Source organism: Chitinophaga sp. YR573 (assembly GCF_900110995.1).
GTDB lineage: Bacteria > Bacteroidota > Bacteroidia > Chitinophagales > Chitinophagaceae > Chitinophaga.
The window spans coordinates 3,376,146-3,491,488 of sequence record NZ_FOJF01000001.1 but is presented as its reverse complement, the minus strand read 5'-3'; the positions used below and the strand labels follow the sequence as shown (position 1 = coordinate 3,491,488).

121 protein-coding genes and 1 tRNA gene (2 of these 122 cut by a window edge) are annotated in these 115,343 nt (G+C 43.0%); 38 read left to right on the top strand and 84 right to left on the bottom strand.

Annotated elements, in window-relative coordinates; all coding sequences use genetic code 11:
* On the bottom strand, positions 1–1,441 hold the 5' portion of the coding sequence (purL, locus tag BMW86_RS14805; RefSeq protein WP_089782510.1) for a phosphoribosylformylglycinamidine synthase subunit PurL. 815 nt of this gene lie to the left of the window's left edge; the window shows 1,441 of its 2,256 coding nt (coding positions 1–1,441); the start codon lies at positions 1,439–1,441; the stop codon falls past the left edge of the window.
* Positions 1,442–1,783: 342 nt separating this feature from the next.
* On the opposite strand from purL, the gene BMW86_RS14800 reads away from it, so the two are divergent.
* Together BMW86_RS14800 and BMW86_RS14795 are read left to right on the top strand one after the other, a co-directional pair.
* Entirely contained in the window at positions 1,784–3,982 is a 2,199-nt protein-coding gene (locus BMW86_RS14800; protein WP_089782509.1) for a glutamine synthetase III family protein, read from the top strand.
* Positions 3,983–4,199: 217 nt separating this feature from the next.
* Positions 4,200–4,991, top strand: a complete 792-nt coding sequence (locus BMW86_RS14795; protein WP_143056570.1) for a hypothetical protein — start codon at positions 4,200–4,202, stop codon at positions 4,989–4,991.
* 83 nt (positions 4,992–5,074) lie between these two features.
* On the opposite strand, the gene accC (BMW86_RS14790) is transcribed toward BMW86_RS14795, so the two are convergent.
* The 3 genes from accC (BMW86_RS14790) to efp form a co-directional block, all read right to left on the bottom strand.
* Positions 5,075–6,412 (bottom strand): acetyl-CoA carboxylase biotin carboxylase subunit, encoded by a 1,338-nt coding sequence (gene accC / locus BMW86_RS14790; protein WP_089782507.1) that lies wholly within the window; start codon positions 6,410–6,412, stop codon positions 5,075–5,077.
* Between the two features lie 110 nt (positions 6,413–6,522).
* Positions 6,523–6,987 carry an acetyl-CoA carboxylase biotin carboxyl carrier protein gene (accB, locus tag BMW86_RS14785; RefSeq protein WP_089782506.1) on the bottom strand — a complete coding sequence of 155 codons (465 nt, stop codon included), beginning with the start codon at positions 6,985–6,987 and terminating at the stop codon, positions 6,523–6,525.
* Positions 6,988–7,041: 54 nt separating this feature from the next.
* The gene (gene efp, locus BMW86_RS14780; protein WP_089782505.1) at positions 7,042–7,608 is read right to left on the bottom strand and encodes an elongation factor P; all 567 of its coding nucleotides are present in this window, start codon (positions 7,606–7,608) and stop codon (positions 7,042–7,044) included.
* 298 nt (positions 7,609–7,906) lie between these two features.
* Between efp and BMW86_RS14775 the strand changes: the two genes are divergently transcribed.
* The 3 genes from BMW86_RS14775 (at position 7,907) to BMW86_RS14765 (ending at position 10,071) form a co-directional block, all read left to right on the top strand.
* Entirely contained in the window at positions 7,907–8,422 is a 516-nt protein-coding gene (locus tag BMW86_RS14775; RefSeq protein ID WP_177189270.1) for a peroxiredoxin family protein, read from the top strand.
* A gap of 46 nt (positions 8,423–8,468) precedes the next feature.
* Complete coding sequence (gene mdh / locus BMW86_RS14770; protein WP_089782503.1) at positions 8,469–9,407, top strand: malate dehydrogenase; 939 nt, start codon at positions 8,469–8,471, stop codon at positions 9,405–9,407.
* Between the two features lie 337 nt (positions 9,408–9,744).
* The gene (locus tag BMW86_RS14765) at positions 9,745–10,071 is read left to right on the top strand and encodes a MarR family winged helix-turn-helix transcriptional regulator (protein WP_255372927.1); all 327 of its coding nucleotides are present in this window, start codon (positions 9,745–9,747) and stop codon (positions 10,069–10,071) included.
* Positions 10,072–10,116: 45 nt separating this feature from the next.
* Here BMW86_RS14765 and BMW86_RS14760 read toward each other — a convergent pair whose 3' ends face one another.
* From BMW86_RS14760 to BMW86_RS14750, 3 genes are all read right to left on the bottom strand, one after another.
* Positions 10,117–11,358 (bottom strand): MFS transporter, encoded by a 1,242-nt coding sequence (locus BMW86_RS14760; RefSeq protein WP_089782501.1) that lies wholly within the window; start codon positions 11,356–11,358, stop codon positions 10,117–10,119.
* Positions 11,359–11,373: 15 nt separating this feature from the next.
* Positions 11,374–12,036 carry a DedA family protein gene (locus tag BMW86_RS14755; RefSeq protein WP_089782500.1) on the bottom strand — a complete coding sequence of 221 codons (663 nt, stop codon included), beginning with the start codon at positions 12,034–12,036 and terminating at the stop codon, positions 11,374–11,376.
* Positions 12,037–12,174: 138 nt separating this feature from the next.
* The gene (locus BMW86_RS14750; protein ID WP_089782499.1) at positions 12,175–13,431 is read right to left on the bottom strand and encodes a dicarboxylate/amino acid:cation symporter; all 1,257 of its coding nucleotides are present in this window, start codon (positions 13,429–13,431) and stop codon (positions 12,175–12,177) included.
* Between the two features lie 190 nt (positions 13,432–13,621).
* Here BMW86_RS14750 and BMW86_RS14745 point away from each other — a divergent pair, with 190 nt between their 5' ends.
* Together BMW86_RS14745 and BMW86_RS14740 are read left to right on the top strand one after the other, a co-directional pair.
* Complete coding sequence (locus BMW86_RS14745; protein ID WP_089782498.1) at positions 13,622–15,112, top strand: amino acid permease; 1,491 nt, start codon at positions 13,622–13,624, stop codon at positions 15,110–15,112.
* A gap of 144 nt (positions 15,113–15,256) precedes the next feature.
* Positions 15,257–15,967 (top strand): YebC/PmpR family DNA-binding transcriptional regulator, encoded by a 711-nt coding sequence (locus BMW86_RS14740; protein ID WP_089782497.1) that lies wholly within the window; start codon positions 15,257–15,259, stop codon positions 15,965–15,967.
* A gap of 70 nt (positions 15,968–16,037) precedes the next feature.
* Here BMW86_RS14740 and BMW86_RS14735 read toward each other — a convergent pair whose 3' ends face one another.
* Together BMW86_RS14735 and BMW86_RS14730 are read right to left on the bottom strand one after the other, a co-directional pair.
* Entirely contained in the window at positions 16,038–16,748 is a 711-nt protein-coding gene (locus tag BMW86_RS14735) for a response regulator transcription factor (RefSeq protein WP_089782496.1), read from the bottom strand.
* Between the two features lie 442 nt (positions 16,749–17,190).
* Positions 17,191–19,590, bottom strand: coding sequence for an alpha-ketoacid dehydrogenase subunit alpha/beta (locus BMW86_RS14730; RefSeq protein ID WP_089782495.1), 2,400 nt, complete (start codon positions 19,588–19,590; stop codon positions 17,191–17,193).
* Positions 19,591–19,779: 189 nt separating this feature from the next.
* Between BMW86_RS14730 and BMW86_RS14725 the strand changes: the two genes are divergently transcribed.
* Both BMW86_RS14725 and BMW86_RS14720 read left to right on the top strand, forming a co-directional pair.
* Positions 19,780–20,190 carry a DUF1573 domain-containing protein gene (locus BMW86_RS14725; protein ID WP_255372926.1) on the top strand — a complete coding sequence of 137 codons (411 nt, stop codon included), beginning with the start codon at positions 19,780–19,782 and terminating at the stop codon, positions 20,188–20,190.
* Between the two features lie 134 nt (positions 20,191–20,324).
* Complete coding sequence (locus BMW86_RS14720) at positions 20,325–21,557, top strand: pyridoxal phosphate-dependent aminotransferase (RefSeq protein WP_089782494.1); 1,233 nt, start codon at positions 20,325–20,327, stop codon at positions 21,555–21,557.
* A 643-nt stretch (positions 21,558–22,200) separates the two neighbouring features.
* On the opposite strand, the gene carA is transcribed toward BMW86_RS14720, so the two are convergent.
* From carA to BMW86_RS14510, 42 genes are all read right to left on the bottom strand, one after another.
* The gene (gene carA / locus BMW86_RS14715; RefSeq protein ID WP_089782493.1) at positions 22,201–23,310 is read right to left on the bottom strand and encodes a glutamine-hydrolyzing carbamoyl-phosphate synthase small subunit; all 1,110 of its coding nucleotides are present in this window, start codon (positions 23,308–23,310) and stop codon (positions 22,201–22,203) included.
* Positions 23,311–23,405: 95 nt separating this feature from the next.
* Complete coding sequence (locus BMW86_RS14710; protein ID WP_089782492.1) at positions 23,406–24,233, bottom strand: hypothetical protein; 828 nt, start codon at positions 24,231–24,233, stop codon at positions 23,406–23,408.
* A gap of 179 nt (positions 24,234–24,412) precedes the next feature.
* Positions 24,413–24,895, bottom strand: a complete 483-nt coding sequence (gene rplQ / locus BMW86_RS14705) for a 50S ribosomal protein L17 (RefSeq protein WP_089782491.1) — start codon at positions 24,893–24,895, stop codon at positions 24,413–24,415.
* A gap of 120 nt (positions 24,896–25,015) precedes the next feature.
* Entirely contained in the window at positions 25,016–26,011 is a 996-nt protein-coding gene (locus BMW86_RS14700; protein WP_089782490.1) for a DNA-directed RNA polymerase subunit alpha, read from the bottom strand.
* Positions 26,012–26,136: 125 nt separating this feature from the next.
* The gene (gene rpsD / locus BMW86_RS14695; RefSeq protein ID WP_089782489.1) at positions 26,137–26,742 is read right to left on the bottom strand and encodes a 30S ribosomal protein S4; all 606 of its coding nucleotides are present in this window, start codon (positions 26,740–26,742) and stop codon (positions 26,137–26,139) included.
* Between the two features lie 164 nt (positions 26,743–26,906).
* Positions 26,907–27,308, bottom strand: a complete 402-nt coding sequence (gene rpsK, locus BMW86_RS14690) for a 30S ribosomal protein S11 (RefSeq protein WP_089782488.1) — start codon at positions 27,306–27,308, stop codon at positions 26,907–26,909.
* Positions 27,309–27,400: 92 nt separating this feature from the next.
* Entirely contained in the window at positions 27,401–27,781 is a 381-nt protein-coding gene (gene rpsM / locus BMW86_RS14685) for a 30S ribosomal protein S13 (RefSeq protein WP_089782487.1), read from the bottom strand.
* Positions 27,782–27,817: 36 nt separating this feature from the next.
* Positions 27,818–27,934 carry a 50S ribosomal protein L36 gene (rpmJ, locus tag BMW86_RS14680; RefSeq protein WP_089782486.1) on the bottom strand — a complete coding sequence of 39 codons (117 nt, stop codon included), beginning with the start codon at positions 27,932–27,934 and terminating at the stop codon, positions 27,818–27,820.
* Between the two features lie 28 nt (positions 27,935–27,962).
* Positions 27,963–28,181, bottom strand: coding sequence for a translation initiation factor IF-1 (gene infA, locus BMW86_RS14675; protein ID WP_012789309.1), 219 nt, complete (start codon positions 28,179–28,181; stop codon positions 27,963–27,965).
* Positions 28,182–28,295: 114 nt separating this feature from the next.
* Positions 28,296–29,096 (bottom strand): type I methionyl aminopeptidase, encoded by an 801-nt coding sequence (gene map, locus BMW86_RS14670; RefSeq protein ID WP_089782485.1) that lies wholly within the window; start codon positions 29,094–29,096, stop codon positions 28,296–28,298.
* Positions 29,097–29,250: 154 nt separating this feature from the next.
* On the bottom strand, positions 29,251–30,591 hold the full coding sequence (gene secY, locus BMW86_RS14665) for a preprotein translocase subunit SecY (protein ID WP_089782484.1): 1,341 nt from the start codon (positions 30,589–30,591) through the stop codon (positions 29,251–29,253).
* Positions 30,592–30,664: 73 nt separating this feature from the next.
* Positions 30,665–31,111, bottom strand: a complete 447-nt coding sequence (gene rplO / locus BMW86_RS14660; RefSeq protein WP_089782483.1) for a 50S ribosomal protein L15 — start codon at positions 31,109–31,111, stop codon at positions 30,665–30,667.
* A 107-nt stretch (positions 31,112–31,218) separates the two neighbouring features.
* Positions 31,219–31,404 (bottom strand): 50S ribosomal protein L30, encoded by a 186-nt coding sequence (rpmD, locus tag BMW86_RS14655; protein ID WP_089782482.1) that lies wholly within the window; start codon positions 31,402–31,404, stop codon positions 31,219–31,221.
* 30 nt (positions 31,405–31,434) lie between these two features.
* Complete coding sequence (rpsE, locus tag BMW86_RS14650; protein ID WP_089782481.1) at positions 31,435–31,953, bottom strand: 30S ribosomal protein S5; 519 nt, start codon at positions 31,951–31,953, stop codon at positions 31,435–31,437.
* A 37-nt stretch (positions 31,954–31,990) separates the two neighbouring features.
* Positions 31,991–32,344 (bottom strand): 50S ribosomal protein L18, encoded by a 354-nt coding sequence (rplR, locus tag BMW86_RS14645; RefSeq protein WP_089783687.1) that lies wholly within the window; start codon positions 32,342–32,344, stop codon positions 31,991–31,993.
* An 85-nt stretch (positions 32,345–32,429) separates the two neighbouring features.
* Positions 32,430–32,987: a 50S ribosomal protein L6 gene (gene rplF / locus BMW86_RS14640; protein ID WP_089782480.1), complete on the bottom strand. Its 558-nt coding sequence runs from the start codon at positions 32,985–32,987 to the stop codon at positions 32,430–32,432.
* Positions 32,988–33,104: 117 nt separating this feature from the next.
* On the bottom strand, positions 33,105–33,503 hold the full coding sequence (gene rpsH, locus BMW86_RS14635) for a 30S ribosomal protein S8 (RefSeq protein WP_089782479.1): 399 nt from the start codon (positions 33,501–33,503) through the stop codon (positions 33,105–33,107).
* Between the two features lie 109 nt (positions 33,504–33,612).
* A complete protein-coding gene (gene rpsN, locus BMW86_RS14630; RefSeq protein ID WP_089783686.1) occupies positions 33,613–33,882 on the bottom strand; it encodes a 30S ribosomal protein S14 in 270 nt (89 codons plus the stop codon).
* A 77-nt stretch (positions 33,883–33,959) separates the two neighbouring features.
* Entirely contained in the window at positions 33,960–34,541 is a 582-nt protein-coding gene (gene rplE, locus BMW86_RS14625; RefSeq protein WP_089782478.1) for a 50S ribosomal protein L5, read from the bottom strand.
* Positions 34,541–34,879 (bottom strand): 50S ribosomal protein L24, encoded by a 339-nt coding sequence (gene rplX, locus BMW86_RS14620; protein ID WP_089782477.1) that lies wholly within the window; start codon positions 34,877–34,879, stop codon positions 34,541–34,543. Before rplX ends, rplE begins: the two co-directional genes overlap by 1 nt.
* Positions 34,880–35,050: 171 nt before the next feature.
* Entirely contained in the window at positions 35,051–35,419 is a 369-nt protein-coding gene (rplN, locus tag BMW86_RS14615; protein WP_089782476.1) for a 50S ribosomal protein L14, read from the bottom strand.
* A 73-nt stretch (positions 35,420–35,492) separates the two neighbouring features.
* Positions 35,493–35,750 (bottom strand): 30S ribosomal protein S17, encoded by a 258-nt coding sequence (rpsQ, locus tag BMW86_RS14610; protein ID WP_177189269.1) that lies wholly within the window; start codon positions 35,748–35,750, stop codon positions 35,493–35,495.
* A gap of 81 nt (positions 35,751–35,831) precedes the next feature.
* Positions 35,832–36,032 (bottom strand): 50S ribosomal protein L29, encoded by a 201-nt coding sequence (gene rpmC, locus BMW86_RS14605; protein ID WP_089782475.1) that lies wholly within the window; start codon positions 36,030–36,032, stop codon positions 35,832–35,834.
* A 69-nt stretch (positions 36,033–36,101) separates the two neighbouring features.
* Positions 36,102–36,521 (bottom strand): 50S ribosomal protein L16, encoded by a 420-nt coding sequence (gene rplP, locus BMW86_RS14600; RefSeq protein WP_089782474.1) that lies wholly within the window; start codon positions 36,519–36,521, stop codon positions 36,102–36,104.
* A 41-nt stretch (positions 36,522–36,562) separates the two neighbouring features.
* Positions 36,563–37,381: a 30S ribosomal protein S3 gene (rpsC, locus tag BMW86_RS14595; RefSeq protein ID WP_089782473.1), complete on the bottom strand. Its 819-nt coding sequence runs from the start codon at positions 37,379–37,381 to the stop codon at positions 36,563–36,565.
* A 45-nt stretch (positions 37,382–37,426) separates the two neighbouring features.
* The gene (rplV, locus tag BMW86_RS14590; RefSeq protein ID WP_089782472.1) at positions 37,427–37,783 is read right to left on the bottom strand and encodes a 50S ribosomal protein L22; all 357 of its coding nucleotides are present in this window, start codon (positions 37,781–37,783) and stop codon (positions 37,427–37,429) included.
* 92 nt (positions 37,784–37,875) lie between these two features.
* On the bottom strand, positions 37,876–38,142 hold the full coding sequence (gene rpsS / locus BMW86_RS14585; protein ID WP_089782471.1) for a 30S ribosomal protein S19: 267 nt from the start codon (positions 38,140–38,142) through the stop codon (positions 37,876–37,878).
* An 86-nt stretch (positions 38,143–38,228) separates the two neighbouring features.
* Positions 38,229–39,062, bottom strand: coding sequence for a 50S ribosomal protein L2 (gene rplB / locus BMW86_RS14580; RefSeq protein WP_089782470.1), 834 nt, complete (start codon positions 39,060–39,062; stop codon positions 38,229–38,231).
* 86 nt (positions 39,063–39,148) lie between these two features.
* Positions 39,149–39,448: a 50S ribosomal protein L23 gene (gene rplW, locus BMW86_RS14575; RefSeq protein ID WP_089782469.1), complete on the bottom strand. Its 300-nt coding sequence runs from the start codon at positions 39,446–39,448 to the stop codon at positions 39,149–39,151.
* 51 nt (positions 39,449–39,499) lie between these two features.
* Positions 39,500–40,138 (bottom strand): 50S ribosomal protein L4, encoded by a 639-nt coding sequence (gene rplD, locus BMW86_RS14570; protein WP_089782468.1) that lies wholly within the window; start codon positions 40,136–40,138, stop codon positions 39,500–39,502.
* A gap of 1 nt (position 40,139) precedes the next feature.
* Positions 40,140–40,757, bottom strand: coding sequence for a 50S ribosomal protein L3 (rplC, locus tag BMW86_RS14565; RefSeq protein WP_089782467.1), 618 nt, complete (start codon positions 40,755–40,757; stop codon positions 40,140–40,142).
* A gap of 218 nt (positions 40,758–40,975) precedes the next feature.
* Positions 40,976–41,281, bottom strand: coding sequence for a 30S ribosomal protein S10 (rpsJ, locus tag BMW86_RS14560; protein WP_012789286.1), 306 nt, complete (start codon positions 41,279–41,281; stop codon positions 40,976–40,978).
* 403 nt (positions 41,282–41,684) lie between these two features.
* Positions 41,685–41,816: a hypothetical protein gene (locus BMW86_RS33185; protein WP_255372925.1), complete on the bottom strand. Its 132-nt coding sequence runs from the start codon at positions 41,814–41,816 to the stop codon at positions 41,685–41,687.
* A 720-nt stretch (positions 41,817–42,536) separates the two neighbouring features.
* Positions 42,537–43,139 (bottom strand): porin family protein, encoded by a 603-nt coding sequence (locus BMW86_RS14555; RefSeq protein WP_255372924.1) that lies wholly within the window; start codon positions 43,137–43,139, stop codon positions 42,537–42,539.
* A gap of 143 nt (positions 43,140–43,282) precedes the next feature.
* Entirely contained in the window at positions 43,283–44,071 is a 789-nt protein-coding gene (locus tag BMW86_RS14550) for a polysaccharide deacetylase family protein (protein ID WP_089782466.1), read from the bottom strand.
* A gap of 1 nt (position 44,072) precedes the next feature.
* Positions 44,073–44,843 (bottom strand): glycosyltransferase, encoded by a 771-nt coding sequence (locus BMW86_RS14545; RefSeq protein ID WP_089782465.1) that lies wholly within the window; start codon positions 44,841–44,843, stop codon positions 44,073–44,075.
* A gap of 105 nt (positions 44,844–44,948) precedes the next feature.
* A complete protein-coding gene (locus tag BMW86_RS14540; RefSeq protein WP_089782464.1) occupies positions 44,949–46,121 on the bottom strand; it encodes a glycosyltransferase family 87 protein in 1,173 nt (390 codons plus the stop codon).
* 223 nt (positions 46,122–46,344) lie between these two features.
* On the bottom strand, positions 46,345–48,492 hold the full coding sequence (gene fusA / locus BMW86_RS14535) for an elongation factor G (RefSeq protein ID WP_089782463.1): 2,148 nt from the start codon (positions 48,490–48,492) through the stop codon (positions 46,345–46,347).
* A gap of 354 nt (positions 48,493–48,846) precedes the next feature.
* Complete coding sequence (gene rpsG, locus BMW86_RS14525) at positions 48,847–49,314, bottom strand: 30S ribosomal protein S7 (protein ID WP_089782461.1); 468 nt, start codon at positions 49,312–49,314, stop codon at positions 48,847–48,849.
* A gap of 33 nt (positions 49,315–49,347) precedes the next feature.
* On the bottom strand, positions 49,348–49,728 hold the full coding sequence (gene rpsL, locus BMW86_RS14520) for a 30S ribosomal protein S12 (protein WP_012789278.1): 381 nt from the start codon (positions 49,726–49,728) through the stop codon (positions 49,348–49,350).
* Between the two features lie 105 nt (positions 49,729–49,833).
* Positions 49,834–50,142 carry a hypothetical protein gene (locus tag BMW86_RS14515; RefSeq protein WP_089782460.1) on the bottom strand — a complete coding sequence of 103 codons (309 nt, stop codon included), beginning with the start codon at positions 50,140–50,142 and terminating at the stop codon, positions 49,834–49,836.
* A 15-nt stretch (positions 50,143–50,157) separates the two neighbouring features.
* Positions 50,158–51,276, bottom strand: coding sequence for a branched-chain amino acid aminotransferase (locus tag BMW86_RS14510; protein ID WP_255372923.1), 1,119 nt, complete (start codon positions 51,274–51,276; stop codon positions 50,158–50,160).
* Positions 51,277–51,447: 171 nt separating this feature from the next.
* Between BMW86_RS14510 and BMW86_RS14505 the strand changes: the two genes are divergently transcribed.
* Genes BMW86_RS14505 through BMW86_RS14460 form a run of 10 tightly spaced genes read left to right on the top strand, consistent with a single transcriptional unit; the run spans position 51,448 to position 59,202 of the window.
* A complete protein-coding gene (locus BMW86_RS14505; RefSeq protein WP_089782458.1) occupies positions 51,448–51,945 on the top strand; it encodes a hypothetical protein in 498 nt (165 codons plus the stop codon).
* 9 nt (positions 51,946–51,954) lie between these two features.
* Positions 51,955–52,530 (top strand): RdgB/HAM1 family non-canonical purine NTP pyrophosphatase, encoded by a 576-nt coding sequence (rdgB, locus tag BMW86_RS14500; protein ID WP_089782457.1) that lies wholly within the window; start codon positions 51,955–51,957, stop codon positions 52,528–52,530.
* A gap of 4 nt (positions 52,531–52,534) precedes the next feature.
* The gene (locus BMW86_RS14495; RefSeq protein ID WP_089782456.1) at positions 52,535–52,969 is read left to right on the top strand and encodes a thioesterase family protein; all 435 of its coding nucleotides are present in this window, start codon (positions 52,535–52,537) and stop codon (positions 52,967–52,969) included.
* Positions 52,970–52,979: 10 nt separating this feature from the next.
* Positions 52,980–53,561 carry a nitroreductase family protein gene (locus tag BMW86_RS14490; RefSeq protein ID WP_089782455.1) on the top strand — a complete coding sequence of 194 codons (582 nt, stop codon included), beginning with the start codon at positions 52,980–52,982 and terminating at the stop codon, positions 53,559–53,561.
* 60 nt (positions 53,562–53,621) lie between these two features.
* Complete coding sequence (locus tag BMW86_RS14485) at positions 53,622–56,195, top strand: mechanosensitive ion channel family protein (protein WP_089782454.1); 2,574 nt, start codon at positions 53,622–53,624, stop codon at positions 56,193–56,195.
* 50 nt (positions 56,196–56,245) lie between these two features.
* Complete coding sequence (locus BMW86_RS14480) at positions 56,246–56,677, top strand: thioredoxin family protein (protein WP_089782453.1); 432 nt, start codon at positions 56,246–56,248, stop codon at positions 56,675–56,677.
* A complete protein-coding gene (locus BMW86_RS14475) occupies positions 56,677–57,570 on the top strand; it encodes an FAD:protein FMN transferase (protein WP_089782452.1) in 894 nt (297 codons plus the stop codon). Before BMW86_RS14480 ends, BMW86_RS14475 begins: the two co-directional genes overlap by 1 nt.
* On the top strand, positions 57,557–57,778 hold the full coding sequence (locus tag BMW86_RS14470; protein ID WP_089782451.1) for a DUF4266 domain-containing protein: 222 nt from the start codon (positions 57,557–57,559) through the stop codon (positions 57,776–57,778). Before BMW86_RS14475 ends, BMW86_RS14470 begins: the two co-directional genes overlap by 14 nt.
* 6 nt (positions 57,779–57,784) lie before the next feature.
* Entirely contained in the window at positions 57,785–58,993 is a 1,209-nt protein-coding gene (locus tag BMW86_RS14465; RefSeq protein WP_089782450.1) for a DUF3570 domain-containing protein, read from the top strand.
* Between the two features lie 44 nt (positions 58,994–59,037).
* Entirely contained in the window at positions 59,038–59,202 is a 165-nt protein-coding gene (locus BMW86_RS14460; protein WP_089782449.1) for a phosphatidate cytidylyltransferase, read from the top strand.
* 137 nt (positions 59,203–59,339) lie between these two features.
* On the opposite strand, the gene BMW86_RS14455 is transcribed toward BMW86_RS14460, so the two are convergent.
* The 7 genes from BMW86_RS14455 to BMW86_RS14425 all read right to left on the bottom strand — a co-directional run bounded on the left by BMW86_RS14455 (position 59,340) and on the right by BMW86_RS14425 (position 68,874).
* A complete protein-coding gene (locus BMW86_RS14455) occupies positions 59,340–59,627 on the bottom strand; it encodes a GIY-YIG nuclease family protein (RefSeq protein WP_089782448.1) in 288 nt (95 codons plus the stop codon).
* A 94-nt stretch (positions 59,628–59,721) separates the two neighbouring features.
* Positions 59,722–60,852 carry a glycoside hydrolase family 76 protein gene (locus tag BMW86_RS14450; RefSeq protein WP_089782447.1) on the bottom strand — a complete coding sequence of 377 codons (1,131 nt, stop codon included), beginning with the start codon at positions 60,850–60,852 and terminating at the stop codon, positions 59,722–59,724.
* A gap of 21 nt (positions 60,853–60,873) precedes the next feature.
* Positions 60,874–62,007 carry a SusE domain-containing protein gene (locus tag BMW86_RS14445; RefSeq protein ID WP_089782446.1) on the bottom strand — a complete coding sequence of 378 codons (1,134 nt, stop codon included), beginning with the start codon at positions 62,005–62,007 and terminating at the stop codon, positions 60,874–60,876.
* 31 nt (positions 62,008–62,038) lie between these two features.
* Complete coding sequence (locus BMW86_RS14440) at positions 62,039–63,661, bottom strand: RagB/SusD family nutrient uptake outer membrane protein (protein WP_089782445.1); 1,623 nt, start codon at positions 63,659–63,661, stop codon at positions 62,039–62,041.
* 12 nt (positions 63,662–63,673) lie between these two features.
* Positions 63,674–67,159: a TonB-dependent receptor gene (locus BMW86_RS14435; RefSeq protein WP_089782444.1), complete on the bottom strand. Its 3,486-nt coding sequence runs from the start codon at positions 67,157–67,159 to the stop codon at positions 63,674–63,676.
* A gap of 60 nt (positions 67,160–67,219) precedes the next feature.
* Positions 67,220–68,233, bottom strand: coding sequence for a FecR family protein (locus tag BMW86_RS14430; protein ID WP_089782443.1), 1,014 nt, complete (start codon positions 68,231–68,233; stop codon positions 67,220–67,222).
* A 62-nt stretch (positions 68,234–68,295) separates the two neighbouring features.
* Positions 68,296–68,874 (bottom strand): RNA polymerase sigma-70 factor, encoded by a 579-nt coding sequence (locus BMW86_RS14425; RefSeq protein ID WP_089782442.1) that lies wholly within the window; start codon positions 68,872–68,874, stop codon positions 68,296–68,298.
* 351 nt (positions 68,875–69,225) lie between these two features.
* Between BMW86_RS14425 and BMW86_RS14420 the strand changes: the two genes are divergently transcribed.
* Together BMW86_RS14420 and BMW86_RS14415 are read left to right on the top strand one after the other, a co-directional pair.
* Positions 69,226–69,465 (top strand): hypothetical protein, encoded by a 240-nt coding sequence (locus BMW86_RS14420; RefSeq protein ID WP_089782441.1) that lies wholly within the window; start codon positions 69,226–69,228, stop codon positions 69,463–69,465.
* 32 nt (positions 69,466–69,497) lie between these two features.
* A complete protein-coding gene (locus BMW86_RS14415) occupies positions 69,498–69,920 on the top strand; it encodes a hypothetical protein (RefSeq protein ID WP_089782440.1) in 423 nt (140 codons plus the stop codon).
* A 12-nt stretch (positions 69,921–69,932) separates the two neighbouring features.
* Here BMW86_RS14415 and BMW86_RS14410 read toward each other — a convergent pair whose 3' ends face one another.
* A complete protein-coding gene (locus BMW86_RS14410) occupies positions 69,933–70,802 on the bottom strand; it encodes a DMT family transporter (protein ID WP_089782439.1) in 870 nt (289 codons plus the stop codon).
* 107 nt (positions 70,803–70,909) lie between these two features.
* Positions 70,910–72,316 carry a sialate O-acetylesterase gene (locus tag BMW86_RS14405; protein ID WP_255372922.1) on the bottom strand — a complete coding sequence of 469 codons (1,407 nt, stop codon included), beginning with the start codon at positions 72,314–72,316 and terminating at the stop codon, positions 70,910–70,912.
* Positions 72,317–72,476: 160 nt separating this feature from the next.
* Here BMW86_RS14405 and BMW86_RS14400 point away from each other — a divergent pair, with 160 nt between their 5' ends.
* A complete protein-coding gene (locus BMW86_RS14400; protein ID WP_089782437.1) occupies positions 72,477–72,713 on the top strand; it encodes a hypothetical protein in 237 nt (78 codons plus the stop codon).
* A 435-nt stretch (positions 72,714–73,148) separates the two neighbouring features.
* On the opposite strand, the gene BMW86_RS14395 is transcribed toward BMW86_RS14400, so the two are convergent.
* The 3 genes from BMW86_RS14395 to BMW86_RS14385 form a co-directional block, all read right to left on the bottom strand.
* The gene (locus BMW86_RS14395) at positions 73,149–75,602 is read right to left on the bottom strand and encodes a glutaminase family protein (protein ID WP_089782436.1); all 2,454 of its coding nucleotides are present in this window, start codon (positions 75,600–75,602) and stop codon (positions 73,149–73,151) included.
* 250 nt (positions 75,603–75,852) lie between these two features.
* Positions 75,853–76,965 (bottom strand): glycoside hydrolase family 88/105 protein, encoded by a 1,113-nt coding sequence (locus BMW86_RS14390; protein ID WP_089783683.1) that lies wholly within the window; start codon positions 76,963–76,965, stop codon positions 75,853–75,855.
* A gap of 23 nt (positions 76,966–76,988) precedes the next feature.
* Complete coding sequence (locus BMW86_RS14385) at positions 76,989–79,058, bottom strand: hypothetical protein (protein ID WP_089782435.1); 2,070 nt, start codon at positions 79,056–79,058, stop codon at positions 76,989–76,991.
* A gap of 112 nt (positions 79,059–79,170) precedes the next feature.
* Here BMW86_RS14385 and BMW86_RS14380 point away from each other — a divergent pair, with 112 nt between their 5' ends.
* The 5 genes from BMW86_RS14380 (at position 79,171) to BMW86_RS14360 (ending at position 87,516) form a co-directional block, all read left to right on the top strand.
* Positions 79,171–79,722, top strand: a complete 552-nt coding sequence (locus BMW86_RS14380; protein ID WP_089782434.1) for an RNA polymerase sigma factor — start codon at positions 79,171–79,173, stop codon at positions 79,720–79,722.
* A gap of 71 nt (positions 79,723–79,793) precedes the next feature.
* The gene (locus BMW86_RS14375) at positions 79,794–80,747 is read left to right on the top strand and encodes a FecR family protein (RefSeq protein WP_089782433.1); all 954 of its coding nucleotides are present in this window, start codon (positions 79,794–79,796) and stop codon (positions 80,745–80,747) included.
* 141 nt (positions 80,748–80,888) lie between these two features.
* Entirely contained in the window at positions 80,889–84,152 is a 3,264-nt protein-coding gene (locus BMW86_RS14370) for a SusC/RagA family TonB-linked outer membrane protein (protein WP_089782432.1), read from the top strand.
* Between the two features lie 12 nt (positions 84,153–84,164).
* Positions 84,165–85,553 carry a RagB/SusD family nutrient uptake outer membrane protein gene (locus BMW86_RS14365; protein ID WP_218149146.1) on the top strand — a complete coding sequence of 463 codons (1,389 nt, stop codon included), beginning with the start codon at positions 84,165–84,167 and terminating at the stop codon, positions 85,551–85,553.
* Positions 85,554–85,557: 4 nt separating this feature from the next.
* A complete protein-coding gene (locus BMW86_RS14360; RefSeq protein WP_089782430.1) occupies positions 85,558–87,516 on the top strand; it encodes an isoaspartyl peptidase/L-asparaginase in 1,959 nt (652 codons plus the stop codon).
* Positions 87,517–87,613: 97 nt separating this feature from the next.
* On the opposite strand, the gene BMW86_RS14355 is transcribed toward BMW86_RS14360, so the two are convergent.
* The 3 genes from BMW86_RS14355 to BMW86_RS14345 all read right to left on the bottom strand — a co-directional run bounded on the left by BMW86_RS14355 (position 87,614) and on the right by BMW86_RS14345 (position 89,442).
* Positions 87,614–87,946, bottom strand: a complete 333-nt coding sequence (locus tag BMW86_RS14355) for a magnetosome magnetite crystal formation protein family (RefSeq protein ID WP_089782429.1) — start codon at positions 87,944–87,946, stop codon at positions 87,614–87,616.
* A gap of 142 nt (positions 87,947–88,088) precedes the next feature.
* The gene (gene yiaA, locus BMW86_RS14350) at positions 88,089–88,499 is read right to left on the bottom strand and encodes an inner membrane protein YiaA (protein WP_089782428.1); all 411 of its coding nucleotides are present in this window, start codon (positions 88,497–88,499) and stop codon (positions 88,089–88,091) included.
* A gap of 103 nt (positions 88,500–88,602) precedes the next feature.
* The gene (locus BMW86_RS14345; RefSeq protein ID WP_255372921.1) at positions 88,603–89,442 is read right to left on the bottom strand and encodes a transglutaminase-like domain-containing protein; all 840 of its coding nucleotides are present in this window, start codon (positions 89,440–89,442) and stop codon (positions 88,603–88,605) included.
* Between the two features lie 228 nt (positions 89,443–89,670).
* On the opposite strand from BMW86_RS14345, the gene BMW86_RS14340 reads away from it, so the two are divergent.
* Positions 89,671–90,165: a hypothetical protein gene (locus BMW86_RS14340; RefSeq protein ID WP_089782427.1), complete on the top strand. Its 495-nt coding sequence runs from the start codon at positions 89,671–89,673 to the stop codon at positions 90,163–90,165.
* A gap of 59 nt (positions 90,166–90,224) precedes the next feature.
* On the opposite strand, the gene BMW86_RS14335 is transcribed toward BMW86_RS14340, so the two are convergent.
* The gene (locus BMW86_RS14335) at positions 90,225–90,641 is read right to left on the bottom strand and encodes an acyl-CoA thioesterase (protein ID WP_089782426.1); all 417 of its coding nucleotides are present in this window, start codon (positions 90,639–90,641) and stop codon (positions 90,225–90,227) included.
* A gap of 380 nt (positions 90,642–91,021) precedes the next feature.
* Between BMW86_RS14335 and BMW86_RS14330 the strand changes: the two genes are divergently transcribed.
* Entirely contained in the window at positions 91,022–91,462 is a 441-nt protein-coding gene (locus BMW86_RS14330) for a YqgE/AlgH family protein (RefSeq protein WP_089782425.1), read from the top strand.
* An 82-nt stretch (positions 91,463–91,544) separates the two neighbouring features.
* Here BMW86_RS14330 and BMW86_RS14325 read toward each other — a convergent pair whose 3' ends face one another.
* The 3 genes from BMW86_RS14325 to BMW86_RS14315 all read right to left on the bottom strand — a co-directional run bounded on the left by BMW86_RS14325 (position 91,545) and on the right by BMW86_RS14315 (position 94,709).
* Positions 91,545–92,261, bottom strand: a complete 717-nt coding sequence (locus tag BMW86_RS14325; protein WP_089782424.1) for a hypothetical protein — start codon at positions 92,259–92,261, stop codon at positions 91,545–91,547.
* Positions 92,262–92,431: 170 nt separating this feature from the next.
* Positions 92,432–92,505 (bottom strand) — tRNA-Met (locus BMW86_RS14320).
* Positions 92,506–92,594: 89 nt separating this feature from the next.
* Positions 92,595–94,709 carry an alpha-ketoacid dehydrogenase subunit alpha/beta gene (locus tag BMW86_RS14315; protein WP_255372920.1) on the bottom strand — a complete coding sequence of 705 codons (2,115 nt, stop codon included), beginning with the start codon at positions 94,707–94,709 and terminating at the stop codon, positions 92,595–92,597.
* Positions 94,710–94,785: 76 nt separating this feature from the next.
* Between BMW86_RS14315 and BMW86_RS14310 the strand changes: the two genes are divergently transcribed.
* Positions 94,786–95,220: a MarR family winged helix-turn-helix transcriptional regulator gene (locus BMW86_RS14310; RefSeq protein ID WP_089782422.1), complete on the top strand. Its 435-nt coding sequence runs from the start codon at positions 94,786–94,788 to the stop codon at positions 95,218–95,220.
* A 36-nt stretch (positions 95,221–95,256) separates the two neighbouring features.
* On the opposite strand, the gene BMW86_RS14305 is transcribed toward BMW86_RS14310, so the two are convergent.
* From BMW86_RS14305 to BMW86_RS14290, 4 genes are all read right to left on the bottom strand, one after another.
* A complete protein-coding gene (locus BMW86_RS14305) occupies positions 95,257–95,868 on the bottom strand; it encodes a fumarylacetoacetate hydrolase family protein (protein WP_089782421.1) in 612 nt (203 codons plus the stop codon).
* Between the two features lies 1 nt (position 95,869).
* The gene (gene pth / locus BMW86_RS14300; protein WP_089782420.1) at positions 95,870–96,427 is read right to left on the bottom strand and encodes an aminoacyl-tRNA hydrolase; all 558 of its coding nucleotides are present in this window, start codon (positions 96,425–96,427) and stop codon (positions 95,870–95,872) included.
* 93 nt (positions 96,428–96,520) lie between these two features.
* Complete coding sequence (locus tag BMW86_RS14295) at positions 96,521–97,105, bottom strand: 50S ribosomal protein L25 (protein ID WP_089782419.1); 585 nt, start codon at positions 97,103–97,105, stop codon at positions 96,521–96,523.
* A 42-nt stretch (positions 97,106–97,147) separates the two neighbouring features.
* Complete coding sequence (locus BMW86_RS14290) at positions 97,148–98,092, bottom strand: ribose-phosphate pyrophosphokinase (protein WP_177189268.1); 945 nt, start codon at positions 98,090–98,092, stop codon at positions 97,148–97,150.
* Between the two features lie 250 nt (positions 98,093–98,342).
* Between BMW86_RS14290 and radC the strand changes: the two genes are divergently transcribed.
* Both radC and BMW86_RS14280 read left to right on the top strand, forming a co-directional pair.
* A complete protein-coding gene (radC, locus tag BMW86_RS14285) occupies positions 98,343–99,053 on the top strand; it encodes a RadC family protein (protein WP_089782417.1) in 711 nt (236 codons plus the stop codon).
* A 61-nt stretch (positions 99,054–99,114) separates the two neighbouring features.
* Entirely contained in the window at positions 99,115–100,101 is a 987-nt protein-coding gene (locus tag BMW86_RS14280; RefSeq protein ID WP_089782416.1) for a Gfo/Idh/MocA family protein, read from the top strand.
* Here the strand turns inward: BMW86_RS14280 and BMW86_RS14275 are convergent.
* The 4 genes from BMW86_RS14275 to BMW86_RS14260 form a co-directional block, all read right to left on the bottom strand.
* Complete coding sequence (locus tag BMW86_RS14275; protein WP_089782415.1) at positions 100,090–100,752, bottom strand: 2-C-methyl-D-erythritol 4-phosphate cytidylyltransferase; 663 nt, start codon at positions 100,750–100,752, stop codon at positions 100,090–100,092. The genes BMW86_RS14280 and BMW86_RS14275 overlap by 12 nt on opposite strands.
* A gap of 51 nt (positions 100,753–100,803) precedes the next feature.
* A complete protein-coding gene (queA, locus tag BMW86_RS14270) occupies positions 100,804–101,853 on the bottom strand; it encodes a tRNA preQ1(34) S-adenosylmethionine ribosyltransferase-isomerase QueA (protein WP_089782414.1) in 1,050 nt (349 codons plus the stop codon).
* A 90-nt stretch (positions 101,854–101,943) separates the two neighbouring features.
* Positions 101,944–103,647, bottom strand: coding sequence for an ABC transporter ATP-binding protein (locus BMW86_RS14265; RefSeq protein ID WP_089782413.1), 1,704 nt, complete (start codon positions 103,645–103,647; stop codon positions 101,944–101,946).
* A gap of 41 nt (positions 103,648–103,688) precedes the next feature.
* The gene (locus BMW86_RS14260; protein WP_089782412.1) at positions 103,689–104,459 is read right to left on the bottom strand and encodes an AMP nucleosidase; all 771 of its coding nucleotides are present in this window, start codon (positions 104,457–104,459) and stop codon (positions 103,689–103,691) included.
* Positions 104,460–104,513: 54 nt separating this feature from the next.
* Between BMW86_RS14260 and BMW86_RS14255 the strand changes: the two genes are divergently transcribed.
* On the top strand, positions 104,514–104,951 hold the full coding sequence (locus BMW86_RS14255; protein ID WP_089782411.1) for a type I restriction enzyme HsdR N-terminal domain-containing protein: 438 nt from the start codon (positions 104,514–104,516) through the stop codon (positions 104,949–104,951).
* Positions 104,952–105,006: 55 nt separating this feature from the next.
* On the opposite strand, the gene BMW86_RS14250 is transcribed toward BMW86_RS14255, so the two are convergent.
* The 4 genes from BMW86_RS14250 to BMW86_RS14235 form a co-directional block, all read right to left on the bottom strand.
* Complete coding sequence (locus tag BMW86_RS14250; RefSeq protein ID WP_089782410.1) at positions 105,007–106,425, bottom strand: Glu/Leu/Phe/Val family dehydrogenase; 1,419 nt, start codon at positions 106,423–106,425, stop codon at positions 105,007–105,009.
* 39 nt (positions 106,426–106,464) lie between these two features.
* Entirely contained in the window at positions 106,465–106,707 is a 243-nt protein-coding gene (locus tag BMW86_RS32830; protein ID WP_177189267.1) for a CcmD family protein, read from the bottom strand.
* Positions 106,704–107,366 (bottom strand): cytochrome c biogenesis protein CcsA, encoded by a 663-nt coding sequence (ccsA, locus tag BMW86_RS14240; protein WP_089782409.1) that lies wholly within the window; start codon positions 107,364–107,366, stop codon positions 106,704–106,706. Before ccsA ends, BMW86_RS32830 begins: the two co-directional genes overlap by 4 nt.
* 91 nt (positions 107,367–107,457) lie before the next feature.
* Positions 107,458–108,123 (bottom strand): heme exporter protein CcmB, encoded by a 666-nt coding sequence (locus BMW86_RS14235; RefSeq protein ID WP_089782408.1) that lies wholly within the window; start codon positions 108,121–108,123, stop codon positions 107,458–107,460.
* Positions 108,124–108,180: 57 nt separating this feature from the next.
* Between BMW86_RS14235 and accC (BMW86_RS14230) the strand changes: the two genes are divergently transcribed.
* Together accC (BMW86_RS14230) and BMW86_RS14225 are read left to right on the top strand one after the other, a co-directional pair.
* Positions 108,181–109,665: an acetyl-CoA carboxylase biotin carboxylase subunit gene (gene accC, locus BMW86_RS14230; protein WP_089782407.1), complete on the top strand. Its 1,485-nt coding sequence runs from the start codon at positions 108,181–108,183 to the stop codon at positions 109,663–109,665.
* Between the two features lie 59 nt (positions 109,666–109,724).
* A complete protein-coding gene (locus tag BMW86_RS14225; RefSeq protein ID WP_089782406.1) occupies positions 109,725–110,210 on the top strand; it encodes a GtrA family protein in 486 nt (161 codons plus the stop codon).
* A 1-nt stretch (position 110,211) separates the two neighbouring features.
* On the opposite strand, the gene BMW86_RS14220 is transcribed toward BMW86_RS14225, so the two are convergent.
* Positions 110,212–110,781, bottom strand: a complete 570-nt coding sequence (locus tag BMW86_RS14220; RefSeq protein ID WP_089782405.1) for a thymidine kinase — start codon at positions 110,779–110,781, stop codon at positions 110,212–110,214.
* Positions 110,782–110,909: 128 nt separating this feature from the next.
* On the opposite strand from BMW86_RS14220, the gene BMW86_RS14215 reads away from it, so the two are divergent.
* Complete coding sequence (locus tag BMW86_RS14215) at positions 110,910–111,944, top strand: hypothetical protein (RefSeq protein WP_089782404.1); 1,035 nt, start codon at positions 110,910–110,912, stop codon at positions 111,942–111,944.
* 55 nt (positions 111,945–111,999) lie between these two features.
* Here the strand turns inward: BMW86_RS14215 and BMW86_RS14210 are convergent, their stop codons facing one another.
* Positions 112,000–113,223, bottom strand: a complete 1,224-nt coding sequence (locus BMW86_RS14210) for a 3-deoxy-D-manno-octulosonic acid transferase (protein WP_089782403.1) — start codon at positions 113,221–113,223, stop codon at positions 112,000–112,002.
* Positions 113,224–113,328: 105 nt separating this feature from the next.
* Here BMW86_RS14210 and BMW86_RS14205 point away from each other — a divergent pair, with 105 nt between their 5' ends.
* Positions 113,329–114,468, top strand: a complete 1,140-nt coding sequence (locus tag BMW86_RS14205) for a DegT/DnrJ/EryC1/StrS family aminotransferase (RefSeq protein ID WP_089783681.1) — start codon at positions 113,329–113,331, stop codon at positions 114,466–114,468.
* On the top strand, positions 114,465–115,343 hold the 5' portion of the coding sequence (locus BMW86_RS14200; RefSeq protein ID WP_089782402.1) for a UDP-glucose dehydrogenase family protein. 432 nt of this gene lie beyond the right edge of the window; 879 of the gene's 1,311 nt are visible here — the first part of the coding sequence; the start codon lies at positions 114,465–114,467; its stop codon lies off the right edge, out of view. The genes BMW86_RS14205 and BMW86_RS14200 overlap by 4 nt, the downstream gene beginning before the upstream one ends.

Below are 115,343 nucleotides of genomic sequence, written 5' to 3'. Positions count from 1 at the left end.
TGTGAGGATCAGCAAATACATAACGGCTGTTACAGTCGGTTGTTACTGCCAGGGTCTTCTTAGTACCCTTAACGGTCACAATAGCTGCATCACTTGGAGCATTGGTGCTGGCATTAGCAGTACCTACCATGCTGTCGTACTGGGTATAGATCCAGCGCTTGGAAGCAATGTTAGGCAGTTTCACCAGCCTTTCAGCTGCAAAACGTGCATGCAGGGTATCCTGTATGTTCTGTATATCAAATGCTTTTACCTTTTCAAAGTAAGCAGGCTCTGTATAAGCACGGTGATATTGAGGAGCACCACCACCAAGAACCATACTTTCAGCAGGAACATCTGCTTCCAGATGACCATTCATATAGAACTTCAGGTTCTTATCAGTTGTTACTTCACCGATCTGTACGCAGTGAAGGTCCCATTTCTCAAATATCTTCAGCACTTCAGCTTCCTGGCCTTTGTGCAATACGATCAGCATTCTTTCCTGGCTTTCGCTCAGCAGCATTTCCCATGCTTTCATATTCTCCTGGCGGGTAGGGACCTTATCCAGGTGAATAATCATACCATGTTCTCCCTTTGCACTCATCTCTGCGGTAGAGCAGGTGATACCAGCGGCACCCATATCCTGCATACCCACCAAAGCACCTGTAGGAATGATTTCCAGGCAGGCTTCCAGCAGTTTCTTTTCCTGGAAAGGATCTCCTACCTGCACGGATGGCAGATCTTCCACGCTGTCTTCAGTAATGTTTGCACTGGCGAAAGAAGCTCCGCCGATACCATCTTTACCGGTAGCAGAACCTACTATAAATACAGGGTTACCTGCACCATAGGAAGTAGCGGAAACTGTTTGTCCAACCTTCACGATACCTACGCTCATGGCATTAACCAGGGGATTGGTACCATAGCAGTCTTCGAAATATGCTTCACCACCAACGGTAGGAACACCGAAGCAGTTACCATAATGGCCGATACCATGTACAATACCTTTTAAGAGGTGCTGTGTTTTCTTATCGTTGATATTACCGAAGCGCAGGGAGTTTAAAGCTGCGATAGGACGGGCACCCATAGTAAAGATATCGCGGTGGATACCACCCACACCTGTAGCAGCGCCCTGGAAGGGTTCAATTGCTGAAGGGTGGTTATGAGATTCTATTTTAAATACGCAGGCGTAACCATCACCAATATCTACCAGGCCGGCATTCTCTTCCCCTGCTTTTACAAGCAGACGCTCACCGTCACGGGGCAGGGATTTCAGCCATACAATTGAATTCTTGTAACTGCAATGCTCACTCCACATTACAGAGTACATACTTAATTCGGTAAAATTAGGAGTGCGGCCTAATATGCTGACAATACGTTCAAATTCGTCAGCAGTAAGACCAAGCTGTTCGGCAGTTTCAACAGTAGTTTGGGAAAACTTATCTGTAGTTTCTACGGTAGTTTGCATGTAACTAAAAGTATGAGTACGATAGATAAAAGAAGATGCGAAACTACAAGTTTTTCCTGCAATTGACAAAGGATATTGGGCATGAGGCTGTTTATTTGCAGTAAAGACAATACTTTGCAGGTTTCAGACTGAAATGCAGCTAATACTGCGCCAAACTAGCAGTTTATACAGATTATTATTTTTTTAATGTGTTAGTTTACCTGTAGATGGCTGTTGTTTTTTTATTTAAAAATTAAATAATTAACCCTTTTTGACCAAAAAATGTAATTTTTTAGTTAAAATCAACTTATTTCTTGCTTATGTAAGCACAAGAGCGTTCTTTTGTGTAAAATTATTTACAGCATGCAATCGTTACGCTTCACCGCGCTGGAAAACCTCTCCGGCGTTGATCTAAAAATCAAACCCGAACCAACTACCGGTACTAAGATTACCGATGTCTTCGGTATTAATGTTTTTACAGGAAAAGCAATGCGCGAAAATCTGAGTGACGAAGCTTACAAGAGCTTAAACAACTCAATTAAAGCCGGCACCAAGATCGAGCGCAAAATGGCTGAGCAGATAGCTTCCGGTATGAAACAATGGGCAATGAAAAAAGGTGTGACTCACTACACACACTGGTTTCAACCTTTAACCGGCACTACCGCTGAAAAACATGACTCCTTCTTCACATTGAAAGGTGACGGTTCTGCACTGGAAACTTTTGACGGAGATGCTCTTGTTCAGCAGGAACCAGATGCTTCCAGCTTCCCTAACGGTGGTTTACGTGCAACTTTCGAAGCACGTGGTTACACTGCATGGGACCCATCCTCTCCTCCATTTATCCTGGAACAGGGTGCAGGCAAAACACTTTGCATTCCTACTATATTTGTTGCTTACACCGGTGAATCACTGGATTACAAGGCTCCATTGCTGAAAGCTCTTTCTGCACTGGATAAAGCTGCTGTAGACGTATGTAACTACTTCGATAAAAATGTAACCAAGATCACTGCTACATTAGGTTGGGAACAGGAATACTTCATCGTTGATGAAGCCCTGGCTAACGCCCGTCCTGACCTGGTAATGTGTGGCCGTACAGTAGTTGGTCATGCTCCTTCAAAAGGCCAGCAGCTGGAAGATCATTACTTTGGTTCCATTCCTGAACGTGCATATGCTTTCATGCGCGACTTCGAAGAAGAATCTTACAAACTGGGTATTCCTTTAAGGACCCGTCACAACGAGGTTGCACCTTCTCAGTTTGAGTGTGCTCCTATATTTGAAGAAGTAAACATTGCAGTAGATCATAACTCCCTGCTGATGGACGTAATGGCTAAAGTAGCTAAACGTCATAAGCTGAGAGTATTACTGCATGAGAAACCATTTGCAGGTATCAACGGTTCCGGTAAACACAACAACTGGAGCATGGCTACCGACACTGGCGTAAACCTGCTGGCTCCCGGTAAAACACCGAAGACCAACCTGATGTTCCTGACTTTCTTCGTTAACACGATCAAAGCGGTACATGATTACGCTGACCTGATGAGAGCTTCTATTGCTTCACCAAGCAATGACTTCCGTCTGGGTGCTAACGAAGCGCCTCCGGCTATCATCTCTGTGTTCTCCGGTAAATACCTGTACGATGTACTGCAGGAAGTTAAGACCCGCGTAAACAACAAGTTTGATGAGCAGGACGAAGCTATCCTGAAACTGGACCTTCACCGTCATATTCCTGAACTGTTACTGGACAACACCGATCGTAACCGTACTTCACCTTTTGCCTTCACTGGTAACAAGTTTGAATTCCGTGCTGTAGGTTCCTCTGCTAACTGTGCTTCAGCGATGACAGTACTGAATACAATCGTTGCTAAAACCCTGACTAACTTCAAGGTAGAGGTAGATGCACTGATCGAAAAAGGCGAGAAAAAAGAGATTGCTATTATGCAAACTCTTCGGAAATATATTGTAGATTCGGAAAAAGTTTTATTTGAAGGCGACGGATACAGCGAAGAATGGGAAAAAGAAGCCGAAAGAAGAGGTTTACCTAATGTAAAAACTACTCCTCAGGCACTGGATGCATTCGTTACCGCAAAATCAGCAAAACTTTTCTCAGAAGTTGGTGTGTACAACGAGAAAGAATTACATGCACGTCATGAGATTCTGCTCGAGGATTATGTGAAGAAAGTGCAGATCGAAGCCCGCGTAATCGGCGACCTGGCTACCAACACGATCCTGCCTTCAGCAATTTCTTACATGAACATACTGGTGGACAACATCCGTGGTCTGAAAGAAATAGGTCTGGGAGATTCTGCAGTTAAAGCGCAGAAACAGATCGCTGAAAAAATTGCTGAACATGTAAATGTCATCAGTGAGAACGTACAGGCTATGATCGAGGCGCGCAAAGTAACCAACAAAGTTACCGACAGCCGTCAGAAAGCTATAGATTACTGTGAAAAAATTAAGCCGTACTTTGATGTGATCCGATACCACTCCGATAAACTGGAGTTCCTTGTGGATGACAAAATGTGGGCGTTGCCCAAGTACAGAGAGCTGCTTTTCTTGCGATAAAACCGTAAGATTGTTTTGGTGTATGATTAGCCCCGGATCTTCATCCGGGGCTTTGTGTTTTTAGTAATGCCCCTATCCTTTTTCAGAGAATTATGCTTATCTTCAGTTACTCCTGATAACCGCATACCCCTCCTTTTCTTTTGTTAACGTAGTATACCCTGTAGCACTTATACTAGTCATTTCACACAACTCTTTAACCCTTCTCAACTTCCCTATTATGACCAAGCATTCTATACCCATGCTTTCCGCAGCCATTATTGCTGCTACCCTGCTATTTACCGGTTGCAATAAACATGACCCCGCCCCTGATTGTACCCTGCAATCATGCCAGATCACTCAACTGCAAAATACAGATGGCATCTATCCCAGTGACAGCTATACAGCAGATTTCCAATACGATGCAAAAGGGACCCCGCTCCGTATTACACGTACCAATGTAGCTACCGGCGCACCCAATTATACTTTCAGACATGATGCCAAAGGCAGGGTCACCGATGTGATCGGCTCTTACGGCAGCGGCAATTATGGGGATCAGTTTGAATTCTGGTTCCGGTTAAAATATGATGCTAAGAACAGAGTGTATAAAGACAGCTCTTTTTATGTAGGTATCATCGGGCCTAACCCTATTAAGATCCCGGACGTATATCAGGTTATTATCGTCAACAATTACACATATGATGCACAAAACAGGATCATCAGAGCCGCAGAAGAAGACCTCTTCAGAGATAATCATTATTATTATAACAACAGGGGGAACCTGGATTCTATCGTAAGACTTGGTTACACCGTTGTTTACGGTAACTATGACAACACTGTCAATTACCGCCGTACCAATCCTTTATGGCAGTTCCTGGAGAAAGATTATAGCCAGAATAACGCAGCTACTGTTTCTACCATTAATAAATACGGGCTTCCAACAACAGTTGCCTACAATAGCAAAGGATATTATTTCGCCTATTTCTTATCATTCTCCCTGAATGTAGCGCACTTAAAATACTCATGTAAGTAAAGCTACGTCCTGCTCAGGGTATAATAAGAAAGCCGTCCTGCTTGCAGCAGAACGGCTTTCTTTATTTTCACATTACCCGTCAGTTATACCAACTTGAATGTTTCTGTAAACTTAGTGGTGAAGTTACCCTTACGGAAATTCTCATCACGCATCAGCTGCTGGTGGAAAGGAATGGTTGTCTTCACTCCTTCTATCACAAATTCACTGAGCGCACGTTCCATAGTATTGATCGCTTCTTCACGGGTTTGTGCGATGGTGATCAGTTTAGCTACCATGGAATCATAATACGGAGGGATCACATATCCTGCGTAAATATGAGAATCCACACGTACACCATGACCACCAGGTATGTGTAATACTGTGATCTTTCCTGGTGAAGGACGGAAATCATTAAACGGATCTTCCGCATTGATACGGCATTCGATCACGTGCATTTCCGGTGTATAGTTCTTTCCGGAGATGGGAATACCGGCAGCAATCTTGATCTGTTCTTTTACCAGGTCAAAGTTGATTACCTCTTCCGTAACACCGTGTTCCACCTGGATACGGGTATTCATTTCCATGAAGTAGAAGTTGCGGTGCTTATCTACCAGGAACTCGATGGTACCTACGCTTTCATAATTGATAGCAGATGCCGCTTTAATAGCAGCATCTCCCATCTTCTCACGCAGCTCAGGCGTCATGAACGGAGAAGGGGATTCTTCTACCAGTTTCTGGTGACGGCGCTGGATGGAGCAGTCACGCTCACTGAGGTGACATACTTTACCGTATTGGTCGCCAGCTACCTGTATTTCAATGTGGCGGGGTTCTTCCACGAATTTCTCCATGTAGATACCGTCATTATTGAAGGAAGCACGTGCTTCGTTTTTAGCCATGTTATAAGCCGTTTCCAGCTCACTTTCCTGCCAAACCACACGCATACCTTTACCACCACCACCGGCAGTTGCCTTGAGGATAATAGGCAGGCCCATTTCCTTGGCAATTTTCTTTGCTTCATCCAGGCTCTGTAACAAACCTGCTGAACCTGGAATAACCGGTACACCAGCAGCTATCATTGTTTCTTTGGCGGTAATTTTATCACCCATTTTACGGATCATATCCGGAGTGGGTCCGATAAATTTAATACCATGCTCACCACAGATTTCCGCGAACCTTGCATTTTCTGCCAGGAAGCCGTAACCGGGATGTATAGCATCTGCATTGGTAATTTCAGCAGCTGCCATCAGGTGAGGTATATTCAGATAAGATTCGCTGCTTTGTGGTTTTCCAATGCACACTGCCTCGTCTGCAAATTTCACATGCAGGCTATCTTTATCCGCTGTAGAATAAACAGCCACCGTTTTGATGCCCATTTCTTTACAAGTACGGATGATACGCAGGGCAATCTCTCCACGGTTGGCAATCAATATTTTCTTAAACATGTTTTTTCAATAGGTTAAAGAAAAAGTAATAAGCCCAAAAGGTTGGAAAACTACAAGGTTGGAAAGTACACTTACCACCTTATAATATTCCAACCTTTTCAACTAACAAATTATGGTTCTACCAGGAATAAAGGTTGATCGTATTCCACCGGAGAGGCGTCGTCTACCAGTACTTTTACGATTTTACCACTTACTTCACTTTCGATCTCATTGAACAGCTTCATAGCTTCAATGATACAAACTACCTTACCGGTGGTCACTTCATCGCCGACGTTCACGAAAGATGGTTTGTCAGGACCAGGACTACGATAGAAGGTTCCGATCATAGGAGATTTAATGGTAACCAGGTTATCGGCTTTCGCTTCTGCTGCTTTAGGAGCTTCTGCTGATACAGCAACCTGGGGAACCGCCTGTGCTACTGCCTGCATTGGTGTTGCGGGCATAGTAAACACTTGCTGAGTCTCGTTATCCTTTTGCTTTATTGTAATCTTAAACTTGTCCTGCTCGATGCTCAGTTCACTGATATTGGACTTATTGACCATTTTTACCAGCTCCTGAATCTGTTTAAAATCCATGTAGACAGTTTTTGGTTTAGAAATGCTTGAAGTAGATGAAATTATGGACTAAAACTATTCTTTTACTCTCTCGATGTAATCACCTGTTTTGGTATTCACCCTGATCAGCTCACCTTCATTCACAAACAATGGCACATTCACAGTTGCGCCGGTTTCTACGGTAGCTTGTTTCAGGGTACGGGTAGCAGTATCCCCCTTTAAACCTGGTTCTGAGTAAGTAACCTTCATTACTATCTTATCAGGCAGTTCCACACTCATGTGCTGGTCTGTTTCTGTATTGATAGATACAGATACTTCCTGACCTTCTTTCAGGAACTGTGGTGCATCAATCATGGTTTCAGGAAGAGCGATCTGTTCGAAAGTCTCATTATCCATGAAATTGTAACCACTGTCGTCTTTATATAAAAACTGGAAAGTTTTCTTTTCAACACGTACGGGATAGATTGTTTCGCCTGAGTTCCAGGTTTGTTCAATAGAACGGCTATTGTCAACTCCCTTCAGTTTAGCCCATACTTTAGCAGCCGCTCTGGCTGTTTTGTTTTGACCAAACTCTACAACAGAATACAAGCTGTTATCCAGCTTTATGATTAATCCTGTTCTGATATCTGCAGTGGTAGCCATAAAAAGGTTACTTAATTTAAAGTTAAAAATTTACATTAGGATTGCAAAAGTAATTCATTCTTACAAAATCCCTCATGGAACTGGTTTTTCTTCCCTAAATTTTCTTTTTAAGTTATAGACCTGGATATAACCTATTATTTTTTTTAGGAATGCAAACATAATGTAAGGAAGGGTAATCTAGTAATTTTTTTATAAAAAAGTGATAAAGAGCGCGAATAGTACTTATATAGTGTGGCTGGCTTGACCAGCTATTCCAAAATTCAATACCTTTAGCTCCTAGACAAAAATTATGAGTTATATGAAGCGTTATTTGTTCTTTTTGTGCTTATGCTGTCTGCCAGCGCTGTTATCCGCACAATCCCAAACTTCCGCCACGGCCGCAGACAAAGATAAGCCTCCTTACCTGCAGTTCCCTTTTATCCCGGCATTTCCGCTTACTTTACCCGATGGACATGTCATTACCAAAAACGACCTGAAAAAGAACACACAGACGATCGTTTTCATCTTTAGCGTTGATTGTGACCACTGTAAGCACCTTACAGAGGAAGTATTGAAGAATATAGATAAGTTCAAAAAAACACAGATCCTGATGATTACTCCCTTTAAACCGGAGCAAATGAAGGAATATTACGATACTTATAAGATCAAAGACTACCCCAACATCGTTATGACGAGTGAACCCACCCGCCAGATTATGTACTATTACAATCTGCATTATTTCCCGGGTCTGTTTGTATATAATAAGAAACAGCAGTTTGTAAAGGGGTTTGAAGGTACTGTTAAGCTGGAACAGCTGACAGAATACCTGAACTAATACCACCACGTTGCCCGATTATTCACCCTTTAATTTTATACATACGATGAAAGTTACTGTTGTAGGAGCTGGTAATGTAGGCGCAACCTGCGCTAATGTGCTGGCCCACAGAGATTTTTTGCAGGAAGTTGTGTTACTGGATATTAAGGAAGGTACCGCAGAAGGTAAGGCGTTGGATACCTGGCAACAGGCCCCGATCGATTATTACAGCACCAAAGTGACAGGCGTTACAAACGACTATGCAAGAACTGCAAACAGCGATGTAGTGGTAATCACCTCTGGCTTACCCCGCAAACCCGGCATGAGCCGCGATGACCTCATCTCTACCAATGCCAATATCGTTAAATCCGTAACGGAAAACATCAGTAAGCATTCCCCGGATGCCATAATTATTGTTGTTAGCAATCCGCTGGACGTAATGACCTATTGTGCCTTCCTTACCGCCAAAAAAGACAGCAGCAAAGTGTTCGGTATGGCTGGTATCCTGGATACTGCCCGTTACCGCGCTTTCCTGGCCGATGAAATTGGCTGTTCCCCTAAAGATATCCAGGCTATCCTGATGGGAGGCCATGGCGATACAATGGTACCCCTTCCCCGCTACACCACTGTAGGTGGCATTCCCGTTACTGAACTGGTAGCTGCTGATAAGCTGGAAGCAATTATCCAGCGGACCAAAGTAGGTGGCGGAGAAATAGTGAACCTGCTGGGTACTTCCGCCTGGTATGCTCCGGGAGCTGCTGCTGCACAGATGGTTGAAGCCATCCTGAAAGATGAGAAACGCATCTTCCCCTGCTGCGCATGGTTAACCGGCGAATATGGCCTGAAGGATATTTATCTGGGTGTTCCGGTTATCCTGGGCAAAAAAGGTATAGAGAAAATTATAGAGCTTCAGCTGGATGACAGCGAAAAAGAATTACTCAGCACATCTGCTGTCCACGTGAAAGAAGTTATGGATGTACTGGATAATATGAAAGTTACAGCATAATATAACAATATTTAAATATAAGAGGCTGACTAGCAGATTACTACTGGTCAGCCTCTTTACTTTGGTTCTCCGCCGGGTACAAAACCTTTCTCACAACGGGAAACATTCATTATATTCGTTTCAACATTTTATCAAACCTGCAGCTTTAGTTTGCCGAAATAATATGATTCATTCGTATTTTTAAACGGCTATATCTTCACTTATGTCAAACATAGAAAAACTTATATCGCAAAAATCATTTTCGAGCGAGTATAACAAGGGGTTAATAAGTCTAATATTTGTTGGTAACTGGATTGTCTCACGCCATCAGCAATTCTTTAAGAAATTTGACATTACCATGCAGCAGTATAATATACTGCGCATACTGCGGGGACAATACCCTAAAGCAGCCAATATCAACACTTTAAAGGAAAGAATGCTCGATAAAATGAGTGATGTATCACGCCTGGTAGAACGTCTTCGCAAGGCCGGGCTGATAGAAAGAAAGAGTAGCGAAGTAGACCGCCGCGCAGTGGATGTACAGATTACTGCCAAGGGATTGGCATTATTGGAGACGATGGATGTTGACCTTCCTGATCTGGAAGATTCTCTCAAATTATCTCTCTCCGAAGACGAAATATTACAACTGAATGGACTCCTCGATAAGGTATTAACACGTTATTAGACGAAGATGGTTGAGTATTGATACTCAACCATCTTCGTCTAATTTTTACTTGATAGTTTCCAGATAATTCAGGTCCTTACCAAAAGTTTCTTCCACCGTATACGCAGCGATCAATGCTATTACAATTGTGATCGTGCCAACTATAGCTCCGCTTTGCAGGTAAGTAACATAATGCTGTAAATAGATGAAAAGCATGGTGATCAAGGGAAGCATGCCACGGGCAAAGTTGGGAACAGTGATCGCAACCGTAGCCCGGAGGTTAGTTCCGAAGCTCTCTGCTGCTATAGTTACAAAGATCGCCCAGAAGCCAACACTAAATCCAAGGATAAAACAAACAGTATAAAACTGCCATTTTTCTATTCCATGCAGGTTGAGATAAACAGCTACACAAGCTGCTGTCAATAACAGGAAAATCATCATCACCTTACGACGACTTTTAAGCACCTGGCTGAGCATACCTGTTGTAAAATCTCCTAATACCAGCCCTGTATAACAAAAAGCTACCGCATCACCAGGACTGATAGGCTCTTTTATACCCAGCTCTATCGCAAATTTATTGGAAAAGGCGATCAGGATGCCTACTACAAACCAGGTAGGAGTACCTAACAACACACATTTCAAATACTTAAGAAAACGTGTACGATCACTAAAGAGTGCCCAAAAGCTACCTCTGCGAACTGTAGTATCTTCCGCTACATTGTTAAACATGCCGGATTCCATTACACTGATACGCAACAGGAGCAATACCAGTCCTAATCCTCCTCCGATAAAATAACAGTAACGCCAGTCTGGCACCAGCTTGGCAATCAGGTTAGCAGCAACGGCTCCGGAAACACCTACAGTAGCAACGATCATCGTTCCATACCCACGTTTTTCCTTTGGGAGTATTTCCGCTACCAGTGTAATACCGGCTCCCAGCTCTCCTGCCAGACCCAGACCAGCCACAAATCTCCAGAACAGATAACCATTGGTACCTGTTACAAAGCCATTGGCAATATTGGCAATAGAATATAATAATATGGAACCGAACAATACACGTAGTCTTCCTTTCTTATCACCGATAATACCCCAGAAGATCCCGCCGACTAAAAGTCCCAACATCTGTACACTTATCAGTAATGGTCCTACCCCTGTATCAATCTCTGTTTGTGAAACTCCCAGGTCTTTCAGGCTGGGAACACGTACGATCGTAAACAGTAGCAGATCATAGATATCTACAAAATAGCCTAACGAAGCTACTAACACAGCTACGTTAAAAATGGTTGCTGGGTGATTGCCGGATTTCATAGCGCGATTTAAGGTTTATTCATTCACATTATGCGGTGGATGCGCATGTTTTGTTTTACCAAAGAATAACTTTAATAATACAGGTAATGTAGTAATTAATATCAATATAATGACTACCAGTTCAAGGTGATCTTTGAGCGTAGGGAAAAATTTATCGAGGTAATGACCTGCCAGCATCATAGAGAATACCCAGGAAAAAGAACTGATGATATTGAAGAACATGAACTTCCTTCTTTCCATCTTCACAATACCGGCAACGATAGGTGCGAACGTACGGATGATAGGCAGGAAACGGGCCAGGAATATAGCTCCTCCACCATATTTATCATAAAATTCCTTGGCCTGGTACAGGTGTTTCTTCTTGAAGAAGAAGGTATCCTTCCTGCTAAATAATATAGGACCAGATTTAAGTCCGAACCAGAAACCAACCATATTACCCAGCACACCAGCTATTGAAATCATCAGCATAATCACTACAAAGGGGACATTGTAGAAACTGTCACTTATTAACCCACCATAGATGCCTGCAACAAATAAGAGAGAATCTCCGGGAAGGAAGAAACCTACAAACAAACCTGTTTCTGCAAAGATGACTATCAATAATAAATAAAGCCCGCCATGTTCAATAATCCACTGGGGATTGATAAGATGCTTGAATAACTCAATTAACTGATCCATATAATGTTTATAATCTTCAAAAATTCAGGTACTAATGTACATTTATGCCCTGCTGTATTCCTGCATAATTCATTAATTAATATAGCGTACCAGACAGCAAAATAAGCATTAATGTGTTACGCCATTATTATACTTCCTTTAAGCTGCTTTAGATTCTTCTTCCAGGGAATTTTCCCATTTGGAAACAACTGCTGTAGCCATTGCATTACCGATTACATTGGTAGCAGAACGACCCATATCCAGGAAATGGTCTACGCCCAGTAACAGCAGCAGTCCGGCTTCCGGTATATGGAACATGGACAACGTACCTGCAATCACTACCAGGGAAGCTCTTGGTACGCCGGCAATGCCTTTGCTGGTGATCATTAATACCAGCAGCATGGAGATCTGCTGTTCAAAACCCAGGTGCATACCATATGCCTGCGCGATAAACAGGCTGGCAAAAGTCATATACATCATGGAGCCATCCAGATTAAAAGAATAACCCAGGGGCAGTACAAAACTTACAATTCTCTGATCACAACCGAATTTCTCCAGTCCTTCCAGCGTACGGGGATAAGCCGCTTCACTGCTTGCAGTACTGAATGCCAGCAATACCGGGTCTTTTATCAGACCTAATAAAGACAATATCCTACGGCCAAGTACTAAAAACCCTGCAAATATCAGTACTATCCATAAAGCGCTCAGTCCTATATAAAATTGTCCGATAAACTTTCCGTATGTTAACAGGATACCAGGTCCTTTTTCCGCAATAGTGGCTGCCATAGCGCCAAATACAGCAAAAGGAGCAAAGTTCATTACATATCCTGTAAGTTTCAGCATGATATGCGCCACACTATCCATAAACTTAATCACGATCTGTCCCATATCTCCAATGGCAGCTGTTGCTACTCCAAAGAAAATAGAGAACACTACTATCTGCAGGATTTCGTTGTGTGCCATCGCATCAATCACACTATCAGGGAATACGTGATGGAAGAACCCTTTCAGGCTCATATCTGTTGTTGCGATACCACTGCTGGCGTTAGCATCCGGGATAGTGAGGTTAAGGGTGGAGCCGGGGTGCAACAGGTTAACGAGTATCAGTCCTAAAAAAAGAGAGATAAACGTAGCAGTCACAAACCACAGCATGGTTTTACCGCCTATCCTTCCTACTGCTTTGATATCACCCAGCTTGGCCACACCCACTACAAGGGTAGAAAATACCAGCGGAGCAATGATCATTTTTATTAACCGGAGAAAGATATCTGTGAGGATAGAAATGTTACCGGCAAATTTTTGAACGGTAGCTTCGTTTTCAGGACCAGCATAGATTACATTGATAATGTACCCTAATGATATTCCCAGCACCATTGCCACGAATATAAAGACAGTCAGCCGGTTAGATTTCTTCATGAAGTTCTATTGAATAAAAATGTTAATGTGATAAAAATCTCTCAAAAATAAGGTTACTACGGTAAACTTGTGCGTTAACCCATAAAATAAAAGCCATGGTTTTGCTTTTAGATAATTATATTTGGCGATCTTAAAAAAAAGAATCAACAAAACCAAACCACTTAAACGTCAACCACAATATTTCTTCCGTATGGGCAAACTTTTCGTGAAAAAGCCACTCTCCCTGCTATTAGCTGAAGCAAACGATACTGAAAAAGGACTAAAACGTACATTAGGAGCTGGTTCTCTTATAGCGTTAGGTATAGGGGCCATTATTGGCGCCGGTCTTTTTGTTAGGACGGCTGCAGCTGCCGGACAACATGCCGGACCAGCAGTAGTATTCTCTTTTATTATTGCAGCAATAGGTTGTGCACTTGCAGGACTCTGTTATGCTGAATTTGCCTCTATGATCCCGATAGCAGGTAGTGCATATACTTACTCCTATGCTACTATGGGTGAATTTATTGCCTGGATTATCGGGTGGGACCTTGTACTGGAATATGCGCTGGGCGCTGCTACGGTAGCTATTGGCTGGTCTCAGTATCTCAATAAACTATTGGGTAAGCTCTGCGGATTTACGATACCCTATCAATGGGCACATAGTCCGTTTGAAACATCAGATGCAGGTGTTCATGGTATCATGAATCTTCCTGCTGTTTTCATTTTACTGTTACTCACTTTATTACTCATAAGAGGCATAGAAGGTTCTGCAATTGTAAACAACATCATCGTAATCACTAAAGTGGCTATTGTGATCCTGCTGATCATCCTCGGATGGCAGTTTATCAATCCTGCAAACCATACTCCATTTACAATACCGGCAGATGCGGGTTCTGTAACCATGCATAATGGGACGGTCATCAACTATGCCGACTTCTGGTACCATGGTATACCCGGTGTACTAAGAGGGGCCGGTGTGGTGTTCTTTGCATTCATCGGTTTTGATGCGGTATCTACTGCAGCACAGGAAACCAAGAATCCTAAAAGGAACATGCCAATAGGTATCCTGGTATCACTGGCTGTATGTACTTTATTATACATCCTCTTTTCTTATGTACTGACAGGTATCGCTCCTTACAAAGACTTCCTGAAAGAAGGTGGTGAAGCATCCGTAGCTTATGCTATTGATAAGTATATGATTGGATACAGCTGGCTGTCTACTTTCGTTACTATTGCTATCCTGGCAGGTTTCTCTTCTGTAATCCTGGTGATGTTACTGGGTCAGACAAGGGTATTCTACTCTATGTCTAACGACGGTCTGGTACCTAAGGTGTTCTCCAAATTACACCCTAAATACCGCACTCCTTACAGATCACAGGCGATGTTCTTCGTGTTCGTTTCTATATTCGCAGCATTCGTACCGGATAGCGTAGTAGGTGACATGACAAGTATCGGGACCTTATTTGCTTTCGTATTGGTATGCCTCGGTGTAATGGTAATGCGTAAAACAAATCCTGATCAGCCACGTGAATTTAAAACACCATGGGTACCATTTGTACCGGTTGTGGGTATCCTGTTCTGTGTGACCATGATCGTAAGTCTTGGATGGGAAAACTGGACACGACTGATCGTTTGGTTACTGATCGGTTTCCTGATCTATTTTGGCTACAGCGTGAAGAACAGTAAGGCGAGAAAATTATAGTCTGAAATAATTTACAATAAAGATCGCAAGGTCGGAAAGTCATAGCTATAAGCAGATTGATTTTCCGACCTTGCCACTTTATTACCATAAAGTGTATATTTTTGCGTTTCAGTTTTCTTAATAATTATTAATTACATACCCACTATGGGAAGGATATTTGAAGTAAGAAAGTCAACCATGTTTGCCCGTTGGGACAAGATGGCTAAACAGTTTAGCAGGATCGGTAAGGAAATCGCGATGGCTGTAAAGAATAGCGGTCCTGATCCTGATAATAACCCTGCATTGCGAAGATGTATAGTTAACGCCAAAGGTGTTAACATGCCAAAAGATCGTATAGATGCCGCTATCAAGCGGGCTATGGGTAAAGACAAAACCGACTACGAAGAGGTTGTATATGAGGGATATGCACCACACGGCGTAGCGATTGTAGTAGATACGGCTACAGACAACTCTACCCGTACAGTAGCGAATGTGCGTATGCACTTCAATAAAATGGGTGGTAGCCTCGGTAACAGTGGCTCTGTGGGCTTCCTGTTTACCCGTATGGGAGAATTCAAGATCAACAATGAAGGCATGAATATGGAAGATCTGGAACTGGAACTGATTGATGCCGGTTTGGAAGAGATCGGGGAAGACAGCGAAGGTAATATCATATTGCGTACAGCATTCAGTGATTTCGGAAACATGTCTAAAGCACTGGAAGAGAAGAATATCACGCCTATCAGCTCTGAACTGAAACGTATTCCTAGTACTACTGTAGAATTAAATGAAGAGCAGGCCAAAGAAGTACTTGAGCTGGTAGATCGTCTGGAACAGGATGATGACGTACAGCAGGTGTTTCACAACCTCAGATAATAATTAGCGTAAAAGAAAAAGCTCCGTTCTGGTTATCAGAACGGAGCTTTTTCTTTTATACTTTAGGTGATTACAGCACGCGACAGGCCTCATTGTCTGTTACCAGGCGTAATCCCTTACCATGAATCGTTTCCAGTTTTACAGTACCGTCCAGCTTAAAGTGTTTGCGGATACGTGTAAGATACACGTCCATGCTGCGGCCGGTAAAGAAATCGTCATTACCCCAAACGCTTAACAATATTACATCTCTCTTCAGGCGTTTATTGGGATTCTCACAAAGGTATTTCAACAGTTCTGCTTCTTTAGGAGGCAGGTTAATATTGGTATTGGTTGGTTCATGATAAATCTTGAATTCACTATAGTTGAATACCAGGCTACCCAGGTTAAAAATGATCTGTTTATCATTTTGTAAAAGGCGGCTTCTCTTCATGAATACTTCCATCCGGCAAAGCAACTCCTCCATATTGAAGGGTTTTACCAGGTAGTCATCCCCTCCGGCTTCGAAACCGTTGAGTTTGTCCTGTTCCATGTAACGGGAAGAAGCAAAGATTATAGGAACGTTTTCATCCTTATCGCGGATTTCCCGGGCCAGCGCAAAGCCATCCATCCCAGGCATGATTACATCAAGAAGGCAAATATCAAAAGGACGCTCCTGAAATGCTGCCCATCCCTCCTCTCCATTGGCACAATGCACTACATTATAACCTGCTTTTTCAAGCTGATTTTTTATAACCTTGGCAAAAAAGTGGTCGTCTTCTACTAAAAGAACTCCTGCTTTCATAAATGGATTTGGGTTGATTTGTTAATCAAAGAGGTAATCCTGCTACTGCTACATACACGCATCAGAAAAACCATAGTTTTCAACAGTATAACGTGGACTGAATTGTTTATCTAATTTAGCTATATTCCTACTTAAATTTAAGAAGTACAACTTATATTTCTGTATTCATTTTATTCATTATTCACAAATGATAAAGTATACATGTTTAATGTATTAATTATCAAAGGTATTTATGAAAAACCTATCTTTTTTTTAGAGTAAATGCAGTGAGTAGAGCCGTGGATAAATTTATTATCAAATCCATGTTATATGATAATATTACAAAATAGTTTTATAATATTTGCATAAGTACTTAGTCTTTTATTCAAACCTACAACTATAGTTAAAAACAAAACGCAAGGCAGATCATGCCTTGCGTTAGTTTTTTATATCAAAAGGAGTCCTATTCTTCTACCATTTCCAGTACTATCCTTATCACATCTTCCACATTAGGCTTGGAGAAGTAATCCCCGTCAGAGCCATAAGCAGGGCGATGAGCCTGTGCACTCAATGTACGCGGAGCAACATCCAGCCAGCGATAACCGCCCTGTAGTTCCATTACCTGCTGGTACAGATAGGCAGACCCGCCTCCTGGTACATCCTCATCAACGAAAAGGATGCGGTTGGTCTTTTTCAGGGATTCTACTATACTGTGATTGATATCAAAAGGCAGCAATGTTTGTACATCGATCAGTTCGCAGGAGATATCCAGCTGTTTCAGCGTTACCAGTGCTTCTTCTATAATACGCAGTGTGGAACCGTAAGAAACGATAGTGATATCGTTACCCTCATGCAGCACTTCCGGTATACCCAACGGAACCGTGAATTTGTCCAGGTTCTGAGGTAATTTTTCTTTCAGGCGGTAGCCATTCAGGGATTCAATTACCAGGGCAGGTTCATTAGCAGCCAGTAAGCTGTTGTACATACCGGCAGCCTGTACCATGTTACGTGGTACACATACATTCATGCCTCTTAAAGCGCCCAGGATCATCCCCATAGGTGATCCGGAATGCCAGATACCTTCCAGTCTGTGTCCTCTTGTACGTACTATAATCGGGCAATGCTGTATTCCTTTAGTGCGGTATTGCAGGCTGGCCACATCGTCGCTCAGTGGCTGAAGACCATACAGCAGATAATCCAGGTACTGGATTTCTGCGATAGGGCGGAGACCACGTAAAGCCATCCCGATGCCCTGCCCCATGATGGTCAGTTCACGGATGCCTGTATCGAAGATGCGTTGTGTACCATGTTTCTGCTGTAATCCGGCAAATCCCTGGTTTACGTCGCCGATATGTCCTACGTCTTCACCAAAGGCGAATACACGGGGATCGTTCTCTATCAGCTGATCGAAGTATTTATTCAGTATTTCGTATCCGTTCAGAGAATGAGCATCCTCTTCATATTCTGCTGGTACTACAGGCACATTCAGTACTGAGTTTACACCGGTGGCATGGAGCAGGGAGTTATAATTCTCCTTTTCCAGCTTCAGCATATTCTCATAGAACGTTTTCAGTTCAGCAACTGCGGAAGATTTGATCTTCTTATGATGGAACAGGATGCTGGCAGCTGTTTTCAGCACATCCCTGCGTAATGGTTCACGGTTGATCTGCAGTTCATGCAACAGACCATTGATCATGGCCTTATCTGTATGAGGTACGGCAGCAACAGCCTTACCATGCGCCAATACCGCGTCTACCTGTTCGCGGATAGGTAAAATGTACTTGTTCCAGGCGCTTTTACGGGCATCTACAGCAATAGTCTTTGCTTTTGCTTCTATTGTCAGCAGGGTAGCTTCATCAGCCAGGGCATTTTCCAGGATCCATTCACGCATCTGTGAGTTACAGTCGTATTCTTTCTCCCAGCTCAGCCTGTCTTTTGTTTTATAGCGTTCATGAGAACCGCTGGTAGAATGGCCTTGTGGCTGTGTCAGCTCTTCCACATGGAATAATGCCGGGATATGTGTTTCGCGGATCTTACGGATACCTGCTTCGAACACTTCGCACATGCCGGCATAATCCCAGCCTTTCACATTGTAGATATCGAAGCCATTAGTGTCTTCTGCTTTGCGGAAGCCTTCCATGGCAAGACTGATAGAGTCTTTAGTGGTCTGATATTCCCGTTGAACGGAGATACCGTACCCATCATCCCATACAAATACGGCCAGGGGTACCTGAAGTACACCGGCAGCGTTCATAGTTTCCCAGAAATGGCCTTCAGAAGTAGAAGCATCGCCGATGGTGGCAAAGCATACTTCGTTTCCATTATTGGAAAGCTGGGAGAATGATTTCAGCACTTCCACTTCGCGGAATAACTTTGAAGCAAAGGCTAATCCCAATGCACGCGGCATTTGCGCGGCGGTGGGAGACATATCAGTAGCAGTATTCTTTATTTTGGTAAGGTCGAGCCACTTACCATCCTGATCCAGGTTGGGTGTGGCAAAATGTGCATTCATCTGCCTTCCTCCGGAGAATGGCTCGTTGGCCAGGTCCGGATCAGCATACATTTGTGAAAAGAATTGTTCCGGAGTGGCAATACCACTGGCAAAAGCAAAGGTCTGGTCACGGTAGTAACCGGAACGAAAGTCTCCAGGCTGGAAGTATTTGGCCATGGCTACCTGAGCCACTTCCTTTCCATCCCCGAAAATACCGAACTTAGCCTTACCTGTAAGGACTTCCTTACGGGCCAGCAGACTAACTTCCCTGCTTTCACAGGCCAGTCGGTAATCATTTAGCACTTCTTTCCGAAATTCTTCGAATGACAACCGGCTTTCCGTATTCATAGTCAGTTCATTGTTTTCTATCATGCCTCATTGTTATGGTACAAAAGTAAGGTTAAATTATACAGTTGTGAAATGCCTGAAAATACATGCATTAAAATAATCTTATTTTTTTTAATAAGATTTTAATAAATTCTCTGACGATAGATTATTTTTGGCTGTAAATTTGTTACACAGACGATGATCATTTTTAACCAATCGTTTAAAACACCCTTAATGATGAAAAAGTTTATCTTATCCCTATTTGCGAGCATGTTGGTAACTACGGCTATCTTTGCTCAAGCGCAAAGCGGAACAACAACACCAGCAAACCCTGTTGATGCTAAAGTAAAGTTTAAACAGGAAAGCATTGATTTTGGTAAAACTAAGCTGAACAAACCAGTTTCAGTTGATTTTGAATTTACCAACACCTCAAAAGAACCAGTATTAGTTGAAACAGCCCGCGCAAGTTGCGGTTGTACTACTCCTACCTGGACTAAAGAACCAATCTTACCTGGTAAGAAAGGTAAAATTACTGCTGGTTACAGTGCAAACAGTGTAGGTCAGCAGAACAAAACTATCTGGGTTAAGCTGAAAGGAGTAGATCAGGACAAAGAATTACACCTGACAGGAACAGTAGAAAACTAATTTTCTTACTTGCGCAGTTTAACTGCATCCAGTAAAATATTAAGCCTTGCAGTTTAACTGTAAGGCTTTTTTATTCAGGTAATTTCCTCTGTCTTATATCCCCTACCTTTGTATACGCAAAATCAAAACATTTTATGCCTACCATTAGTAAGAGAGGAGAGCAAATGCCGTCTTCCCCCATCCGGAAATTAGTCCCTTATGCAGAAGCTGCCAAGAAAAAGGGGATTAAGGTGTATCACCTTAACATCGGGCAGCCGGATATTGAAACACCAAAACCAGTGCTGGATGCGGTACGCCATTCAGATTTCAAAGTACTTGAATACAGTCATAGTGCGGGTAATGAAAGTTATCGCCGTAAGCTGGTGACCTATTACAACAGGTTTGATATTCAGCTTACACATGAGCAGATTATTGTTACTACAGGAGGCTCTGAGGCGATCCTGTTTGCCTTTATGGCCTGCCTGGATGCGGGTGATGAAGTGCTGGTACCAGAACCCTTTTATGCTAATTACAACGGTTTTGCGGTAGAAGCAGGTATTAAGGTACAGACGATCACTTCTCATATAGAAAGTGGATTTGCGCTGCCTGCTATGGAAGATTTTGAAAAAGCCATTACCCCACGTACAAAGGCAATCATGATCTGCAATCCTAACAACCCTACCGGTTATTTATATAGCCGTGAAGAGCTGGAAGTACTGAAGCAGGTATGTCTGCGTCATAATTTATATCTCTTCTCTGATGAGGCTTACAGGGAGTTCTGCTATACGGGAGAACATTTCTCAGCTATGAACCTGGAAGGACTGGAGAACAATGTGATATTAATGGATACTATCTCCAAACGTTATAGTGCCTGTGGCGGACGTATAGGTGCGCTGGTAACTAAAAATCAGGCAGTACTGGATGCAGTGCTGAAATTTGCACAGGCCCGTCTGAGCCCTCCTTCTTTTGCGCAGATAGCCGGAGAAGCTGCTGTAGACCTGCCGGTTAATTATTTTGATGAGATAAAGGCAGAGTATCAAAGCCGCCGTGATGTGCTGGTAGAGATGCTGAATAAGATGCCGGGGGTATTTTGCCCTAATCCGGGAGGAGCGTTTTATGCGATTGCCCGTTTACCTATTGATGATGCAGATAAATTCTGCCAGTGGATACTGGAATCTTTCTCTTACGAACAGCAGACGGTGATGTTATCCCCTGCTACCGGTTTTTATGCAACCCCCGGGTTAGGTAAGAACGAGGTAAGGCTGGCTTATGTACTGAACAAGGAAGATATTCGTAAGGCGATGACCTGTTTATCCAGGGCATTGGAAGTTTATCCGGGCAAAACTGCACAAAGGAACGGTTCAGTTTTGTTTGGCGAGAGACATTAAATACACAGTAATCACATTATATAAAATTCTATATAATGTGATTATTCTTATTTCTGCCATTTTTATGCTAAAACAGCTCCTTTTTTGCATTATAAAAAAATCTATATTTACTTTTTTAGATAAAAAGAGCATTTTTTATACTGAAAATGTTTTTTAGTTCAATTTTGTTTGTATATTTGAATTGTGAACGGCAGCAAACAGATATAGAGTGAAGTAAAAGAGTTGCCAAAGCGAAGACCAAAGAAAGAGGTTTAGCATAAAATTAACCTTCGTAATTTTTTTGAACGTTTTTTAGGAACGACCTTTGACTTATCAACACAGAAGGATAGAATTATCAAATTTCTGTCAATTCTGAAAAAAAGTTTAAGATAAACTAAAACGTTTTAGCTAAATACCGTATTTTTGTATCAGTTTTTCATAACGTGGAATTTATAAAGGCAAACGGCTCCGATCACGGAGCCGTATTTTTTTGCCCATACCTCTCCTCTATCCACTCATTATCAATCTTATAGCAATTATATTCCCTCATCCGAACCGGATATGGTTAATACTTTCTTCTCGTTTAGCAGCCGGGGCAAAAACAGGTTTAAACGAAAAACGGCCCGGAAATTCCGGACCGCTCTATATTTATTTTCTTTTCTTTTTACATGTGCTTCCTGATCATACTGAAGAAGTCATCGAAGAGGTAACGGCTATCGTGAGGACCAGGAGTTGATTCCGGATGGTACTGTACGGAGAATGCCGGTTTATTCTTAATACGGATACCTTCTATTGACTCATCGTTCAGGTTCACGTGTGTGATCTCTACTGTAGTACTGGCAGCAATTGCTTTAGGATCTACCGCAAAACCGTGGTTCTGGGTAGTGATCTCGCAACGACCGGTAGCCAGGTTCTTTACCGGGTGGTTCAGACCACGGTGACCATGGTGCATTTTGTATGTAGGGATATCGTTTGCCAGGGCAAGCAGCTGATGACCTAAGCAGATACCAAACATTGGACGACTGGCATCCAGGATCTTCTTCACAGTGGTTACTGCATATTTCAGGGGAGCCGGATCACCGGGACCGTTAGAAATGAAGTAAGCGTTAGGTTTGAACTTCTCACACTCTTCGAAAGTAGTATCTGTAGGAAATACCTGCAGGTAAGCGCCCTTTTCAGACAGGCATTTCAGCATGTTACGCTTAACACCATTGTCCAGCACTGCGATACGGATATCAGCAGACGGGTCACCAATATTATAAGGTTCTTTTGTACTTACTTCAGCACAGAGTGCCAGACCTTCCATAGAAGGTACTTTAGCCAGTTCTGCCTTCAGTTGGTCAATATCGAGAATTTCAGAAGAGATGATGCAGTTCATTGCACCTTTACTGCGAATATGAGACACCAAAGCGCGGGTATCTACATCATAGATGGCTACCAGGTTGTTATCCTTTAAAAACTGCTCTATGGAGCCGTCTGCCATCTGTCTGGAGTGATTGTAAGAGATATTCTTGCATATTAATCCACTGATCTTTACACTTTCACTCTCTACATCGTCTTTCTTAACACCATAGTTACCTACGTAGCAGTTATTCATGATCAATACCTGCCCTTTGTAAGAAGGGTCCGTAAATACTTCCTGGTATCCGGTCATTCCCGTGTTAAAACACAATTCACCAGATGCGGTGCCAATTTTACCAAAAGCTTTTCCCTGATATACCGTACCATCGTCTAACAACAGTATGGCTGGCTGTATTGATCTTGTCTGAGGCATGCTTATTTTTCGTTTTAAAAAATCGTGCAAAGTTATTGAATTAAAGGTTAAGAATTAATAATTGCCCATATTAATTCTCAAGCTTTAATTTTCAATTACTTAATGCGGATCGATTTTATAATACGCTGAGCTGCCAGAGATGCGGTTGTATCGTCTTCCCTGTAACGGATAGCTATCTGCCAGCGGTGTTGTCCGCTTACCAGTAACAGGTTACAAAAGGAAAGCCGGATAGCATTCTTAAAGGCGAAAGTTCCCTGTTGCAAGAGGGCGTCTATGCCACTTTGCATTACCGGGCTGGAAGTGTATTTGAGATCAGAGATCTCTCCGGATTTCTTCATTTCGTCAGCAGCGGCTACGCCAGCTACTTCCAGGTCGTTAGAGATGTTCGGGCGGTAGCTGTACATGTTCACTTCTATCTGCATACCATCATCGCCCCTGTTGCGGTAGCTTTTGGCATATTCTACCAGCTGCGCGATTTCCGGTATGAGTGGTTTGTCGTCAACTCCGAGGTGCATAGGCGTACTGATTTCCAATGCCTGACGGCCAATAACAGCTGTTTCCCAGGATTTATACAGAGAGGCTTTATTTAGTTTAGGGAAGATCATGCCGTATACGACACGTTTGCCGAAGTAGCCACCAGCTACCGCAGCCACCCCAATCACCAGAATGAGGGTGAGGAGTACTCCCCTTCTGCCTACCTGTTTGAGATAACGTTGTTTGAGGATGGTCAGACGGCTGGTTTTTACACCATTTGTCTCCACCGCAACTTCCTGCTGGAAATCTTCGAAGTTACTTTCAGGGCGCTTATTCTTCCATTCGGAATAATTATTTTCTAATTTCTTTTCACATTGACCGCAAAAGGTGAGGAACTCCGATCGCAGTTCATTATAGTGCCCACAGCTCTTACATTTCAGGTATATCATAAAATAGAGGGATTTAAAAACCAACCTTCCGGCGACAAACCATCAGGTTCAGAATGCGATATTACAAAAAATTATAATCAATACATATCCCTTTTACTTAATATCCTGACTATCATGCATAAAAAAATCCCGGGAAATAATCCCGGGACCTCTTTATAAGTTTAAGCTGTGCTAAACTACTATTCAGCTGCTTTTTCTTCAGTTGCATCTGTACCTTCTTCACCAGCTTTTTTCTTTGCACCACCGGCACGACGAGTTTTCTTAGCAGGAGCAGCTTCTTTTTCTGCTTTACCACCATAGATCTCGTTGAAGTCAACCAGTTCAATCAAAGCAACTTCAGCGTTGTCACCAACACGTTTGCCTAACTTGATGATACGGGTGTAACCACCTGGACGGTTTGCGATTTTTTCGCTGATAAGACCAAACAGTTCCTTGATAGCTTCCTTTTCCTGCAGATAGCTGAACACAATTCTACGGTTGTGGGTAGAATCGGTCTTTCCTCTTGTGAGCAAAGGCTCAACATAAACGCGCAGCGCCTTCGCCTTAGCGAGGGTAGTGTTGATACGTTTGTGTCTGATCAGTTCGCAAGCCAGGTTAGATAACAGGGCCTTACGGTGAGCAGAAGTTCTGCTCAGTTTGTTTAATTTTACTCCGTGACGCATGACTATTTGTTTTAGATTTCCCCTATACCGTGTCAGGAATTACAGGGTACTTGTTTAATATAAATGTAAAAGCCGGCAACAGTTCTACCAGGTAGCGCTGTTTCCGGCTTTTATATGTGACTATTCTTCGTCGAGTTTCAGTTTGGACAGATCCATACCGAAGTGCAGACCTCTTTCGTTCAGAACCTGTTCGATTTCGCTCAGGGATTTCTGACCAAAGTTTCTGAATTTCATCAGTTCTTCCTGTTCGTACTGTACCAGTTCGCTCAGGGAGTTGATTTTCGCAGCTTTCAGACAGTTGAAAGCACGAACACTCAAGTCCAGATCTTCCAGTGGCGTTTTCAGGATCTTACGCAGCTGAAGCGTTTGTTCGTCAACAACATCTTCTTTTTCAGTGTCCTTGGTATCAAAGCTGATGTTTTCATCAGTGATGATCATAAGGTGTTGTATCAGAATGCGGGAAGCCTGTTTTACAGCTTCTTCCGGGTGGATGGTACCATCAGTGATCACTTCCATGATCAGTTTCTCGTAATCCGTCTTTTGTTCCACACGGGTATTTTCGATGCTATACTTTACGTTCTTGATTGGAGTAAAGATAGAATCTATCGCTATATAACCGAAAACGGCATCTTTAGGCTTATTCTCTTCTGCAGGTACATAACCACGGCCTTTACCGATAGTTAACTCGATATCCAGCTTTGCGGAAGGATCAAGAGTACAGATCAACAGTTCAGGGTTCATGATCTGGAAAGCACTTGTAGCTTTCTCGATCAGATCTGCACGGAATTCTGTTTTACCTTTTATGGAAATCTGAATTTTTTCGTTGCTTACTTCATTTTCAACTATCCTTTTAAAACGAACCTGTTTCAGGTTCAGGATAATTTCTGTTACGTCTTCAGTAATTCCTTTTAAAGTAGCAAATTCATGATCTGCGCCTTCAATTTTTATTCCCACAATGGCATAACCCTCCAGAGAAGACAGCAGTACACGACGAAGCGCGTTACCCACGGTCACCCCATAACCCGGTTCTAATGGCCGGAATTCGAATTGAGCTTCAAAGTCAGTTGACTTTTGCAAAACGATCTTATCAGGCTTTTGGAAATTCAGAATTGCCATTGATATGCTAAGTTTAATTGTTTATGTAAAACAGCCATAGTCATTAACATGCAGTCATTAGTGACCGGCGCAATTTATTTACGCTGATTACTAATGACCCATGACTAACGACTAGTGACATATTATTATTTAGAGTACAATTCGACGATCAGCTGTTCCTTGATATTTTCCGGAACACTTTCTCTCTCAGGGTATGCAATGAAAACACCTTTCAGTTCTTTTTCATTCCAATCCAACCAGCTGAACTTGGGGTTCTTACCGCGAATGTTGCTAGTGATAGCAGTATTAGCAGCGGCTGAAGGTTTCAGAGCGATCACATCACCTGGTTTCAGCTGATGAGAAGCGATATTGTTTACTTCACCGTTAACAGTGATATGTTTGTGAGATACAAGCTGGCGTGCAGCAGGACGTGATGCAGCAAGTCCTAAGCGGAATACCGCGTTATCCAGACGAGCTTCCAGTAATTTGATCAATACTTCACCGGTAACACCTTTACGACGGGTAGCTTCATCAAACAGGTTAGCGAACTGGCGCTCTAATACACCATAAGTGTATTTTGCTTTTTGTTTTTCACGTAACTGAAGAGCATATTCTCCCAATTGCTTACGCTTCTTGGTTCCACCGTGCTGGCCGGGAGGATTGCTGTTTTTGCCTAAATACTTTCCGTTACCCAGAATTGGTTCTCCGAAAATTCTGCAGATTCTTGTCTTGGGCCCTGTATACCTTGCCATGTTATTAAACAGATTTTTTAGTTGCGATGTATGATCTTTAAAAAATCTTAAACCTGATCATACACCCATTGTTAATGTTAAAGTTAAAGTGCAAAATCGAAAGCAGTAAGTGAGAAGATTTCTTCCAACTTTCAACTTTCGAAATTCCACTCTATGTGTAATTCCTAAACTCTTCTCTTCTTTGGAGGACGACAACCGTTGTGCGGTAAAGGCGTAACGTCTTTGATCATGTTCACCTCGATGCCGGAGTTAGCGATAGCGCGGATAGCACTTTCACGACCTGCACCTGGTCCTTTTACAAAAACATCTGCTCTTTTCAGCCCTGCGTCGATTGCTGTTTTAGCAGCATCAGAAGCAGCCAGCTGGGCAGCATACGGAGTGTTCTTTTTAGAACCTTTAAAACCCATCTTACCAGCAGTAGACCAGGAGATTACCTGACCCTGTTTGTTGGTAATGCTGATGATAATGTTATTGAAACTAGCAGAGATGTGAACATCACCGTAGTTATCTACTTTAACTACCCTCTTTTTGCTAGCAGCAGTTTTTTGATTTGTTGCTTTTGCCATAATTATATAAAATTCCAGGTTCCAGGTTCCAACTTCCGCTTGTCATGTAAACGACTATTGGAAACAGGAACTTGTTATTTGTAATATCAAGTTTATTTCTTCGGCGCCTTTTTCTTACCTGCAACCGTCTTACGCTTACCTTTACGGGTACGGCTGTTGGTACGTGTACGCTGACCTCTTAATGGTAAACCTTTCCTGTGACGCAGACCACGATAGCAGGCGATATCCAGCAAACGCTTGATATTCATCTGAATCTCGGAACGCAGCTGACCTTCAACCTTGAACTCAGCATTAATGATGTTACGGATAGCACCCTGCTCATCATCATTCCAGTCCTTAACCTTTTTGCTAAAGTCGATCTTAGCTGTTTCCAGGATATATTGGGCGTGGGAACGGCCAATACCATAGATATAGGTCAGGCCTATTACTCCTCTTTTATTTTTAGGAAGATCTATACCGGCTATACGTGCCATATTTGTATTTTAGATTTACTAATTACTAATTAATGATTATCCCTGACGTTGTTTAAAACGGGGATTCTTTTTGTTGATTACCAACAATTTTCCATGGCGGCGCACAATCTTACAATCTGCACTTCTTTTTTTTATGGAAGCTCTAACTCTCATAAGTTATAAGTTATAATTCTGTTTGTTATTATTTATATCTGAATATGATTCTTCCCCTGCTTAAATCGTATGGACTCATCTCCACTCCCACTTTATCGCCTGGCAGGATGCGTATATAGTGCATTCTCATTTTTCCAGAAATGGTAGCCAATATCTCGTGTCCGTTTTCCAGTTTTACCCGGAACATAGCGTTAGACAAGGCTTCTAGTATTATTCCATCCTGTTTAATGAGTGCCTGTTTTGCCATAAAAATTTTTAGGACTGCAAAGATAGCAAAATCTTAAGAAAAAATAAAATTAATAAAATAAACGTGAATAATTAATCTCGGCTGGGATTGCTATTGCAGCCATAGTGTTAATTATCAATAGTTTGCAGTTAAAGCTGGATTATTCTGTTCCGCTTTTTCTATGCCTGCAAAAGAGGAAAGCACGTCTGCCTTACCTTTCATGATAGCCACTGTGTGTTCGAAGTGAACAGATGGTTTTTCATCGCGGGTGATGACAGTCCAGCCATCTTCCAGGTACTCCACATCTTTACCACCCAGGTTCACCATAGGCTCTATAGCGATGACCAATCCTTCCTTCATGATAGGACCGCTACCACGTTTGCCATAATTAGGCACCTGGGGGTCTTCATGCAGGTTACGGCCAAGGCCGTGGCCTACCAGTTCGCGAACCACACCGTAGCCGCGTTCCTTCTCTGTATGCTCCTGAATGGCATTACCGATATCGCCGACGCGGTTACCTACTACAGCTTTCTCTATACCTTTATAAAGGGCAGCCTTGGTTTCCTTCATCAGTTGCAGGATCTCAGGCTTTACATTGCCAATAGCGAATGTATAAGCACTGTCTCCATGGAAGCCGTTGAGGAATACCCCAACATCTACACTGATGATATCTCCGTCCTGTAATACGTATGCATTAGGGATACCGTGTACTACTTCCGAGTTAACGGAAGCACAGATACTTTTAGGGAAGCCTTTATAGTTTTTGAAAGATGGGGTAGCACCGTTTGCCAGGATGAACTTTTCCGCTATTTCATCAACTTCCAGCGTACTCATTCCCGGTTTTAATTTACTGGCTACTTCTTCTAATGTAGCACTAACCAATAATGCGCTTTTACGCATCAGCTCAATTTCATCCTTAGTTTTGTAATGCACCATAGTTTAAAAACGGGTTGGAAAAGTTCAAATGCGGAGTAATCTGCCGCGGATATATTAAAAAGTTAAGCCACTAAAGCATAAATCCTGCAGAAAGGCTATTCCCTGCTGTTGGCTTTATGCTTCTGTGGCTTTATTTTAATGTAGCCGAAATCAACTAGACGTTAGCAGGGGCTGTTCTGCCCTTGATTCTGCCGGTACTCATCAGGCCATCGTAGTGACGCATGAGGAGCTGGCTTTCAATTTGCTGCAATGTATCGAGGATAACACCTACCATGATCAGGAGGGAGGTACCACCGAAGAAAGAAGCAAAGTTGCTATTGATATGTACAGCAGCAGCCACACCAGGCAGGATACCTACCATTGCCAGGAAGAATGCTCCCGGTAAAGTGATGCGGTCCATTACAGCACCTATGTAATCAGCAGTTGCCTTACCTGGTTTAACACCTGGTACGAAACCGTTGTTACGTTTCATTTCATCCGCCATCTGAGTTGGGTTAAAGATCAACGCAGTATAGAAGTAAGTGAACACGATCACGAGTACCGCGTAGATTACATTATACCAACCGTTTGTATGATCACTGAAGATGCGAATGAAACCTGAAGCACTGTCGGAGGTTGCGAATCCGATTGCAGTTGCAGGAATAAACATAATTGCCTGGGCAAAGATGATAGGCATAACACCCGCTGCATTCACCTTTAAAGGGATGAACTGGCGAACGCCACCAAATTGTTTGTTTCCTACTATACGTTTTGCATAGTTCACAGGTATCTTACGAGTACCCTGAACCAGCAGGATCAGTCCTATAGTGATGAATATGAAAACAGCCAGTTCTATCAGGAACACCAACAGACCGCCACCGGCTTCTGTAGTTCTGGAAGTGAACTCCTGAATAAGCGCCTGCGGGAGACGAGCCAGGATTCCGACCATGATGATGATAGATGTACCGTTACCAATACCTTTATCTGTGATTTTTTCACCCAGCCACATTACGAACAGGGTACCTGCTGTAAGGACGATGGTGGTAGTTAACCAGAAGAAGAAGGTACCGTATTCAGCTATGATAGCACCGCTGGACTGGTTTTTCAGGAACGCTACGTAAGCGCTGGCCTGGAAACCTGTAACCACTACGGTGAGTATACGGGTAAACTGGTTGATTTTTTTCCGGCCGCTCTCACCTTCTTTCTGCAGTTTCTGGAAATACGGTACTGCTATAGTCAGCAGCTGTATTGCGATAGACGCAGAAATGAAAGGCATGATTCCCAGCGCGAAGATAGAAGCTCTGGAAAACGAACCACCGGCAAACATGTTGAACAGTCCGAGAATACCCTGGTTAGATTTTTCAGAGAACTGGTGCAATAGGTTGGCATCGATACCGGGTAACACGATATAGGATCCTACACGATAAATTAGGACAAGGAGCAAAGTAGTGAGGATTCTGCTACGCAAATCCTCGATGCTCCAGATATTCTTAATCGTTTCGATAAATTTCTTCACAGGAAGAGAATATTTAATATCTAAAATATGAAAAGACGCACTACTTCGTAGGCGTCTCCTCAGTCGTGAAATCTTATACCAACTCTACAGTTCCACCCGCAGATTCGATTAATTGCTTAGCTTTTTCGCTGATGGCATTTACTTTCGCGGTTACTTTGGCTTTCAGTTCTCCGTGGCCTAAGATTTTTACTTTAGCAGTCTTATTGATAAGACCGTTCATGTAAAGATTTTCCACAGAGAAGTCAGTCAGGCTGAATTTCTCCACTAAGTGATCAAGCTCACCGATGTTAAATACCTGGTATTCAACACGGTTCAGGCTTTTGAAACCACGTTTAGGCATACGACGCTGAATTGGCATCTGTCCACCTTCGTGACCTCTTTTGCTGCTGTAACCAGCGCGTGATTGTCCACCTTTATTACCTTTTGTAGCAGTACCACCCTTACCGGATGCTTCACCACGACCGAGGCGTTTTTCTTTATGTACGGAACCTTGTGCAGGCTGTAACGTATGCAGATTCATAATTAATTCTTTTTACTTACGCGGAAATTACCCGCTCGCTTAAATATAAATGTTCTTCTTAAATCTTCGGTATAAAAGTATGATTATTTCCCGGGTAATAAAAGATATTACGCCTTGGCTCCGTCAACTTTTACCAGATGATCTACTTTGCGTACCATACCCAGAATCTGGGGAGTAGCTTCCACTTCTACAGTGGCGTTCATTTTTTTCAGGCCCAGCGCTTTCAGCGTAAGCTTCTGACGTTCTGAACGGTCTATACCACTTTTTACCTGAGTGATTTTGATCTTTGCCATTGTTATATAAATTTCGCTTAGCGCGCGTTATTAACCGTTAAATACTTTCTTCAGAGACACACTTCTTGTTCTTGCTACCTGTAAAGGTTCGCGCAGCAGGCCTAAAGCTTTGAAAGTAGCTTTAACCACGTTGTGCGGGTTAGCAGAACCAAGAGATTTAGCCAATACGTCAGTGATACCTGCACTTTCCAGTACAGCACGCATTGAACCTCCGGCGATTACACCGGTACCATGAGCAGCTGGTTTTATCAGTACTTTAGCAGCACCTTCTTTAGCTAACTGGTCGTGAGGAATAGTGCCATGCATTACAGGTACTTTGATGAGATTTTTCTTAGCATCATCGATACCTTTAGTGATAGCTTCCTGCACTTCCTTAGCTTTACCAAGACCGTGACCTACTACACCGTGTTCGTTACCAACAACTACCAGGGCAGAAAAACTGAAAGTACGTCCACCTTTGGTTGTTTTAGTAACACGGTTGATAGCCACTACCTTCTCTTTCAGCTCCAGGTCACCGGCTTTTACTTTATTAAATGTATTCTTTGCCATTTTATTATTTGCGAATTACGATTTAATCAATTTCGATTTAGAATTGAAGACCACCTTCTCTGGCTCCATCTGCTACACTCTTTACACGTCCATGGTACAGATAACCACCGCGGTCAAAAGTACATGTAGTGATACCCAGCGCTTTTGCTTTAGTTGCTAATGCAGCACCTACCAATTTAGATTTCTCTATTTTTGGAACTTTCTGCGCTACGATATCTTTTTCACGTGAAGATGCGGAAGCCAGTGTTACGCCATTGGTATCATCTATCAATTGCACGTAAATATCGCTATTGCTGCGAAATACAGATAATCTTGGCTTTTGTGCACTACCGCCGATTTTCTTGCGGATGCGATAGCGGATCTTCTGTCTCCTGTTAATTTGTGTGCTCATTTCTCTGTTTATTTTTATCATTCCGATACTGCCGGAACGGTGTTGAATTAGCTAACTGATATTACTACCAGTTAGCTAATTAAAATTATTTACCTGCAGACTTACCTGCTTTCTTACGTACCACTTCATCACTGTAACGTACACCCTTACCTTTGTATGGTTCTGGTTTACGCAGGCTACGGATTTTAGCGGCAACCTGACCTAACAGTTGGTTGTCGATACCTTCCAGCATGATTTTAGGGTTAGAACCCTTTTCAGTGAGGGTAGCTACTTTCAGTTCTTTAGGGATCTCTATAATGATATTATGAGAGTAACCTAAGGAAAGGTCTAACAGCTGACCAGCGTTTGTGGCTTTGTAACCAACACCCACCAGTTCGAGTTGTTTTTTGAAACCATCTGTAACACCTGTTACCATGTTGGCAACCAGAGCGCGGTATAAACCGTGCAATGCGCGGTGACGGATCTGATCAGTAGGACGAACTACAGTAAGTACATCGTCTTTTACTTCTATTTTGATATCCCTGTCGATGATTCTTTTCAGTTCACCTTTAGGGCCTTTTACAGTCAGTTCATTAGAAACCGGCGCTACAGAAACTGTAACACCACTTACCAATTTGATAGGACTTTTACCTATACGAGACATAATTTCAGTTTTTACTGTTATGTTGTAATAGCAGGTTCTCCGTGTTCAGCTCCGTATAGAAGGCTTAATTGTCAGAGTTCCATTTTGCTGGTCGGATGAGAGACTCATCCGTATATATTAATAGATGAAGCAAACTACTTCGCCACCTACGTTCTGTGTTTTCGCTTCTTTATCGGTCATTACGCCTTTAGAAGTAGAGATGATTGCAACACCCAGACCATTCTTGATACGTTTGAAGTCGGCAGGTTTGGAGTATTGACGTAAGCCCGGACGGCTGATACGCTGCAGATCAGTGATCGCAGGTATTTTAGTTTGCGGGTCATACTTCAGAGCTATTTTGATAAGCCCCTGTTTAGTATCTTCTTCGAATTTGTACTTCAGGATGTAACCTTTGTCGTACAGAATTTCTGTGATACGTTTCTTCAGTTTGGAGGCAGGAATTTCTACAATCCTGTGGTTGGCCATTTGCGCGTTCCGGATTCTTGTCAGGAAGTCTGCTATTGGATCAGTAACCATTGTTCTTAAAATTTAAAAACTGTTTACAATGCGATATCCAATCAGTAATAGATGGGAAAATCAATTCAAAATTTGCGATGCGGCCGGAGATATTCCGGGAGCGATCGGCTTACCAGCTAGCTTTTCTAACGCCGGGTATTTTACCAGCCAGTGCCAGGTCGCGGAAAATGTTACGACACATACCGAAGTGACGCATGTAACCTTTTGGACGGCCGGTCAGCTGACACCTGTTGTGCAGGCGAACGGGAGATGCATTTTTAGGAAGTAAGTCCAGAGCTGCGTAGTTACCTTCAGCTTTGAGGGTAGCACGTTTTTCTGCGAACTTAGCAACCATAGCTTCTCTCTTTCTTTGGCGAGCTTTTACGGATTCTTTTGCCATAATGAGTTTAAAATTCCAGTTTATAAAAAGTTCAAATTCCAAATCCTGTAAAGGTTTGGAATTTGATATCAGTATGATTAGTTTTCCTGAGTATCTTTCTTCATGTTCTTGAACGGCATACCCAGTTCTTTCAGGAGCTCGTAAGCTTCTTCGTTGGTTTTAGCCGTAGTAACGAAGGTGATATCCATACCGGAAATCTTAGTTACTTTATCGATATCGATTTCAGGGAAAATGATCTGCTCGGTGATACCCAGGGTATAGTTACCGCGGCCATCGAAAGCTTTCTCATTTACACCTTTGAAGTCACGTACACGAGGCAGGGAAACTGCGATCAGGCGATCCAGGAAGTCATACATATTGGTGCTGCGTAAGGTAACGCGTGCGCCGATAGGCATGTTTTTTCTCAACTTGAAGTTAGAGATATCTTTCTTAGACATTGTAGCGATAGCTTTCTGACCAGATACGCGGGTCATTTCGTCTACAGCGATATCTACCAGTTTCTTATCACCTACAGCACCATTGATACCCTGGTTCAGACAGATCTTCACCAGGCGAGGAACCTGCATAACAGATTTATAGTTGAACTTCTTGTGCAGAGTTCCAACCACTTCGTCGTGGTATTTTGTTTGTAGTCTGGGTGTATATTTAGTGTTTGCCATTATTTAATTACCTCCCCTGATTTTTTAGCTATACGAACTAATTTACCGTTATCACGCTGTCTGTTAACCCTAGTAGCCTTACCTGCTTTAGCATCCCATAACATTACGTTAGAGATAGCGATAGGAGCTTCCTGCTTAACAATACCACCTTTGGTATTCTGAGCGGTTGGTTTGGTATGCTTGGTGATGATGTTAACACCTTCAACCAGTATGCGTGCCTTGTCAGGAATTACTTCAAGCACCTGACGGGGCTTGGTTCTGTCCTTGTCATCACCGGCAATCACCACTACCGTGTCGCCTTTCTTAATGTTGAACTTAGGCTTGAATCTCGTTTTCATTATTTGTTTATTTATAAACGCCAAGCGAAACACTGGTTTCGCTTGATTAATATTGTCGTTTTTGAAACGGGCTGCAAAGATAAAAAGAAAAAAGCAAAAATTAAAAAGTAAAATATTCTGCCGTTTCGAGCCCTTTACTTTTTACTTTTTGCCTTTCTGTAGTGTCTTTGATTACAGCACCTCGGGAGCCAGAGAGATAATCTTCATGTATCCCTTATCGCGCAGCTCACGGGCAACTGGTCCGAAGATACGGGTACCGCGTGGCTCGTCAGAGTTGTTCAGCAATACAACGGCGTTATCATCGAAGCGGATATAGGATCCGTCTTTACGGCGCAGCTTGTTTTTAGTTCTTACGATAACAGCTTTGGTAACCATACCTTTCTTAACGCCACCGCCTGGGATTGCATCTTTCACTGTTACTACGATCCTATCGCCCACTTTTGCATAGTCCTGGCCGGAGTTGCCTAATACCCTAATACACAGCACCTCTTTGGCACCGCTGTTATCAGCTACATTCAGCCTTGATTCTTGTTGTATCATTCCTAAAGAATTTGTTAGTTGTTTAATCAGCGGCTATACCCGGGGATGCCGAGTGTAGCTTGAAACAAATAGATTATTTTACTTTTTCTAAAACCTCAACCAGTCTCCAGCATTTGTTTTTGCTCAGAGGGCGAACTTCCATTATTTTAACGGTATCGCCGATACTGCACTCGTTTTTATCGTCGTGCGCCATGAATTTGGTAGTTTTCTTAACGAACTTACCATACATAGGGTGTTTCACCTTACGCTCAACGTTAACGGTGATGGTTTTATCCATTTTGTTGCTGGATACAACACCAGTTCTGATTTTTCGTAATTTTCTTTCGATCATTGTTGAAAGTGTTTACTCTTCAAGCCTCTTCCGGTATGTTTCGGAATTGGATTAATGAATATTTATAGTATTCAGGCTTATTTAAAAGCCCAGTTCTCTTTTGCGCAGCTCAGTTTTCAGCTGTGCTATCTGACGCCTGAGTGAGCGGATGCTCATTGGATTCTCAATGGGCGTAATTGCATGACTGAACGTAACTTTCTTCAGGCGTAACTCTTCCTCAGAGATTTTCGCTCTCAGGTCCTGTTCGCTCAGGCCTTTCAGATCCAGCTTTTCTTTTACCATTGTAATATTTAATTTCTGGTTTATCGTTTATAGTTTATCACTTCCGTTTTGCATTCCTGCGTTACCGGATTATGCAACGTAATCGCGACGTACTACAAATTTCACTTTAATAGGCAGCTTTTGTGCAGCCAGTTCCATTGCTTCTTTAGCTACCTGCATAGACACACCATCCGCTTCGAATAAGATACGGCCTGGTTTTACTACGGCAGCCCAATGATCCGGAGCACCTTTACCTTTACCCATCCTCACTTCAAGTGGTTTGGCGGTAATAGACTTATCAGGGAAAATACGTATCCACACGTTACCTTCACGCTTCATATGCCTGGTCAGAGCCACCCTGGCAGCTTCAATCTGCCGGTCAGTGATCCACTTAGGTTCCATTGCTTTGAGGCCGAAAGTACCAAAGGACAGCGCAGCACCACGCTTCGCATTACCTTTGATGCGGCCTTTGTGCATCTTCCTGTGTTTCGTTCTCTTTGGCTGTAACATCTCGGTATTAGTTAATTGTTAATGTTAATTGTTAAGTAAGACTATCTACGGCCACCACGGTCACCACCACCGCTATTTCCACCACCTCTTCTCTCTCCGCCACCACGGTTGTTATCTCTTCTTTCTCCACCGCCACGATGTTCACCACCTCTTTCGCCACCACGGTTTCCACCGCCTGTACGACCTTCGCCATCTTTACCGGCAACTGCGTTAGGGTTCAGATCACGTTCGCCCAGTACTTCACCTTTACAGATCCATACTTTGATACCTATTTTACCGTAAACGGTTAAGGCAAAGAGGGAAGCGTAGTCGATGTCCATACGGAAAGTGTGCAAAGGTACACGACCTTGCTTCATTTCTTCTGAACGAGCGATTTCAGCACCACCCAAACGACCACCAACTTTAACCTTGATACCTTCTGCACCCATTCTTAAAGCTGTGGCGATTGCCATCTTTATAGCACGTTTGTAGTTGATACGGCTTTCGATTTGCTTAGCGATTGTTTCAGCAACGATGTTAGCATCTATTTCCGGACGACGAATTTCAAGAATGTTTATCTGAACATCTTCTTTGCTAGTCAGCTTCTTCAGCTCTTCCTTGATACGATCAACCTCTCCACCGCCTTTACCTATGATGATACCAGGTTTAGATGTATGGATGGTGATGATCAGCTTTCCTAATGTTCTTTCAATTACTACACGAGAGATACCGCCTTTGTTGATACGGGCGCTCAGGTAAGTTCTGATCTTGTTATCTTCGATCAGTTTGACAGGATAATCCTTTTTGCTGCCATACCAATTAGAGTCCCATCCTTTGATGATACCTAACCTGTTACCAATAGGATTTGTTTTCTGACCCATGTTCCTGGTTTATTTGTCTATTAGATTAATAGTTTTTAGTTCCTTTTATTTTGCTGCCACCACTTTGCTGTCCACAACAATTGTTACGTGGTTACTTCTCTTGCGGATACGGTAACCTCTACCCTGTGGAGCTGGACGCATTCTTTTGAGAGTACGGCCACCATCAACGAAGACGGTTTTAACTGTCAGGTTAGCATCTTCTACCCTGGTTCCTTCGTTTTTCAGTTTCCAGTTAGCGATTGCAGATACCAGCAGTTTTTCCAGTGGTACGCTTGAGTGCTTTGCATGGAACTTCAAAATATTCAAAGCCTTTTCTACATCGAGACCACGGATCAGGTCTGCCAGCAAGCGCATTTTGCGAGGCGATGTAGGATTATTTCTAAGCTTAGCTACTGCTTCCATTGTCTTTATTATTTGATGTTTGAGGTTCGAAGTTTGGGGGTTCGAGGTTGAACTACGTCAAACCCTCTAACTTTTAAACTCCAAACGAATTACTACATTTTCTTGTTAGCGTGTCCTTTAAAGTTGCGGGTAGGTGCAAATTCTCCCAGTTTATGGCCAACCATAAACTCAGTAACGTATACCGGGATGAACTTGTTACCATTGTGTACCGCAAAAGTATGGCCTACGAAATCAGGCGTGATTGTAGAACGGCGGCTCCAGGTTTTTATAACTGTACGCTTCGCACCTTCATTCATTTTTTCTACTTTCTGCTCTAATTTCTGGTCAACGTAAGGACCTTTTTTAATGGAACGACCCATGTCTTGTTGTTTTTATTCCAGGTTCCGCGATACAAGTTCCGCATAAAGCGTCTCTGCGTAAGGCGGAACTAGTAAAGCGTTAAGTTTTATAATTTCTTGCCGTTTTTCCTGCTGATGATCAGTTTATCAGAGCTCTTCTGCGATTTCCTGGTTTTCAGACCTTTCGCATATTTACCTGACCTAGATCTTGGGTGACCGCCGGAAGATTTACCTTCACCACCACCCATCGGATGATCTACAGGGTTCATCGCAACACCACGGGTACGTGGGCGGATACCTCTCCAACGGTTAGCACCTGCTTTACCAATAGACTGTAATGCGTGATCAGAGTTAGAAACAGTACCTACGGTTGCAGAGCAAGTGATTAACACTTTACGCAGTTCACCGGAAGGCATTTTCAGTGTGGCATATTTTTCTTCCTTGTTGGACATCTGTGCATAAGTACCGGCGCTACGAGCGATTGCACCACCTTTACCAGGCTGCAGTTCGATATTATGTACAACTGTACCTAAAGGCATATTTCTTAATACCAGGCAGTTACCTACTTCCGGAGGTGCATCAGGACCACTTAATACAGTAGCGCCTACCTGCAGTCCCTGCGGAGCGAGGATGTAACGTTTTTCACCATCTGCATAGTTCAGCAGAGCGATGAATGCGCTACGGTTTGGATCGTATTCGATGCTCTTAACAGTAGCAGGAATAGAGTGTTTGTCGCGTTTGAAGTCGATGATACGGTAGTGTTGTTTGTGACCACCACCTATGTATCTCATAGACCTTCTACCCTGTGCGTTCCTACCACCACTTTTGGAGATAGGCTCCAGCAGACTTTTTTCAGGGGTATCCGAGGTAAGCTCTGCGTACGCGTTGCCTATTTTCCAACGGGTACCGGCTGTCATCGGTTTGTATTTCTTCAGTGCCATGATCTAGTGTCTTGTTTAACTAGTTTCTGTTTATAAAAAGTGATCTGTATATACATCCATCATCCTGCGGTTAGCAGGAATGAGCACTATATGTTAGCATACAGATCTATAGTTTCTCCTGGAGCCAGTGTTACCACTGCTTTTTTGTAAGCAGGTTTTTTACCCGCTATGAAACCTGCTTTGGTAAAGCGGAATTTGCTTTTACCTGGCATTACGGCAGTGTTCACATCTGCTACGGCAACACCGTAAAATTCTTCCACTGCTTTCTTGATCTCCAGTTTATTGGATTTCTTATCTACGATGAAGTAGTAGCGGTTGAATTTATCAGTGGCTTTGTTCACCTTTTCACTTACCACCGGTTTGATTAAAACGTCTGAAAGTTTCATCTTTTATGCTTTGAGTTGCGGCATGGGCTGCAACCTGTGTTTGTAATTTGATTAAGCTTCTACCGGTTCTTCTGTGAAGATTTTAGCAGCGCTTTCTGTGAATACCAGGGTATTGCTGTTCATGATATCATAAGTATTGATATCGCTGAGCATTACGCTGTCAACAGAAGGCAGATTCCTCAGAGACAGGTATACATTATCATTGTATTCTGGCAGAATAACTAAAGTTTTACGGCCATTTACATTTACTTTCAGACTGTTCAGGATACCTGCAAACTGTTTAGTTTTAGGGGTATCGAAGTTTACGTCTTCAAGAATAATGATATTGTTTTCCTTAGCCTTGATAGAGAGAGCAGAGATCTTAGCAAGATCTTTTACTTTTCTGTTCAGCTTAATGTCGTATCTGTGTGGTTTTGGTCCGAAGATAGTACCACCACCCTTGTACAAAGGGTTACGGATATTACCTTTACGTGCACCACCAGTACCTTTCTGTTTGTGTAATTTACGGGAAGCACCTTTCACTTCAGCTCTTGTCTTTACCTTGTGGGTACCCTGACGCTGAGCGGCGAGGTATTGCTTAACAGCCAGGTAAATCACATGATTATTGGGCTCTACACCGAAAATTTCTTCGGGAAGCTCAATAGATCTTCCGGTTTTCTTACCTTCTATATTTAGAATATCTACTTGCATGTTACTTCTGGATTAAAACGATTGAACCATTGTGGCCGGGAACGGAACCACTTACCAGGATATAATTCTTTTCAGGGAATATCTTCAGTATTTTCAGACCTTTCACTTTCACTTGTTCGTTACCAGTCTGGCCTGCCATACGCATACCCTTGAAAACGCGGGAAGGATAAGATGAACCACCAACAGAACCGGGAGCTCTGCTTCTATCGTGCTGACCGTGTGTAGCTTCACCAACACCGGAGAATCCATGACGTTTTACAACACCCTGGAAACCTTTACCTTTAGAGGTACCTACTACTTCGATTGTTTCGCCTTCTGTAAATATATCTGTGGTGATGGTTTCACCGAGGGCTTTTTGTACGTCCGGGTTACGGAACTCTTTTACAAATCTTTTGGGGGAGGTGCTTGCTTTCGCGAAGTGATTTGTTTCTGCCTTGGTAGTGTTTTTGGGTTTCTTTTCACCAAATGCTACCTGAATAGCGTTGTACCCATCTGTGGTTACATCTTTAACCTGAGTTACAACGTTAGGACCAGCTTCGATAATGGTACAAGCAGTTTGCTTTCCATTAGGCTCGAAGATACTGGTCATGCCGATCTTTTTACCAATAATACCTTTCATTTTATATATATTTTACCCAGCGCCTGAGGGATTTCCAGCTATCCTCAGGATGGGCGGTTTAAATGCTTTATTGGGCGGCCACCCAGAAGGTGTGACCTGTATGTGTTTGTTGTGGGTGTTATTTCCCCTATTGGCTATCCGGCCGAAACCTTATAACCAGGAAATAACAAGTCATATTATATCAAACAAGGCAGGCCTTTCGCCCACCTGCAGATGTACTACGCCTTAATTTCAACTTCCACACCGGAAGGTAAATCCAGCTTGCTCAACGCGTCTACAGTCCTTGAAGAAGAAGTGTAGATGTCCAGCAAACGCTTGTGCGTACATAACTGGAACTGCTCACGTGCTTTCTTGTTCACGTGTGGTGAACGTAACACCGTAAAAATTTTCTTTTCAGTTGGTAAAGGTATTGGACCTGTTACCACGGCGCCCGTGTTCCTCACGGTTTTAACGATCTTCTCAGCAGATTTATCTACCAGATTATGATCGTAGGACTTCAGCTTGATTCTAATTCTCTGAGACATATGCAATGAACTTCTTCTTTTTTCCCATTTACAATTTGGGAGGGCAAAGGTAACCCGTTTTTTTTATTTCACAAATAAATTGTGGAAAAAATAATGAGATCTCCACAATGAGTGAGGATATCATTCCCATAACCTGTAAAATTACCTCTTATAGATCTATTGATAGTCAATCCCTAACGAATCTTTACCCTACTTATTGCGTCAGTCCAAAAAAAACAGGCCCCCGGAAACCGGTGGCCTGTCCTGTCTGGGAATGCAATAAGCAATAGTTTCATTCCTGAAGATGCCCGGCCGGGTAACCCGCCCGACAAAGAATCCTGCAAGTCAGAAACTAAGCCAATACCTGATTAAATAAATCCATAGTTGTCTGGAAAGGCTTTTCATGAGGTTAATGCCTACTCTGTTACTTGGTTTTCGGCAATTCCAATTGTTCCCCATAACCGGAAACATGCCTGTAAATTAATTGCAAGCGCCCAAATAAAAGCTGTTCATTTCGTTCATTATCAACCAGTTTTGCCATTTTGTTCAGTGGCATAAAATAGCCTGTTTATTTGGCGATCAGGAATGAACAAAAAAATCCCCCTGCCGAAACAAGGGGATTTCTTTAAAAATTTGGAAATGTCGCATTGTGGCTTAACATTTCCTCACGGATTAAGAGAGCTGAGGTTACAAACCACCCAGCAGTCCTTGCAACAATGACATGATTGTTGCAAGTAATTGGTTTAACAAGGCCATATTAACAGTTATTCATACGTGTATGCCTACTCTTTTCTTGGTTTTCGGCAATCCCAATGGTGATGATCATCATCTTACAGGAATAAAATTAACAGCAATATTAAATATCGCAATCGTTCATTTTATTCATTTTCAATGACTTAGAAGGTTGGAAAAAGGCTCCGGTGTAATACCAGAACCTTCCAATGTGAACATTGTGGTGCTTAGAGTCCACCCAGAACAGTTGTCACAAATTTCATCAGTGCAGCAAGGATAGTTGATAACATGTCTTAGTAGATTGAGATGATGCCTACTCTGTTACTGGTTTTCGGCGATCCCAGGAGTAGCAGGCACTTGAGGGTAAGCCTGCTTTCTGAGATAAAGTTAAAACGTATGGGGCGTATTAAGTGTGTTCATTACATTCATTATCAATACGTTCGTTCAAGGTGTTCAAAGTGTTCAACATGTTTATGTCTATTCACAAAACGGGCAGAACAGCTAAAAAGCCATTCTGCCCGATACATTTACTGTAGTCAGTTTCCTATTTCATCATCTTTTCCTCACGCATGATCTGTTTTGCCTTTGATGTTGGCAGGAAGATCTGGAAACCTAAGCCAAAACTCAGGTTCTGGGAAGTAGTAGAGTTCCCTCCACCTACTATCAGATCATATTTCAACAACGCATCCAACGCTACGTTAGGTGTTATGAAATAAGATAGACCGGGGCCCACACCCAACTGCACACCGTTAGTAGAAGCACCGCTGGCTGGATTCTGTCCACCAAAACCGGCATTTGCTTCCAGAAAGAAACGGGCACGTTTGGAGAACTCCAGTTTCTCCACATTCTTATCATGGATATAGTAACGGGCTAATGCTCCTACCCCATAACTCACGTCAGAACCGGCACCATTGCTGGTTGACAGTCCGAAATTAACATACGCACCCACTGCCAGATCATCTTTAATAAAGTAAGCCAGCTTGGGATTCAAATTGAAATTAAATCGGGTACTTGCTTTCTGGAAGGTGAAACCAAAGTCGGTAATATCTGATCCCACCATTAAATTACCTTTCTGCGTTTGCGCAACTGCTGCGCTGCTAACAAACAATGCCATTAGGGCCATGGTTAGTTTTGGAATTCTTTTCATGTTCTGAACTTTTGTTTGAGTTAATACTTGCCGTCAGAATAACATTACACATAAGTGCTGGAAATGTTTGAATAAAAAGGTAGGTATCAGGGGGTTACATGTTTATTATAAGATATTCATTTCCAAAAAGAAGCCATAATGGGTTAATAGTTCTCATGTAACTGATCATTCAGCCATTCAATATGAGGGCAAAACTCCCCTTTACGTTGTAAGAATTGTAGAAAGCTTTCAAGCCTTGCTTTCATTTTAAGACCGCTAATACGGGAGATATAAGCAGGCAGACCGTACTTTTCGAGATCACACAGCTCCCAGGGATGAAAATAACAGGAAAGCACCTGGTCTTTATTTAAAATGATATTGCTGAAATATCTTGTTACAAAATCCGGCATGTTTTTCACACTTAACCAGAAGATGGGATAACGAATCAGGGGTGAAACAGATGTTGGAATGATATAGCAGTCTTCTTCAGTAAACATCGTCCTGGCTTTATCCCAGTTATTATATCTTCCCGGCAGCCAGGTTGGATTAACAGACGCGTCATAAACATACCCTGCTGCCTTTAAGGCCGTATAATCCACCTTTTGCAGGCGGGGCATACGAAAGCCATACACCTGCTTCCCGGTTATTTTTTGCAGCACAGTCCTGGAGCTTTCCAGATGAGCCGGTTCGAAATCACTATGGAAATGCGCATGGGATGCGACTTCATGCCGGACGGCCAGTTGGCGGACTAACTCCGGATGATGCTGCGCCCAGTAAGCTGTTACAAAAAAGGTGGCCCTTACATTGTATTTGTCAAACAGGTCCAGCATTATCAGCAATCCCTTACGCGAAATATTCAATTTATCTTCGGGACTAACCCGTACCCCATATTCTTCCGGAATATCAAACTCCTCTACATCCACACTGATCAATAATTTCCTGGTGATATTCATTTTATCTTGATTTTAATATAGAGATGTAATTCAGTAATTCGCGGCATAATAATCTTATACCAAAAGAGGAGAAATTAATTTCAGGCCGGCATGTAATATCAACAGATGCAATATTTAATTCTGATAATTTAGATGCTTTATGAATAAATTCACTGTCATACAGAAACCCGTCTATTTGTGTAGCTAACAATACCTGCCGGCCGTAATAGTTAATCCCTTTAAGACCAGCCTGTGCATCTCCTACTTTTAAACCTAAAACATGCCTGTTCAATACCCGGCTGATAAGCGTGACAACTTTCCTTTTCACAGGTAATACCTCCAGGTATTGTCTGCCTCTTTCTCCTGCAACAATATCTGCACCTTCTATCAACTGCATGTATACCTGTTTCAATGCTGCTGTCCCAAAAGGGAAATCCAGGTCTGTATAGATCTGAAAATCATACCAGGCTCTCCTGATACCTTCCCTTACTGCATACCCTTTCCCCCGGTTCACCAGATTATCTACAATAATGATATCCGGGATTGCCTTCCGCAGAGCTGTAATTTCTGCAGGGCCAAAATTCCTGGCCGATCCATCATTGACCACAATCAATTGTACCGGAACATTTTCCATGATGTTCACTAATTCGGTAAAATGATGTTCCAAAGTTTTTACCCAGCCTTCAGGTGGATTAAAACATGGTAAAATGAGATCAAATCCTGGAGTCATTACCTGTTTGTACATAGGTTTTGTACCAACAGTTACATGTTTAATAAACAGCTGTTCAGACATAACGTATTTTTACATACCACCCCCGTTCTGCTCCGTTGGAACGGTCAGTTAATTAATAAATCTTAATTCTCTACTTATATATATATGTATCTATGCTACAATACTTTACTTTTTAAAAACGGAAGATATTCTCAGCCCCCCTATAGCTGCCTGTAAAAAAAGAAGGACAACCGCACAAGGCAACGCTTTTATGTGCCAGGCAATGGCATATTGATTAATACAACGGGGAATCAGATCAGTGGGAGACAGTGATACAATGATGAAAGCCGACCAGAGCAATATATCCTGCCACCTTTTTTGCAATGGCATCATATAGCAGCCTATACCCACACCTGTTGCGGCTATTATATAGGTTGGCGCTTCTGTACTCTGATTAAATATAACCACCCATATAAGCAGGTAAGCCGTGAGCAGCCAGGGATATACAGGGGTTGGTTTTAAATAACCGCAAAGCAGGGCATACAATAAGCCAATGACCGCAAGGCCCAGCATGACCTTATCAAAACCGGCGATTAATGCCGGCGCTAAACCCAACATTACGTGTAACATGCCCAGTAAAGACCCATCTTCTTTTATAGTAGTACTTGTTAATAACTGCACCCAATCACTATAATGCTGTAACAATTGTGCAGGAGTGATAAACAACAGAGGTAAGGCTGTGCCTATGATACCACAACATAAACCCCATCCGATAAAAGCTCCTTTACGGGGATAAAAGAGGAAAGCCAGCGCTGCAATAGCGCCATAACCTTTTATAAAGAAACACAGACTGGCAAAAAGTGCTGCACGGAAAGACTGCCCTCTTTGCAAATGGATCACAGTAAGGACCATGAATGCTGCAACAGCCGGGTTAGTCTGTTCTGACTGTATGGCGTTACTTAGCTCTATAAGGAGGAACCAGCTTATGGAAGACTTAACCTTTACGTCCAGTGGCAACTTACGTAATGTGTACAGGAAGAGGGCTGTACTTGCCAGCAACCAGCATAGTAATCCTATTTCCTTTGGCCATATTGCAAAAGGGGCAAAAAGCACCGGAAAAGAAGGATGATATAGGAAATAGTCATAATATTCAGCAGGATACAATTGATATAACGGCATCCCATGAATAAGATGGTAAAAAGAAGCCCGGAAGATGACAAAATTATTATACCGTCCCATCATAATTGCCTGCACATATAATATGATCGTTGCGAGCATATATATGATCCCAATAGTAAGCGGATGCATCATCTTTGCGAATAATGCCTGTCTTCTGGTAGAAGATCTTATAAAATCCATACAGATATAGGTATCAGTTATTTATCAAATGCCAATTAACAGTAAATAACAGTAGTTAACACTAATTAACACTTATAGAACGCGATATTACAAAAGAAGTTACAAGCTCTGCAGGGGATTAAGCAATTATTAAGCTCTTTTTAAGGTGGTGGCGGGGTCTTAACAAAAAAAATCCGTCCTGTATAAACAGGACGGACCGTATAAATTCAGAATCTATTCAGAATTAGTCTGCGTTCACTTTACCTTTCACTTTTGCTATTTCCTCTTCAGCGATGCTGTTAGGAGCAGGTGAATAGTGAGAGAACTCCATGATAGAAGATGCACGACCAGAAGACATTGAACGAAGCTGGGTTACATAACCGAACATTTCTTTCAATGGTACTTTAGCCTTGATTACCTGCACACCATTCCTCATTTCCATACCTTCCAGCATACCACGACGACGGTTCAGGTCACCTGTAACATCACCCATGTATTGGTCTGGAGTCTGTACTTCCACTTTCATGATTGGTTCCAGTAAAACTGGTTTGGCTTTTTTACCAGCCTCACGGAAAGCAGATTTAGCACATAACTCAAATGACATAGCATCGGAGTCAACCTGGTGGAAGGAACCATCAAACAGACGTACTTTCAGATTATCCAAAGGATAGCCAGCCAGTACACCATTGTTCATGGATTGTTCGAAACCTTTCTGTACAGAAGGGATGAACTCCTTAGGGATAGATCCACCAAAGATATCGTTCACGAACTGGAATGATTTACCATCATTTTCTTTCAGCCATTCAGCGTCAGCAGGTCCGATTGTAACCTGGATGTCCGCGAATTTACCACGACCACCAGTTTGTTTCTTGTACACTTCACGGTGTTCAATGGTGGTTGTAAGTGCTTCTTTGAAAGCTACTTGTGGCGCACCCTGGTTAACTTCTACCTTGAACTCGCGACGCATACGGTCAACGATGATTTCCAGGTGAAGCTCACCCATACCGCTGAGGATGGTCTGACCCGTTTCTTCGTCTGTTCTCGCTCTCAGGGTAGGATCTTCTTCTACCAGTTTAGCGATTGACATACCCATCTTATCCATATCTGCCTGTGTTTTAGGCTCGATGGCGATGTGTATTACAGGCTCAGGGAAGGTCATTGATTCCAGAATGATCGGATGATCTTCGTTACACAGGGTATCACCTGTTTTGATATCTTTAAAACCTACAGCAGCTCCGATATCACCAGCTTCGATGAAATCGATAGGGTTCTGCTTGTTGGCGTGCATTTGCATAATACGGCTGATACGCTCGTTCTTACCTGTACGTGTGTTCAGTACATAAGAACCAGCATCCAGGTGACCAGAGTAAGCCCGGAAGAATGCAAGACGACCTACGAAAGGATCGGTCATGATCTTAAAGGCCAGTGCTGCGAATGGTTCTTTAGCATCTGGTTTACGTTCGATTTCTTCGCCGTTGTCAGGATTAGTTCCTTTTACAGCTTCGATATCCATTGGAGAAGGCAGGTAACGGCAAACACCATCCAGCATTTTCTGTACACCTTTGTTCTTGAAGGAAGAACCGCACAGCATTGGAATGATAGCGATGTCGATAGTAGCTTTACGGATAGCTTCGTGAATTTCATCTTCAGTGATCGAGTTAGGATCTTCGAAGAATTTCTCCAACAGCTTCTCATCATAATCAGCAACTGATTCTACCAGTTTAGCTCTCCATTCTTCCGCTTCGTCCTTCATGTCTGCAGGAATTTCGATTTCCTGGTAGGTAGCACCTTTACCTTCTTCATCCCAGATAATACCTTTCATAGTGATCAGGTCAACCACACCTTTGAAGGTATCTTCAGCGCCGATAGGCAGCATCAGGGGAACAGGGTTAGCTCCTAACATTTCCTTCACCTGTTTTACCACGTTCAGGAAGTCAGCACCAGACCGGTCCATTTTGTTAACGAAACCGATACGGGGTACACGGTAACGGTTAGCCTGACGCCAAACGGTTTCAGACTGAGGTTCAACACCAGATACGGCGCAGAACAATGCTACCAGACCATCCAGTACACGCAGGGAACGTTCTACCTCTACGGTAAAGTCCACGTGACCCGGAGTATCAATGATGTTAAATTTATACTCTTTTGAATCTGGCTGAATCTTTCCCTGTAAGGTTGGGAATTTCCAGAAACAAGTAGTAGCAGCAGATGTAATGGTAATACCTCTCTCCTGCTCTTGTGCCATCCAGTCCATGGTGGCAGCACCTTCGTGCACTTCCCCAATTTTGTGGGATTTACCTGTGTAATACAGGATACGCTCTGTGGTAGTGGTTTTACCCGCATCAATGTGCGCCGCAATACCAAAGTTTCTCTGAAATCTTAAGTCTGCCATATAATATTAAAATGACTGTATATAATACAATTTGGGGGGCAAAGGTAACTATAATTTACCAATAAATAAAGTGTCCTGTTTTGCCAAATTGTTATTTCCTGCGGCTTCTCCTAACAATTACATTTTTATTACAAATCTGTGGGTGTTATAAGAAAGTGCGCGGTTAATACGGATGATCCATGCTTCAGACATGAAGGAGATAGGGAGGAGACAGGACGCAGATAGGAAGGAGACAGGAAGGAGCCTTCTTAAAAGCGGCTTCTTCCAGGCATATAAAAAGGGAAACACCCCGGGGTTATCCCGGGATGTTTCCCTTATATCTTTATAAACCATCTACCTTAGTGGCAGGAGATTTTAAATCCTGAAGTGGGAGAATGCCTTGTTCGCTTCAGCCATACGGTGAGTATCTTCTTTCTTTTTGAAAGCAGCACCTTCACCTTTGCTTGCAGCTACGATTTCGTTAGCCAGCTTCTCAGCCATGCTCTTACCATTCCTTTCACCTGCGAAACGGATCAACCATTTCATACACAGGGAGATCTTCCTGTCAGGACGAACCTCAGCAGGGATCTGGAAGGTAGCACCACCGATACGACGGCTTCTAACTTCTACGGCAGGAGTTACGTTCACCAGAGCTTTCTTCCAAACCTCATAACCGTTATCACCGGTTATCTGGCTTACTCTGTCGATCGCATCATAAAATATCCTAAAGGCAATGCTTTTTTTGCCCTGTTCCATCACGTTGTTAACAAACCGTGTTACCTGTTTGTCGTTAAAGCGCGGATCCGGAGCCAAAGGCATCTTTTTTGCAGCTTGCTTTCTCATTTTATCTGAAAGATTTCAACTTTTTATAATGTATTATTTCTTAGCCTTTTCCTTTTTCGTACCATACTTGGAACGGCTCTGCTTCCTATCCTTCACACCGGCAGTATCCAGAGATCCACGTACGATATGATAACGCACACCTGGCAAGTCTTTTACCCTACCACCGCGAATTAACACGATAGAGTGCTCCTGCAGATTGTGTCCTTCACCCGGAATGTAAGCGATCACTTCCACTTTATTAGTCAAACGCACCTTCGCTACTTTACGTAGTGCAGAGTTAGGCTTCTTAGGAGTAGTAGTGTACACACGTGTACATACACCACGGCGCTGCGGACAGCTATCTAAAGCCCTGGACTTGGATTTAGCCCGGATAATTTCTCTTCCTTTTCTTACTAATTGCTGTATAGTAGGCATTCTACCTAGTTTTTTTTTCTGTCGGTTTACAATGACATCCAAATCACCCAGAATGGGAATTTGGGAGGGCAAAGGTATACTTCTCTGTGTTAATAACAAAATGTTTTAAACATTTTTTTCCGGTCTCTCGCTATTCAGCGCTTTCACCATCACCTCCCACTCCTCCTTTAAAGGAATTTCAGGCATCTTTCGCCCCGCACATGCGTACCAGTATCGGGCATTTCCATTATCGCCTTCCTTCCTGTGAAGGTAGGCATGCACCCAGGCTGCTGTATCATCACCCAGGTCCTCTATAATATCATGTGCCTTCTGCCAGTTACCTTTTCCATCCCACCAGAGTGCCCGGGAATAAGACGACAGCCCTTGTGGCGGCGCTTCCAGACTCAGAGATGTTATAAAATCTGCAAGTGTCATGCGTATAAAGATAGATTAAAGCGCGCTACTTCCTACTTTATAATTCCAGTTACGGGTATCTTCTGCCCTGCCGGTGCGTATAGCATCCAGACGCTCAATCACTTCCGCCCCTACAGAATATTTGGTAGTATCCAGTCTGATCAGGTGTTCCTTATAGTCCAGCTGCTCTACGTAAGCCACGCTGGATGCAGTTCCTGTACCAAATACTTCCTTCAGGCTGCCATCCTTCCAGGCTGCTACCACCTCTTCTATGGAGATAGGTCTTTCCTCTACTGTCAGCCCCATATCTGTTAAAATATCCATCACACTGGCCCTGGTTACCCCTGCCAGGATAGTTCCCTGGGTCAGATCAGGTGTGATAGCCTTATTACCGATGATCGCAAATACGTTCATGGTACCACACTCCTGCAGGTTCTTGAACTCCGCCCCGTCTACCCACAGTATCTGGTCGTATCCCTGCTTTTTAGCCTGCATGGTAGGATACATAGCGCCTCCATAGTTACCGGCCGCCTTGGCATATCCTACGCCTCCGGGAAAGGCACGTATATATTTATCCTGCACCAGCAGTTTGATAGGCTTATTAAAATAAGGGCCTGACGGAGAATTTATAATAACAAACTTATATGTATCAGAAGGCTTTACACCTATAAACTCATCAGCAGCAATCATAAAAGGACGCAGGTACAGGGAACTGCCCTGGTTGGTAGGTACCCAGTTACGGTCTGTATCAATTAACAGGTCCATCCCACCAATAAACAACCATTCAGGTACAAATGGCATACCCATCCTTTCCGCAGAGGTATTGAAACGCGCATAGTTATCATACGGACGGAAAATCATTGGTTCTCCTTCCTGATCCTTATACGCCTTGATTCCCTCAAAAATGGCCTGCCCATAATGCCAGGCGGCATTCGATGGGCTAACTGATAAATGCTGGAAAGGCAGGATCTCTGCGTTCTTCCATTCCTGTCCGTCGAAATCTGCCACCAGCATATGGTCCGCATATTTCTTACCAAATTGCAGGTTGTTGAAATCAATTTCGCCTATCCTGCTTTCTTTCGTCAGGCTCAGCTTTATTTTTTGTAAAGCTTCCTCCCGAACGGTGTTTGTTGTTGGATGATCTACTGCCATCATGAGACTTAATTAGTTTTGTTTTGATGTTTTTCTTAACCGTGAAGATTTCAAATCTAAAGTCGGAAATCGTGAATCTAAAATTGAATACACTTACATTTGCTCACTGCGAAATGCAAATAAACTGTTTTTTCCCCAAGCGGGACCTTTACATTTACTTAAAACGATACACTCATGTCTCTTGATCAGGTTCAACTGGACCCTTACCTGCTAGCCAGGATATATACCCAGCCGATTGTTCCGGGGAAAAACAGTCCTGCACCAAAAGTACAGGAAGCGCCTCCTAAGGTGAAATTTTTAGGAGAAAATCAAAAAAACATAACGCTGTTAATACAAAACGAAAGTGAAGCATATTTAAATGATGAATTATTTAATCTGCTCACCAATATATTAAATGCCTGTAAACTAGGCATGCAGGACATTGCACTCGTAAATATATCACAATATCCTGCTATGCCCTTTACAGCATGGCAGACTGCCGTTCCCATGAAACAGTGTGTACTGTTCGGGATTTCTCCTGCCAGCCTGGGCCTGGAGACCTTTCCTACTTACCAGGTAATGCAGGTAAGCGGATGCCAGCTGTTGTACTCCGATGCCTTTTTTGATATTTCCCAGGATAAAGCCCTCAAAGGGAAACTATGGACGGGCCTGAAACAGCTCCTGAATGTTTAAATAATTACGATGACACTTGTATTTGCCACCAATAACGAGAATAAAGTAAAAGAGATCCGTGCCGTACTTGGAGATAGCTTCTCTATTATCACCCTTCAGGAAGCAGGTATCGATATAGATATCCCGGAACCTCATGATACGCTCGAAGCCAATGCCACAGAAAAATCCGTTACTATTAATAATATGACGGGAAAAGATTGCTTTTCGGAAGATACAGGTCTGGAAATACCGGCGCTGCATGGCGCTCCGGGCGTATTATCCGCCAGGTATGCAGGTGAACAGAAATCGGCTGATGATAATATCAGCAAAGTATTGCGGGAGCTGGACGGATCTACCAACCGTAAGGCTCAGTTCCGTACCGTTATCTCCCTTATCCTGGCAGGAAAAGAATACCAGTTTGAGGGGATCTGTCCGGGTACTATACTAACGGAACGCACAGGTGGCAAAGGATTTGGATATGATCCCATCTTCGTACCGGATGGTGCTGCAAAAGCATTTGCAGAAATGGATATGACTGAGAAAAACCAGTATAGCCACCGGGCAAAAGCATTTCATAAACTGGTTAACTTTTTGAAAAACAAATAATTAAATGGCTAGAGTTAGAATAGACATCCCGGAAAAGCTGGGCTTTACGACACAGATCCAGATAACCATTAAAGATGTAAATTATGGCGGGCACGTGGGCAATGATTCCATCCTGTCACTGATACACGAAGCAAGAATCCGTTTCCTGGCATCCATGGGTTACCAGGAGCTGGATAAAGAAAAAGGATTGGGACTTATTATGGCGGATGCTGCCGTAGTATATAAAGGCGAAGGCTTTCACGGGGATATTTTTGATATAGCCGTTGGTGCGGGAGATATCTCTTCCTTTGGATTTGATATCTATTACCGTATTACTACTAAACGGGAAGATAAAACAATCGTTATTTCAGAAGCGAAATCAGGGATGATTTACTTTGATTATAATGAACGGAAAGTAGGCCGTCTGCCAGAAGCATGGAAACAAAAACTGACCTTATAAATATTAAAGCATGGATATCGCCAACCTGACAAGCATCATCGAACAACGCAGGAATATCAAACCATTCAGCATGAATGGTAAAAAGATCCCTGACGAACAGATTCAACAGTTAATACAACTGGCCGACTGGGCTCCTACTCATGGTTATACAGAACCCTGGTATTTTGCAGTATTTGCAGGAGATGCGGTAAAACGCTTCTGCAATGATCACGCAGAAATATATAAAGCCAATACAGCACCGGACAAATTCATCCTGGGTAATTATGAAAAATTACAACAACAGGGTGATCTTGCTTCGCATGTGATTGCGATTTGTATGAAGAGAGGGAATAAACCTCAGATCCCTGAACTGGAAGAAATAGTTTCAGTAGGATGTGCTACCCAAAACCTGTGGCTGGGTGCTACAGCGTTAGGACTGGCTGGTTACTGGGGCTCCGGTGGAATGACCTTCCACCCTGCTATGAAGGAATATCTTTCCCTGAGAGAGGAAGATAAAGTGCTGGGGATTTTTTACCTGGGATATACAGATGAACCAGCACAGGCTGGTCGTAGATTGAAACCAATGGAAGAGAAAATGAAGTGGGAGAAATAATCTTTTTTATGTGATGGTGCTTCGCACCATCACATAAATCAAAATTTAAATTGTTTGTATATGCTGATCCATATCCCCCGGAGCATTCTTCTCATTCTGGTCTTATCTTTCACAGGCATTCAGGCTCAGGACATCAAACCTGGCGCCAGGCCAATGGACAGCGCTACCCTCAGCAAAATCATCTCTCAACAGGTAAAAGATACCGGCTCCGGTAAATCCACACTTAAAATATCCGATACATCCGTTGCCGTTATCATTAACAGATTAGAAAGTTATACCCTCATGTTGAACCAGGTAATGAGTACACTAAGACGTGGACTCGATACCGCCGGTATCAGTGAAAATCTTCCTTTAATAGATTCTTCTTTATTAGTTATTAAAAGAGATATTGCCAGCTTAGGCAGTACTCCCAATGTGCACGATATCTATACCAACCGGGTATTATTGCTGCAATTGGAATGGAGATTAGACAGATGGCAGGATAATCTGTTTAAATATTATGACCGCCTCGTAAATATCAGCGATACATTACAACTGCTGCGAAAAGATACTGCTATGCGCAACATCCCCGCAGAAGATCAGTTGCGCGATATTTACGTGGGACAAATGGCTACGCTCATCGGGAAATGGCGACAGGTAGACAGTGCCAATAAACGAAACCTCCTGTACCTGGGCCTATTGCAAAACAAAGTGGCCAGCAGATATATTGAGTCTACCAATTTACTGGAAGACATGGATTTCCAGTTATCCACCTTTAGTTCCCGGATGTTTAATAAAGACTTTAGTTATTTATGGGAACCTCCACTGCCAGATAAAAAAGGCCCGAAGTTTACACAGGTGTTAAGTCATTCCCTGCGTAAAAACATCCGTGTGCTTGAGATCTTTTACGCGGTACGAAGACCCTTATTCTTTATATGGTTATTAGCAGGTATTGCTTTTTTATGGTGGATACGGTTTAATACCCGAAAAATAAGGCTGCATCATGAACCTACTGAAGCGGAATCCATTTTACAGCATTCAAAATATCTGTATCGTCATCCCATTGCCAGTGCCATCTTATTAGTAGCGACGTTTACATCATTGTTATCTATCCAGTATCCTATTCTTTATGCAGAAATAGCCTGGGGAATTACTGTCCTTTCTGCCTCTTTTATCATCAGGGAAAATATCCCTGTTCATATTTTTAAAAGATGGTTATTCCTGGTGTTCTTACTGGCTATTTACTGCATGAACAACCTGTTAATACAGGCCACCTTTGCAGAGCAATGGGGCCTTTTTGCCGGGGCAATTCTCTCTATTACATTAGGGGCTTATTTATTACAGAGCCTGCGTAATACAACGCTGCCATTACCTAAGTATTCCCGTTCTGCGATATGGTTATTCATCATCATGAGTTCCTTTTCCCTCTTACTGGTAATTATAGCAAGGGTTACAGCAGCTAAGATCATTGGTGCGGCAAGTGTAGTAAATATTACAATGGCTTTAGGTATTGTGCTGATGGTGGAGATACTAATGGAAGCTATTTATTTACAGGTTGAGGCTAATAAAGATTCCAGCACATTTATCTCTCTGATAGATTATCAGAATATCAAGAGTAAACTAAAGACCTTCTTTTATATCATCGCTACTATAGGATGGTTAGTACTGATGGCCCGTAATCTGTATATCTATGAGGCTATTTATGATTTCGTCAGTGAATTTCTGAGCGCAGAACGTAAAATAGGAAATATCACTTTCTCCTTTAGCAGTGTGATTATCTTCTTATTGATTATCTGGGTATCTACCGTGATCACTCAGATTATTTCTTACCTGATGGGCTATACCGGTAAAAGCTCACAACCCCGTAAAGGGTTAGGTTCTGCGATACTATTAATACGCCTGGCAGTATTAGGAGCCGGTACATTGCTGGCCTTTGCCGCCTCCGGAATACCTATGGATAAAGTGGCTATTGTAATTGGGGCTTTGGGTGTGGGTATCGGTTTTGGGTTACAGAATATTGTAAATAATCTTGTTTCCGGGGTGATACTGGCCTTTGAGAAACCTATTGAAGTGGGTGATGTGATAGAACTGGGCACCCGGTCCGGAGTGGTGAAAGAAATAGGCATCCGATCCAGTAAGATCTCTGCGGGAGATGGTTCTGAGGTGATTGTCCCTAACGGGGAGTTAATAGCCCAGCAACTGGTAAACTGGACGGTGAACAACCGTACCCGTAAGATAGATCTGCCGGTAGGCGTTGCTTATGGTTCGGATATTAAAACAGTCTCAGAGATCCTTAAAAAATGTATTAAAGAACAGGAAGGTGTATTAGAGGTACCTGAACCCGTAGTGTTACTGGCTAATTTCAGAGATAATGCGATCGACTTTTTAGTATCGTTCTGGATTAGTGACCTTGGGCAGGCTGGTACTTTGAAAAGCGCTATTCTGATAGATACTTATTCTCAATTACAACAGGCAGGCATTAAGATTGCGCATCCTTCTCCACAACAGGTGGAAATCAGGATGGGACAGGATGTTTATCGAAAGGAAGAAAATGTTCCGCCAACTGGGACACAACCTGCCGAAAAGCCGGCAGATCCTCTTATTGGAAAACAAGCAGATTCATCCGAAAAGCATCCAGATCAGGAAGGTATATAGTATTTTTAACTATATTTGCGGCGGTAGCCATGCCATAAAATCATCGCATCATGCGACTTATTTTGTTTCTGTTCGTGGGAATGTGGTTCTCTTGTGCGGTTTGTGAAGCACAGATTATACAAAACCCCAATAAAGCATTCGACCTGGCAAAACAGACAGGCAAAAAGGTAATGCTGATTTTTTCCGGTTCTGATTGGTGTATCCCCTGTATACAATTCAATAAGACAATATTATCCGACAGTACTTTTCTGCGTTTTGCAGGAGATAACCTTGTACTGCTGGAAGCAGACTTTCCCCAGCGTAAAAAGATAGCCGCTCCCCTGCGTTCACAATACGATTCCCTGGCCGCAGCTTTTAATCCTGAGGGTGCCTTTCCGCATGTAGTGCTGTTAAGTCCTGAAAAGAAACTGATGACAGCCGTACCTGTAAGACAGCAATCCCCTTCCGACTTTATCAGCACCCTCAAACAACTGCTTCAGTAATGCCTGATAACAAGCTCCATATCCGCTTAATGGGTTCTGATTTTGAACTGATAGGAACGGAGCAAAGGCTGGAACAGGGTGTTACAGAGATCAAACGGATAGAAGCTTTACTCACAGAATTCAATGATACTTCTGTTACGGCGCAGCTAAATGCCAATGCCGGCTTACAACCGGTTACCGTACCGGCTGAGGTATACCAGCTCATACAACGCTGCCTGCGCTTAAGCGCTATTACCCAGGGAGCCTTTGATATTTCCTCCGGTTTACTGAAACGACTCTTTAATTTCAAACAACACAATTTTCAGTGGCCTCAATCGTCTGCAATAGCAGACGCTCTTCAAAAAACCGGTTACCGTTATATTACGTTACTGGATAATAACCGTATCCTGTTGGAGCAAAAAGGTATGCGGATAGGTTTTGGGGCGATAGGGAAAGGATATGCTGCGGATAAGGTAAAGGCGTTGTGGATAGCTGCCGGAGCTAGCAGCGGTGTGATAAATGCCAGTGGCGACCTTACCGCCTGGGGTAGTGAGCCCTGGAAGGTAGGTATTGCAAACCCCGATGATCCTGAAAAGATATTAATGTGGCTGCCTGTATACAATGCGTCTGTAGCAACGTCTGGTAATTATGAACAGTATATAGAAAGGAATGGCATCCGCTATTCACATAATATAGATCCCCGGACAGGAAAGCCTGTCCCTTATATTAAAAGCGTAACAGTGATAAGCCCCAGTGCAGAATTGTCGGATGCCCTGGCAACAGCCGTAACAGTAATGGGGCCTTCCGTAGGATTGGACTTCATTAACCAGTTACCGGATGTGCATTGTATCATCATCGATAGTAAGAACAAGATATTTCAGTCGGAAAAGATTCAAATACATGCAAAAGGATAAGAGCGGCATATTAATCATCATTCTTGTGGTATTGCTACTACAGGCCTGTGCTACGGTAAAGCCTTACCAGCGCCAGTATCTGAATGATGCCAATATGCAATTAGGAAAAACAGGAATAGAAAAATTAGATGAAAGCGCACAGTCTTACCGTGAAGGAAGTAGTGGTGGTGGAACAGGGAAAGGTAGCGGAGGATGTGGATGTAACTGATCAGTCATGAAAAGAATATTTGTTGCGGCAGCCCTGCTGATGGCTTATTTCACGGCAACTGCGCAAAAAGGAAACGATAGCACGGTATATAAGAAACAACAACTTGCAAAATCGGATATACAGCTGCTATTCTCTTACTATACACAGGATGGGGATCATTCTGCGGTAACCGGCGGTAAAGGTACAGAGAACCTGCAGGTGTATGTATCTGAGTTTACGTTGACGCATCAACGTGATTCTGTAAATTCAGGATTCCTGAATGCGGGTATAGATGTGATATCTTCTGCTTCTACAGATAATATAGATCTTGTATTATCCTCTGCATCCCGCGTGGATAAACGGTTTCATATTGCAGGCGGATATAACCGGCTGATGAAGAAGTCCGGTATTACAGCGGGTATTAATGCAGGATTTTCTATAGAGTCTGATTACATGTCTCTACCTGTAGGCGTTTCTATCTCTCATGATAATGCTACGCATACCAGGCAGGTATCAGCATCCCTGCAATGTTACTTTGATGACCTGCGCTGGGGAAGATTTGATCCTGATTATTATTATCCGAAAACATTAGTATATCCTGTAGAGCTGCGTGATCAGCAATGGTTTGATATTTACCGCCGCTCTTCTTATAATCTCAGCCTGGCTTTGTTCCAGGTGATTAACCAGCGTATGCAGCTGGCAATTTACCCGGAGCTGGTATATCAGAGAGGATTACTCTCCACTCCTTTTCATCGTGTTTATTTTAATACCGGAAAGGTAAAAGTAGAGAATCTTCCACGTGAAAGATGGAAGGTGCCACTGGCTGTGCAGCTGAATACCTTCATCGGTAATAACGTGATTCTCCGCTCCTATTACCGGTTTTACAGGGATAACTTTGGTATTACCGGACATACCATTCAACTGGAATTACCGGTGAAAACCAGTCCTTTATTTACATTATCTCCTCTTGTACGTTTTTATACACAAACACCTTCCCGGTATTTTAAGCCTATTGATCAGCATCTGCTGACGGAAGATTTCTACACATCTGATTATGACCTGAGTAAGTTTAATAGCTACAAAGTGGGTATTACAGGGCGGTATGCTATGTTTAAACCCATATTTAAGCATAGCTCTTTTCAGGAAGTAGCACTGCGGTATTCCTTCTACAAACGCTCAGATCAACTGTCTGCGCATATTGTATCCCTGTTGCTGGACTTCAGACATATGAAGTAATAGTCTGGCACAGAGTATGATATACCACAGCTAAATCAAATGATATGAAAAACTTACAACTGGCATTATTCAGCTTTGCCATCCTGTTATTAAGCAGCTGTCAGGTAGTAGGCGGTATTTTCAAGGCAGGCGTATGGACTGGCATCATCGCAGTAGCTTTTGTAGTGATCCTGATTATATTTCTTATATCGCGCGGCGGTAAAAAATAGTATCAGGGGACTCTAACGGAGCCTGGATATTTGGTAGAATATGGCATAACAAATTAAGCTCCTAACAGAGCTCGTGTTTGTAACTAATATGTCATCCTACGAATAGACTCCGTTAGGAGTCTCGTGTTTGTAGCCCCTTAATCGCTTAAATCATTGCTGATAAATCCCTTAGCATAGTATTCCTGTTGAATTTTCCCCCAAATCCAGGCACGTCCCTTGCCGGATTTTAATAACCACTCCCGCTTCATAGCAGTTGGCTTGTCTTCAAAAACTTCCAGATAAATAACTTCCCATGGCCTGTATTGCAGTGTCCATCGCTGACGCCCATGTATATTATGGAAGTGAAATCTTTTGACAAGGTTTGTAGTATGCCCTGTATAGATCTTCTCATTACTCCGGGAAAATAGGATATATACGATATACATAGTGTCGGTTATGCCGGAAAACAAAAAGGTTACCCTTGTGAGGTAACCTTTTTATCCGCCAACTATTTCATAGTGGCCATAAATATACTTATTATTAATTTATCAAATTCAACTCTTTTAATCTAGCTACAGCTTCTATTAACATCGTACCACTCAATTGAGTAGTAAGGTCTGAAGTAGTCGCTTTTGTTGTCCAATTGGTATTAAACAGTATCTGAGGACGGGAAGTTCCCTGTAGCCATAATGTTTCTGCATTCAGTTGCAGGAAGCTGATATACTTCGCAGCATCTGTGCTGCTCAGGTTACCATCTGTAATCAGTAACATCATGTAACGTACCAGGATGCCTTTGAATAAGCCTCCATCTCCGCCCCCCTCATCTTTCATGATATTGTTACTGCTGAAATCACCCGCCATTGAGTTATTCGCTGTTTTCACCGCATCACTCAGATAAGCATTATCACCGGTGATTTTGTAGAGTTCAACACCTGCGCCCATAAAAACACCCTGATTATAAGTGAACTTCCAGCTTTTATTGGTACCGGTAGCATCCAGTCCGTCCCATACCAGTCCGGATACAGGATCCACCAGGTAATCCTTTTGCCACTGGTAGATCTTTTTAGCCCAGGCCAGATCATCCGCATTACGGTTCAACTGGTAGATACGGGAAGCGATGATACTGGCAGGAGCATTGGCAGGCGTGTTTTTATTCTGCCTGTCCTTGTTCCAGTAGATACCTCCGCCGAAGGTATCATCCCATCCGCCTTTGATATCATTCCACAGCAGTTCTGCGGTGGTTTTATAACGGTCATCACTGGTGGCTTCATAAGCACGCAGGCAGGCTAAGGCCATCCATTCCATATCATCAAAATAATGATTGATATAGGTGCCGCCGTTCTTTGCTTTCATCCCATCCAGTAAATCGTCCATCCTTGTTTTGATGGCCGGGTCATTGGTGCGCAGGTAAACATCTGTCAATACATCCAGTGCATGTGCATTGGGCCAGTAGTTGAAAGTAAGATCGCCTGCATTGTTTTTATTGAATGTCTTGCTGCTTTGATTATAAAAGCTGCTGATCAGTGCTGAGGAAGAGGAATCCGCGATCAGGGGCCAGTTATATACATAACTGGTTTGTCCTGCGCCTGGTCCGGGACCATTATCTACCGGCTCTTTCAGGCAGGATGTAAAGGCAGTAGCCAGTGTTAATAAAATTAAGATTCTACGCATATGCTAATTAGATTGAAAGAGTTATTTAACGATTACCTCATGCGTATAATTCTTGTCTGGCGAGAAGTATACATTTACATCACAGGCTTTGGTATCTACCTCTGACATGAATTTGAAACTGTAGTTGTACTGATCGTTGTTCGGCACAGGTTTCAGTTCCCAGAAAGACAACGGTGTAGCAGCAGTAGGACGGTTGTTATCTGCATTGGAACTACCGTACCATTCCTGTCCGGCTGTACCATCAGCAGCTTTTACATCCATACGGAATTTATAACGTTCATCACGGCCCCATGATTCCTGATGGAAAGTGATAACCTGGTTCTGGAAAGACCAGGTACTGTTACCTGCATATGGTAAGTCGTAGAGGATTTTATTTTCCGGAGCGAACCACAAACCAATAGCAGTGATCTCAGTAACGGTAGCGGCTGTATTATTAAAGTCAAGGCGCAGGCGGTATTGTTTGGTACCATCAGCCTGAGTGCTTTCACCATCTTCTTTTAAAATAGTGCCATCGATATAATAAGTAGCAGGAGTACCGGTATTTCTATCAACGAACTGATATGTACCATTTTTCAAAGAAGTATAAATTTCAAATACACCAGCTGCAGTAGATTTCAGTTTGATAGCTTTTGACAAATCAGTACCCACCTCAGTAGCTGCACCGGTGAGGTATACATCTACGGGAATTTCTGCAAAGCCATTTGGTCTTTCTACTTCTATAGTGCGTGTTTCAGTAGCCAGTTTGATATTGAATCCTTTGGCAGCTTTTACACTCCATTTCAGCTTACCTGTTGCTAATGCTGCGATGCCTGCTTTACCGGCAATGCTGTTCAGCTCTTTATGAGAGAGGCTTAATTTGTTTTGTACACCACCACCATCAGAAGCGATCGTAGCAATAGGATCGGTGAAGTCGCCGGTCTCTTTATCAAACACTACTTCATACAATACCAGGGAACCATCTTCTGCGCGTGCCTGTTCCCATTCGAAACTTACAGAAGCGCTGGTAGCAGGTTGCAGTTTGATATATTTATCATCTACCGGTGCACTCAGTTTGCTAACCGGTTGAATATTGGAATTTAGTTTATAGTCTTTTTTGCAAGCGCCGAACAGAAGGCCCAGTGATGCAACAATTATAGCGGAGAAATATTTTTTCATATCGTATCAGTTTGTAATTGTTAGTAGGAATTTACCAGAGGTTATTTTGTCCAAGGTTGGTGTTCTGGTCGCGTTCAAAAGTAGGCACCGGCCACAGGTAATGTTTGGGATTCGAGAAAGTTCTGTTCTCCACAATGATATACCCGTTTGGATCTTTGTTGAATGCACCGGACGTTACTTTAATACCTCTTACTGGTTTGTTTAGCACTACGTCTGCGACTTTCCAGCGGCGGATATCAAAAGGACGAATACCTTCGAATGCCAGCTCCGCTCTTCTTTCGCGGCGAACAATAGTTTGCAGTACTTCTTTTGTACCACCTGGAAATTCGGTAGCTCCTGCATCAGTGAACTTAGCACGTACACGTAATGCACGGATGGTTTGATTCCATACAGTAGCATCCAGTTGTCCCAGTTCATTCTTCGCCTCTGCATACATCAGCAGTACATCTGCATAACGGATCATGATGAGGTTGAGAGAGGAGTTATAATTACTGGCTGTACGATCGTAATATTTGTAGAAATAATAACCGGTTGGGGAAGCTCCCTGATCATCGATACTGTTGGTAGATGGATTAGAACCCGGTTGCGTAAGAATAGTCTGCACTTTACCATCGAAGTCTGTGATGGTAGATTTATCATGCAGGATAGTGGCTTCAAAGCGCGGGTCCCTGTTTTTGTAGGGATCGTTTTCATCATAGCCAGAGCCTGATTCAGCAATACCTTTACCATTCAGCATGACGTAATCATCTACCAGGTCTTGTGTAGGCACCAGTACACTTCTTAGCAAGGCTACTGTCTGTGGCAGGAAGCTACGTTGTGAGCTGTATGTTCTGCCACCTCCATATTGCAGATCGAGGATCACTTCGTTATTATATTCATTAGCAGTGGTGAAGATGTCGCTGTAATTGCTCATCAGACCATAAGTACCGTTAGTGGTATTGCCTATGAGTTTTTCGCAGTCGTCTACAGCTCCCTGCCATTCGCTTTTAAAGAGGTGTACACGTGCACTGAGTGCAATAGCAGCTCCGCGTGTGATACGGCCTTTGTCTTTCTCTGCATATCCGCCCGCAGTGCCAGTATAGTTATTTACAGGCAGGGAAGAACGGATGTCTGTGAGCTCACTCTGGATGAAATCCAGGATCTGCGCTTTATCTGTACGGCCGATTGTTTTTGCAGCTTCGATAGTGATAAGATCTGTGTAGAAAGGTACATTCCCATACCAGTTTACCAGCTGGAAGTAGGAATAAGCGCGGATGAACCGGGCTTCTGCCAGTATCCTGTGTTTTAAAGTGGAGTCCATACCCGGCACTTTATCAATGTTCAGCACCACCACATTACACTTGCGGATACAGGTAAAGCGATATCCCCATTCTGCTGTTACACGGCCATTGGATGGATCATAGGCGCCATTGGCGATCTTTGATACGGCGTTAAAACCATCTCCGCTAACATATGCGTTATCACTCAGCGCATCATCGCCGAAGAAATAGCCGTCGTTAGACATGTTTTCATAACAGCTGGATAAAGCGGCTAATGCATCGTCATTTGTCCGCCAGTAGGCAGCGTCTGTATATTCACGCGTAATAGGCTGGTCCAGCTTGCGGCAGGAGTACAGCGTAGTGGCGCTTAATATCAATATTATTAATCTCTTCATACAATTAACTTTTTAGAATTTCAGATCCAGACCAAATGAGAAAGTAGAAGCATTGGGATAGTTACGTCCTGCAATAGGATTGTAATTAGCGTTGCTTAACTTATCATCATACTGTGTAAACTCCGGATCTACACCCAACTGACGGAAACGTTTTGGTGTGATCGTTAACAGGTTCTGACTGGTGAAATAAACCCTTACACTCTGCACCTTTATGGCACTCAGAATATTGTGTGGCAAGGTGTAACCAAACTGCAGGTTCTTTAAACGCAGGTATTTGGTATCAAACAACCAGTAGTCAGAATATGCAAAGTTGTTGGCATCTGCTGTTCCAATAGTGAGGCGAGGATAGGTAGCGTTAGGATTGGTAGGCGTCCAGCGGTCCAGGTGTTGTACAAAAGAGTGGTCTTCATTGTTATGGAAGGCCTCTACGATATCACCACGCAGGAACTGAGATCTTTTACCTACACCCTGCCAGAACATGGAAAAGTCGAAGTTCTTCCAGTTAACAGCATACGTGAATCCGAATGTATAACGGGGGAAAGGATTACCGAATACATAACGGTCATTGGCATCAATCTTACCATCTTTATTACGGTCAATATATCTTACATCTCCTGGCATTACCTGCTGGTTGTACGCGAATGGTACTGCAGGTGCATTCTTGATATCATCCAGGTTCTGGTACAGACCATTGGATTTATAACCATAATAAGAAGCAATCGGGAAACCCTCTTTAATGATATAAGCAAAGTCGGACCCCTGTACAGACTGTTCACCGTATTTGATCACCTTATTTAAGTTATCAGACAGGTTAGCCGTGATGGTGTGATTGAATGCGCCGGTTTTAGCATGGTAAGAAACGGACAGTTCCCATCCTTTGTTCTGTACTTTACCAACGTTCTGTAAAGAAGAACCGATACCCGCCGTACCCGGAACTACCTGGAACAGATAGATCCCTGTAGTATTCTTATTGAAGTAATCGAATGAAGCAGAGATTTTATTATTGAGTAAATCCACATCCACACCGTAGTTACTCATGGTAGAGATTTCCCACTGTAATGTTTCGTTGTAAGCGGAGAAGTCTGCACCCTGAGAAGGAGCATTGTTAAATGCATACTTATTCGGATTGAGTGTTACTCTCGCAAGATAGTTGTAACCACCTATGTTAGAGTTACCCACCTGTCCCCAGGAATAACGGAGTTTCACATTTCCATATCTCTTCACATCTTCCATGAATTTCTCATCAGTAACACGCCATCCCAGTGAAAATGCCGGGAAGAACTGCCAGCGGTGACCGGGAGCCAGTTTAGAGGACCCGTCATAACGCCAGGTAAACTCTGCCATGTATTTATCATTGTATACATAGTTTACTCTGCCGAAGAGGGAGTTCAGTGCATACAGATTAGGATTCGTAATGTCGTTATAAGTACCGATGCTGGAATAGTCATAGCTACCATCTGGTTTAGGAATATATCCTCCACCGATAGCATACTGATCGTCCAGGTTGGTAGTACCATAACGACTGGCGCGTAAACCATAAAACTCATTGGTAGCATCACTTCTTGCACCTACCTGCGCTTTTACGTAATGTTTACCGAAGGTATTTTCATACTCTGCAGTAGCGTATACATTTGAGGTCATGTCTTTATATTCAGACTCTGACAACTGGTTGTAGATAGGCGGATTGGCAGTGGTATAATAAGAAGCGTAGGTGTATTTATTAACGCGATTTATGTTATTATTAATTTTATAGTTACCGGAAGCGTTGAAATTAAAAGAAAGATGTTTTACGGGGTTGATCGTTATATCGATACCACCCAGCAGGTTATCTTCTTCTCTCATGTTATAACCACCCAGCGCCAGTTGTGCAATCACGTTATTACTGCTAAGAGCAGGCACAACGTAGTTTCCCAGGGAATCTTTTACAGGATAGATACGTGGTGTACGCATTGCATCTCTCATCAGGAGACCGATATCGGCAGCCTGTGTGCGATAGTATGATTTTGTGTAGGCGATGTTTGCATTCACCTTTACATACTTGCTTACATCCACAGAAAGATTTGTTCTTGCATTGTAACGTTTGTAGTAGAAGTCCTGATTTACGTAGTGGTTCTGCAACATGTTACCCTGGTCTAAATATCCCAGAGAGATCAGGTAACTGCTGTTTTTACCACCACCGGTAAGGCTAAGATTATGACTTTGCTGAGGCGTCGTTTTACGCAGCATTTCGTGCAGCATAGCGGGTTCTGAACCACGTTTCTCCCAGTAAGCAATATCTTCAGGACTATACTGCGGTGTTTTACCGGAGTTCACCAGTGCTTCATCTTTCAGCGTCATGTACTGCCATGCTTCTGTTTGTCTTGGCAGTGTGGTAGGCGTTTGCCAGCCATACATCGCGTTGTACTGCACACTTGGTTTACCATCTTTGGTACCTCTTTTTGTAGTGATGTACACCACACCATTTGCAGCCTGTGAACCATAGATAGCAGAAGATGCCGCATCTTTTAATACGGAGATGCTTTCCACATCATATGGGTTCAGGTTCTGTAATCCGGTTGTTCCGGCCTGTACACCATCAATGATGATGAGCGGGGTGTTACCGGTAAGACTTCCCACACCACGTATATTGAGTGTTAATGTAGCGCCGGGTTCTGCGGTGTTCTGTTGCAGGATAAGGTTAGGAGCCTGTCCCTGCAAAGCCTGAAACATATTGGTAACGGGTCTGCCCTGTAAATCTTTTGTGGAGATGGTATTGATAGCAGCTGTTACCTGTTTCTTTTGCTGTGAGCCATATGCTGTAACTACTACTTCTCCCAGGTCCTTAGAGTCGGCAGTAAGCATGATGGTAATATTAGTTCTGCCTGCGATCCCCACTTCCGATGGGATGTAACCAACGGAAGAGCATACCAAGGTACCATTGCTTTGCCCAGCCGGGATCTTTAGCGTAAAAAAACCCTGATCATTTGTAGTAGTACCAATAGAGGAGCCCTGCAAACGAACATTGATATTGGGTATTCCTTCTCCTTTGTTATTGACTACACGCCCATTCACTGTTACATCTTCCACACCGGTATATGTAGCGATTTCACCACCCTGTCTGAGAATGATCTTGTTATTGATCATTTCAAACCGGATATTCAGCGGAGATAATACCATTTCCAGCACTTCTGCCAGTTTTTTGTCTTTTACATTGAGAGAGATTTTCTGTGCAGCTTTAATCTCATCATTGGAGTATACAAACACAAAAGGTGTCTGTTGCTCTATTCTTTCCAATACGTGGCCCAGCAGTTCATTATTTACCTGCAGGCTAATACGGTTCTCTAAAGGTTTCTCAGTATCCTTTACCTGTTGTCCTAATGACGGATGCCCCACATTGGAAGCAAATGCCACCTGTGCCTTTAAATCTAACATGCTTAACAAAGCCATGCAGATAATCAGCGGCAGGAACAATGAGCGGAAAGGACCCGAAAAGAAAATAGGTAGCGGTCTTTCTTTCATAACGCGGCTGTGTTTGTAAATTTTGATTGATTGAAATAACGTGAACTATAATGCTAAAACTTACTGACTGATAATTAATGTACTGTCAGTAATATCGTAATGGAATGATTTTGATCTGGCCAGGTAATACATGATATCCTGCAGGTTGTTATTCTGGAAATTACCTGTTAAGCGGAAATGCCGTGGTGCATCTTCAGTAAAGGATACTTTTTTCCCAAATGTTCTTTCCAGTTCATAAGAGATATCTTCCAGGGTCATATCCCTGAATACAAGGCGGCCTTCTGTCCAGGCTTTATCGTCTTCTGATGAAGTCACTTCTTTTTTAATGCTGTTGGCTGTTTGTTCATAGGTTACTTTCTCATCCGGTGTAATGTAAATAGTATCCGGCTTTTTACCAGTGCCTTCATAGGCAGGGATGAATGCAACTTTCCCTGTTCTTACGGATGTTTGTACCGGCTCGTTCTCATAAGCACGGATATTAAATGAAGTACCTAATACCTGCACATTCCCTTTTGTAAGATGGATAATAAAAGGTTTGTCGGGATTACTGGCTACATCAAAAAAGGCTTCTCCTTCCAGATATACTTCACGTATCCCTTTACTGAATACTTCGGGATAAGAGAGTTTACTATCTGCATTCAGCCATATCTTACTACCGTCTGCCAGTTCAATAGTGGCTTTGGTGGCCTTACCATTCTGCCTGTGCAACCATTCTGTAGTATCAATAACAGCTAATTGTTTTACTGATTCCGTATGATGAAAGGTAAATGCAAAACCAGCTATCAGTAATAAAACGGCGGCAGCGCTTGCCCATCTCCACACAGGAGAGAATCGTGTGCGCTTAACCGGTATATCGGTTAAATGAATACGCGCCATTGTGCGTTTCAATGCCTGTTCGGTATCTGCAGATGCGTGATAAGATGTTTCTGTAAAGTATTGCTGAAGGATAGCATAACGTTCCTGTAAAGCAGGATCCAGCTGCAACATGGCTTCCAGCTCCTGCTGTTCTGCCTCGGTTGCTTCTCCTGACAGTTTCCTGGCAGATAACGTGGTGAATAATTCTTCGTTGATCATAAAAATGGAGCCGGTTGTATAAGAAGGACAGGGAAAAGAAAAGAACTACTTACAAGATGTAATTATTTTTTTTTGATGCGGTTGAACATATAGGGCCCGATTACTTCGTTGAGACGTTTCATGGCACGAAATAACTGGGTTTCTACGGTACGTGGAGAGATGTTGAGGATTTCTGCCACATCTTTATATTTAAATCCTTCTTCTTTGATGAGTTTAAATACACGACGGCATTGATCAGGCAGGCGACTTACTTCCTGGTCCATTCTGAACAGGATCTCTTTCCATTCCATTCTCTTTTCGGGATCTACGGAATTGGTGAGTTCTGCCATCCCTGTTTCTTCATTAATAGGAGAAATGCGCAGGGAAGAATATTGTTCGAGATAATTAAGTGAGTGATTTTTAACGGCGACAAAGAGATATACTTCCAGGTTGACTACCTTTTCTAATTCTGTACGGCGGTTCCATATTTTCACAAATACATCAGAAACGATCTCTTCCGCTGCTTCGCGGGAGTGAACGTACTGGATACAAAAGTGTAACAACCGGTCGTAGAAATGGCGGAATAGCTCCGCGAAGGCCTTTTCATCCTCTTCACATGCGATCTGTTGCTGCCACAACTTTAAATTTGCGCTGCTGCTCATACTTCACCTCTTTATGCTACAATGCTACCATGTGGTTTTATAACGTGTAATACTGTTAAGCCTGCAAGAAAGGTAAAGATAACTAATGCTGTAGGAATTGTCTCCTAATCATATGGTATAAAGCATTTTACAGTTTTCTTCGTGGAATTTATCCTCCTTAAATGAGTTCTTATTCTTATAGAGACAGGTAATCCGGGAAAACTACTTACAAAATGAGAAAAATATTTCAAATTAAAATCTGCCTCATACGTATGTTCTTTTGAATGCATTATTTATTATATATCTCGACAAGAAGAAGGTTATTCCAATAAAATTTTCGTAATTTAGATATCTAAACTTTAATATTATTAGATGTCAGCTACATTCACAACCATATTGGGAATAATTGCAGTTTTCGCTTCACTGTCTTCACTGGCTGTAACTTTGATAGGTGCAGCGCAAGAATCTGCAAAGCTGAAGAAGTTCAGTAAATATCCGCCTAAAACCCTTGTAATAGAAAATAGATCAGGAAACGTAATAGTGTTAGAACTTGAAAAGCAAAACGACACCCAGCAGCTACTCCGTACGATGGACGCATTGTTAGGCAAATAGAACCGTATTAATTTAAATCCTATTTTTTTCAATTGAACCAGGAAAATCCACTGGTTGCTAACCTATCCACACCGGCTTCCAATATCCAGCAACCTAATAATACTACATCCGCAAGCATAGCCGGCGCCAGCGGTGGTACACTCTTAGTATTGCTCGCCAACAATCTTCCTGAGTCTTACCCGCTAAAATCATGGCTGGTCATAATAGCCCCCAGCGTATCTATAGTCTTGTCTTTATTCTGGAAATTTCTCTCCAAAAAAACCAATATTTATTTCAAAGGGAAGAAAGTAGAGAAGTCTAAAACACTCCTTCAAAAGAAAATTCAGGCCGCCCTTAATAATGGGCTCATTTCCCAGGAAGAAGCAATTGTGCTGAAAAGAAAGATGATAGAAATCGAGCTGCAAAGCATCGATAATCTGGCCAATAAGATCAAATCCATTGATTTTGAGGATTAATCAATGCTGTCTTCACTTATGAGCTGCAAACTTTTCTCTTTGAGCCAGGTATAATCCGCCTATTACCAGTAAGGTACCAGCCAGGGTATACCAGCTGAGTGGTTCGTGTAATAACAGCGAAGAAAACAGGAACCCGAAAACAGGGCATAGGAACAGCCATAAAGAGGCTTTCACGGTATCTTTACTTACCAGGTAAAACCACAGTTGTAAAGCGATGATAGATACCGGGATAGCCAGCCAGCCAACGGCTAACCAGAATTGTAAATCAAAATGGCTATCTGAAAAGTTACTGGTGATACAGGTAACGGGTAATAGTAATAATCCGCCCAGGAATACCTGCCAACCATTGATAGCGACCCTTGTCAGCGTCCATTTTACACGTGCGTAATAGACAGTGGCGATAGAAACAGATACCATTCCGCTCATTAAGATTAATACTCCTTTTAATGTAGCGTGGCTATCCTGCAATAATGGGTATGTTGCCAGCGCTACCCCTGTCAGGCCCAGGATAACCCCACAGATCTCATACCAGCGCAATGATCTTTTCAGCCATACGGCTGATATCATCATAATGAAGAGAGGACTGGTAGCAGTAGAAAGACTACCAATACCGGCAGATACAGATTTCATGGAGATGACAAAACACCCCAGGTAGATGGTGGTATTCATCAGGCCGAATAACAGTAAGTGCAGCCATTCTTTTCCTTTAGGTAATGATTCGCGTTTAATGGCATAGGAGAAGAAAAGCATGGCCCCTCCTGCTAATAAGAAACGGATATTGGCAAGGATAAATGGATCTGCGGAATGAATGCCGTATTTAGTAGCTACCGCAGCGGATGCCCATAAAGACGCAAAGAGCAAACCTATGATAATCTGGCGCATCTTGTTTACATAAATTAGAACTGACTAAAGCATTTTTTTGTGATGGAGCTTCGCCCCATCACAAAAAAACAAAGGGGTTTTGCGGGGCTTCGCCCTGCACCCAAAAATCAGAATTTACCGAAAGTTATTCCCTGCCAGTCATCTGTACGAAACGGAGATGCAGGCAAGCCTGCTCCATTATACAGATTTCCATCCGGGTTATCTGCCCAGCCGTAACGTACGGCTACAGGGTTCTTCACATCATCACTCCATACAATTACATGATCTCCGGAGATCTTAGCCTGCGCCAAATGAAACTGTTTATCTTCCCCGGCAATCTCAAAGCCGGTTAATGCAGCTGTACCATGTTTCATCATTAAACCATCATCAGTATATTTAAAAGATAAAGTGATCTTACTACCGGCAACCTGTTTAGACAAATAAACAGGACCGGAATAAGGGATCTTTTCTCCATATACCTGCGCCCTTGCTATCAGCGATAAACGTCTGCCTACTTCCTGTTTGTTCCTGGGATGGATATCTTTTGCATCTCCTATATCAACAGCAGAAGCCATTCCTGTATTCGGCAATGACAAAGTACGCAACTGCGCTTCTCTTAACTCTGCCCAGGCAGACGTAGTTGGTTCTGCTTTTTTGTCTTTGAAGTTGGCCAGCTGCACAAAATAGAAAGGGAACTCCCCGGTATTCCAGTGCCTGCGCCAGTCTTTGATCATCAAAGGGAACAGTTCACGGTATTGATAAGCCCTGTCTGCATTACTTTCACCCTGGTACCATATTGCCCCACGGATGGGATAAGGTAATAAAGGATGGATCATCGCATTATATAATAAAGTGGCTTTATTGGGGTCTCCGGGAGCCTTTGGTTCCGGCAGGCTTTCCAGGGCTTTCACCGTATCAGCGAATGCAGGCATTGTCTTTAAAGACTCCCCACTTGTCCACGCTTCTGCCACAGTTCCACCCCATGATGTGTGTATAACGCCAACAGGTATATGTTCGTGTGTATAAATTTCACGGGCAAAGAAGTAACCTACTGCGGAAAACAGTGGAATATTTTCCGGGGTACAGGTTAACCATCCGCCTTTCCAGGTCACCACATCTTCCTGTGGAGCTGTGCTGGTAGTATGATTGATCTGGAATAAACGAATTTCCGGATAGTTGGCGGCTTTTATTTCCTGTTCGAAGTTGATGACATGAGACCATCCATTTACGGGCATTTCCATATTCGACTGTCCGGAAGCGATCCACACTTCCCCTATCAGGATATTATCCAGTGTAATGACATTATTCCCTTTGATTGTCATGGTATAAGGACCACCGGCAGGGCGGGCGGGTAATGTTACCTGCCACTTGCCATCTGCCCCCGCAGTGGCCTTGTAAGTACCCTTAAAAAACGAGACAGTCACCTTCTCCCCTTTGTCTGCCCAACCCCAAATGTGTAAGGGTTTGTTGCGCTGCAGCACCATATTGTTACTTACCAATGCAGGTAAACGCACATCTGCATAACTATTCTGCACAATTAAGCATGTGACAACACATGATAAGAAAAATCTCGTTAACGTGGCTAATTGCATAATTTATCTTGCTTTTGAGACCGACAAGGTACAAAACGATTTGAGGGGGTAAAATTTTTGGCACGAAATTTTTATATAGGATCTGTATAAAACGAAAAATAACATGTCAAACGATATCATAACTTTTCAATTCGACATCCAGGCGCTGCACTACTTAAACAGTAATAGCAATAATATTAAAGCTACAGTAGATGCAAATGGGAACATTGATTTTGCCACGGCAGCTTTGAAATATTATCAGTCAACAACTCCGGATATTATATCGCTTAACAGTGAGGCAGATGTGAACAGGTTTAAACACGTGGCGCGTCGTTTCTTCAGCGAATTCAGCGAGAACTAATTTTTCATCCATTACGATCCCACTTTCATCCATTTCACCTTTTATTCATTGTGCCCTTCGTTCATTGTAACCTCGAACATCCATTTAATTCCTCAATACATCCATCGCCCAAAAAAGCGAGCAGCCTGCAAAGTCATCTTTGTGGGCTTCTTTTATTTTACTCACTGGTATAAAAAAGGAAGGTCGCCAAGAATGACAACCTTATCTACCATATCCTAATAAAAACCAAGCTTGTGCAGTATGATCGATGATCATACGCCTAATATGTTGAACGAAATGTTTGCATTTAGTGAATTGGGAAAGGCGGCGCCTTTTTTATATAAGGATAGTAACTGGTTACAAATATAGAGAGATGAGAACGATCCTTTTGTAGTAACATTACTACACTCAGTAAAAGAATGGGGTAGCCTTTTCTACAAGCTACCCCATCGGGCATTATTTCTTTATGGTAGTACTGAGTAATTGCATGTAATATCCACCAACTACGCTTCTTGCCTGGAAGCCTACCATCTTACCGTCTGACGTTTCATGCCAGTCGCTGAGAGGTACACGGGAAGATGTGCCGGTTGCATATTTATATATAGGGTCTACTAATGCGCTGAAATCTGACTGATTATTTGTCAGGGCAGCAGTCCACAGTATCCAGTCCGACTTGGTATATCCTTTACGGCTATCCAGTGGCAAACCAAATGGCTGCTGACGGGTGAGATAATATTTTATTTCTTTATCATATACTGAAGTGGGGAAAAGATCTAATCCTAATACTTTATCCCATACTAAATTATACTTCTGGCTCCAGGAGCCTTTATTTTCAAATGCCAGTGTGTAATGATCTCCATCATCTGCCAGCTGCATCCATTTAGGCACCATATCTTTTGCTGCCTTACGGTATTTGTTTGCGGTAGCAGTATCTCCTAACTGATCAGCCAGCATGGCATAACTACCTAAACCAACGATGGCTTTAACTGAAAGATTGGCATTCCGCGCCAGATGCCCTGCAAAGTCGTCGGTGCAAAGCTGATTAGCAGGATCAAATCCTTCTTTCAATAAATATTCTGCCCAGGTGGTTAATGTTTTCCAGTGCTTTTTAGCATAGTCCGCATTACCTTCTGCTTTGGCAATAGCGGCTGTTAAAATGATCATGTTACCGGATTCTTCCACAGGCATGCCTTCTCCATATGCCTGGCCATTAGCCAGCGGGTAAGTACCCAGGTCATGAGCAGCATAGGGCTGTGTATATTTTCCGCTTTCACTGAAATAGAAGATACCGGTAAGCATCCCTTTCATCAGGTCCGGATTGTATACCAGGAACAAAGGAGCAGACGGATAAGTTACATCTACTGTGTTGATACAACCATTGCTGAAGTTTTCTTTAGATAAGAAGAGGATCTCTCCATCCGGGCTCTTCACCAGTTTGTGTGCAGCGATACTTTGTCTGTAACCCAGGATACACAGTTTAGCGTAGTTTTCACCACCTGCTTTTTTGGTATCTGCGTATAAACCATCATCAAATGTATTGCAGCGTTGCATGATGGCCGGGTAATCGGTAGCTGCTTTTGACAATTCTTTTTCGATTGTGTAAGAAGCATTCTTTTTCCACCAGGGAGCCAGGTTGGTATTAAAATACTGGATAGAAAACAGGTCATCATATCCTAACATAATTACCTGTTCTTTTCCTTTAGCATCTACTTTACCTAATGGAACAATGGTATTCAACATCAGCTGTGTACCGCTGGTAGTAGTTGTAGCAGGCATTTTCTTAGCAAATGAGCTCATGCCTTCTCCTTCTTTTGTAATGTACTGAATGGCATTGGTAGCCTTTGGTACCGCTACATATAGATAGCCCCAGTCGATTCTCAGATCGTCTCCTTTTTTCGCCAGTACCGGTTGATCTACTGTACCTGTTTTTAAGACAGATAAATCTCCACTGGTATACTGCTGTGCAGTTACCTGCTGGGAAGGCGTATTCACAGCAAGACTGGAAGAGGCGCCGAAGTATAACACTACTCCGTGTGTACCTCCATCATTGGCCTGTACCTTATAAGTGATATAAGATACCGGACGGGAGAGCAGATCAAGGTCATTGAGCAGTAAAGGAGAGGTGAAATTCAATGTTACATCTACTTTACCTGCGGTGAAAGTATAGGTAGTTTGTGTTGCAGTCAATTTTACACTTTTCTGTGTAGCTACCAGGATTTTAGATGCTGCCGGGTCTTTCGCTTCTTTTACCAGTCCGGCGTCTAACCATGCTCCGCCCTGAGTATTGGTGCAATGTATGGCCAGTACATTGTTACCTTTCTTCAGTTTTTTGCGGGCAGCTTCACTTACGGGAAAGTATTGCATGCGGGTTAACCAGCCTGCATAACTGTAGATAGGTTCTCCGTTCAGGTATACTTCTGCATTATCATCATGATTTATTTTCAGCAGGAGCTTATCCAGGTTTGTATCATTTAATACGAATGTTCTGCGTACCCATATTTCCCTGGTATTCCATTGGGTACCATCCAGGTTTTGTGTATTGGTGAAAGGCGCTTTACCTGTTTGCCATTGCGCATCATTAAACTGTTCATTCTGCCATCCATCTGCAGGAGCAGTTTCTGTATACTGACAACTGTATGATTTTTCATCAGCAGCAGGAATCACAGTTTCATAATTTTCACCTTTAGCGCCTAATATGCGATAGATAACACCATCTACCTTTACCATGCCTGTAATGGACTGGTCTGTGCCTGTCCAGTGACGGGTAGGAGAAGCGGTCAGATCATCAGTAGCCGACCAGATACTGAAATACGGATCGTGAGTGATAAGCGGGTAGGCCGGTGCCTGTTGCTGCTGCGCGTACAATTGCTGTGATAGCAATAGGGCAGCAATACCAAAAACTTTGTTCATGATTTGTGGAGCTTTATATTTAGATAATAAAACGCGGGTAACTGCGCAACACTGCATGCAGCTGCGGACCTGTTGAGACTCATACGCCAGAATATTGGTGACGAACGTGGATAAAAACACACAACAATCAACCTCACTACCGGAAAAATAGAAATTATTTCTTGTTAAAGGTAGCTTCTACGCTTATTTTTTATGAATGGGGGAAACAATAAAGTCAAAGCCGGGGTGAGCTTTGACTTTATCCGAAGAATTATTTTAATTTATAGATCTCTGAACCGGCTAAGAGGAAACATCCTAATCCGTAATCTTCAAAATCAGGGATCTTGTCATAAGTTACGGGTTGTCCATCTGAAGGTTGTTTACCTGTACTTTGTACAAATCCGAGCATACCATTCTCATGTACGCAATCTTTCACCAGTGCATTCCATCCTTTTAATACGGCAGGTAGATAAGTTGATTTGTTTAAGTATCCTTTGCGGATCCCCCAGGTCATTCCATATATAAATAATGAAGTACCGGTGAGTTCTTTACCACCAAAATGTGTGGAGTCGCGCAGGCTTGCATTCCAGAAACCGTCTTTTCTTTGTAGTTTAAGTAATGCAGCAGACATATCTTTGAAATCTTTCAGATAGTCTTTATAATAAGGAGATGTTTGTGGTAACTGGTCCATTGTTCTTACCAGTGCCGCTAATACCCAGCCATTACCACGGCTCCAGTAACAGTTTTCACCGTTAGGTTCTTTGTAGGGAGGTACGAAATCCTTATCTCTCCACCAGAGGTGTTCTGCGGTATTGTATAACCCATTACCACCATGTTGGTATTTTGTGAAATTATACATCTGGTGCATGCGTCCGAAGTAGGTAGTGTCTTTATATATTTTGCCCAGTTGTGCCATCAGGGGCATGCCCATCTGGATAGCATCTATCCAGTTCCAGTCATCTATTTTATCAGTTTTTAACATACTGTCTATAGATGCTTTGATGTTATTGATACGTTCTGGTTTTTTATCTATCAGATAGAGGTCAACGTATGTTTGTCCACAGGCCTGGTTATCTGCGTTACGGGTAGTGATACCGCTGCGCAGGTTCCATTGGTGTTTTTCACCCCAGGATACAGCGTAATCGTAATATTCTTTTTTAGGATTGATACTGTAGAAAGCCATTAGTCCTTCGTAATACACGGCTCTTGTCCAGATGTTACTAGGCCAGGTTTTATTGAGGACGATGTCTTTACCGGTGTCCGGCCATTTCTGCATGAAATAGCCGTTGGTGAGGGTGAGTACTTTTAGTACTTCTTTTTTGTTTTGAGCAAAAGCAGGGAGCATTCCCAGCAGCATAGACAGTAATAAAATGTTCTTCTTCATCGTGTGAAATTTAATAAATTTTATCAGGGCATGGGTTGAATATCTTCCCATTTTACTTTCCATGTACCATCATCCGGAATACCGGGGTTCTTAGTTTTACAACCATCATATCCGGCGCACATCAGAGCTACGGCCGTGAGTAATCCCCCATTGCCGGGTAGATATAATCTTAAACGTTCGTCCTGGTAGTTATGGCCGTTTTTTAACCAGGTGTTAGTTTGGACGGGGATGAATAGTGCGTCTATTGCTTTGTTTCTTAGACCGAGGCGGGTGGCCGTCATGCTGGTGAGCGGAAAGTCCCAGCCCCAGGTTTCTTTCCAGTTCCAGTTGTCCCATATTTTGTTGAAGGTGTTGTGCATGATAGCCGTGTCCAGGGCTATGCTGGCGGGCAGCATACCGAGGGCACCTAATACTGCAGGGTGGTCTGTCATGTATACCGGGTTGGTGTAAGAATCTTTGGCGCTTTCTGCGGCCAGGTATACACCATCCTGTTGGGGCAAAGCAGATAATTTGCTTAGAACTTCATCCCATTTTTTGTTGCGGGTTAATCCAAGACGTATTCTCCACTGTTGTGCCGTTGTTAACCCCCAGCGCCAGTAGGCCAGTTCGAAAGTGGGATTGAAAGTCTCTTCTGGTTTGAAGCGTTCCTGTGCAGGGATCAGTCCTTTGCCGAGAATATACCTGTTACTATCGGGGGCAGCATATGATGCCATAAAATCTGCGGTAGCAAAGACAAGGTCTTTGTATTTGTCTAATGTAGCGCGGTTATGATAGTGACGATATACTAATTCCGTCATGTATATAAAGTGAGGTTGCTGCCAGATGAGGAAAGCTCCTACGGAAGAAGGGCTTTCATTCCCCTGTGGGTCTGTCATCTTTTGCCAGCGGATGCCTTCGTAGCCTTGTCTTACAGCGATAACCTTTGCTTTGTCTGCCACCTTAAAATACCATTGCAGGCTTTTCTCCATCAATTCTATCCGGTTCCACAGCGCAAAATGTACGGCATGCCACCAGTACATTTCCAAATGAGGTTTGCCATACCAGCTGTTGCAGGTGAGACCGGTTTCCTGGGGTGGCATATCACCGGCACATTGCACTGCCATCAGGTATTGGGAAAGGATGATACGGCGTTCCAGTTCAAAAGCACGGGGATCTGTACTGCCGGAGAAATCTACCATCCCTCCATGTGACCAGTAAGCATTCCAATAAGTAGCAGCAGCTGTTTGCGTATTCGGTATTGAAGAGGTGAGCTGTTTTTCTGAAAAACGGAAACTGCATTCAGCTTCGGGTTTTACAAAGAACTCATTGGGCTGGCCTTTTGTAACCTTCCCCCCGACTATCTGTACATAATATTTATAGTTATCCAGCTGATGTAAAATAGTATTATCAATAATCTCTGAATGATGTTTTCCTATCAGGTTTACACCGGCATCTGCGAATTCTCCTGTGGGATAAGGAAATCGGATTCTTATCTTCAATCTGCCTTCTCTAACTAAAGAAGAATTTACTTTTACTGATACTATATCCTGTTTCGGATGTACGGTTGTTACTACATCCACAGGAATCCCTTCTACAGTAAAATGACTTTTTATCAACCCATTCCAGAGATCAAGCGTTTGTTTTATATTTTGAATATCTTCTAATTTGCAAGCTTGTCCATCTTTCTTAATAATTTCAAACCCAATATTCCCTAATTGTAAGCGATGTACATTTTGCCGGAACCAGTCTGATGCCCGTTTATTCCTTTCCGGACTATGCCATTGCACAGCATAAGTAATATCCCTGTTATGTAAATGATAAATCTTAAGGCTTTCTTCAAAACGATAAGCAGCAGTATCTGTAAAGCTATCCCATCCCCACTGAGATTGCGTACCCAACGGTACACCTTTGCTATATGCTTCCGGGAAGCTCTGCAAGCCTGTTATATCAGCAGTAAAAGCAAATCCCCCATTCCCCAGTGTTAAGGAAGAGAGTGAATCGTATTTAAGATTAATGACGTTATGCCTTTCTATCAGGGCTTTCCGGTTGATGGATTGCCCCATTCCCCCCATGCATAACACGGTCAGTATAATAAGCGTGGTTATAGTTTTCATTCGTGGAACCTGCTTTATGGAAACGTTTGCATAAAAGTTAACAAACTTAACTTTAAAATGCAACATAAAGTATCCTATACTATCCCATAGAGATTTTATAAATTGAGGGCTTATGTCAAATGAAGAAGAAAACCGGGTACACTGGGAAAATATCAGTCGGGGCGATATGCAGGCTTTGCTGGCATTACACGGTAATACCTATTTTCATTTGATACGTTTCGGCCTTAAAATATGCGGAGACGATGAACTGGTAAAGGATTGCGTGAACCAGCTGTTCCTGCAGCTATGGGATAAAAGGGCTAAAATGCAGCCTGTGATACAGGTGCGTGCTTATCTGTTTACTACCCTTCGTCACCTGATCCTCGATGAACTGTCTTACCTGGATAAAATGGACAATGCTATTATCCGCATGTCCGGAGAAGCAGCGCCTAACGAGCTGTCTTATGAGGAAATCATCATTAATGTACAGCATGATGAGGAACTGAAAAGGAAATTACATGCTGCCATGCAGCAGCTTACCCATCGTCAAAAGGAATTAATCCAGCTAAAATTCTTTGATGGCCTTAGTTATGAACAGATTGCCGCTCATACTTCCCAGAGTGTAAAAACTGCTTATAACACTATCTACGACGCTATTAAGCAACTCCGCAAACTCCTGAAATAAAAAAGTTTCAAATTCCTTAGGAAAACGTTTCATTTCTTCCGTCTGTATAGTTGGGGGGGACAATACCTTATATGAATAGTATCGAAGAACTGGTGTGCGACGAAAGTTTCCAGCAATTTTGCCTGGGACATGATGCCGACACAAACAGCTACTGGGAAGATCAACTAAAATTACATCCCGAAATGATTGAGGAAGCCCGGCGGATCGTCAATATCCTTAGTGCCAACCAGGGCAGCCGGCTAGACCATTCCAGGCAATTACAGGACGGATTAAGACAATCCGTTCAATTACAGCAACTATTAGAGGTTTCCGCATCTAAAGGCCGTAAACGCCGTTTTATATATGCCATTGCCGCTACAGGGTTAATCCTGTTTGGCGTATGGCGGATGCTGCCCGTTAAAAAACAACCGGCAACCTACACAGCTTCCCACAACCCGCGCCACACCTATATTCTTACAGATGGCTCCATCATTACCCTTCGGGAAAATGGAACACTGCTGATAGACAACGACTTTGGCAAAAACACCCGGGAAGTAACACTCACCGGAGAAGCCTTCTTCGACGTAAAACACAATGATCAACATCCTTTTATAGTACATACACGCACCGCCGATATCACTGTACTGGGCACCACCTTTACTGTAAGCGCTAATCCCGGTGAAGAAACTGAAACCACTTTATTAAGTGGTAAAATAGCTGTTAACCTGAAAGCGAAGCCCGGAGACAAGATCGTCTTACAGCCCAACCAAAAATTTATTACCAGGATATATAAACTGGACAAAAAAGCAACACCTGTATGGATTCATAACAGGCTTGAGATAGATAATGAGCCACTGGAAGAAATAGCGAAAAAGCTGGAAAAGTGGTATGGTATCCCTGTAATATTCTCAGATGAAGCTGTAAAAAGCTACCGGTACTCCGGCACCTTTGAAAGTGAATCCATCATTAAAGCCCTGGAAGCGCTACAGCTCTCCTACCCTTTCAATTTTAAAGTCAATAATAACGTGATCGTTATCAGTAAATAAAGAGAGGGGAAGTGCTACGAACACCTCCCCCCGATTTTTAGGTTCGCCAAATCACTAACAAACCCAACCAAAATTATGCGAAAAATTGTGTTTTGGGGCAGGAAGGTTCATGCCCTTATGCCCAGTCAATTACTATTAACGATGAAACTAGCCACCCTGCTCTTTTTTCTGACTTGTATGCAGGTATATGCCAAAAGCTATGCCCAGGAAAAAATTAGTCTGCAACTAAAAGAGACAAGTATTCTGCAATTACTGAAAGCAGTGGAAAAACAAACCAGCTACCGGTTTGTATATCACAATGAAACCCTGCCGGCCAACAGTAAGATCACCATTACCGCGAATGCCCTGCCTTTAGAAACGGTACTGGACAAAGCATTTGCATCTACCAATCTGCACTATGCCATTAAAGAAGATGGCCTGGTGGTGATCTATGCCCGGGAAGGTGATCATGAAATAAGAGGAAAGGTAAGTGGTGCAGATAACCTGCCCCTGCCCGGTGTAACTGTAAGAGCCGGTAGTAAAGGCGCCCTTACAGATATCAATGGCCAGTATGTAATACAAGCTCCTGAAGGGGCTACTACCCTCGAATTTTCTCTGATAGGATATTCCAGACAACAGGTATCTATCAGTGATAGAAAGATCATCAATATTACTTTACAGATAGATGTTCAAACGCTGAATAGTGTCACTATCACCGGTTATACTAATTATACCCGTGATAAATCTGCCAGCGCTACCGCGGTGGTAGGATCTGATAAAATCAGTCAGGTGCCAATGGCTACGTTCGACCAGGTATTGCAGGGACGTGTACCCGGACTGGTAGTATCATCCGGCTCCGGTCAGCCTGGTACCAGTGCCAGCGTAGTGCTGAGAGGTGTGGGAACTATCAACGGTAATTCTTCTCTTTTATACGTGGTAGATGGAGTTCCTGTAGAATCCAATTATCTGCAGGCGATCAATCCTTCTGATATTGAATCTGTCACGGTATTAAAAGATGCTTCTTCCAAAGCCTTGTATGGTTCAAGAGGCGCCAATGGCGTATTGGTAATCACTACTAAAAAAGGTAAAAGCGGAAAACTTACTGTAGAATATAAATCGCAGTACGGTATCTCCCAAATGACCTCTTCCCGTACGCCTATGATGAATACAAAAGAGCGTTTGCAGTTTGAAGAAGAGATAGGTGAAACCTATGGAGAGACATTAGGCGCCGGCTGGGCCTATTCAAAAAAGAACCCTGATTATGCGGCATTATCATCCGCAGAACAACATATTTATGATACAAGACTGGATAGTATCAGTCATATTAATGCCAACTGGCGCGATCTTCTCCTGCGTACCGGCAAGTTCATGGAACAGCAGGTAAGCGCCAGCGGTGGTAATGAAAATGTTCGTTTTTATACTTCTATTAACTATTACAAACAGGATGGGATTGTACTGCGTTCAGGGCTTGAAAGATATACTCTCAAGAACAACCTGGATTTCACCGCAGGCAAATTAACCGCCAATGTAAACCTGGGCCTGGGCTATGCCAATTCCAGCTTTATAGAAAGAGAAGGCTCCAGTAAGATCAATAATCCTTTAGCTGCTACGATGTATGCATTGCCATACGAATACCCTTATGCAGCTGACGGGACGATGATCTTACCGGACAATGCCTCTCAGTATAATGCTTTCGGGGATCAGGAAGGCGCTATTGCACTGGAAGGAATGCAAAACAGGACCCGCACCAGTAACCAAATAAAAGGTATCCTCAGTTCTTCTCTCAACTATGCCATCGGTAGTGGATTCGTGGCGAAAACCCGTTTGGGTATAGACTTCCGGGAGACTACAGATCAGCGTTATATCAATCCTGATTCTTATTCCGGTTCTACGGTAGACAATGGTACCAAAGGTAGCTTTGGAGAAGGACTGGACAGGAACATAGGACTGATCTCTACTTCAGGAATTACCTGGGCGAAGATGATCGCACAGCGTCATGATATTGAAGTATCTGCTTATTATGAATTCTCTCAGAATAATTATAAATACTTCAACTATGAAGGATATGGATTGAATGGTAAAATAGGAGAATCTCCTGCTGCTATTACACCGGGTTCCGCAGACAATGCTTATAGTGCTACCCTGGGTGGTGGAAGAGAAAAACGTGCGCTTGTTTCTTACATCGGTGTTGGACGTTATACATTGGATGGTAAGTATACATTAAATGCCAGCTATCGTTATGACGGATCATCTACTGTTCCTGCTACTAACCGCTGGCATGGGTTCTACTCTGCCGGTTTAGGATGGGAAGCGAAGAAAGAATCTTTCTTATCAGATGTTTCCTTCATTAATGACCTGCGTTTTCGCGTAAGTTATGGGACGACTGCCAGTCCGTTCAGTACAGCATATGGTTATGCTGCTACTTTTAATAACGTATCGTATAATGGTAACAGTGGTATCGCACCTTCGGCACCAGGTTATGCAAAGTACGACTGGGAATATGCAAAAGAATTCAATGCCGGATTTGATCTGGCCATCTGGAATAACAGGGTGCGTATCGTTACAGATGTATATAATAAAGTCACCAGCAATCTGTTCCTGGAACAGCCTTTATCGCTCACTTCCGGATTCAGTGAATTGCTCTTAAATACAGGCGCTATGCGCAACAGAGGTATTGAAGCTGATGTACAGGCAGACGTATTAAAAGTGGGAGACTTTACCTGGAGCCTGGGCTTCAACATCGCTTATAATAAAAATGTCATTACAGACCTGGGGACTGCTGGTCAGTTTGAACAGAATACGACAGAGATTGTAATGGTGGGTCATCCTTATGGTTCGCACTATGCACCTAAATGGGCAGGTGTAAACCCTGCCAATGGAGATCCTCAGTATTATACCCGCGATGGTAAAATCACTACGGATTATAATTTCTCTACTTTAAGTGTAGCCGAATTTGGTACCTATATTCCTGTTATCACAGGAGGATTTAATACAGGATTTAAATGGAAAGGTATTTATCTCACTGCATTATTTACTTATGCGGATAAAACAAACCGTTACAATAATGAAGATTATTATAACGAGAATCCCAGCTTCACTACCAGCAATCAGACTACACGTATGCTGTACAATCGCTGGAAGAAACCGGGCGACAACGCTATCCTGCCAAGGTATGATGCAGAAAGAAACTTCACTTCCCGTGATATTCAAAATGCCTCTTATATCCGTTTAAGAAATGTAAACCTGGGTTATAATGTACCCTTCAAATTAAAATACATCAAAGGCATTCACATCTTTGTACAGGCGCAAAACCTGCATACATGGACGAAATGGCGGGGATTTGATCCTGAGGATAATAATGGGGAAGCAGAGTTTGACTACCCAAGTGCAAGAACATATACCGCTGGTTTGAATGTTAACTTTTAATCGATGATGAACATGAAAAATATTACCATTATACTGTTGCTCTCCATCTTCACAATGGCTTGTAACAAAAAACTGGATCTTCAACCTTCTGATACTATTGATGCAGAAAAAGCTTATCAGAAAATCGGAGATCTGAATGAAGGGTTAATAGGTGCATATGCGGCACTTACGTCTACGACTATCCGTGCTTCATCACTGGTATCTGATGAATGTATGCTTCCTTCTGATAATTCTACCGGTAAATATGTATCTACCTACCGCTGGCAGTACGATCCCAGCAGCACTACTATTACAGATGCATGGGGAGAATTTTACATAACGATAGACCGTTTAAACAGGGTGCTTGCTGCGGCAGATAAGATAAAAATCTCAACAGCTGATGAAGCTTTGCGTGATCAATACAAAGGAGAGTTATTAGCATTAAGAGCTTATTGCCATCTTGAATTACTGCGTTACTTCGCAGATAAATATGATCCTGCCGCAAAAGGAGTTCCTTTCATGAGCGAGTCCAAAATCAGTTATCCTTCCAGGGATAAATTCGGAGATGTGATCACTAAAATCAATGCAGACCTGACTGCTGCCAGGGCATTAATCCCGGCTTCTTTTGATGATAAAACCCGTATTACACTGAATACGGTGATTGCCATACAGGCAAGAACTGCTCTTTATGCAAAAGACTGGGCGAATGCAGCTGCTTATGCCAGAGAAGTAATTGCTGCAGAGCCACTGGCAGACAGTACCGTCTTCCCAGCTATATGGACTCCTGCTAAAAACAATGCAGAAGTATTATGGCGCCTATCCCGCACAGCTACTGACGAAGACCTGGCTGGTGATATTTATTATGATACCAGGGGATTTATCCTGTATGTACCTTCTTTTGCTTTATTATCTACATTTGACAAAGACAATGACATAAGGTTTTCTGCTTATATCCGTGAGAGTCCGGATGCAGGAGGAGACAATGCTCCTTATATTGTACGTAAATATGAAGGCGATGTTGAGAACACGCCCAACCTGGCAGACATGATCCCTTTCCGTACCGGAGAGATGTACCTTATACTGGCAGAAGCACTGGCAGAAAACGATGATCCTTCTGCCGGGGCTGATGCTCTCAACGAATTACGTGCCGCACGTATTTATGGTTATACACCGGAAACATTCTCAGGCAAGGATACTTTAATAAGGGCGGTATATGCAGAACGTTTTAAAGAACTGGCTTTTGAAGGACATCGTTTCTTCGACCTGCGCAGAAGGGATTTACCGGTAAGCCGTATACCAGCGGATGCAGTGAATGCATTGGGAGCTATCCTGTTAAAATCTACAGATACCCGGTATACATTTCCTATCCCGGATGCAGAGATCCTGGCGAATAAGAATATGAGTCAAAACAGTAACTACTAATTATATGATTGTAAGATTTGTTACCTGCTTACTTTTACTTTGCTCCTGTTTGCATGCACAACACAGACCAGCTTCTGTGGGTATTATAGGTGATACCGCTGATATACAGACGCCTGTAAAAGGAGGTGTTGTGTTAATGGGAGGAAGCACCAGTGTGGATGATGCTTTTAAATGGATGCTGGAAAGAAGTGGTGGAGGTGATGTGGTCATTTTACGGGCTACCGGCACTGATTCTTATAACAGTTACATTGATGAACTGGGGAAATCCAACTCGATAGAAACGCTGAAAATAGATAGCCGGGATCTTGCGAATAATGATACCGTTGCGAATATTATCCGTCATGCGGAAATGCTGTTCATTGCCGGTGGGGATCAGTCGAACTATCTTCGCTACTGGAAAGGGACTAAAACAGATGCTGCTATCAATTACCTGCTGAATGTAAAGAAGGCTCCTGTAGGCGGCACCAGTGCCGGCTGTGCTATCCTTAGCGGCCTTTATTACAGTGGAGAAGGTGGCAGTGCCGTTTCTATAGAAACGCTGGCGAATCCTTACGATCCTTTGGTTACTTTGCATAATAACGACTTCCTGCATCCTCCCTATCTGCAAAACGTACTCACAGACCAGCATTTCCTGGCCCGTGGACGGGAAGGCAGGCATGCCTCCTTCCTGGCACGTATTGCAAAAGACTGGCACCTCTTTGCCAAAGGTATTGCAGTGGACGAGCAGACAGCCGTTTGTATAGATACCAAAGGTGTGGCTACTGTGATGGGGCAAAGTAAAGCCTGTTTTATTTATACGACTGCCGCCCCGGAACGTTGTGTTGCCGGTCAGCCCTTAGAATGGAACTTACATCAGAAAGCATTGCAGGTATATGAACTGCCCGCGGGTGGTCATTTTGATGTGGCTCACTTTGATAAGGCCAAAGCGCAGGGCGGTACATGGAACTGGTGGTATGTGGATAACGGACGACTTGTAAAAAGTGACAATATGTTACCAAAGGAGAAATACGTGATGGTCATCCACGGTGGCGCGGGTACTATCCTTAAAAAGAATATGACGCCTGAAAAGGAAGCGGCCTACAGGGCCGCCCTTAAAGAAGCGTTAACCACAGGTTATCAGGCTATTCAGGCAGGCAAGAGCAGCATAGATGCTGTAGAAGCTACCATTCGTGTACTGGAAGACTGCCCCCTGTTTAATGCAGGCAAAGGCGCGGTATTCACTCACGATGGCAGGAATGAAATGGATGCCGCTATTATGAATGGAAAAACCCTGGAAGCAGGCGCTGTTGCAGGTGTAACCAATATTAAAAATCCCATCAGCGCTGCCAGGGCGGTGATGGAGAAATCAGAACATGTGATGATGACGGGTCCGGGTGCGGAACAGTTTGCCAAAGACGCCGGTATCGAAATCGTTGATCCTAAATACTTCTGGACAAAAGAGCGTTGGGACGGTTTACAGCAGGCATTAAAAGAAGACTCCATGAAGAGTAAACTGGACCACAGCTATCAGCCTGCCGGTAAATTAGGCATAGAAAACCACGACAATAAATTCGGGACTGTAGGAGCTGTTGCCCTTGATAAAGCGGGCAACCTGGCCGCGGCTACTTCTACCGGCGGTATGACTAATAAAAAATACGGCCGTATCGGCGACTCTCCTATCATTGGAGCCGGTACTTATGCCAACAATAAAACGGTAGCTGTTTCCTGTACTGGTTGGGGTGAATTCTACATCCGCAATGTAGTAGCTTATGATCTTTCTGCACTGATTGCCTATAAGGGTTTATCAGTAGAAGAAGCGGGAAAAACGGTGATTGCCAAAGTAGATGCGATGGGAGGTGACGGAGGATTGATAGCCCTGGATAAAGACGGTAATGCAGCCTTACCGTTTAATACAGATGGTATGTACCGGGGTACAGTGACTGCTGATGGAAAAATTGAGATTCATATTTACAAAGAAGACTGACAAAAACAAGAGAGGCTATCTCTGGTTCGAAGATAGCCTCATTCAATAAAGACAGGTTTAATTATATTATAACAGTGTGGTCAGCACCGGTTGGGATCTAGTTCAAAAAGCTGAACTTGTTTTCAAACAATTTTCCAATTCCAGGAACGGGGCTCAATGCTTCGTTTGAAGCAGAGATAATACCAAAAATCAGCAGTATCAATGGAAGAAGGCCGGCTATTGATAAAATAGTACCTAGCGAAGGGATAATAGAGGCTATAATAGCAATTACAATATTCAAGGCAATAGCGAAAATGAAAATACCTAGTGCCTGAGTAAGATGATAACGAACCAATGGGCTCTTCTCTGCCTGATTCTTATACTGCAGGTATGCTATTACCCAGCCGATTAATGTGATGTAGGCTACGATTGCCAGCGTTTTGTTCTTCATGAATATTTTTTTGTGTTAAGAATATGTCAGCAAAAGTATCGTCCCAAAATCTCTCTTGCTATTTCCCCACTACTACAGATGAACTACGGGTTAAAAAACGGATGACTACAAAACAACTACAGAAATGACAATCTACTATATATCAATTATTTATATTGTCCGTAACTTTCGCCGCCTGGCTGTCACGGGTATTTTTCTGTACACTGATGGCTCCAAAAATGCTTAACAGGAAAGCAAATGCGTAGAAACCTTTTTCGCTTGGTAATAATGTAGCGTTCCACAATCCTACTGCTAATAATACCAATGTTAGTATGGTAGACACCCAGCTGATTCCATAATAGATATCAGTAACAGGTATTCCTTCCAGCCTGTCTCTCACACATTTCTGTACAGAGACGCCTGCAAATAATCCATACATCAGTATTGTAAAGTAGTAACCTTTCTCATTCAGCTGCATCTGAGCATTCCAGAGTCCGATAATATAACCTGCTATCCCAATAAACAATGCGACCCAAGATGTTGCGATAAATGCGAATGACGGTTTTTGTTTCATCTACAGTATTCCTTAATTCGAGAACAAAAGTAGAGTATTTCAGCAGGCTGGGGTATAGCTGAAATCAGGGATATATTATCTTTAAGTATGTAATTTATTGATTTTAAGCCGATTGAACATTTACAATCATTTCTTTTAGTACTGCATTTCCGAAATGGCTTACAAAAGCCACGTCTGCGGCATCCCGACCGTAAGCTAATACTATCCTTCCGCCTTTAGGTTCCCGCTGGGTAGCATCAAAACAGTACCATCGTCCACCTATGTAGGCTTCAAACCAGGCGTGCAGGTCCATTGGTTTCAGGTCGTACAGATATCCTGCTACCATACGGGCAGGGATATCCAGGCCACGGCATAAGGTGATCCCTAAATGAGTAAAATCCCGGCATACGCCTACTTTAGTGGCCAATACATCCGCAGCAGAGGTGGAGCTGTTTGTAGTTCCGTATTCATACCGGATACTTCCATTAATCCATTTACAGATAGCATCTACCTGCTGATAACCCGGCGCACATCCTTCCGTGAGTTTTATAGCGAGGTCTGCAAATTTATCCGACTCACAATAACGGCTTGGTAAAAGGAACTGCAGTACATGATCCGGTAGTTCCGGCATGGGGATCCAGGAGGCGTACATATTTACATCAATAGTATCGGAACAATCTACCAGGGCACGACTTTCCACTTTGAATGAACCGGCAGGGATGATAATACGCTGGCATAAATTGCGATATATATCTGGAAATTCAATTACAGGTGTGTAGGGTGTTGTTAACAATTCATTCCTTACAACAAATTGCGCATTCCCGCTTTGAGGATGCAACATGAAAATACTTGGTACGGTGGTTTCTGAAGAAAATTCAAGTGAGCAGGACACATTTAACAACATATCGTTTAAGATACATTTTTCCCTGAAATCTCTGAAAACAATCTTTATAAGGTAGTGCATCAGTTCGATTTATTAACCCCTCCCGGGAGACAAGCTAGTGTCTTAGGGGAGAGTTGTCCCCTAAGACACTCTTAATTTGTATAAGTCCTGAATAGTACGGAGAGGGAAGCCATTATATCATGACGAAGGGATATAGAATTTCAGCGTTTATATAAGAACTGTTAAATGTTATACAACCATTAAACATAACCGGGTAACTGCCGGTCATACTTACATAAACTAAAACAAATGAGAACTTTCATATTAACAACAGCCGCCATTTTTCTGGCAACAGTTACCACCGAAGCAAAAGGTCACAAATCAACAGACAAAGGAGTAAGCAGTTTCTCCAAAGAACAGTTTGCTGTTGATTTTGACAATACTTCAAATGCCGTATGGAGAAGAACCTCTCTTTTTGATGAAGTGTCATTTATTGAAGATGGGAAAAGCTATACAGCATTCTATGATACGCATTCTCAGTTGGTAGGTACAACATCCGTTGCTAAGTTTTCCGACCTGCCTGCCAATGCGCAAGCGCGCATCAAACAGGACTATAAAAATTACAGTGTAGAATCTGTTATCAACTATGATGACAATGAATTAAACGCTACAGACATTCAGTTATTCGGGCTTCAGACAGATGCTGCCGACAGTTATTTTGTTGAGCTGAAAAAGGATAATAAACGTCTGGTAGTACAGGTATACACCAGTGGAGATGTTACATTCTTCCATGACATAAAATAGCAGTTCTTTCTGCTTCACAGTTAAAAATGCCCATAGTAAAACACTATGGGCATTTTTTATTATTTATCCAGCACAGGCGCACCTTTTAACTTTTCTTTAATTGAATCCGGAAGATATGGGCGCCCACCGGTAGCAGGTACACATGTTCCTGTGAAAACTGCTTTGGTAACGATCTTACCGTTTAGAATTATTTTTTGTTCGAAGTGTATCTGAGGTTTATCACTTTTTTCAGCAAACAATTCACATGTTACTGTGAATGTATCATCCTTCTTTAAGGAACGAAGGAAATTAATAGTGTACTGAGATAACACCATATTTATTCCTTTTTCCGCTTCTTCTTCAAGACTGAATCCAAGTACATCTTTTATAAATTCATGTCTGCAATATTCCATGTAAAAAGGGTAATACAAACCATCCATTATCCCCTGAACGTCTATATGCTCTGGCTTAACGGTATATTCTTTTACATATTCCATAATCTATTTTTTATCTGCTAATATAATTATTTAGTAGTTAATCCATTCCAGAGAGTCCTCATATAGGGAGCAATAAAAAAGGCATCTTCAATATTGCCCTTCACATTAAAAATATTTATGCTGAAGGCGAATTAGATGAAAACTCAACTACCGAGGAATACTCGGGAGTTCAACAAGAAGGCAAACGAAAGGTTAAATAGAATATAACCCATTATAATCTCGACGTTATTCTATCAGTAGGATATATTTCCAGACGAAAAGGCAACTTGTGCAAAAATTGCACAAATTCAAGATGAAGGAAATAGAACGGTTAAATACCAGATATAATCTGGATATGATTATATCGGTTGGATATCGGTTAACAATTATCTTTGCATCATATGAAACCAGGCATCTTTTTAAAAAGCACTTCACCTCTGGATGATACCATCTTTGAAAAATCAGTAATATTCGTCGCCGAGTATAACGAAAAAGGTGCAATGGGTTTTATCATAAATAAAGAGTTCCCCCGAAAATTAAATGAACTGGAAGAATTTAAGAATATAATCTCCTTCCCTATACATCTCGGAGGACCTGTAGATCAGGAGCATCTCTACTTTGTACATCAACGGCCTGATTTAATAGAAGGAGGTATACCAGTTACTGATAATATTTTCCTGGGAGGAGACTTTAAATCAGCTGTGAAAAATATTGACAATAATATTCTCAGTGAAAAAGATATAAAGATATTTATTGGCTATTGTGGTTGGGATTACCTTGAACTGGATGAAGAAATAACAGAAGGCAGCTGGATGATTTTGGATGCCAGAACTTTGTTTTAAATATGTACTAAAGAAGGCATCAATTTGCATCAATGCCTTTAATTTTTTCAGCGTTTATTCTAGCGCAGCCAGAACGGAGAAATTATAAAGTGGTAATGAATTTAAGATCCTTTGAACAAATTACGGCATGCCCCTTCATTGTTAAATAGTTACCAGTAACGTATTCTATCTTATTAGCTGTAAGCACCGCACAGATATCATTAAAAGTATCCTGTTCCCCTATACGATTATAATCATCGAGTAATATACAAAATGAAGTATCAAGGTTTTGAGGTACCAGATCTACAATTTGATGCCTGGAATAACGGGGAGACCCATAAGGCCCGTCTACAAGTATCAGATTATATTTCTTATTTCCAACGTGACTGGTAATATTTTTATATATCAGCGTTTCAAAACCATTCAGCTCTTTCTTTTCCAATTCACATACACTAACATTTGTGGTGTAATCACCTGCCAGTCCATCTTTAAAAAACTGAATCCATTCTTCATCATGCTCAAAAGTCTCTGCAGTGGAATCAGTGAAATAACTACTATACTGATGGATCATTTTTGAAGACTGCCCTAATCCAAATTCAAGTACATTTTTGGGTTTAACATCATTCAATATCCGGTATAATGTATAAAGCACTCCATAGTCCACAGCCCACCCTCCTGGTGAAAAACTTTTATTTTTAAGCCACCTGCTATTCTCAATAGTGCTAGTAAATACCTGAGCTTTCAATATTTCTCTATTCAGTAAAACACTTTCATTGACTGCCCTGAATGCATACAGGATTTTCTTAAATTTATTAATCATAAATAAGCATATTGAGAGTACAATAATATAAAAAAAGATCTGTAATAAAGATCAAGTTGAATATATCTGTGGTAATTGCTTTGATCTGACAATCGGAGACAAAACGTAAACTATATGTGCCCAAAACAAAAAGGCTTTTAGAGCAAACCTCCAAAAGCCTTTTAACCGTGTAGCGAAAGAGGGAGTTGAACCCTCGACCTCAGGGTTATGAATCCTGCGCTCTAACCACCTGAGCTACCTCGCCATTTCCCCGCTCTGTATTTCAAAACGGAGTGCAAAGATAACGGGGAAAATGATAAAAGCCAAACGTTAAATGCAAAAAGTTATTATTATTTAATAAGATAATAGCTCTTCTATTGCTGAAGCTACTTTTTCAGGATTTGGCAACGCAACATTTTCTAGTAACATATTCATTGGAACAGCTGGTAAATCCATCGTTCCGAGAGTGAAAACAGGCGCATCAAGAGATTTGAAACAAGCCTTTTGTATACGCCCTGCCAATGCCTGCGCAAAAGAATTGTTTAGCTGTTCTTCTGTAAGGACAAGGCACTTGCCATGTTTATTAACTGTATTGAAGATAAGTTCTTCGTCCAGAGGGAAAAGCGTACGGAGATCTATAATCTCTACCAGACCAGGGAAAGATGTCGCGGCCGTCATAGCCCAATATACCCCCATGCCATATGTGATGATACAAAGGGTTTCACCGCGTTTGGTATCACGGGGATGTGACTGTAATACAACACGCCCCTTTCCTAATGGCAGAACATAGTCTTTGTCAGGTTCTACCATAATAGCCGCCTGCGTACCAGGAACCTTACTCCAGTATAAACCTTTGTGTTCCAGCATGACTACCGGGTTAGGATCTAAGAAGGCTGCTTTCATCAGCCCTTTCATGTCTGCTGCATTGGAAGGATAGACGACTTTGATCCCCTTGATAGTCAGCAAGGTAGATTCTATGCTGCCGGAATGATAAGGGCCGCCGCCACCGTATGCTCCTATGGGGACGCGGATAAGCGTCTGCACAGGGTATTTGCCATTGCTCAAATAGCAGGACTTAGAAATCTCTGTTACAAGCTGATTAAAGGCTGGATAGATGTAATCGGCAAACTGGATTTCTACAATAGGTTTGACACCAACAGCCGCCAACCCAGCGGTAGCACCTACAATATAAGCCTCCTGAATGGCAGTATTATATACACGATGATCACCGAACTTCTCAGCCAGTGTAGCCGCCTCTCGGAATACACCGCCCAGACGACGCCCAACATCCTGGCCAAAGAAAATCGCTTCAGGGAACTCTTGCAGGATCTCTTCCACCGCATGCAATGCCGCATCCACCATTACCACTTTACTGCCATTAACAGGTGAACGTACACCACGTTCTTCGGCCACAGCAGCAGGCGCAAATATATGGTCCTGCACAGTGGAAGGATCAGGATCGTCAGCGCCTTTAGCACGGGCAAACTCGATGCTGATATATTCCTGGATGTCTTCCTCAATGGTCAGGAGATCATCCTCCGGAAATCCGGATGCTAATAAAATATTTCGTAACCGCGGAATAGGATCTTTTTCTTCATGTAAGGAGAGGTCTTCCGCCGTGCGGTACCACTCTTTGCGAACACCAGAAGTATGGTGCCCCAGCAAAGGAACACAGGCATGCACCAAAATAGGCTTCCTTTCCTGGCGAACATAACTGATAGCAGCTCCCATGGCGTGGTAACATTCCTCAAAGTCGCTCCCATCCACCCGCATGCGTTCCAGTCCCTTAAACCCGGCAGCATACTCATAAGCATCCATTACCCGGGTTTCGGCAGCACTGGCCGAAATACCCCATTCATTGTCCTGGATAAGGTAGATGACCGGCAATTGCCATAGAACAGCACTCTGCAGCGCCTCACTCACCTCCCCTTCCGTCACACTGCCATCTCCCAGGGAACATAACACCACCGGCGCCTGTTCTTCAGCAGCTAATCCAATACGTTCCAGGTAGCTGATACCCTGCCCCATACCGGTAGCGGGAATCACCTGCATCCCCGTAGCGCTGCTCTGGTGAGGAATACGCGGACGATTATCTGATATGCTATTCGGATGACAATAATAAGACCGCCCGCCGGAAAAAGGATCATCTCCCTTTGCCAGTAACTGCAGCATCAGCTCATAAGGCGAAAAGCCCATCGCTAATAACATGCTGTCATCACGGTAATAAGGACTGGCATAATCCCAGGGGTGTAACTGAAGCCCTGTCGCGATCTGTATCGCTTCATGACCACGGGAAGTGGAGTGTACATACTTGCATATCTGGCGGTTCGCCTCATAGATGGCAGCCATGTCCCTGGCCTGACACATCAGCCGGTAAGCCTTTAATAATATGGCCTGTTTGCTTACTGATCGCTCCTCCGTGGTAATAGTGGCTTTTAAAGTTGGAGCGCTTATACTATCTTTAAACACGTAAGATTGTTTTGGTGATTCTTAAAAACAAATATATAGTTGCTACAACAACTATTGCTACCGCAAATTAACTATTATGCCTGATACTTTTGTAAATAATCCAACATTTTATAAGTTGGATGCAACCCTGAAGAGAATCCGTAACTATTGGCAAAAAACCTTCGATGCAAACAAGAAAGACATTACAGTGGATCAGTGGTTACTGATAGAGAACCTTTACAAGCATAATAAAATCACCCATAATGAGCTGGCAAAGCTCACTTCCAAGGATATTACAACGGTATCCCGTATCATAGAACTGCTGGTAAAGAAAGAGTTAGTGGTGCGTGAAGGCTCCCCTCTGGACAGACGGAAAGTATATTTACAACTGACCCCTAAAGGATCTGAAAAATATAAAGATGTGAGACCCTTAGTGCTGGAAATGCGTAAAACAGGCTGGGTGGGCCTGAATGAAGGTGATTATCAGGAGTTAACAAGAATCCTGGATGTGATTTATAATAACGTACCGTAGGCCGACCAGGAAAGTATCCCTGGTCAGCCCCGGATCTTATTTGATGTCGAATTCAAGCAGGCTGTCATTCTCAATGAACGCCTCCAGCTTATCCCCAATTTCTACAGGTCCTACTCCAGCAGGAGTACCCGTAAACACAAGATCCCCAATATTCAGCGTAAAGTATTTGGAGATATAAGCAATCAGGAAATCGAAAGAAAACAGCAGGTCTTTCGTATTCCCCTGTTGCGCTATCTGCTTGTTCTTATACAGGCAGAAGTTAATGTCTTTCTTATCAAGCTCTGGTGTAATAGGAATAAACTGACCCACTACAGCAGAGTTATCAAACGCCTTGGCTATCTCCCAGGGCAAACCTTTCTGCTTTTGTTTATCCTGCAGATCACGGGCGGTAAAATCAATCCCAACACCTAACTGATCATAATATTTATCAGCAAATTTCTCCTGTATATGCTTGCCATTCTTACAGATACGAAGCACCAGTTCACACTCGTAGTGCAGGTTATCAGTAAACTCAGGGTAATAGAAAGGGTGGTTATTCTGTAACAATGCATTCTTCGGCTTCATAAAAATCACCGGTTCCGTAGGCACCTCATTTTTCAGTTCCTTTGCATGATCAGCATAATTTCTACCAACGCAAATAATTTTCATATTAGTTGTATTTATTCATTGTACGCTCGATTCCAATGGATCCGAAACTCTCAATGATCTCCACAGATTTATTGATCTTTTCAAGTACGACAGGCCATTCCTCTCCCGACCATTTACCCAGCACAAATTCTACCTGTTTCCCTTTAGGGAAATTATTCCCTACACCAAAACGCAGGCGGGGATACTGATTTGTACCCAGCAATTCCTGGATACTGGTTAGCCCATTATGACCGGCATCACTTCCACCAGGGCGAATACGCACCTTTTCCACAGGAAGGGCCAGATCATCTAATATTACGAATATATTCTCCAGGGGGATTTTTTCCTTGTCCATCCAGTACTTCACGGCTTTACCGCTGAGATTCATATAGGTGGTAGGTTTGATGACCACAAATACGCGCCCTTTCCATTTGCACTCAGCCACGTCTGCCAGCCTTTCACTTTTAAAAGTACCACCATGCTTTTTCACAAAAGTGTCCACAACGTCGAAGCCTATATTATGACGGGTATTCTCATATTCAGCACCAATATTACCTAATCCTACTATCAGGTATTTCATCTATTATATTTTAATGTCTCCGGCAAAAATAGAAAAAGTCCCGTCTTGGTTGAACCGAGACGGGACTTTTTACAAAAATATCTGAAAAGAAGCTTATTTCTTTTTAGTATCTGCACTAGCCTCTTCCTGACGCAACTGACGAGTCATTACTACAGAAGCGATAGGAATACGTGGAGAGTTCAGAATCTCGATGTTTGGAGCAACTACGTCCTGTACACGAACGTTACCGTTCAGTTCAAGATTGTCGATGCTTACTTCGATATTTTCACGCAGGTCTTTAGGCAATGCCTTAACTTTCAGCGCCTTGATCTTAACAACCAGTTTACCACCGGCCTTAACACCTTCAGACTGACCAACGATTTTGATAGGCAATGTAACTGATACATGCTTACCTTCTACCAGTTCCAGGAAATCGATGTGAGCCAGTTCGTCTGTCACTACATCAAACTGCAGATCTTTCAATACGCACCTGTAAACTTTGCCATCTAACTTAACTTCGGCCAGCTGGAAATCAGGTGTGTACACCAGATTTTTGAATGCGATAGCTGGAGCTGAAAAACTTACGGTTTCTGCACCCCCGTAAATAACACAAGGCACTTGTCCCTCAGAACGGATTTGGCGGGTGGCTTTTTTGCCGTATTCGCTCCTGAGTTGTCCTTCGATTGTTATCGTTTTCATTGATTAAACATTTATGTTGTTAAAAATTAAACACGTTAAATACTACCGGCGGTGACTGTGTACAAACAAGTTGGTAATCGACTTGTTCTCGTACATGTTCCTGATAGCTACTGCAAAAAGGTCTGCAACACTGAGTACTTTAATCTTACTGCTCTCTATCCTCAAAGGGATCGTATCGCAGATCACCATCTCTTCCAGCACTGAGTTCTCAATATTTTCAAAGGCCTTTCCACTTAATACAGGATGGGTACAGAATGCACGAACGCTTTTTGCTCCCTTTTCCATTAACAAGTTAGCTGCTTTGGTAAGCGTACCTGCCGTATCACAAATATCATCTATCAACACTACTTCCCTGTCTTTCACCTCTCCTATCACTACCATGGAAGCGATCTCATTTGCACGTTTACGGTGCTTGTCGCAAATCACCATTTCCGCATTGAAATAGGCCGCAACTTCCCTTACCCTGTTAGTACTACCTACGTCAGGGGACGCAAAGGTAAGACTTTCCAGCTTTAAATTCTCTATGTATGGGATGAAAATTGCGGAACTGTCCAGGTGATCCACAGGGATATCAAAGAACCCCTGTATCTGGGGAGCATGCAAATCCATGGTTATCACCCTGTTAGCCCCTGCAGAAGTAAGCAGATTAGCTACCAGTTTGGACGCAATAGCTACCCTTGGCTTGTCTTTTCTGTCCTGCCTCGCAAAACCAAAGTATGGGATGACAGCGGTAATATACCCTGCTGAAGCCCTCTTGGCCGCATCTATCATCATTAATAATTCCATCAGATTTTCTGAAGGAGAATTGGTACTCTGAATGAGGAAAACATAATCTCCACGGATACTCTCCATGTAGATAGGCTGAAACTCGCCATCGCTGAACTTCTGGATGGTAAGCTTACCCAGACCATTGCCATATCTTTTGGCAATCTTTTCTGCCAGCTCCGGATTACTGTTTCCTGTAAATATTTTTACTGATGGTTGCATGTCTATGACTATGGAAAAGAGGTTGCGAAATTATAACTTTTGGAGTATGTAAATGCTTTTTTTTGTATCAATCACCATACAGCAGGCAATCTTACTGCTTTCAAAATGTATAAATTAACTAATTATCAGTTATTTACATGAAAATCCTATAGCGCAAATAATAATGTACCAATCCTAAAGTGCCTCAATTTAGAAAGAATTTAAGGGATTGAGGAAAATATGTACATTTGCTAAAATTTTTAGCAAAGTTATGGAAGCTGTTGTTAACCTACCCTCTCATACAGCCATTAAAAATTGGGCAGATGATGATAAGCCCAGAGAAAAATTAATGAATAATGGCGCCGCTTCACTCAGTGATGCAGAATTACTGGCACTTATATTAAACAACGGGCATAAGCAGAAATCTGCCGTGGAATTAGCCAGGGATATACTGCGTAATGCCGCATTCAACCTCTGTGAGCTGGGCAAACAAAGTGTACGTCAGCTTAAAAAGAACAGAGGTGTAGGAAATGCCAAGGCAGTTGCCATTGTAGCCGCTATGGAACTTTCCCGGCGCCGGCAGGCCTGTTATTCCCTTAAAAAGGAAACCATCAGGCATGGCAGTGATGCCGCACTTTATTTTAAGCCCTTACTCGGCGATCATACCTACGAAACCTTTCATGTACTGTATCTGAATAATGCTTCCAAAGCATTAAAGAGCAGTTGCATCAGCAAAGGTGGCATCACCAACACCTTCGCAGATCCCAGAATCATTTTCAGGGAAGCCCTGGAGCTGGGCGCTACACGCATCATCCTTTGCCATAATCATCCTTCAGGAAATCTCACGCCAAGCAGCGCCGATATCAGCATCACAAAAAAAATAAAAGAAGCCGGCCTCCTCTTTGATATCGCAGTCCTGGATCATATAATCGTATCAGAAGCAGGCTATTGCAGTATGGTGGAAGAAGGGTTCATTATATAAGATTTGAATATATAATCTCTTTTTCCTTACATTCGCAATTATTTTATTTTCAAATACTAACATGCTCAAAATAGGAATCTTTGGGGTAGGGCATCTGGGTAAAATTCATCTCTCCCAGCTGGCCACCATGAAAGACGTAGAAGTTGTAGGTTTTTACGATCCGGCTAATACAAATGCAGACAGTATTACCGAGCAGTACAAGATTCCGAGATTCGATGCAGCTGAAGAACTGATACAGGCTTCCGACGCTATCGACATCGTTGCTCCCACCACACAACACTTTAAATTGTGTGAAATGGCTATCCGTAACGGAAAGCACATTTTTGTGGAGAAGCCGATGACCAACACCCTGGAAGAAGCTAAAACACTGGTAAAACTGGTGGAAGAAGCGAATATCAAATTCCAGGTAGGGCATGTTGAACGCTTCAATCCCGCCTTCCTTGCTCTGAAAGGATACGACCTTAAACCAATGTTCATAGAAGTACACCGCCTGGCTGAATTCAATCCACGCGGTACTGATGTAAGTGTGATCCTGGATCTGATGATCCACGACATAGACATCGTACTGAGCATTGTAAAATCTACTGTGAATAGGATTTCTGCCAGCGGCGTAGCCGTGATGAGTGATACTCCCGATATCGCCAACGTACGCATAGAATTCCATAATGGCTGTGTGGCTAACTTAACGTCCAGCCGCATTTCCCTGAAGAAGATGCGTAAAATGCGCCTGTTCCAGAAAGATGCTTACATAGGTATAGACTTCCTGGATAAGAAAACAGAGATCATCAAGCTGAAAACACCTGAAGATGAAGGGCTGTTTACACTGGATATAGAAACCAATGCAGGCAGAAAAACCATCGCTATCGATAACCCGGAAATTAAACAGGTGAATGCCATCCGTCTGGAACTGGAAATGTTCCGCGATGCTATTTTACAGAATAAACCTGTACCGGTGAATGCGATTGATGGATTACAGGCCCTGGATGTAGCTCACCAGATTTTACAGAAGATCAATAAGGGCTTATCCAGTGCTGAATCAGCTCAGTAAAGCACTGGCTATAATTAAATCCAGCGGACGGGTGATCTTTATATTTGCTTCCTCTCCGGGAACCAACCGGATATTATGCCCCTGCCTTTCTACTACCGTAGCTTCATCCGTAAATAACGGATCATAAGGTGATGCAAATGCAGGAAGGATTAATTCTGATAAAAACGTCTGTGGGGTTTGTATAATTTTGAAACGCTCGCGATCTACCGCCCGGTTTCCCTCTTTATATAATTCACGGATACTATCTTTCATATCGATAGCAGGAATAGCACTACCAGACTCTAAAGCAGCGTCATAACAATTACGGATCAACTCCGCACTTACTAATGGCCGTACACCATCATGTACAAATACTACCGAATACTCCGGTACCTGATCCAGCCCATTCTTCACAGAATGAAACCTTGTCTCTCCTCCCTTTACCAGTTTAATACCAGGAAACTCTCCCAGCCACTCCTGTACATAACTGAAATGCGCCTCCGGTAATACAAGCACAATCTGCATATCAGTATATGCCTTTGCAAATGCAGAGACAGTATGCCATAACACAGGCTTTCCGGCCAGTTCCAGGAACTGTTTGGGCACAGCGCTTCCCATGCGGGTACCTGATCCGCCGGCAACGATGATGGCTATCTTTTTTCTTGGTTCCATATCAAAAAAAAGTCCCGCATAATTGCAGGACTTCCTTCAAAATTTTTATCATCAGATAATCAGCATGGCATCACCATAACTGAAGAAACGGTATTTTTCTTTAATCGCCTGTTGGTAAGCTTCCATTACCAGGTCGTAACCGGCAAAAGCACATACCATGATCAGCAGGCTAGTTTTTGGCAGGTGGAAGTTAGTCACCAGTGCATTAGGAATAGAAAAATCGTAAGGAGGATGGATAAAAGTATTCGTCCAGCCTTCAGCAGCTTTCAGTAGATTCTGTGCGGTTACAGAAGATTCTACCGCTCTTACAGTAGTAGTTCCGATAGCACAAACCTTACGGTTATCTTCTTTTGCCTTGTTTACGATCTTTACAGCGTATTCATCTATATTGAAATACTCTGCATCCATTTTATGTTTGCTCAAATCTTCTACCTCAATCGGGCGGAAAGTACCTAAACCAGTATGCAGTGTTACTTCCGCAAACTTTACACCTTTGATTTCAAGACGTTTGATCAACTCACGACTGAAGTGCAAACCTGCAGTAGGAGCAGCAACAGCGCCTTCATATTTAGCATAAACGGTCTGGTAACGCTCTTTATCTTCGTCTTCAGGTTTACGTTTGATATATTTAGGAAGAGGAGTTTCTCCCAGTGTGTCTAATACCTGCTTGAACTCTTCGTCATTTCCTTCGAACAAAAAGCGGATAGTACGGCCACGGGAAGTAGTGTTATCAATTACTTCTGCTACCAGTGATTCATCATCACCAAAGTATAATTTATTACCAACCCTGATTTTACGGGCAGGATCTACGATCACATCCCACAAACGGTTTTGCTTATTCAGCTCACGCAACAGGAATACTTCAATCTTAGCGCCGGTCTTTTCCTTACGGCCATACAGACGTGCAGGAAATACCTTGGTGTTATTCACCACCATTACATCCTTATCATTGAAGTAGCCGATAATGTCACGGAAAACTTTATGCTCGATTTTTCCAGTGGCGCGGTTTACCACCATTAAACGTGCTTCATCTCTTGTCTTGGAAGGGTGCTGTGCAATTAGATTTAAAGGAAGATCGAACCTGAACTGTGATAGTTTCATATTACGGTATGAATGAATTTAAGGTCGCAAAAGTAAGGATAATTATGGTATCAATCAAAAAATGATTAAGATACCATTATAAACAGACAATTATACATGAATGTTTTTAGGAATAGAACTGATGAGCTGGCGGGTATATATACTTTGAGGATGTTCATATACCTGGTTGGCATCCCCTGATTCTTCAATTTTCCCCTTATTCATCACCATCATACGGTCACTGATAAATCGTACAACAGAAAGATCATGGGAGATGAAGATGTAAGTGAATCCGAACTCATCCCTTAACTGCATCAGCAGGTTCAGCACCTGTGCCTGTATGCTTACATCCAGCGCTGCTACAGATTCATCGCAGATGATAAAGGAAGGTTGCAAAGCCAATGCCCGGGCTATTACAATACGTTGCCGCTGCCCGCCGGAGAACTCATGCGGATAGCGGTGGTAATGCTCAGGCTGCAGGTTCACCTTCTCCAGCAGCTCCTGGACCTTCTCCTTGCGCACCTTATCATTACTGTGTAAACCATGTACATGCATGGGTTCCAGGATGGCCTGCCCTATTGTTAACCGTGGATTTAAAGAAGAATAAGGGTCCTGGAAGATGATCTGGATATCCTTGCGAAGGTCCCGCATAGCGGATGCAGACAAACTGCTGATATCTTTTCCTTTGTAGATGATACTGCCACTGGTAGGTTCCACCAGTCGTAATAATGTTCTGCCTAAAGTTGTCTTCCCACAGCCGGACTCTCCTACCAGCCCCATTGTTTCTCCTTCTCTCACATTAAAACTCACACCATTCACGGCTTTGGTCCAGGTAAGCGTTTTCCCTAAGAAGTTACGGGTAGCGGGGAACCAGGTATGCAGGTCGTTTACTTCCAGCAGCAGCGGGTTTGTGGCTAATTGCTGTTCCCGGCCGGCGATTTCAGCAGTTGGTATCTCCAGACTGTTCACCAGTCCTTTCACCGCTTTCTCTTTCTCATGAATAAACCCGTCTGCATCTACTTCCATAAAGTCGCGGATCACCGGCAGCCGGTATAAACGTTTATCCAGCGGAGGACGGCAAGCCAGCAGTCCCTTTGTATAAGGATGCTGCGGATGAGTGAATAGTTGTTGTACAGTGCCCTGTTCTACGATCCGGCCTTTGTACATCACGGCTACTTTATCTGCGATCTCTGCGATCACACCCAGATCATGCGTAATAAATACTACGCTCATTCCTGTTTGCTGCTGCAGTTCTTTTAATAATTCGAGGATGGCTTTCTGAACGGTGACATCAAGCGCTGTGGTAGGTTCGTCTGCGATCAGTAACCGGGGCTGACAACTAATCGCCATCGCGATCATCACACGTTGTTTTTGTCCGCCGGAAAGCTGATGTGGATATCGATGCAATAATGATTCGGGATCTGGCAGTTTTACCTGCCGGAATAAAGCCAGGGTCTGTTCCCGCGCTTCCTGTGCAGAGACCTTCTTATGCAGCCTTATAGCCTCCATCACCTGTGCCCCGCAGGTATGTAAAGGATTCAGCGAAGTCATTGGTTCCTGGAAGATCATGGCGATCTCATTACCCCGCCATGCACGCATTTGTTGTTCAGAAAGATCTGAAAGGTTAACATTATCGTATAACATACTCCCGGCAGCAGGCTGCACCAGCCGCATAATAGAAAGGGCTGTGACAGATTTACCGGAGCCGGACTCTCCTACTATACCCACAATTTCGCTGGTACCAATATCCAGTGAAATATCGTTCACGGCTATTGTACCAGGAAATGAAACGGTCAGATGGCGGATTGATAACATTTAGTATTGGCATATTACGAAACAATCCGCAGAATCACAATCTAAAATCGGAGATGTCTTACCGTCTGGTGGCTGTTACTAAGATTCTTCAGGGATTCGATACCTATTCTCAGGTGTCTTTCCACGAATTCGGTGGTTACCTTCTTATCACTCTCTTCTGTTTTCACGCCTTCCGGTACCATGGGCTGATCAGATACCAGCAACAGGGCTCCTGTAGGGATTTTATTGTAAAAGCCCACGGAGAAGATAGTGGCGGTTTCCATATCCACGGCCATTGCACGAATCTTTTCCAGGTAACGCTTAAACTCAACATCATGTTCCCATACCCTGCGGTTAGTGCTGTAGCAGGTGCCTGTCCAGTAATCACAGCCATATTCACGAATGGTGGTAGAAATTACTTTTTGCAGGGCGAAAGCAGGAAGCGCCGGTACTTCAGGAGGGAAATAGTCGTTGGATGTACCCTCTCCCCTGATAGCCGCAATGGGCAGGATCAAATCGCCTATGTTATTCTTTTTCTTTAAACCACCACATTTACCGAGGAATAATGCGGCTTTGGGAGAGATAGCGCTCAGCAGGTCCATTACAGTAGCTGCACTGGGACTGCCCATCCCGAAATTAATAAGGGTGATATCACCGGCGGTAGCACATTGCATGGGTTTACCGGCGCCAATGATCTCTACTTCATTCCATTCAGCAAAATAAGTGAGGTAATTACTAAAGTTGGTCAGGAGAATATAAGACCCGAAGTTTTCGAGTTTTTCTCCCGTGTAGCGGGGAAGCCAGTTAGCTACAATTTCTTCTTTTGTCTTCATAGCCTTTTGACAAGCGAATATACGAAAAAGAGTCCATCTTCTTACCTTCGTCCCATGATTGCTATAGAATTCCCTGCCCCTGATTTCAAAATTGTAAGGGAAACCGGCAGAGATTTCATCTTTGACCGGTATCGTAAAAAGAACGTGGTGCTAACTCCGGAAGAGTGGGTAAGACAAAATTTTCTCAATTACCTGGTAAAAACGCTCAACTACCCTGCTTCACTGATAGGAATAGAGAAAGAGATTCATCTGGGAGAATTAAAGAAACGCTGTGATATCGTGGTATATAACAGGGATACCAAACCCTGGATGATTATTGAATGTAAGGAAATGAACGTTGCCTTAACACAATCAGTCCTTGAACAGATCATCCGTTATCATATGGTATTACCCACCGCTTATCTCGTTATTACAAACGGAGTGAATACCTTTTGTTGCCAGCATATTGAGCAGCAATGGACGTTTATCCCACAGTTACCAGCTCATTTATAAAAAAAGGACTGTCCGAAAAGAACAGTCCTTTTTCTTTGTATAAACAAATAACCCATCAAGGGAAAATACCTAATTGTTCGTAAGCAGCGCCTACTTTATTAATAGCACACACATAAGCAGCAGTACGCATATCATGTATATCAGGGTTGCTTACCATTATTTCACGCACTTCATGCAGGGCAGCATGCATCGTTTCTTCCAGACCTGAATATACCAGATCTACTTCATCCGCACCATGTGCTATAAATTTCCGTTCTCTGTCTGATACCTTTTTACCGGTCAGATCTTCAATTACACCCAGGATATGGATGTTCATATTTTCATCGAAACGTTTGCCCAAACGGCCATAACGTACATGGCTCAGGTTCTTCAGCCACTCGAAGTATGATACCGTTACACCACCGGCATTCAGGAACATATCCGGTACTACGATCACCCCTTTTTTATTCAGGATTTCATCAGCTTCCGGTGTAATAGGACCATTCGCAGCCTCTCCGATAATGCGAGCTTTGATATTAGCCGCATTGCCTTTGTGGATCACCTGTTCCAGCGCTGCCGGAATTAGAATATCACATTCCATTTCCAGGCCATCTGTATTGTTTTTCAGGTTGGTGGCACCGGGATAGTTGATAATAGAACCGGTATCATTCCTGTGTTTCAATACCTTATCGGGGTCCATACCCTTTTCGTCATAGATAGCACCATCCCACTCGATAAGCCCTACTATGATAGCACCTGCTTCATGGAAGTATTTGGCAGCATGGTAACCTACGTTACCCATACCCTGTACGATCACTTTTTTACCCAGTATACCTGGTTCCAGGCCTACTTTCTTCATATCTTCCTTGATATTGCAAAGCTCCTGCAGGCCATAGAATACGCCTAAACCTGTAGCTTCCTTACGACCGCGGACACCGCCCTGTGAAAGCGGTTTACCTGTCACACAACCATAACCGTCTACTTCTCCCGGGCGTAAGCTCATGTAAGTATCCAGGATCCAGCTCATTTCTCTTTCACCAGTACCATAATCAGGTGCCGGTACGTCTACGCCGGGTCCGATAAAGTTTTTCTTTACCAGTTCCGCAGTATAACGGCGGGTAATGTTTTCCAGCTGGAAAGGAGTGTAATTACGGGGATTGATTTTGATACCACCTTTAGCGCCACCAAACGGTACGTTAACAATAGCACATTTGTATGTCATGAGAGCTGCCAGGGCCATTACCTCGTCCTGGTTTACCGCTTCGCTGAAACGGATACCACCTTTACATGGCAGTTTGTGATGAGAGTGTTGTACACGGTAGGCTTCGATAACTTCTATGGTATCACCTACGCGTACCGGGAATTTCATACGGTACACAGCATTACAGGCTTTGATCTGTTCCAGAATGCCATTTTCCCATTTCGTGAATTGTGCGGCTTTGTCGAAGCTTCTTTCAACACTTTGAAAGAAGTCCATGTTTTGTTCCTGCGCCATAAGTAGAATTTGTTTTGGTATAAATATATGTAGTTGGACTTATTGCCTATCCTGATGATCGCGCTGCTCCAGCTTACTGATCTTACGTTCCAGCGAAATCAGAAATATGATAATGCCGGCAAAGATGATCAGCAGTACCCCTACTATCACATAAATCTTATCATTACTGCGGAAAAATTCATTTACGGGGCCTTTTTCTGTATCCTGCTGCTGTGCATTCGCTATTAAAGAAAGCAGTAACAGCACACATGTGCAGCAAAAGGAAAACGCTTTGTTGATCATTTAAAAATATTTTTTAGCTCTAACTTTTTGTAACGAACAACGAGGGTAAATATCCATACACTGAGCAACGTCCATCCGATAAACGCAGGATATAATACCATTTTCATATTATTATCCGTGTCTTTAGATGCAAAACCAGGTGTGGAGGCACTACCGGGATGCAAAGAGTCTACCATACGCGGAATAATGTATGTTAAGGGGATCAACAAAGCAAATGCAAAAATATTGAATACAGCAGAGATCCTGGCCCTTTTGTCGATGTCTGAAATAGACATACGCAGTACCAGGTAAGCCATATAAATGAGCAGTGCCACAGCGGTTAACATCTGCTTTGGATCACTGGTGAAAGTACTCCCCCAGGTGTAAGTAGCCCATAAGGTACCTGTAGCAAAACCCAGCACACCATAAAATACCCCTACACCACCTGCCGCACTGGCCAGTGCATCCTTACGGAGATCATAACCCGACAAATAACGTAAAGAGTTGATTACAGAAATGGTGAACATTGTATACATGCAGATCCACATGGGTACATGGAAGTAGAGTCCGCGGGATGATTGTCCGTTGGTACCGATAATCGGTATTTTATGCGTAAATCCGGCTATTATCGTGTATGTAAGAATTAATACCGCTAAAGCTTTCCACCAGTGCTTTGCCATTTTAAACGAACTATATTCGGGGCAAACCTACAGGTTTTATTACTAATCTCAAAATCCTGTAAACTGATTATAATGAGATAGCAGATTGATCCTAATCCTTCCATAGGAAAGGAAATAATATCATAGAAAGGGCTATGATCAGTACATCCATGCTCCCCATCATCAGGAATAATTTAGGTAAACCAGGCTGATAAACAATGATAAAGGCAGAACGGGCTATGCTGGATAACATCATCAGCAGCGGTAACATGATAGGAAACCCCATAATAGCCATCAGGGCCGCATTCTGATTGGCCTGTGCCGCAATAGCTGCCAGCATCGTGAACAACAGGGATAAACTGATGCCCCCCAGCATAATGACTGCCAGGAAATACCATATATTAATAATGGGATTGCCCAGGAACATAATACAACATACCAGCGCAATCACACTCATAATGGCCATCAGCAGGATATTATATATCAGCTTGGCTGCAATGAAGCTGCGCGGATGTACCAGGGAATAGAAATATAACAGCCGCCCTCTGTTCTCCTGCATAAAACTCTTGGCAATCGCATTCACAGATACGAACAACTGTACCACCCAAAACAGGGCATTCCATATTTTTTCTTCCGGCTTGCCTATCATCAGATTGATTACAAACACAGTAGATACAATGTATAAGAGGATACCATAAAAAGCGTATTTCTGACGCAATTCCAGTAATATATCCTTTTTTACAAGTGTAATGGTTTGATGTAATGCGGTGGATTTCATGTTGCCGCAAAGATAGTGAATAGCGTGCAAGTTGTTTTTTCCGCTATATTCGCTTCCATGAAAAAAATACTGGTAGCTAACCGTGGTGAAATAGCTTTAAGGATCATGAGATCGGCCAGAGAAATGGGCATAGGAACTGTGGCAGTGTATTCTGAGGCAGACCGCACCATGCCCTTTGTGCAATATGCAGATGAAGCAGTATGCATAGGCCCCCCTCCTTCTAATCAGTCATATCTCTTAGGAGATAAAATTATAGCTGCTGCAAAGCAGACAGGTGCTGACGCCATTCATCCCGGCTATGGCTTCCTGAGTGAAAACGCGCGTTTCGCACAGGCAGTGGCGGATGCCGGTATCACATTTATCGGCCCCAGTGCTGCTGCAATAGAAATGATGGGGAGCAAACTGGCGGCCAAACAGGCAGCACAGAAATTTGGTGTGCCCATGGTACCCGGTACAGAAACGCCTTTACGCAGCCTGGAAGAGGCGAAGGAAGTGGTGAAAACCACTGGCTTCCCGATTCTGATCAAGGCTTCCGCCGGTGGTGGTGGTAAAGGTATGCGGGTAGTGAATGCCCCGGAAGAACTGGAAGAACAGATCCGCCTGGCGAAGAGTGAAGCGATGAGCGCCTTTGGAGATGATGCCGTATTTATAGAGAAATACGTAAGCGCTCCGCGTCATATAGAGATCCAGATCCTGGGCGATCAGCACGGCAACTACGTGTATCTATTTGAACGTGAGTGTTCTATACAACGCAGACACCAGAAATTGATAGAGGAAGCGCCTTCTTCCTGCCTCACGCCGGACATCCGCTCCGCCATGGGAAAATGTGCCCTGGATGTAGCCCGTGCCTGTAATTATTATGGAGCAGGTACAGTAGAATTTCTGGTAGATGAACATTTGAAATTTTATTTCCTGGAGATGAACACCCGTTTGCAGGTTGAACACCCTGTTACGGAAATGATCACCGGATTAGATCTCGTAAAAGAGCAGATCCGTGTAGCCCGGGGGGAACAACTCTCCTTTAACCAGGAAAGCCTGTCTATTAATGGAGCCGCCATTGAACTGCGTATCTGTGCAGAAGACCCGGCTAATAACTTCCTGCCTGATACCGGTAAATTAAGTACGTATATCCGTCCGCAGGGATATGGGATACGTGTAGATGACGGATACGAATCCGGTATGGATATCCCTATATATTATGACCCCATGATCGCTAAACTGATAGCCTGGGGTACTACCCGTGAGGAAGCAAGGGAAAGATTATTAAGGGCTATTGACGAATATCAAATAAAAGGCATACGTACGACGTTATCTTTCGGACGATGGGCTTTACAGCAACCGGCTTTCATCAACGGACAGTTTGACACTAACTTTATCGGGAAGTATTTTACCCCGGAATCATTGCAGCATCCGGTGCCGGATGAGGCCCGGGCGGCAGCCATACTCGCTGTGCAAATATGGCAGCGGGAACAGCGCAAAGCCCGGCAGACACCTGTGAATCAACAACCGGACAAGTGGAAAACCCGGAAATTGTTAAGATAATTCTAAAGCGCGATACAGTAACGGTAAATCTTGCTAGTTTTGTCCCGTACATTTTTGATATGAGAACGTTTATTTTAATGGTGATCGACTTCTTTTACCGTCCGTTCGCCAAACTAATGCCACTACAAACGTTCCGCTACCTGGCTTGCGGGGGCGGTAATACTGCTTTGGATATTTTTTTATACTGGGTAAGTTATAGGTTTCTCTTAGACGAAAAAATAGTCTATCATCTCTTATTCATCCCTGTAAGTGCACATATCGCGGCCCTGTTTATGTCCCTGGCCGTTACCTTCCCTACAGGTTTCTTCCTCAGTAAATATATTGTATTCACGGAGTCCAATCTCCGCGGACGGGTGCAGTTGGTGCGCTATTTTTTGCTGGTAAGCATTTGCATATGCCTCAACTACGGGTTTATGAAACTGTTCGTAGAACAATTTCATATATACCCGACTATCGCTAAAATATTAACTACTTTATTTGTTGTGAGTTTCAGTTACCTGACTCAGAAGAAATTCACATTCAGGGCAGAAGCGTCCGCAAAATAAATTATTTCACTTCGTAATAACAATGTCTGCACCTTGGCTCGTACAGGTCTGTTTCTCCTAACAGCACTGTGCTGGTATCTGCTGTTTTACGGTAAGAGTAATTGGCAATGTTCCCGCATTTCACACAGATGGCGTGCAGCTTGGTAATATAATCGGCCTTAGCCAGCAGAAAAGGCATCTGTCCGAAAGGCTTGCCCAGATAATCCATGTCCAGGCCGGCTATAATCACACGGATCCCTTTCAGCGCCAGCTGGTCACATACATAAGGGAGCTCTCCATCAAAGAACTGGGCTTCATCTATTCCTACTACGTCTACGTCCTGAGCCAAAAGCAGGATCTGTTGTGAGTTCTCAATAGGAGTGCTCATTACCTTACTCTCGTCATGAGATACAATATGCTGTAAATCATAACGGGTATCAATACCCGGCTTAAAAATCTCTATTTTTAAATTGGCAATACGGGCACGTTTCAATCGCCTGATCAACTCCTCCGTTTTTCCCGAAAACATTGAGCCACAGATAACTTCGATCCAACCCCTTCGCCCTCCTGCAAGAGAAGGTTCAATAAACATATTCTACTATTGTGATTTACAGTTAATTAAAAGGTATAACTTTATGCAAGTAAAATAAATTCTCTGATACAGGCGTTAACAATTAAGCATGGAACGCATTTTGCATTCAATTTATTTTTTTTTAGACTATGGAAAAAATAAGTGCATTAATTGACAAATTACAGGAATTAAAGAATTCAAATGCCGGATTGCAGTCCATATCTTATTATGCCCAACTGCTGCAGGCTGAAATAACTCAGACACGCAACAGGCAAAAGCAGGAAGGTCATCGTGAATCCAGCCATATTGCTGTGATTATGCCCTCTGCAACATTGAATGAATCTGCAAACGGATATCCAAATAACTATAATTATACTGAGAAAGTACCTGCTAAAGCAGTTGCTGTTGCAAAAATACCTGAGTTTGAACCTCCTGTAAGGGTGACCGAACCTCAGACAGTTGTACAACAACCAGCTGCACCAGTCCCTCCTGAGCATCAGGCCTATCAGCCTAAACCAGTTGTACCTCAGCCGGTTGCTGAACAGAAACCGGAACAAGCACCTGAACCGGTAGCCCAAGCACCAGTATATCAGCCAGCTCAAACACCTCAGCCTGCAAAAGCACCGGAACAAGTTGTTTATCAGCCAATTGCCGAACAACAACCAACACCGGTTGAGCCTAAGCCAATCCCTGAACCTGTTGCCGTACAAAGACCATCTGCCATTCCTCCTCCGCCTCCGGCTCCTCTGCCAGAAACACCGGAAGAGAAAAAGCCTGCCATGATCACCTTGTACTCCCAGACAGAGAACAACAACAGGGTAGAAACTAACAACGGTCTGCATAAAGAACTCAAAGAACTTAACCAGCGCGTAGCTCAAAATACAACTTCTTTAAACGAACGCTTCCGTCAGGGCCAGGTAGAACTGGCAGACAGACTGGGTGAAATGCCTGTAAAGGACCTTCGTCATGCCATAGGCATAAACGATAAATTCCAGTTCATCCAGGAATTGTTCCGCGGAGATATAGACACTTACGAACGTTCTATCAAGACAATTAACGATTTCAACTCCTTACAGGAAGCTGAATACTGGATTGAAAGAGAACTCAAAATCCGTCAGGGTTGGGAAGATGATAACCGCATCGTAAAGCAGTTCTATTCCATCGTAAGAAAACGTTTCACCTGAGCCTGAGCCGATCGTCTAAATAAATCTTACCCAATCTCATCTATACAGATAAGAATCAGCTTATCAACTGCTTCGTCTGGATATAATCAAGTATCCTTTCAGTAGCACCTTTATTATCTGCCACATAACGACCGGCTATCTGTCCGATCTCTGCGCAAAGTGAATCATCTTCCAACAAAGCTTCCATTTCCCTGTTCATTGCAAACTGATGGTTAACAGAGATCGCTCCTCCTAAAACCAGCAATCTCGCTGCCTCAGGAAATTTATGGAACACAGACCCAAATACCACCGGCTTGCTATAAGTAGCAGGCTCCAGTATATTATGGATTCCATCTTTCCCAAATCCTCCACCCACATAAGCAACCCGCGCATACCGGTATAATGCTGATAACATCCCCACATTATCTATAATCAATACAGATCCCGGTTTCAATGCAGAATACCTCACTGCCCCCGGAAATAACTCCAGCAACTGCTGAATATGACTTTCATTCACTTCATGCGGAGCAATAATCAAACACCTGTCTGAAGCAGGCTTCCACCAACCCGCCAGCATAACCTCATCCTCCTCCCAGGTACTTCCTGCAATCACCGCCTTCCTGCCGGCAATAAATTCTTTTATCCCTGCCACTGGTGGCGCCTCCTGCAACAAATCATATACCCTGTCAAAACGGGTATCCCCTGCTAAAGAAGCATTTGTAATCCCAATCCCGGATAACAAATCCAAAGATTCCTGGTTCTGCACAAACAACCAGGTCAGTTTCTTCAACAAACCCCTGAACATCCCCCCATAAAACTTAAAAAAGGGCTGATCCGGCCGGAAAATGCCGGAAATCAACAACACCGGTATATTATTTTTATATAAAGTAGTGAGATAATGGTACCAGAACTCATATTTAATAAAAATAGCAAGCCTGGGTTGCAGGATTGCTATAAAATCTTTAGCATTCTGCTTCGTATCCAGTGGTAAATAAAATATATGATCCGCCACGGGATAATTTTTCCTCACCTCATAACCCGAAGGAGAAAAAAACGTAAGTACGATCCGGCTACCCGGGTATTTGTTATGAATAGCCTCCAGCACAGGTCTTCCCTGCTCAAATTCTCCCAGGGAAGCCGCATGCACCCATATAACCCCGGCATCCACACGAATTTTCTCCCGCCAGTTTTGACGCCCTTCCAGCCACAAACGAGCCTTCGCATTGCCCGTAAAAGCAGCCAGAGACACTCCTGCCCTGTATAACCGGATACCAATATTATAGACCAGAGTGTCCACCATAGGATAAGTACTTTTACTGAATTTTAAACCCGGGGCAAAGATACTGTCCTTCCTATGTCAAAATTTGTAAATTTGCTCACTTTAAACAAAATATCTATCCCAGACATGGTTCCGATTCAAATGGTGGATCTTAAACGCCAATACTTAAAAATAAAGCCACAGGTAGAAGCTGCCATGGCAGAAGTGTTAGATAATGCCGCATTTATCAATGGCGCACCTGTACAACAATTCGCCACGGCACTGCAGGAATACCTGGGTGTAAAACATGTAATTCCCTGTGCCAATGGCACAGATGCTTTACAGATAGCCATGATGGCACTGGACCTGGAACCAGGGGATGAAGTCATTACGCCTTCATTTACCTTCATCGCCACAGCAGAGGTAATAGCGCTGTTAAGGCTGAAGCCGGTGTTTGTGGACGTAGATCCTAAAACTTTCTGTCTGGACCCTGTGCAGGTAGAAAAAGCCATTACGGCTAAAACAAAGGCGATCGTACCAGTACACCTGTACGGTCACAGTGCAGATATGGAACCTCTTATGGAGATCTCCCGTAAACATAATATCCCTGTAATAGAAGATAATGCGCAGGCCATAGGCGGCAATTATACTTTTAAAGATGGTACAGTGAAAAAGGTAGGATCTATCGGCCAGATCGGTTGTACATCCTTCTTCCCTTCCAAAAACCTGGGTTGTTACGGAGATGGCGGAGCCATCTTCACCAATGATGATGCGCTGGCCGCAAAAATCAGAATGGTGGCTAACCATGGCCAGTCTGCCCGTTACTACCACGATGTGGTAGGCGTAAACTCCCGCCTGGATACCCTTCAGGCTGTAGTACTCAACATCAAGTTACCCCTCCTCGATGAATATATTAAGGCCCGCCGGGCTGTAGCGGACGCTTACGATGCTGCTTTTGCAGGCATCCCGCAGATCACTACTCCTTTCCGCGCTGCCAACAGTTACCACGTATATCACCAGTATACCCTTCAGTTAAATGGCATAGACCGCAACGCCCTGCAACAATACCTGCAGGAACGCCAGGTTCCCGCCATGATCTACTATCCTGTCGCTGCTCATCAGCAAAAAATGTTTGCACACCTGGGGGGAAATGATTTTAACCTTCCTATTACAAATGACCTGACAACCAAGGTAATTTCGTTACCAATTCACACCGAAATGGATCAAGATCAATTACAACACATCATTGATTCAGTACAATCATTTTTAAATCAAAACTCCAAATGAAGATTACAGTAGTAGGTACTGGTTATGTAGGATTAGTTACAGGTACCTGTTTTGCAGAAACAGGAAACAATGTTATCTGCGTGGATATCGATGTTGACAAGGTTAACAAATTATCCAACGGACAAATAACTATTTACGAGCCAGGATTGGAAAAATTATTTGATCGTAACCTCAAAGAAGATCGTCTGCATTTCACCACCAATCTGGCAGAAGGCGTTAAAGATGCCGAAGTAATATTCCTTGCCCTCCCTACACCCCCGGGAGAAGATGGTTCGGCAGACCTTTCCTACATTCTTCGCGTAGCAGAAGATCTGGGAAAAATTATCACGGATTATAAAGTGATAATAGACAAGAGCACCGTTCCGGTAGGGACCGCAGAAAAAGTATACGCTAAAATCGCCCAAAACTGCAAAGGTGAATTCGATGTGGTGTCTAACCCCGAATTCCTGCGTGAAGGCGTAGCGGTAGACGATTTCATGAAACCAGACCGCGTAGTGATTGGTACCCGCTCTGAAAGAGCACGTAAAGTGATGGGCGAACTGTTCGCGCCATTCGTACGCCAGGGTAATCCCATCCTGTTTATGGATGAGAAGTCTGCAGAACTTACAAAGTATGCTGCTAACTCCTTCCTGGCTACCAAGATCTCTTTCATGAATGAAATCGCTGTACTCTGCGAAAAACTGGGTGCAGATGTAGACATGGTACGCAGAGGCGTGGGTAGCGATGACCGTATCGGCAAACGCTTCCTCTTCCCTGGTATCGGTTATGGCGGTAGCTGCTTCCCTAAAGATGTACAGGCACTTGTAAAATCATCTGAAGATGCTGATTACGAGTTTAAGATCCTGAACGCAGTAATGGACGTGAATGAAAAGCAA

Bases quoted from the DNA above. Each gene is read 5' to 3' on its own strand.
- BMW86_RS14775 (WP_177189270.1), top strand. From the start codon at position 7,907: ATGAAGCGTTATTTGTTCTTTTTGTGCTTATGCTGTCTGCCAGCGCTG.
- rpsE (WP_089782481.1), bottom strand. From the start codon at position 31,953: ATGGCAAAGAATACATTTAATAAAGTAAAAGCCGGTGACCTGGAGCTG.
- BMW86_RS14275 (WP_089782415.1), bottom strand. From the start codon at position 100,752: ATGGAACCAAGAAAAAAGATAGCCATCATCGTTGCCGGCGGATCAGGT.
- BMW86_RS14720 (WP_089782494.1), top strand. From the start codon at position 20,325: ATGCCTACCATTAGTAAGAGAGGAGAGCAAATGCCGTCTTCCCCCATC.
- BMW86_RS14375 (WP_089782433.1), top strand. From the start codon at position 79,794: ATGAATAGTATCGAAGAACTGGTGTGCGACGAAAGTTTCCAGCAATTT.
- fusA (WP_089782463.1), bottom strand. From the start codon at position 48,492: ATGGCAGACTTAAGATTTCAGAGAAACTTTGGTATTGCGGCGCACATT.
- BMW86_RS14510 (WP_255372923.1), bottom strand. From the start codon at position 51,276: ATGATGGCAGTAGATCATCCAACAACAAACACCGTTCGGGAGGAAGCT.
- BMW86_RS14360 (WP_089782430.1), top strand. From the start codon at position 85,558: ATGATTGTAAGATTTGTTACCTGCTTACTTTTACTTTGCTCCTGTTTG.
- BMW86_RS14800 (WP_089782509.1), top strand. From the start codon at position 1,784: ATGCAATCGTTACGCTTCACCGCGCTGGAAAACCTCTCCGGCGTTGAT.
- BMW86_RS14390 (WP_089783683.1), bottom strand. From the start codon at position 76,965: ATGAAGAAGAACATTTTATTACTGTCTATGCTGCTGGGAATGCTCCCT.
- rplD (WP_089782468.1), bottom strand. From the start codon at position 40,138: ATGCAAGTAGATATTCTAAATATAGAAGGTAAGAAAACCGGAAGATCT.
- efp (WP_089782505.1), bottom strand. From the start codon at position 7,608: ATGGCTACCACTGCAGATATCAGAACAGGATTAATCATAAAGCTGGAT.
- rpsL (WP_012789278.1), bottom strand. From the start codon at position 49,728: ATGCCTACTATACAGCAATTAGTAAGAAAAGGAAGAGAAATTATCCGG.
- BMW86_RS14430 (WP_089782443.1), bottom strand. From the start codon at position 68,233: ATGATCAACGAAGAATTATTCACCACGTTATCTGCCAGGAAACTGTCA.
- BMW86_RS14330 (WP_089782425.1), top strand. From the start codon at position 91,022: ATGAAACCAGGCATCTTTTTAAAAAGCACTTCACCTCTGGATGATACC.
- BMW86_RS14460 (WP_089782449.1), top strand. From the start codon at position 59,038: ATGAAAAACTTACAACTGGCATTATTCAGCTTTGCCATCCTGTTATTA.
- BMW86_RS14465 (WP_089782450.1), top strand. From the start codon at position 57,785: ATGAAAAGAATATTTGTTGCGGCAGCCCTGCTGATGGCTTATTTCACG.
- yiaA (WP_089782428.1), bottom strand. From the start codon at position 88,499: ATGAAACAAAAACCGTCATTCGCATTTATCGCAACATCTTGGGTCGCA.
- infA (WP_012789309.1), bottom strand. From the start codon at position 28,181: ATGGCAAAACAGGCACTCATTAAACAGGATGGAATAATACTAGAAGCC.
- BMW86_RS14745 (WP_089782498.1), top strand. From the start codon at position 13,622: ATGGGCAAACTTTTCGTGAAAAAGCCACTCTCCCTGCTATTAGCTGAA.
- BMW86_RS14425 (WP_089782442.1), bottom strand. From the start codon at position 68,874: ATGAGCAGCAGCGCAAATTTAAAGTTGTGGCAGCAACAGATCGCATGT.
- BMW86_RS14755 (WP_089782500.1), bottom strand. From the start codon at position 12,036: ATGGATCAGTTAATTGAGTTATTCAAGCATCTTATCAATCCCCAGTGG.
- BMW86_RS14290 (WP_177189268.1), bottom strand. From the start codon at position 98,092: ATGCAACCATCAGTAAAAATATTTACAGGAAACAGTAATCCGGAGCTG.
- BMW86_RS33185 (WP_255372925.1), bottom strand. From the start codon at position 41,816: ATGCCACTGAACAAAATGGCAAAACTGGTTGATAATGAACGAAATGAA.
- rpmJ (WP_089782486.1), bottom strand. From the start codon at position 27,934: ATGAGAGTTAGAGCTTCCATAAAAAAAAGAAGTGCAGATTGTAAGATT.
- rpsD (WP_089782489.1), bottom strand. From the start codon at position 26,742: ATGGCAAGGTATACAGGGCCCAAGACAAGAATCTGCAGAATTTTCGGA.
- BMW86_RS14795 (WP_143056570.1), top strand. From the start codon at position 4,200: ATGACCAAGCATTCTATACCCATGCTTTCCGCAGCCATTATTGCTGCT.
- BMW86_RS14365 (WP_218149146.1), top strand. From the start codon at position 84,165: ATGAAAAATATTACCATTATACTGTTGCTCTCCATCTTCACAATGGCT.
- BMW86_RS14210 (WP_089782403.1), bottom strand. From the start codon at position 113,223: ATGGTGGACACTCTGGTCTATAATATTGGTATCCGGTTATACAGGGCA.
- rpsN (WP_089783686.1), bottom strand. From the start codon at position 33,882: ATGGCAAAAGAATCCGTAAAAGCTCGCCAAAGAAAGAGAGAAGCTATG.
- BMW86_RS14310 (WP_089782422.1), top strand. From the start codon at position 94,786: ATGCCTGATACTTTTGTAAATAATCCAACATTTTATAAGTTGGATGCA.
- BMW86_RS14445 (WP_089782446.1), bottom strand. From the start codon at position 62,007: ATGAAAAAATATTTCTCCGCTATAATTGTTGCATCACTGGGCCTTCTG.
- rpsS (WP_089782471.1), bottom strand. From the start codon at position 38,142: ATGGGTCGTTCCATTAAAAAAGGTCCTTACGTTGACCAGAAATTAGAG.
- BMW86_RS14735 (WP_089782496.1), bottom strand. From the start codon at position 16,748: ATGAAAGCAGGAGTTCTTTTAGTAGAAGACGACCACTTTTTTGCCAAG.
- BMW86_RS14545 (WP_089782465.1), bottom strand. From the start codon at position 44,843: ATGTCTGAACAGCTGTTTATTAAACATGTAACTGTTGGTACAAAACCT.
- BMW86_RS14750 (WP_089782499.1), bottom strand. From the start codon at position 13,431: ATGAAGAAATCTAACCGGCTGACTGTCTTTATATTCGTGGCAATGGTG.
- BMW86_RS14340 (WP_089782427.1), top strand. From the start codon at position 89,671: ATGAGAACTTTCATATTAACAACAGCCGCCATTTTTCTGGCAACAGTT.
- BMW86_RS14765 (WP_255372927.1), top strand. From the start codon at position 9,745: ATGCAGCAGTATAATATACTGCGCATACTGCGGGGACAATACCCTAAA.
- ccsA (WP_089782409.1), bottom strand. From the start codon at position 107,366: ATGGCAAAGCACTGGTGGAAAGCTTTAGCGGTATTAATTCTTACATAC.
- rplN (WP_089782476.1), bottom strand. From the start codon at position 35,419: ATGATACAACAAGAATCAAGGCTGAATGTAGCTGATAACAGCGGTGCC.
- rpsM (WP_089782487.1), bottom strand. From the start codon at position 27,781: ATGGCACGTATAGCCGGTATAGATCTTCCTAAAAATAAAAGAGGAGTA.
- BMW86_RS14710 (WP_089782492.1), bottom strand. From the start codon at position 24,233: ATGATATACCTGAAATGTAAGAGCTGTGGGCACTATAATGAACTGCGA.
- BMW86_RS14730 (WP_089782495.1), bottom strand. From the start codon at position 19,590: ATGATAGAAAACAATGAACTGACTATGAATACGGAAAGCCGGTTGTCA.
- radC (WP_089782417.1), top strand. From the start codon at position 98,343: ATGGAAGCTGTTGTTAACCTACCCTCTCATACAGCCATTAAAAATTGG.
- accC (WP_089782507.1), bottom strand. From the start codon at position 6,412: ATGTTTAAGAAAATATTGATTGCCAACCGTGGAGAGATTGCCCTGCGT.
- BMW86_RS14335 (WP_089782426.1), bottom strand. From the start codon at position 90,641: ATGGAATATGTAAAAGAATATACCGTTAAGCCAGAGCATATAGACGTT.
- BMW86_RS14480 (WP_089782453.1), top strand. From the start codon at position 56,246: ATGCGACTTATTTTGTTTCTGTTCGTGGGAATGTGGTTCTCTTGTGCG.
- BMW86_RS14325 (WP_089782424.1), bottom strand. From the start codon at position 92,261: ATGATTAATAAATTTAAGAAAATCCTGTATGCATTCAGGGCAGTCAAT.
- BMW86_RS14440 (WP_089782445.1), bottom strand. From the start codon at position 63,661: ATGAAGAGATTAATAATATTGATATTAAGCGCCACTACGCTGTACTCC.
- BMW86_RS14400 (WP_089782437.1), top strand. From the start codon at position 72,477: ATGTCAAACGATATCATAACTTTTCAATTCGACATCCAGGCGCTGCAC.
- BMW86_RS14455 (WP_089782448.1), bottom strand. From the start codon at position 59,627: ATGTATATCGTATATATCCTATTTTCCCGGAGTAATGAGAAGATCTAT.
- queA (WP_089782414.1), bottom strand. From the start codon at position 101,853: ATGAAACTATCACAGTTCAGGTTCGATCTTCCTTTAAATCTAATTGCA.
- BMW86_RS32830 (WP_177189267.1), bottom strand. From the start codon at position 106,707: ATGATCAACAAAGCGTTTTCCTTTTGCTGCACATGTGTGCTGTTACTG.
- BMW86_RS14555 (WP_255372924.1), bottom strand. From the start codon at position 43,139: ATGAAAAGAATTCCAAAACTAACCATGGCCCTAATGGCATTGTTTGTT.
- BMW86_RS14700 (WP_089782490.1), bottom strand. From the start codon at position 26,011: ATGGCAATTCTGAATTTCCAAAAGCCTGATAAGATCGTTTTGCAAAAG.
- rpsC (WP_089782473.1), bottom strand. From the start codon at position 37,381: ATGGGTCAGAAAACAAATCCTATTGGTAACAGGTTAGGTATCATCAAA.
- BMW86_RS14295 (WP_089782419.1), bottom strand. From the start codon at position 97,105: ATGAAAACGATAACAATCGAAGGACAACTCAGGAGCGAATACGGCAAA.
- BMW86_RS14760 (WP_089782501.1), bottom strand. From the start codon at position 11,358: ATGAAATCCGGCAATCACCCAGCAACCATTTTTAACGTAGCTGTGTTA.
- BMW86_RS14540 (WP_089782464.1), bottom strand. From the start codon at position 46,121: ATGGATTTTATAAGATCTTCTACCAGAAGACAGGCATTATTCGCAAAG.
- BMW86_RS14260 (WP_089782412.1), bottom strand. From the start codon at position 104,459: ATGAAGACAAAAGAAGAAATTGTAGCTAACTGGCTTCCCCGCTACACG.
- BMW86_RS14395 (WP_089782436.1), bottom strand. From the start codon at position 75,602: ATGAACAAAGTTTTTGGTATTGCTGCCCTATTGCTATCACAGCAATTG.
- rplP (WP_089782474.1), bottom strand. From the start codon at position 36,521: ATGTTACAGCCAAAGAGAACGAAACACAGGAAGATGCACAAAGGCCGC.
- BMW86_RS14235 (WP_089782408.1), bottom strand. From the start codon at position 108,123: ATGAAATCCACCGCATTACATCAAACCATTACACTTGTAAAAAAGGAT.
- rpsG (WP_089782461.1), bottom strand. From the start codon at position 49,314: ATGAGAAAGCAAGCTGCAAAAAAGATGCCTTTGGCTCCGGATCCGCGC.
- BMW86_RS14265 (WP_089782413.1), bottom strand. From the start codon at position 103,647: ATGTTATCAATCCGCCATCTGACCGTTTCATTTCCTGGTACAATAGCC.
- BMW86_RS14490 (WP_089782455.1), top strand. From the start codon at position 52,980: ATGGATATCGCCAACCTGACAAGCATCATCGAACAACGCAGGAATATC.
- BMW86_RS14355 (WP_089782429.1), bottom strand. From the start codon at position 87,946: ATGAAGAACAAAACGCTGGCAATCGTAGCCTACATCACATTAATCGGC.
- rpmC (WP_089782475.1), bottom strand. From the start codon at position 36,032: ATGGTAAAAGAAAAGCTGGATCTGAAAGGCCTGAGCGAACAGGACCTG.
- rplV (WP_089782472.1), bottom strand. From the start codon at position 37,783: ATGGAAGCAGTAGCTAAGCTTAGAAATAATCCTACATCGCCTCGCAAA.
- rplE (WP_089782478.1), bottom strand. From the start codon at position 34,541: ATGGCAAACACTAAATATACACCCAGACTACAAACAAAATACCACGAC.
- BMW86_RS14305 (WP_089782421.1), bottom strand. From the start codon at position 95,868: ATGAAAATTATTTGCGTTGGTAGAAATTATGCTGATCATGCAAAGGAA.
- BMW86_RS14385 (WP_089782435.1), bottom strand. From the start codon at position 79,058: ATGAAAACTATAACCACGCTTATTATACTGACCGTGTTATGCATGGGG.
- BMW86_RS14450 (WP_089782447.1), bottom strand. From the start codon at position 60,852: ATGCGTAGAATCTTAATTTTATTAACACTGGCTACTGCCTTTACATCC.
- BMW86_RS14740 (WP_089782497.1), top strand. From the start codon at position 15,257: ATGGGAAGGATATTTGAAGTAAGAAAGTCAACCATGTTTGCCCGTTGG.
- BMW86_RS14435 (WP_089782444.1), bottom strand. From the start codon at position 67,159: ATGAAAGAAAGACCGCTACCTATTTTCTTTTCGGGTCCTTTCCGCTCA.
- BMW86_RS14215 (WP_089782404.1), top strand. From the start codon at position 110,910: ATGGAAAAAATAAGTGCATTAATTGACAAATTACAGGAATTAAAGAAT.
- rplF (WP_089782480.1), bottom strand. From the start codon at position 32,987: ATGTCTCGTATAGGTAAAAGTCCTATCAAATTGGTAAGTGGTGTTACA.
- BMW86_RS14725 (WP_255372926.1), top strand. From the start codon at position 19,780: ATGATGAAAAAGTTTATCTTATCCCTATTTGCGAGCATGTTGGTAACT.
- BMW86_RS14380 (WP_089782434.1), top strand. From the start codon at position 79,171: ATGTCAAATGAAGAAGAAAACCGGGTACACTGGGAAAATATCAGTCGG.
- BMW86_RS14475 (WP_089782452.1), top strand. From the start codon at position 56,677: ATGCCTGATAACAAGCTCCATATCCGCTTAATGGGTTCTGATTTTGAA.
- BMW86_RS14255 (WP_089782411.1), top strand. From the start codon at position 104,514: ATGATTGCTATAGAATTCCCTGCCCCTGATTTCAAAATTGTAAGGGAA.
- rpmD (WP_089782482.1), bottom strand. From the start codon at position 31,404: ATGGCAAAGATCAAAATCACTCAGGTAAAAAGTGGTATAGACCGTTCA.
- BMW86_RS14410 (WP_089782439.1), bottom strand. From the start codon at position 70,802: ATGCGCCAGATTATCATAGGTTTGCTCTTTGCGTCTTTATGGGCATCC.
- map (WP_089782485.1), bottom strand. From the start codon at position 29,096: ATGGTGCATTACAAAACTAAGGATGAAATTGAGCTGATGCGTAAAAGC.
- BMW86_RS14250 (WP_089782410.1), bottom strand. From the start codon at position 106,425: ATGGCGCAGGAACAAAACATGGACTTCTTTCAAAGTGTTGAAAGAAGC.
- BMW86_RS14345 (WP_255372921.1), bottom strand. From the start codon at position 89,442: ATGCACTACCTTATAAAGATTGTTTTCAGAGATTTCAGGGAAAAATGT.
- rdgB (WP_089782457.1), top strand. From the start codon at position 51,955: ATGACACTTGTATTTGCCACCAATAACGAGAATAAAGTAAAAGAGATC.
- BMW86_RS14420 (WP_089782441.1), top strand. From the start codon at position 69,226: ATGTCAGCTACATTCACAACCATATTGGGAATAATTGCAGTTTTCGCT.
- BMW86_RS14470 (WP_089782451.1), top strand. From the start codon at position 57,557: ATGCAAAAGGATAAGAGCGGCATATTAATCATCATTCTTGTGGTATTG.
- rpsH (WP_089782479.1), bottom strand. From the start codon at position 33,503: ATGGTTACTGATCCAATAGCAGACTTCCTGACAAGAATCCGGAACGCG.
- rplR (WP_089783687.1), bottom strand. From the start codon at position 32,344: ATGAGCACACAAATTAACAGGAGACAGAAGATCCGCTATCGCATCCGC.
- carA (WP_089782493.1), bottom strand. From the start codon at position 23,310: ATGCCTCAGACAAGATCAATACAGCCAGCCATACTGTTGTTAGACGAT.
- BMW86_RS14550 (WP_089782466.1), bottom strand. From the start codon at position 44,071: ATGAATATCACCAGGAAATTATTGATCAGTGTGGATGTAGAGGAGTTT.
- rplO (WP_089782483.1), bottom strand. From the start codon at position 31,111: ATGAATCTGCATACGTTACAGCCTGCACAAGGTTCCGTACATAAAGAA.
- BMW86_RS14225 (WP_089782406.1), top strand. From the start codon at position 109,725: ATGAGAACGTTTATTTTAATGGTGATCGACTTCTTTTACCGTCCGTTC.
- BMW86_RS14205 (WP_089783681.1), top strand. From the start codon at position 113,329: ATGGTTCCGATTCAAATGGTGGATCTTAAACGCCAATACTTAAAAATA.
- BMW86_RS14280 (WP_089782416.1), top strand. From the start codon at position 99,115: ATGCTCAAAATAGGAATCTTTGGGGTAGGGCATCTGGGTAAAATTCAT.
- rpsJ (WP_012789286.1), bottom strand. From the start codon at position 41,281: ATGTCTCAGAGAATTAGAATCAAGCTGAAGTCCTACGATCATAATCTG.
- rpsQ (WP_177189269.1), bottom strand. From the start codon at position 35,750: ATGATCGAAAGAAAATTACGAAAAATCAGAACTGGTGTTGTATCCAGC.
- rplQ (WP_089782491.1), bottom strand. From the start codon at position 24,895: ATGCGTCACGGAGTAAAATTAAACAAACTGAGCAGAACTTCTGCTCAC.
- rplW (WP_089782469.1), bottom strand. From the start codon at position 39,448: ATGAAACTTTCAGACGTTTTAATCAAACCGGTGGTAAGTGAAAAGGTG.
- BMW86_RS14495 (WP_089782456.1), top strand. From the start codon at position 52,535: ATGGCTAGAGTTAGAATAGACATCCCGGAAAAGCTGGGCTTTACGACA.
- accC (WP_089782407.1), top strand. From the start codon at position 108,181: ATGAAAAAAATACTGGTAGCTAACCGTGGTGAAATAGCTTTAAGGATC.
- rpsK (WP_089782488.1), bottom strand. From the start codon at position 27,308: ATGGCAAAAGCAACAAATCAAAAAACTGCTGCTAGCAAAAAGAGGGTA.
- BMW86_RS14505 (WP_089782458.1), top strand. From the start codon at position 51,448: ATGTCTCTTGATCAGGTTCAACTGGACCCTTACCTGCTAGCCAGGATA.
- mdh (WP_089782503.1), top strand. From the start codon at position 8,469: ATGAAAGTTACTGTTGTAGGAGCTGGTAATGTAGGCGCAACCTGCGCT.
- rplX (WP_089782477.1), bottom strand. From the start codon at position 34,879: ATGAAAACGAGATTCAAGCCTAAGTTCAACATTAAGAAAGGCGACACG.
- BMW86_RS14220 (WP_089782405.1), bottom strand. From the start codon at position 110,781: ATGTTTATTGAACCTTCTCTTGCAGGAGGGCGAAGGGGTTGGATCGAA.
- pth (WP_089782420.1), bottom strand. From the start codon at position 96,427: ATGAAATACCTGATAGTAGGATTAGGTAATATTGGTGCTGAATATGAG.
- BMW86_RS14370 (WP_089782432.1), top strand. From the start codon at position 80,889: ATGAAACTAGCCACCCTGCTCTTTTTTCTGACTTGTATGCAGGTATAT.
- rplB (WP_089782470.1), bottom strand. From the start codon at position 39,062: ATGGCACTGAAGAAATACAAACCGATGACAGCCGGTACCCGTTGGAAA.
- rplC (WP_089782467.1), bottom strand. From the start codon at position 40,757: ATGAAAGGTATTATTGGTAAAAAGATCGGCATGACCAGTATCTTCGAG.
- BMW86_RS14515 (WP_089782460.1), bottom strand. From the start codon at position 50,142: ATGACACTTGCAGATTTTATAACATCTCTGAGTCTGGAAGCGCCGCCA.
- BMW86_RS14485 (WP_089782454.1), top strand. From the start codon at position 53,622: ATGCTGATCCATATCCCCCGGAGCATTCTTCTCATTCTGGTCTTATCT.
- accB (WP_089782506.1), bottom strand. From the start codon at position 6,987: ATGGATTTTAAACAGATTCAGGAGCTGGTAAAAATGGTCAATAAGTCC.